Source organism: Rubrivivax rivuli, from assembly GCF_004016505.1.
Classification (GTDB): Bacteria; Pseudomonadota; Gammaproteobacteria; order Burkholderiales; family Burkholderiaceae_C; genus Rubrivivax; species Rubrivivax rivuli.
Map to the genome: position 1 here is coordinate 732,875 of NZ_SACR01000003.1, position 112,374 is coordinate 845,248.

Consider the following 112,374-nt stretch of genomic DNA (forward strand, 5'->3'; position numbering starts at 1 on the left):
GATCAACCGCCAGCGCGCACGGCAGCAGCAACCCTCGCTGCCCGACGCCCACTTCGTGCTGGCCAAGGCCACCGACCAGATCGGCAGCGGCCTGCGCAACGACGACGAGCCGGCCTACACCGCCTTCGACCCCAAGGACGAGAAGGTGGTGGACAAGCCCACGACGATGTTCACGCGCGCCGACGCCGCGCATTTCTGCAACCTGGGCCTGGCGCTGAACTTCGCCGAGGCCTGCCGCGCCACGGTCTTCACGCGCGACGGCTACGAGCGCCTGAAGGTGCATGCCGGCGCGACCAAGCTGCTGCCGCAGCAGGTGAACATCGGCCCCGACCGCAAGCTCGACGTGCTGCACGCCGAACTCGCGCCGCGCATGCTGAACGACGGCGGGCTGATCTTCACGCGCGACCGCGTGGCCAGCTACCGCAGCGCGGCGGTCGAAACGCTGGAAAGCTACCGGAAGGCCAAGGCCGCCAAGGGACTCAAGGGCCTGGCCGCCTGCGCGCAGTGTTACCTCGACATGTACGCGAGCAAGGACTTCGAGGGCCGCGTCTACCGCCGCGTCTACCCCGAGATTCTCGGCCTGTGCGAGAGCTCACCCGTGTTCCGCGGGCAATCACACCTGTTCTACCGCTAGGCCTCTCGCTGCCGGGCCGCCTGCAGCGGCTGCTGCACCGGCGCCGCCGCCCAGTACGGGCTGGCCTGCACGACGTCGCCCACCACCACGATGGCCGGGCTGGCCAGGCCTTCGCGCTGCACCGTGGCCACCAGTTCGCCCAAGGTGCACAGCGCCTGCCGCTGGCGCGGCGTGTGCGCGCTGCAGACCACGGCTGCGGGCGTGTGTTCCGGCAGGCCGCCGGCCTGCAGGCCCTGCACGATGCGGCCCAGGCGCGCCACGCCCATGTAGACCACCAGCGTGAGGCCGCAGCGCGCCAGCGCGGGCCAGTCGGGTTCCAGGTCATCGCCCTCGCCGGTGTGGCCCGTCACCAGCACCACGCCGCGCGTGTGGCGGCGGTCGGTCACGGGCAGGTCCAGGGCTGCCGGGCCCGCCAGCCCGGCGGTGAGACCGCTGACCACCACCACCGGAACGCCGGCGGCACGCAGGGCGTCGGCCTCTTCACCGCCGCGGCCGAAGACGAAGGGGTCGCCGCCCTTCAGGCGCACCACACGTTCGCCGCGCTGGGCCTCGGCCACCATCAACCGCTCGATGAAGGCCTGCGGCGTGCTCGCGCAGCCGCCGCGTTTGCCAACGTGCACCACGCGCGCGCTGCGGCGCAGGAACTTGAGCACGCCGGGGTGCACGAGGTCGTCCACCAGCGCCACGGTGGCCTGGCGCAAGGCCTTGATGGCCTTGAGCGTGAGCAGTTCGGGGTCGCCAGGGCCGGCGCCGACGAGGTGCACGGGGTGCGGGGTGGCGGTGTTCATGCCAAGGTCTCCTGCGGCGCGCTGGCCGCCTGCGGTGGGGCGCAGGGCGTGCGCTGCAGCAGGCCCTTCACGGCCGGCAGGCAGCTGCCGCAGCGCGTGCCGCAGTGCAGCGCCTGCTGAACCGCCTGCAGGCGCTGGGCCGGCGTGCCGTCGGCCTGCGCCGCGGCTTGCACGATGCGTGCTTCGCTGACGTCGAAACAGGCGCACACCTGCGGGCTGCGCGGCGCGCGCTGGGCCAGCATGTCCGGCGGCACCGCGCGCGCGGCCAGCAAGGCGCGGCCGTAGGCGGCAGCGGGTTCGCGGCCCAGCAGCAGCGGCAGCACCCAGGCGTCGGCCGCGGTGTCGCCGGCCAGCAGGTAGGCGCGCAGCGTGCCGTCGGGCCGCAGCGCGAGGCGGCGGGTCTGGCCGAGGCGCGGGTCGGCGTACTGCAGCAAGGGGCCTTGGGCCGGGTCCAGGCCGAGCGCAGCGGCCACGGCTTGCAGCAGTGCGGGTTCTGCCGTGGCTGGCAAAGCAGCGCGCCAGCGCAGGCCGGCTTCGGCCGGCGCCGTGGCCAGCGCCTCGGCCTCGGCGGGATCGAACTCGCGCCCGAAGGGCACGCAGTGCGCGTAGCCGCCCGCGGCCTCGATGGCGGCAAAGACCGCACGCAGGGCCTCGCGGCGCGCCCAGGCCTGCTCGGCCGGCCACCAGGCACCGCCGGCCATCTGCCACGGCAAGGCCGCGGGCTCCAGGCGCACGGCGGCGTGTTTCAGTTCGGGCTGGTGGGAGGTGGGGCAGACGCTGTCGCTGGTGAGCGTGTTGACCCCGCCGCCGCTGAGCCACTCACCGCCCCAGTGCATGGCGATGAAGGCCTGTGCGGGCGCCACCGCTTCGCTGGGCGCCACGGGCAGCACCAGGGCGCCGCGGCGCGAGGCCACGCGCACCAGTTTGCCCGGCAGCCAGCGGCGGCGCGCAAGTTCCTGCGGGTGCAGTTCCAGCACCGGCTCGGGGCTGTGCGCAAACAGCCGGCCCAGCGTGCCGGTGCGGCTGGCGCCATGCCACTGGTCGCGCAGGCGGCCGGTGTTCAGGGCGACGGGGTAGCGTGCGTCGCGCGGCTCGGCCACGTTGCGCCAGGCCGGCGCGACAAAACGCGCACGGCCGTCGGGCGTGGGGAAGACGCCATCCGCGTACAGCCGTGCGGCGCCCGTGGTCTCGCCTTCGCGCAGCGGCCATTGCTGCGGGGCGGCTTCCAACTGCGCGTAGCTCAGGCCGGTGATGTCGAGATCACGGCCGCGCGTGCTCTCGCGGTGCTCGTTCCACACGTCTTCGGCGCTGCGGTAAGGGAAGAGCGTTTCGCCCTGCCAGCCCGGCCAGCGCGCCGGCGGGCGCAGCTTCTCCAGGCGCTGGGCCACATCCGCCGCGATGGCCCAATCGGCGCGCGCCTGCCCCGGCGCCGGCACCGCGGCCCGCACGCGGCTGATGCGGCGTTCGCTGTTGGTGACGGTGCCTTCTTTCTCGCCCCAGGTGCTGGCCGGCAGCAGCAGGTCGGCATAACCCGCCGTGGCAGTGGTGGTGTAGGCCTCTTGCAGCACCACGAACTCGGCGCGCTGCAGCGCGCGGCGCACCACGGCCTGGTTGGGCAGGCTCTGCGCGGGGTTGGTGCAGGCGATCCACAGCGCGCGGATCTCGCCCTCGGCCGCGGCCTCGAACATCTGCACAGCACTCTTGCCGCGCACCGCCGGCACGACTTGCACGCCCCAGAAGGCGGCCACCTCTTCGCGGTGCGCGGGGTTGGCCAGGTCGCGGTGCGCGCTGAGCAGGTTGGCAAGGCCGCCCACCTCGCGCCCGCCCATGGCGTTGGGCTGGCCGGTCAAGGAGAACGGGCCCGCGCCCGGGCGGCCGATCTGCCCCGTGGCCAGGTGCAGGTTGATGAGGGCGCTGTTCTTGTCGGTGCCGCTGCTGCTCTGGTTCAGGCCCTGGCACCACAGGCTGAGCGTGGGCGCGCGGGGGCCATCGGCTTGCACACCGGCGATCCAGCGCGCAGCCTGCACGATGTCTTCGGCCTTCAGCCCGCAGGTCTTGGCGGCCACCGCCGGGCTGAACTCGCGCACGCGGTCGCGCAGCGCCTCGAAGCCGGTGGTGTGGGCGGCGATGAAGGCGGGGTCCGTGAGGCCCTCCCACAGCATCACGTGCAGCAGCGCGTGGTAGAGCACCACGTCGGTGCCGGGCAGCAGCTGCAGGTGCAGGTCGGCCAGCGCGGCGGTTTCGGTGCGGCGCGGGTCGGCGACGATCCAGCGCTGCGCCGGGTTCGCGCGGCGCGCGTCTTCCAGGCGGCGGAAGAGCACCGGGTGCGCCCAGGCCATGTTGCTGCCGGTGATGAAGACGGTGGCGGCATGGTCCAGGTCTTCGTAGCAGTTGGGCGGCGCGTCGGCGCCCAGGCTCTGCTTGTAGCCGGCCACCGCGCTGCTCATGCACAGGCGCGAGTTGGTGTCGACGTTGTTGGTGCCCAGCAGGCCCTTGGCCAGCTTGTTGAAGACGTAGTAATCCTCGGTGAGCAACTGGCCCGAGAGGTACAAGCCCAGCGCGTCGGGCCCGCTTTCTTCGGCGATCTGCGCGAAGCGCTGCGCCACCTCGTCCAGCGCCACATCCCAGGCCACGGGCAAGAGGGGCTGGTCGCGCGCGGCGCGGCGCATCGGCTGCAATGCGCGCAGCTGCGGCTGCAGGTGGGCCGCCGCCGTGAGGTGCAGCGTCTGCCCCTTGGTGCACAGGCGCCCGAAGTTCGCCGGGTGATCGGGGTCGCCGCGCACGCCGGTGATCTGCGCGCCGCGGCTTTCGATCACCACGCCGCAGCCCACGCCGCAGTAGGGGCAGGTGCTGCGGGTGGCCTGCACGGGCGGCATGGGCTCAGCCGTGGGAGGCTTCGGCGGTGCTGTCCAGCGCCAGCTCGCGCAGCTCTTGCGCGTTCAGCAGCACCTGCCGGCCCTGCAGCTGCACCGCGAAGCTGGGCGTGCAGCCGCTGTCGGGCGCGCGGGCACAGCCGTCGGCCAGGCCGATCACCTGGTTGTGCAGCGGGCAGGCCACGCCGTCGGCGGTGACGATGCCTTGCGAAAGCGGCCCGCCCTTGTGCGGGCAGCGGTCGAGCAGCGCGAACACGCGGTCGTCGGCGGTGCGAAAGACCGCCACCGCGCCGCCCGCCGGCCGCGCCACGCGACGCGCGCCCAGGCGCGGGATGTCGTCGACGCTGCAGATGGGCACCCAGGTGCTGGCGGCGTTCATGCGGTCTCCTTCGCACCACCCAGCGCGGCGAGTTCGATCTGCACCTCGGGCTTGATGGGCTCGAACTGCCGCAGGTCGACCTGCGCCTTCTCGAACTCGAACCAGGGGTCGGGCTCGCCGTCCAGGCTGAACTGCAGGCGCTCCCACAAGGCCTTGCGGTTGGCGGCGTCGTCCAGCACCTTCGCCTTCACGTGCGCCATGCCCACGCGCGCCACGTAGTGAACGGTGCGCTCCAGGTACCAGCCCTCTTCGCGGTAGAGCTGCAGGAAGGCGCCGCTGTACTCCAGCACTTCCTCGGGCGTCTTCACCTTGATGAAGAACTGCCCCACCTCGGTCTTGATGCCCGCGTTGCCGGCGATGTGCAACTCCCAGCCCGAATCGACGCCGATCACGCCCACGTCCTTGATGCCGCTCTCCGCACAGTTGCGCGGGCAGCCGCTGACGGCCAGCTTCACCTTGTGCGGGGCGTACATGCGCCACAGCGCGCGCTCCAGGTCTTGCCCCATCTTCGTGCTGTCTTGCGTGCCGAAGCGGCACCACTCGCTGCCCACGCAGGTTTTCACCGTGCGCAGGGCCTTGGCGTAGGCGTGGCCGCTGGGCATGCCGATGGCCTGCCACACCGCGGGCAGGTCTTCCTTCTTCACGCCCAGCAGGTCGATGCGCTGGCCGCCCGTCACCTTGACGGCCGGGATCTTGAACTTGTCCACCGCGTTGGCAATGCGGCGCAGCTCGTCGGCGCTCGTCATGCCGCCCCACATGCGCGGGATCACGCTGTAGGTGCCGTCTTTCTGGATGTTGGCGTGGCTGCGTTCGTTGATGAAACGGCTTTGCGGGTCGTCCACGGACTCCTTGGGCCAGGTGCTCAGCAGGTAGTAGTTGACGGCCGGGCGGCAGCTGGCGCAGCCGTTGGGCGTGCGCCAGGCCAGCGCGCTGTAGACGCCGTCGATGGTGGTGAGGTGCTGGTCTTTGATCGCTTCTCGAACGGCCTGGTGGCCCAGGTCGGTGCAGCCGCACATCGCCTTGGTCTTGGGCGCGGCGCTGTAGTCGCCGCCGGCTGTGAACATCAGCAGCTGTTCCACCAGCCCAGTGCAGCTGCCGCAACTGGCACTCGCCTTGGTGTGCTTGCGCACCTCGTCCAGCGTGAACAGGCCCTTGTCCTTGATGGCCTTGCAGATGCTGCCCTTGGTGACGCCGTTGCAGCCGCAGACCTCGTCGGTGTCGGCCATGGCGGCGGCCTTGTTGTGGCCTTCGTGCCCGTGGTCGCCGAGGTTGTTCTCGCCGAACATCAGCTTCTCGCGGATGTCGGCCACGCTGCGGCCGTCGCGCAGCAGCCTGAAGTACCAGCTGCCGTCGGCGGTGTCGCCGTAGAGGCAGGCGCCCACGAGCTTGTCGTCGCGGATCACCAGCTTCTTGTAGACGCCGGCATAGGGGTCGCTGAGCACGATGTCTTCGCAGCCCTCGCCGCCCATGAAATCACCGGCCGAGAAGAGGTCGATGCCCGTGACCTTGAGCTTGGTGCTGGTCTGGCTGCCGGTGTAGCGGCCGATGCCGAACTGCGCCAGGTGCGTGGCGCAGACCTTGCCCTGCTCGAAGAGCGGCGCCACCAGGCCGTAGGCGATGCCGCGGTGCGCGGCGCATTCGCCCACGGCGTAGATGCGCGCGTCGGTGACGGTCTGCAGCGTGTCGCTGACGACGATGCCGCGGTGGCAGTGGATGTTCGCGCTCTCGGCCAGGGCGGTGTTCGGGCGGATGCCGGCGGCCATCACCACCAGGTCGGCCGGGATCTCGCGGCCGTCCTTGAAGCGCACGGCCATCACCCTTCCGTCCTTGTCGGGGATCAGCGCCTCGGTCTGCGCGCCCATCTCGAAGCGCAAGCCGCGCTCTTCCAGGCTCTTGCGCAGCAGCCCGCCGGCCACGTCGTCGAGCTGGCGCTCCATCAGCCAGGGCTGGATGTGCACCACCGTCACCTGCATGCCGCGCAGCATCAGGCCGTTGGCGGCCTCCAGGCCCAGCAGGCCGCCACCGATGACCACCGCATGCTTGTACTTCGTGGCCGCGTCGATCATGGCCTGCGTGTCGGCGATGTCGCGGTAGGCCAGCACGCCTGCCAAGTCCTTGCCCGGCACGGGCAGGATGAAGGGCAGGCTGCCGGTGGCCAGCAGCAGGCGGTCGTAAGGGGCCTCGGTGCCGTCGGCAGCGCGCACCACCCGCTTCACGCGGTCGATCTGCGTCACCGTCTTGCCGAGGTGCAACGTGATGCCGTGCTCGGCATACCAGCTCAGCGGGTTGAGCACGATCTCGTCCAGCGTCTGCTCGCCGGCGAGCACGGGGCTGAGCAGGATGCGGTTGTAGTTGGGGTGGGGCTCGGCGCCGAAGACGGTGATCTCGTACAGATCAGGCGCGATCTTCAACAGCTCTTCCAGCGTGCGCACGCCGGCCATGCCATTGCCCACCATCACGAGCTTCATCTTTTTCATGGTGTGTACTCCTCAGCAGGGCTCGTGACGGGGGCTCAGGCGGCGGTTTTCTCCACGTGCCCCTGGCGCGTGTAGAGGAAGTCCAGCACCTCGCGGCGGGCGTGCACGTACTCGCGGTCTTCGGCCAGTTCGATGCGGTCGCGCGGGCGCGGCAGCGTCACGGGCAGGATCTGCCCGATGGTGGCCGCCGGGCCGTTGGTCATCATCACGATGCGGTCGCTCAGCAGCACGGCCTCGTCGACATCGTGCGTGACCATCACCACCGTGCTCTTCGTGCGTGCCACGATCTTCAGCAGTTCGTCTTGCAGGCGCGCACGGGTCAGCGCGTCCAGCGCGCCGAACGGCTCGTCCATCAGCAGCACTTTGGGCTCCATGGCCAGCGCGCGCGCGATGCCCACGCGCTGCTTCATGCCGCCGCTGATTTCGTGCGGGCGCTTGCTGAGGGCATGCCCCATGCCCACCAGTTCCAGCGCGGCCTGGGTGCGCACCTTCATCTGCGTCTTGGTCTCGGCCGCGCCGAAGACCCGTTCCACCGCGAGGTAGACGTTCTCGAAACAGCTCAGCCAAGGCAGCAGCGAATGGTTCTGGAACACCACGCCGCGCTCGGGCCCGGGCGCGGTGATCTCGCGGTTGTCGCACAGCAGCACGCCGGCGGTGGGGCGTGTCAGGCCCGCCAGCAGGTTCAGCAGCGTGCTTTTGCCGCAGCCCGAGTGGCCGATGAGCGTGACGAACTCGCCCTGGTCCACGGTGAGGTGGATGTCGCGCAGCGCGTGGAAGCGGCCCTTGCGCGTTGTGAACACCATCTCGGCGCCCTGTACTTCGATGAAGTGGCTCATGGGTTTCGCTCCTTCAATCGTCGTAGCTGAAGCGGCGGGCCATCGCCATCAACAGCTGTTCCAGCGCCAGGCCCACGATGCCGATCACGAAGATCGCCACGATGATGTGCTTGACGTTGAGGTTGTTCCACTCGTCCCAGACCCAGAAACCGATGCCCACGCCGCCGGTCAGCATCTCGGCCGCCACGATGACGAGCCAGGCCGTGCCCACGCTGAGGCGCACGCCGGTCAGCATGTAGGGCAGCACCGCGGGGAAGAGGATCTTGGTGATGACCTTCCACTCGCTGAGGTTCAGCACGCGCGCCACGTTCAAATAGTCTTGCGGCACCCGCTGCACGCCCACCGCGGTGTTCACCACCATGGGCCAGATGCTGCAGATGAAGATGGTCCACACCGCGGCCGGGTTGGCGCTCTTGAAGACCAGCAGGCCGATGGGCAGCCAGGCCAGCGGCGACACGGGTTTCAGCAGGCTGATCAGCGGGCTGAACATGCGGCCCACGAACTCGAAGCGGCCGATGATGAAACCCAGCGGGATGCCCACCGCCGCCGCCAGCCCGAAGCCGATGCCCACGCGCTCCAGCGAGAACAGCACGTTCCAGCCGATGCCCTGGTCGTTGGGGCCGTTGTCGTAGAAGGGGTCGGAGAAGAGCTTCACCGCCGCCTCGAAGGTGACGGCCGGCGTGGGCAGGCTCGCGTTGGGCCCCGAGGTGGCCAGGGTCCAGATGCCCACCAGCAGCACCAGGCCCAGCACCGGCGGCAGCACGGCCAGCCACAGGCTGCGCCAGTCGGGCCGCCAGCGGGGCTGGGTGGGCGTGGGTGCCACGGAGGGCGCCACCGCGGTCACGGCAGCGGGCCCTGCGGCAGCGGGGGCGGCAACAGGCGGCGGCTCGGTGCCGGCCAGCCCGCCGGTATGGAAAACGGCTGCGACCATGGGCGTGTTCTCCTGCACGGGGCGCTCAGGCCGTGGCCAGGGCGTTGATCTTGAAGCCGTCGGCGTACTTCGCGGGGTTGCTGCCGTCCCACACCACGCCGTCCATCATCTTGCTGCTGCGCAGATCGCTCTTGGGCACGCTCACCTTCAGCTGTGCGGCGGCCTGCTTGTAGAGCGCCGTCTGGTTCACCTGTTTGGCGATGGCCAGGTAGTCGGGGTGGCTCTTCAGCAGGCCCCAGCGCTTGTGCTGCGTCAGGAACCACATGCCGTCGCTCAGGTAGGGGTAGTTCACCACCCCGTCGTTGAAGAACTTCATGTGGTTGGGGTCGTCCCAGGTCTTGCCCAGGCCGTTCTGGTAGCGGCCCAGGATGCGCTGGTTGATCGCGTCGACGCTGGTGTTGACGTAGCTCTTCTCGGCAATCGTCTCGGCCATCTTGTTTTTGTTCGACAGGCTGGCGTCGATCCAGCGGCCGGCTTCCAGCACGGCCATGATCACGGCGCGCGCGGTGTTGGGGTACTTCTTGACGAAGTCGGCCGTGGTGCCCAGCGCCTTCTCGGGGTGGTCTTTCCAGATGTCCTGCGTGGTAGCCGCCGTGATGCCGATGCCGTCGATGATGGCGCGGTGGTTCCAGGGCTCGCCCACGCAGAAGCCGTCCATGTTGCCCACGCGCATGTTGGCCACCATCTGCGGCGGCGGCACGGTGATGACCTTGGTGTCCTTCATCGGGTTCACGCCCGCGCTGGCCAGCCAGTAGTACAGCCACATCGCGTGCGTGCCGGTGGGGAAGGTCTGCGCGAAGGTGTAGTCGCGCTTGTCGGCAGCCATCGTCTTGGCCAGGCTGGCCACGTCCACCGCGCCCTTGTCGGCCAGCTTCTTCGACAGCGTGATGGCCTGCCCGTTGTGGTTCAGGTTCATCAGGATGGCCATGTCCTTCTTCGGCCCGCCCACGCCCATGTGCACGCCGTAGATCAGGCCCCACAGCACGTGCGCCATGTCGAGCTCGCCGTTGACCAGCTTGTCGCGCACGCCGGCCCAGCTGGCCTCTTTGGTGGGGATGATCTTGATGCCGTACTTCTCGTCGAACTTCAGCACCGAGGCCATCACCACGCTGGCGCAGTCGGTCAGCGGGATGAAGCCGATCTTGACTTCCTTCTTCTCAGGCGCGTCGCTGCCCTGGGCCCAGGCCCCACCGGGCAAAGCCGCCCCGGCGGCCATGGCCGCCGAACCCTTGATGAACTGCCGACGTACATCACTCATCAGACCCTCGCGTTGCGACATGTGCTGCTCCTGGAAGCCAAAAGACCAATGAAAAAAGGCGTCGCGACTGCAGCGGCTCAGGTCTGAACCTGAACCCTGCGAGTCGGACGCCTTTGCCCGAAACCTTCAGCCCCGCCACACGCCGTTGTGCGCCGGGTCTGCAGCAACCGTTAGCACGCACCGTGCCAATGGCTTCACAGGCGGCGCTTCATAGGTGGGGCGATTGGCGGCATCTGCGCCAGCCGCCCGGCGTGCACCAAGGCCGCACGGGCCACGCCTGCGCTTGGTGCGTCGGCACTGCCTGCGCTTGGTGCGCTGGCGCCGGCGGTTCAGCCGCCGGGCGGCTTGAGCAGTTCGTGCGCCTTCACCACGCGCTCGGCCACCTGGCCCAGGCGCTGGCCGCGGTCCATGGCCAGCTTGCGCAGGTGGGCGTGGGCCTGCGCCTCGGTGAGGCCCACCTCTTCCATCAGCAGGCCCTTGGCACGTTCCACCAGCTTGCGCTCGCCCAGCTGCGTCTGCGCCATCTCCAGCTGGCCGCGCAGCTCACGGTCTTGCTCGAAACGCGCGATGGCCACCTGCAGCACCGGCAGCAGCCGCTGCGGCTGCAGGCCCGAGATGACATAGGCGCTCACACCCGCGCGCAGCGCCTGCTGCATGGGCGCGGTGCTGGCGTCTTCACTGAACACCACCACCGGGCGCGGGCAGGCGCTGGAAACGGTGGCCAGGTGCTCCAGCGTGTCGCGGCCGGGGCTCTCGCTGTCGACGATCACCACGTCGGGCTGCAGGCGCAGCACGCAGTCGTGGATGAGCAGGGCCGAGTCGAGCACGCCCACCACCAGGTGGCCCAGGCGCGCCAGTTCGTCGTGGATGAGGCTGACGCGGTGGGCGCCGTCGTCGATGAGCAGCACGCGCAGCGGGCGGCCGGTGTCGGCGGGGGTCTCGTCGGGACTCTCAGCGGGGCACTCGGTGGCCGGGCCCGGGGTCGCCGCCGGCACGGCGGGGGCCGCCGTGGGCGTTGGGGTCGGAGGGCGGCGCGGCTTCACGCCGCCGAGCCGCGCAACTTTCGTGCCGCGCGCTGGCGCGGCACGGCGCCTGTCAGCGGTAGTAGGGCTCGACCGTGCCCTTGAGCTTGATCAGCAGCGGCTGGCCCTTGCGGTCCACCGTCTTGCCGGCGGGCACGCGGATCCAGCCTTCGCTGATGCAGTACTCGGCGACGTCGCCACGGTCCTTGCCGTTGAAGCGGATGCCGATGTCGTGCTCGAAGACGGCACGCACGTGGTAGGGGCTGCGCGGGTCGGTGGCCAGGCGGTCGGGCATCTCGGGGCGGGCGGCGGTGTCGGTCATGGTCGTTCGGTGCGGACATCGGCCCTGAGGGCCGGGGGCCCGCATTGTCTGGCATCGCGGCCGGCCGCCCGCGGCGCCCAGAGGCGAAAATGCAGGTGTGAACGCCCCCCACCCTGCCCCCGACACCAGCGCCCCCGGCGATCTGCTGCACAGCGCCTTCTACCGCTTCACGCCACTGGCCGATGCCACCGAGGCCGCCGCCGCGGTGCGTGCCTTGGCCACCGAGTGCGGCCTCTTCGGCGCCATCACCATCGCCACCGAAGGCATCAACGGCGCCGTCTCCGGCCCGGCGGCGGCGGTGGCGCGCTTCGAAGCCGCGCTGCAGGCGCCGGCGCTGCTGTCGGGCGCTTTCGCGGGCATGCCCTTCAAGCGCAGCGCGTGCGTCACGCCGCCCTTCGCGCGCCTGAAGGTGCTGGTGAAGCCCGAGATCGTGGCCTTGGGCCTGCCGGGTGCCGAGACGCTGCCGCTGCCCGACATGCACGACACCACCCACCTCAGCCCGGCGCAATGGCGCGAGCTGCTGCAACGGGAAGACGTGGTGCTGCTGGACAACCGCAACCACTTCGAATTCCGCCTCGGCCACTTCAAGGGCGCCGAAGACCCGGGCGTGCGCCACTTCCGCGATTTCGTCGCCTACGTCGAGGCGCACGCGCCGGCCTGGCGCGAGGCGCAGCGCCCGGTGGCGATGTACTGCACCGGCGGCATCCGCTGCGACAAGACCGCGCCCTGGCTGCAGAGCCTGGGCCTGCAGGTGCTGCAGTTGGAGGGTGGCATCCTCAACTACTTCCAGCAGCTGCCCGACGCCGCGCGGGAGTGGGAGGGCGAGTGTTTCGTCTTCGACAAGCGCATCGCGCTGGATGCGCAGCTGCAGGAGACACCCACCACCGCCGCCGAGGTCTTCGACGAGACCGACCCCGGCGAGGCCTGGCGCCTGGCGCGCGCGCAGCGTTTGGACGCCTTTTGACGCGGCACGTTCTGCAGCCGCACTCAACGCCGCTACAGGCCATCCCATGACCCGCCCGCGCCCGACCTGGGTGCCACCGGCGCGCGAGGGCCTCAGCGCCAGCCGCGTGGCCGTTGCCGCACCGCCCGGCGGCGGCACCTGGCCCAGCCTGGCGGCCTTTCTCGACCACCGGCTGCCGCCCGGCCGCCCCTGGGCCGAACGCCTGGCACGCGGCGACGTGCTCGATGCGCAGGGCCGCGCCTGCCCGATGGACGCGCCCTGCCCGCCCGCCCACAGCGTGCTCTGGTACTGGCGCAGCCTGCCCACCCACCAGCCCGAGCCGCGCGTGCCCGGCGAGGTGGTGGTGCTGCACCAGGACGAGCACCTGGTGGCCGTGGACAAGCCGCACTTCCTGCCCGTCACGCCCGGCGGCCGCCACCTGTTTGAGACCGTGCTGGTGCGGCTGAAACACCAGCTCGGCATCGAGACCCTGGTGCCCATGCACCGGCTCGACCTCGAGACCGCCGGCGTGCTGCTCTTCATGGTGCAGCCGGCCACGCGCGCGGCCTTTCAGGCGTTGTTTCGCGAGCGGCGTGTGCACAAGGTCTACGAGGCGGTGGCGCCCTGGCGCAGCGATGTCGAACTGCCGATCACGATGCGCAGCCGCCTGCAGGAACGCGAAGGCCGCGCCTTCATGCAGATGGAAACCGTGCCCGGCGAGCCCAACGCCATCACCACGGTGGAACTCATCGCGCGCCTGGGGCCCGAATTCGCCCACTACCGCCTGCACCCTCAGACCGGCGCCAAGCACCAGCTGCGCGCCCACCTCAACGCCCTGGGCCTGCCGATCTGCGGCGACCGCATCTACCCGCACCTGTGGCCCGAGCCGCCGGCCGATGCGCCGCCTGATTTTTCGCAGCCGCTGCAGTTGCTGGCCCGCGAGATCGGCTTCACCTGCCCGGTGACGGGCCAGGTGCGCAGCTACCGCAGCCGGCAGACGCTGGCGATGGTGGCGGCGGCCCCATCGCCGGCCTGAGGCGGCGTCGCCCTCTTCAGCGCCACGCGAAGAACGGCTGGTCGAAGTGCGCCACGCGCGTGGCGCGGCCCAGCAGCGCCACCTCGCGGAACTGGTAGAGGAAGGCCGCGGTGGGCGCCGCCACCCAGTGCGTGCCCAGCGGCATGCGCAGCACGGGGTGCTCGGCGCCACGCACCTGGTTGAGCAAGGGCGCGTCTGCGCGCAGCAGTTCGTCGGCGCCAATGCGGTGCACCGAGGCCACCTCGGCCGGGTTGGGCTGCAGCGCGCGCGCCGCGCCGGCCCACACCACCACGGGCGTGACGAGGTAGCCCGAGCGCGTGGCGTAGTCGTCCAGCCGGCCCAGCACGGCCTCGGGCGGCAGCCGCAGGCCGAGTTCTTCGTGCAGCTCGCGCAGCGCGGCCTGCTCGGGGCTTTCGCCTTCGTCGACGCGGCCCCCTGGCAGCGCCCACTGGCCGGCGTGCTGGCGCATCGTGAGCGCGCGGCGTGTCAGCAGCACCGCGGCGGCCTCGCTCCAGGGCGTGTGGGCGGGCTGCAGCGGCAGGCCGGGCAAGCCGGCGCCCCAGCCGGCTTCGGTGACGGGCAGGGCCACGGCAGCGTGCCGGCGGCCCTCGGCGGGCAAGGCCTGCACTGGCCAGGCCGCAAGGCGCTGCTGCAGGAACGTGCGCAGCGATGCGCCGGTGGGCAAGGTGTTCACCCGCCCGAGTCTGGCATGGCCGTGCGCTGGGGCTACCGGGCCGTGGCCGTGGCCGGGCGTGGCATAAAGCGGCATGACCACCTCAGCCGCCCCTGCCGACTGGTTCAGCCGCCTGTTCGGCTTTCGTGAAGGCCCCTACGCGGCCGCGCGCGAGCGACTGGCCTTGGAAGGTGATGAACTCGTCTCGCGCGTGAACGGCGCACGCTACGCCACCGGCCGGCTGGAAGTGGCGAGCCTGGCCACGCTGCGCGAGCGCACGCCGCTGCCACCCGCCGGCAGCCCCGTGCGGCAGACCCTGCACTGCGTGGCCGCCGACGCCCGCGCGCTGCATGCCGCGCCCGAGAACGCCGGGGCGCTGTTCCAGGTGGCCTCGCAGTTCAACCTGCTGGAGATGGTGGGGCCCGACGTCAGCCCCGAAGACGGCGTGACGCGCTACCAGCACGACCGCACGCAGGGCCCGGCCTGCGCCATGGCCGCAGGCGCGGCCACGGTCTACCGCAACTACTTCGCCCCCGTGCCCGGCACGCCCGCCCAGCAGGGCCAGACCGCCGCGCGGCAGATCGACACCCTGGCACCGCTGGGCGCTGCCCTGGCCGCGGCCCTGCACCGCGCCACCGGCCGTGAAGCCCCGCCGCTGTGGACGATGCGCAATGGCTACGCACTGTGCCGGCCCGAGGGCCTGGCGGTGCTGAACCCCTGGCTGCGCAGCGCCCCGGAGGCCGAGCGCGATGCGCTGCGCGCGGCGCTGTGCATCGGCCTGCACCACGGCGTGGAGGTGACCGACCTGCCCGGCCCCGCCCGCCCGCGCGTGACGCAGGCGTTTTGCTCGGCGCTGCCCGTGGCCTACGGCCGCGGCCCCAGCGCCGCCTGGGAGCCGCTGGCGCGCCTGGTGCTCGAGGCCGCCTACGAGGCCACGCTGCGCGCGGCCCTGACGCAACAGCAGGCCGGCGGCAGCGGCCGGGTGCTGCTCACGCGCCTGGGCGGCGGCGCCTTCGGCAACGACGCAGCCTGGATCGACGACGCGATGGCACGCGCCCTCGCCCTGACGGCCGGCACGGGGCTGCAGGTGCAACTGGTCAGCTACGGCAGCGTGCCGGCTTCGATGGCGGCGCTGGCAGCGCGGACCGATCTGGGGCTGTAGGGCGCCACAGTGGTTGCGAAGCGCGCCACGAGATCGCGACTGGCGGGCGCTGATCCTTGCGACCAGCCTGACCTCGCATACCGCAGGGATCGCGGTGAGGGGCGGCAACCGCGTGGAGCATGACCCCACCGATGTCACCTCGGCTGGCCTGCTTGCCACGCTGCGTCGCGAGCGACGACAGCTTTGCCGCAGGCCAACGGCGTTGGCCTCCGTCTGCTAGCGACCCTGAGGCGACATTTACGCACTCGAATTCGTCGCCGTGAAGCCGTCGGTGAGAGCAATGCGACACACCCGAAGATGGCCGATGTTCTCCATCGGCCGGCCCCGGTCGCCGGAGTCGTCATTGTCAATGGGCTTTACACACCGCGCCGGCGTCAGCCCGATGCGCCGGCAAGAACGTTGATTTGTAAGGAGTAAGTCATCCGGGCCCGTAACTTGCTTTTGCAATTTCTGATTCCGACTTCGTGCTTGCGTAGAGTCCTCGGCAACCTGCTACTCCGGAGCTCCTTTCCTATGTTCAAACACCTCGCGTTGGCCGGTCTTGGCCTCTTCTCTGCCTTCCAGGCAAGTGCCGCCCTGGTCAAGTACACCGACCGCGCCTTGTTCCAGGCTGCGGTTTCCAGCCTGACTGTGGACAGCCTGTCAGACATCACCAATGGGAGCTTCAATCAGAACCGCGGCACCTACAGATTCGACATGGCTGCCTACGGTTGCGTTGCCGGTCCGGCGATGTGCAACGACAACACGCTGGACGGCATGGTGTATCCGGGCTATGTCTGGACCTATGGAAGCGGCACCTTCACTTTCGGCAATGCCATCAACGCGTTCGGCCTCGACTTCGGCTATGCGTTTGGCTCGGCCTCGGTCACCCTCGCCGGCATCACGCACACCGTTACCAACGGTGGCTTCCTGGGCTTCATCGAGACGGCCGGCACTTTCACCCAGGTCAGCTACGCGGCGCAGGGCAGCGGTTCGCTGTTCGACAACGTCAGCTACGGGACGGCGGGCGCGCATAACGTCCCCGAGCCGGGCAGTCTGGCTCTGGCCGGTCTGAGCCTGGCCTGCCTAGCCGCGGTGAAGCGTCGCAAGACCGCGCGCGGCTGAAGCCGCCCCAGGCGCCTCGGCTCGGGGGGCGCCCTTCTGTGCGCCCGACTTGGCGACAAAGGCGGCGCCGATCGAACCCGATGCACCGCCTCGGTTGTCGACGCTCACCGCCTGGCCCAGCACCTGCGGCAGCGGCTGCGCCAGGATGCGGGCGACCTGATCCACCGAGCCGCCGGGCGGGAACACGGCCATTAGGCGAATAGGTTTCTTCAAGAGCCACGCCTGGGCTTACGCGAGGGCAGACGCCAGCAGGCTCGCAGCGGCAAGACAGAACGCGGCAATGGGTTTCACCGCTCCAGTGTTACCGCGTTGGTCCACGTCGCCTGTTCAAACCTTTCCAGGCACGAAACACAGCCGCTGGTCGAACCCATCGTGGCCGAACGCGACAGCGTCCCGCATCTGTACCAGACGTTGCTGCACAGTCTACCGCTGGCCGAAGGCTGGCTGGGCTAACTGGCAGTCGTACGGCAGTAACTGAGTCTTGGCGGCGCGATGCGCGGACCGCTCATTATGCGCGTGGCCCAGCTCAGCGGCGCGCCGTACGAGGCCGAAGAGCATAAACCGATCGCGCTAAAGAAAAGCGTCACCTAAGCCCAGTTGGACGCCTTGTCCGAGTGGGCAACCATCGTCATATCCAATGCCCTGGAACGCGCGGTGCTGCAGTTGTGCGACATCATGACGCGGAAAGCACAGGTGCCCAAGGACGTGCTGATGGCGGTGCAGCGCCCGCTGAGCGTCATTGATCGCGGGCGCCAGCAACGTTTGAGTGCTCCAGCCCGGCCGGTCGCGAACGACGGGTCATGGCCGCGTGCCGGTACTGACGAGGGGCCGCTTCCTGGCAAGCCAGTCGGGACCAAACAGTCTGCGCGCGGGAATCAAGATGTGCGGGCGCGTAGGCCAGCCGCAACAACTCCGGGACACCTTCGACCCACCCGGTGGCGCGACCCTCGCCAGCTGCTTGTTGGCCCTTGCGCGCCAGAGCAACCAGGCTGGCGCCACGCGAGGGCGGCAGCCGGCAGTACTGACGTGACGCCGCTTCAGGCGCCGCGCACCGCCTCGGCCAGCCCGCTGAGCCGGCGTGTCAGGCGGGCGGCCGCCGTCACCAGGCGCGCGGGCTCGGGCGCCACCAGCGTGAAGGCGCTGCGCGCACGCGTGATGCCGGTGTAGACCAGCTCGCGCGTGAGCACCGGGTTGTCTTCGGGCGGCAGCACCAGCAGCACGTGCGCAAACTCCGAGCCCTGGCTCTTGTGCACCGTCATGGCATAGGCCGTTTCCACGTCAGCCAGGCGGCTGATGGCCACCGAGCGCAGCGTCTCGCCATCGAGGAACCAGGCGCGCAGCGGCGCTTGGGGGTTGGCCGCGTTGGCGGCGCCGGGCGGGGCCAGCACGAGGCCGATGTCGCCGTTGAAGATGCCCAGCGCCGGCTCGTTGCGCGTGACCATCACCGGGCGGCCTTCGTACCACTCGCCGCCCTTCTTCAGCACGCCTTGCTGCACCAGCGCGGCCTCGATGGCCGCGTTGAGCCCGGCCACGCCGAAGGGCCCGCTGCGCAGCGCGCACAGCACGCGGCAGCGGTCGAAGGTGGTGAGCAGCCCGCGAACCCAGGGCTCGAAGGCCTCGGTCTCGGCTGGGCGCTGCGCCAGGGCCTGCAGGGCCGCCGCGTAACCGGCAGTGTCCACACCGGCCTCGGCGGCGGCACGGCCCTGCACCGCCAGCCGCGCGATGGCGGCGCTGTCGGCGGCCGGCACCAGGGCCAAGGCGCCACCGCCGGGCTGAGCGGTCTGGGCGCGCAGCAGCGCCAGCGCCTCGGCGCCCTCGCCGCGGTTCACGGCCGTGGCCAGTTGGCCGATGGGGCCGGCGAAGCGTCGGCTGCGCTGCAGCACCACGGTCTGCTGCGCCAGGCCGCCGGAGTGGCCTGCATCCGCCACCACGGGCGGCGGCAGGCGCTGGCCGCTGTGCGCCTGCACCCAGGCCGCGGTGGCTGCGTCATAGGCCTGCGGGCCGGCACCAGCGCACAGCTCGCCCATCACCGCGCCGGCCTCCACCGAGGCCAGCTGGTCGCGGTCGCCCAACAGCACCAGGCGCGCGCCGGCGGGCAGCGCCTGCAGCAGTGCGGCCATCATCTCCAGGTGCACCATCGAGGCTTCGTCGACGAAGAGCAAGTCCACGTCCAGCGGCTGCGCCGCGTCGTGCACGAAGCGCCGCGTGCCGGGGCGTGTGCCCAGCAGGGCGTGCAGCGTGCGTGCCGGGGGCAAGGCCGCTGTCCAGGCCGCCAGCGGCAAGGCCTGCAGCGCGGGCGGTGCCGGTGGCGGGCTGGAGGCCGCAGGCGCGCCCGAGGCTTCAGACGCCGCGGCCCGCGCCACGAGGCCCTGCAGTGCGGCCACCATCGATTGCCGCAGCCGCGCTGCCGCCTTGCCGGTGGGCGCGGCCAGCGCCACGCGCAGCGGCTGCGCGCCGCCGTGCAGCGCCTGCAGCAGCACCAGCAGGCGCGCGGCGGTGTAGGTCTTGCCGGTGCCCGGGCCGCCGGTGATCAGCGTCAGGCGCGCGCGCAACGCCAGCGCGCAGGCCACGGCCTGCCAGTCGGGTTCGGCGGCAGCGGCTTCAGGTAGATCGAACAAGGCCGCCAGCAGCGCGCGAGCCTCATCCGGCGCATGCCCCGATCCGGCCTCGGCCTGCACACGCTGGCGCAGTTGCGCCGCGATGTCGGCCTCATACCGCCAGTAGCGGCGCAGGTACAGGCGCCCGGTCTGCAGCACCAGCGGGCTGCCCGCATCGGGCCCCTGCGCCACCGCCGGCGCGGTGCTGAGCAGCGCCGTGCCGCCCCAGGCGCGCTGTGCCGCGGCGGCATCGGCCGGCATCGTGGCCAGCGCGGCCTGCAGCGGGGCCTGCGCCTCGGCCGGCCAGCCCAGCAGCGGTGGCGCCTCTTGCGCCAGGCCCTGCAGCGGCAGCGCGCTGTGGCCGCGACCTTCCAGCTGCGCCAGCAGCGCCGCGGCCAGCAGCAGGCTGGGCGGCGCCTGCGCGTCCAGGCCGTGCAGGAACTCGGCGAAGGCCAGGTCCAGCGCCCGCAGCCAGCCGGCCGCACGCCAGCCGCGCAAGAGATCGAGGGTGTCGGCTGCGGTGTTCATGCGCCGGCCCCCTGCGGAATGGCTTCGTCCAGCGCCTGCAACAGCGCCAGTGGCGGTGCCAGGTGCAGCGCGCCGGCGCTCTCGCTGTGGATGCCGCGCAGGAAGAGGTAGACCGCGCCGTGCAGCTGCTCGGCCGGCCGGTAGGCCGGCCGGTAGGCCGCGCCCAGGCGCGCGCGCAGCAGCCGGTGCAAAGCCAGCAGGTAGAGCGCGGCCTGCACGTCGTAGCGGTGGGCAAGCATGGCCTCTTCCATGGCGAAAGGCGTGTAGTCGGCATCGAAGCCGCCCAGCGCGTTGCTCTTGTGGTCGAGCACGCCGAAGCGGCCGTCTTGTTCGTAGACGAGGTCGGCAAAGCCCATCAGCAGGCCGTGCAGCTGGCGTTCGGCCAAGGCCGGGCGGGCGCGGCCGGGCAGCAGGTGCTGGCGGCACAGGCGGTCGATCTCGCCGGTGTGCAGGCCGGTGCTGGGCAGCCAGAACTCCATCTCGGGCAGGCAGCGGCTGAGACCCGCCAGCGGCACGCCCAATGGCGGCAGCGGCCGGCTGCAGACGGCGCGCAGCCAGGCCAGCACATCGTCGGCGCGGTGGCCCCAGCCCTGGCGCTCGCAGCGGCGCTGCAGGGCCTGCTGCAGCGCCGGCTGGGTGTCGAGCGCAAAACCCTCGCCGGCCAGCCATTCCAGCTGCCCGTGCAGGAAGTTGCCGGCCAGCGCCCCGCGCGGGAAGCGATGCCAGGGCGTGTCGGCCACGCCGCGCGCAGGCGGGCCCGCAGCGGGGCTCACGGCCGCGGTGGCCTCGGCTTCGGCCGGTTCGTCGTCGAGCAGGAAAGTGCTCAGCGGCAGCGCTTCGGCCGTCGGCAGCAGCCGCGGCACGGCGGCCGTCGCCGCCTGGAGCGCGGGCGCGACGGGCGCCGCATCCCGCACCAGCGCCGAGTAGCTGCTGACGGCCCACAGCCGGTCGAAGCGGGCGCTGTAGCGCGGCGCCGGGCGCAGCGGCGCGGCGGCGGTGCGCGGGGCCAGGCGCGTGCGTGGCGGCAGGCCGGTCTCGGGTTGCAGCGCTGGCGCCAGCAGCTGCGCGCCGGGCACCAGGGCGAAGAACTGGCGCACGTCGGCCACCATCGCCTCGGCCGTGCGCTCGGCAGCGCCCGAGACCAAACGGCCCAAGGCGCTGAGGTGCCACTGGCAGGCCTTGCCGTTGCCGCGCGTGAGCGGCGCCACCCCCAGCCACAGCTGGTGGCGCGCGCGTGTCAGCGCCACGTAGAGCAGCCGCGTGTCTTCGCGCAGGCGCTCGGCCTCGGCGGCCTGCACCTGCTCGCTGCTGGGCGCCAGCTGCCACAGGCGCTGGCCGTCCTCGGCCGCCACGTTCACGCCGCCGCGGCCCGTCTCGGGCCGCGCCTGGGCGGCGAAGGGCAGGCAGACCAGCGGGTACTCCAGGCCCTTGCTCTTGTGCACGGTGATGACCTGCACGAGGTCGGCATCGCTTTCCAGTCGCAGCACCTGCTCGTCGCCGGCGGCGCCGCCGCGGCCGGCCTGGGCCTCGTCGATCTGCAGCGCCAGCCAGCGCAGCAGCGCCGGCTCGCCCTCGACGGTGCTGCTGGCAGCCTGCAGCAGCTCGGCCAGGTGCAGCACGTTGGTGAGGCGGCGTTCGCCGCTGGCGGCGTCGGGCAGTGCGCCGGGTATGGTGCCCGCCAGCCAGCGCGCCGGCAGCGCAAAAGCATGCAGGGCGCGCCGCAGCATCGCCAGCACGCCCTGCTGCTGCCACACGCGCTGCAGCTCGGCCAGCGTGGCGCAGCGCGCGTCGAAGGCGCTGTCGTCGTGGGCCAGCTGCAGCAGCTCGGGCAGCGGCAGCGCCAGCAGCGCGGTGGCCAGCGCGGCGCGCGCCAGGCGCGTGTCGCGCGGGGCGGCCACGGCATGCAGCAGGCGCAGCAGGTCGGCGGCCTCGTCGCTGGCGAAGACGCTGTCCTGGTCCGACAGGTAGACCGAGGCCACACCGCGCGCCTGCAGCGCCGCGCGCACCGCCGCCGCTTCGCGCCCGCTGCGCACCAGCACGGCGATGTCGGCCGGGCGCAGCGGCTGAAAGGCGCCGCCCTGGCCTACGAAGCCGCAGGCCGCGTCGTTCAGGCGCTGCACGATGTGCTCGGCGCACAGCGCGGCGTAGCGCTGCAGGTGCGCCGCCCCGCCCTGCAGGTCTTCCGACAAGCACAGCAGCAGCGGCGCTTCATCCCCGGCTGCGCTGACCCAGCGCTCGGCACGCCCGCGCGCGGCCACAGGCAGGAAAGGCAGCTCGCCGCGCAGCAGGAAGGCGCCCTCGCCCGGCCGCGCCTCGGCCTGCGCGAAACAGGCGTTCACCGCCGCGACCAGCGCCATGCTGCTGCGGTGGTTGGTGCCCAGCACGTGGTGGCGGCCGGCGGTGGCGCGGCGCGCCTGCAGGTAGCTGTGGATGTCGGCCCCGCGGAAGGCGTAGATGGCCTGCTTGGGGTCGCCGATCAGCAGCAGCGCCTGCGAAGGCGGCGTCTGCGCGATGCGGTAGAGGCGGTCGAAGATGCGCAGCTGCAGCGGCGAGGTGTCCTGGAACTCGTCGATCAGCGCCACCGGGTGCTGCGCGAGGATGCGCTCGCGCAGGCGCAGCGCGCGTTCGCCGTGGCGCGTGGTGTCGAGCGCGGCGTCCAGGCGCTGCAGCAGGTCGGCAAAGCCGAAGCGCCCGCCCTGGGCCTTGAGCTGCGCCAGCCGCTGGCCGATGTGCGCCACGGCATGCGCGCGCAGCGCCGGGCCGATGGGCGGCAAGGCCTCCAGCGCGGCGAGCAGGGTTTCGAAGGCCGCGAACTCGGGCGGCGGGTCGACAGAGGCGCCCTCCTTGCAGGCCGCTTGCAAGCCGGCCGGCGTCAGGCGCAGACGGCCCGTGTCGTTCAGGCCCTCGATGGTCGCGGCCTCGGGATCTTGCGCCCAGCGTGTGAGTGCGGCCAGCCACGGCGCGTAGTACTGCTCGCGCAGCTTGTTCCGGTTGAAGACGCTGTCTCGCGGCGCCAGCCGCTCCACCAGCCAGCGCTCCATGGCCTCGACGCGCTCCACCCAGCCCGCCTTCAGCCGCGCCAGCACCGCCCGCCGCTCGGCCAGCAGTCGCATCGCCGCCTCGCCCAGGCTCCCTGCGGGCACCGCGTGCGCCAGCGGGCGCTGCAGCAGGCCCTGCACGTCGTGCACCAGCGCCTCCACGTCGGCCCAGGTGCCCAGCACGGCGGCCAGGGCCTCGTCGGCCAGGGGGTAGACCTGCTGGCGCCAGTAGTCGTGCGCGGCCTGCTCGCGCAGCGCGGCTTCGTCGGCCTGCAGTTCTTCGTCGAAGAGGCTGCCGCTGTCGAAGGCGTGCTCGCGCAGCATGCGCTGGCACCAGGCGTCGATGGTGAAGACGGCGGCATCGTCCATGGCCTCGGCGGCCATGGCCAGGCGCCAGGCGGCCTGCTCGCGCACAGGGCCTGCGGCGTGTTCGGCCAGCAGCGCGGTGAGGAAGGCGTCGGGCGCCGGCGCATCGGGCGGGCGCGGCTCGCCGCGGAAGCTGGCGGCGGCCTCGACCAGCCTCGCGCGGATGCGGTCGGACAGCTCGCGCGTGGCGGCCTTGGTGAAGCTCATCACCAGGATCTCACCGGGCAGCAGCGGCCGCACTGGCGCGGCGGCCGCACCGCCGTGACCCAGCACCAGGCGCAGGTAGAGCGCGGCGATGGTCCAGGTCTTGCCGGTGCCGGCGCTGGCCTCGATGAGGCGGCTGCCCTGCAGCGGCAGCGTCAGCGGGTTCAGCAGCTGCGCTGCGGCGGGGTTCGGCAGCTCACTCATCACCGTCTCCCGCGGCGGCCTCGGCCTCGTCGCCAGCCGCTCCGCCCGGCAGGTCTTCGATGCGCAGCTGCGTGGCCATCGCCTCGGCCAGCGCGGCGTAGAGCGTGCGCGAGGCCGGCTCGTGCGCCGGGTGGGCCGCCAGGTGCGCGTAGCTGGGGAACAGGCGTGCGAGGCATGGCTCGCGGCCCTCGGCGGGCACGCGGCCTTGGGCGCTGCCTTCGAAGGCGGCCTGCGCGGCCTCGGCGCTCTTCAACAAGCCCAGGCCGGTGGCCAGCGCGGTGGGCCAGGGCGCGTCGGCGCTCAAGCCATCGGCCCAGGCGGCCAGCAAGGCCTGCAGCGTCTGCCGCGCGGCCGCGGGCTCGGGCGGGGCGAGGTGCACGACCTTGTCGGCACCGACGACGATGCCGGCCACCGGCCGGCCGCAGGCGGCTGCGGCCAGGCACCGCAGCCAGGGGCGCAGCAGCTTGTCGGCGCGCGGCGGCGGCGCCTTGCTCGGCTTGCTGCTCACCAGGCGGCTGGCCTGCAGCTCGATGAACACCGGCAGCGCGCCGGGCTCGGCGCTGGCGCGCAGGCCGACCAGCGCATCGCTCAGCCCGGGCATGGCGGGCAAGCCGTCGGCCAGGTCGTCTTGCACCACCGCGGGCAGCGCCGGCGGCAGCGGCGGCAGCAGCTGCGGGTGCGCGGCGCGCAAGGCCTGCCAGTGCTGCAGCATGGGCTGCAGCGTCTGCTGCAGCTCGGCCTGCACACGACGGCCCGGCCCAGCCAGCGGCAGGCGGCCGGCGCGTTGCAGGCGAGCCAGCTCGGCCTGCACGGCGCAGGCAACGGCCTCGGCATCGACGGCCGTGTCTGCGCCCTGCGCCGCGGCCAGCGCGGCCTCGCGCTGCGCGCTGCGCAAGACCTCGTCCATCAGCTGCCAGCGGTCCAGCCCGGCGGCGGCAAAACTCTCGTCGTCGGGCGGCGCCTCGGCACGTTCGGTGAACTGCACCTGCAGGCGGTGGCGGAACCAGGCCTTCACCGGGTTCTTCAGGAAGGCCGCCAGCGCGTCCAGCGTGGCCGGTGCGAGCGAGGGCGCTACCGGGGCCACCGCAGCGGGCGCAGCAGCTGCGGCGGGCTCGGCCGGCCCCTCGTGCGCGCCCCGCCACTCGGCCGCGTAGGTGAAGAGCGCCGGCGCCGCCGCGCCTTCGGCCAATGCCGGCGCCTCGAAGTAGCGCCGGCTGAAGGGCTGCAGCGGGTGCTCGGTGATGCGCGCCTTCAGCGCCGCCTCGCCCCACACCGCTTCCAGGTGGTCTTGCAGCTGCCCGACCAGCACCGAGGGCGGCTGCCCCTGGTTGTCGCGCACGCTGCGGCCGGCCCAGCTGAGGTAGAGCACACGCCGCGCCGAGAGCAGCGCGTCCAGCATCAGCTGGCGGTCGTCGTCGCGGCGCGAGCGGTCGCCCGGGCGCGCCTGCCCGGGCAGCGCCATCAGGTCGAAATCGCTGCGCAGGCTGCGACGCGGGTAGTCGCCATCGTTCATGCCGAGCAGGCACACCACCTCGAAAGGAATGGCGCGCAGCGGCAGCAGCGTGCAGAAGGTGACGCCGCCGGCGCGGAAACGGCGCGTGAGGCCGGGTTCGTCCAGCGCGTCGAGCCAGGCTTCGCGCAGCACGTCCAGCGCCACCGGCTCGTCGAAACCCGCGGCCTCGCAGGCCTGCAGCCAGGCGCCTAGGGCCTCGTCCAGCGCGGCCAAGAGCGCGCGTTCTTCGTCGTCCTGCGCGGCGAACACCGCCTGCAGCAGCGCCCGCGCCCGCACCGCCCAGGCTTCGGGCGCGCGCGGCACCCCGCTGTCGGCCCACCAGGCCTGCAGCACGCCCAGCCACTCGGCCAGCGCACCGGCGAGTTCGGCGTCCAGGCCCGCCACCTCGGGGTGGGGCTCGATGCCGGCGGGGCGCTCGGCCGCGGGCGGCAACTCGCCCGTCGCATAGCCCAGCAGCAGGCGCTGCAGCGCGAACTGCCAGCTGTTGAAACCCTCGCAGCTGGCCAGGCCCAGCTGCGCGCGCTGTGCCGCACTCAGGCCCCAGCGTGCGCCGGCGCCGGCTGCCCAGGCCAGCAGCGTGGGCAGGTCTTCGGGCGCCAGGCCGAAGCGCCGCGCCAGCGCCGGCACCTCCAGCAGGCCCTGCAGTTCGCTGAAGCTGTGGCGCTGCTGCGGCGCGCGCAGCAGCCATTCCAGGGCCAGCAGCAGCGGGTGGCGGCCGCGCTCGCGCTGGTCGGCCAGGCCCCAGGGGATGTGCCGCGGGTGGCCGCGGCCGTGCTGGCCGAAGACGGCGCGGATGGCCGGCGCGAAGGTCTCGATGTCGGGCACCATCACGACGATGTCGCGCGGCTGCAGCGCATCGCCCCCCGGCGGGTGGGCCAGCAGGTGCAGCAGCTGGTCGTGCAACACCTCCACCTCGCGCTGTGCGCCGTGCGCGACGTGGAAGACGATGGAGCGGTCGTCCGCCGCCGGCGGCACGGCGGTGGCGCGGGCTTCCGCCAGGGGCTGCAGATCGCGGATCTGCGCCTGCAGCTGCTGCAGCAGCGTCTGGCCCGGGCCTTCGTCGAAGAAGTCGACGCGCGACATCGCAAACCGCTGCCGCGCCACTTCGGCGTTGTCGAAGGCGTCGAGCTGGCGCACGAAGTCGCGCCCCTGCCGCCCCCAGGCGGCCAGCAGCGGGTGGCCGTGCAGGTGCAGGGCCTCCAGCGGCAGCGCGGCCAGGTCGGTGCCGCCGCGCAGCGGCGCGCGGCGGCGCGCGGCCCGCAGCAGTTCACGCCCGCTGATGAGGTCGGCCCAGTGGTAGCGGCAGGGGTTGGGCACGGCCAGCAGCACCTGCACGTGCTCGGACAGCGCCGCCACCGCTTCCAGCAGCTGCTGCGGGATGTGCGTGGTGCCGAACAGCACCACGCGGCGCGGCAGGCCCGGCCAGGGCCCGGCGCCGGTCTCACGCAAGGCCTGCACGAAGCGCTGCTGCAGCTGCGGGCGCGCTGCGGCCTGCTCTTCGGCGGGCAACTCGGCCAGCAGCGCGCGCCACAGCGCGGGCTGCCAGGCCTGGTCGGCAGGCACGTCTGCCGCAGCCGCAGGGGCACGCGGCAGCGTGTTGCGCCCCGCCGCCCAGGCCTGCAGCCAGTCGCCGCGGTAGACCTGGTACTGGTCGAACAGATCGGCCAGGCGCCGCGCCAGCTGCAGGCGGCGCGCGGGGCTGTCGTCGGCGCCCAGGAAAGCCGCCACGGGCTCGAAGCCCGGCTGCGCGGCCAGCCCGGGCAGCAGGCGCATCAGGCGCCAGGTCAGCGGCAGCTTGTCCAGCGCCGACACCGCCGGCACCGCGGCCCGCCCCAGCACCGCGCGGTAGGCGCGCCAGATGAAGCGCGCCGGCAGCTCCACGCGCGTGGCCGCGCACAGGCCCTGGGCGGTGGCCAGTTCCATCTTCAGCCACTCGGCCATGCCGTTGCTCTGCACGAGCAGCGTCTCTTCCTCCAGCGGCCCCAGCGGGTGGCGCGCGAGGAAGGCGAACACGGTCTCGGCCAGGGCTGCCAGGCGGTTGCCGTGCAGCACCAGCAGGCCGGGCGTGAGTGCGGCGCCTGTGAGGGCTGGTGAGACGGACTCAGGCATGGATGGAGGAAAGGCGTGCATGGGTGCGCAGCTTCACAGCCGGCAGGCTCAGAACATGAGCCTGCCTTCGGGCCTCGACACCTCATTCGCCCGGCAGTGCCTGCGGGCGCCGAGGCTACACGAGGGCCGGGGCGGCGCACCCATCAGACACTTTCAGGACACCAGAAACGAAAACAGCGCCCTGAGGCGCTGTAAATCGTTGATTTCCTTGGTGGGCGGTGCAGGGTTCGAACCTGCGACCCCTGCCGTGTGAAGGCAGTGCTCTACCGCTGAGCTAACCGCCCGGATGGCTGATCCGCTTTCTGAAGCAGCACTGCAACCGGAGCCCACTATTATGCACGATTTTCTGTGGCTGCCGTCAAGCCGGAACGCCGCCTTGCTGGCGCCAGAGCGTCTTGCCGCCACTGGCCTTGTCCAGCTCGGCCAGCATGGCCTCGTGCGCCGCACGCTCGGCATCGCTGGCGCGCAGCACTGGCAACGCCAGCGCGCGCAGATCCACGCGTTCGTCGCCGCGCACCGGGCCGCTGCTGCTGCCGCCTTCGTCGATGACCAGGCTGCCCTGCCCGCGCGTCATGCGCAGGTAGACCTCGGCCAGCAGCCCCGCGTCGAGCAGCGCGCCGTGCAGCTCACGGTGGCTGTTGTCCACCTCCAGCCGCTTGCACAAGGCATCCAGGCTGTTGGCTTTGCCGGGGAACATCTCGCGCGCCATCAGCAGGCTGTCGGTCACCTTCGAGGCCAGCGCAGAGAACTTCGGCTTGCCCAGGCGCGTGAACTCGGCGTCGAGGAAAGCCACGTCGAAGGCCGCGTTGTGGATGATGACCTCGGCCCCGCGCACGAACTCCACCAGCTCGTCGGCGATGGCCGAGAACGGCGGCTTGTCGGCCAGGAACTCGTCAGTGATGCCGTGCACCCGCACGGCATCAGGGTGGCTGCTGCGCTGCGGGTTGACGTAGTGGTGCAGCGTGCGGCCGCTGAGGCGGCGGTTGTCGAGCTCGATGCAGCCCACCTCGACGATGCGATCGCCATCGGCGGCCGAGAGGCCCGTGGTTTCGGTGTCGAGAAAGATCTGACGCGTCATGACTTCACCCCCGCCCCCGCCTTCGCCAGCGGCGCGCGCCGGCCGCACCACACCCACAACACCGCGCCCAGCACGATCATCGGCAGGCACAGCCACTGGCCCATGCTCATGCCCAGCGCCAGCAGGCCGAGGAAGCTGTCGGGCTCGCGGAAGTACTCGGCCACGAAACGCAGGCAGCCGTAACCGAAGACGAAGGCCGAGGCCACCTGCCCCATCGCACGTTCACGCCGCGCATAGAACTGCAGCAGCACGAAGAGCAGCAGGCCCTCCAGCAGGGCCTGGTAGAGCTGCGAAGGGTGGCGTGCAAAGCTCTCGCCGCTTTGCGGAAAGACCATCGCCCAGGGCAGCGAGGGGTCGGCCTGGCGGCCCCAGAGTTCGCCGTTGACGAAGTTGGCCACGCGCACGGCCGCGATGCCGATGGGCACACAAGGCGCCACCACGTCCATCACCTCCAGGAAGTGCCGGCCGCGGCTGCGGGCGTAGAGCGCCATCGCGCTGATCACACCCAGCAAACCGCCGTGGAAAGCCATGCCGCCCTTCCACACCATGAACACTTCGAGCGGGTTCGCCAGGTAGTAGCCGGGCTTGTAGAAGAAGCAGTAGCCCAGGCGCCCGCCGATGATGACGCCGAGCACGCCGAAGAAGAGCATGTCTTCCACGTCGCGCCGCTGCCAGCCGCGCGTGGCGTACTGCGGCTTGGCCGCGCGCTGCGCTGCCAGCCACAGGAAGAGGCCGAAGGCGACGAGGTAGCTCAGGCCGTACCAGCGCACGGCCACGGGTCCGAGCGAGAAGGCGATGGGGTCGAACTGGGGATGCACGAGCATCGGCGGTGTCCAGGGGCAGGGTCGGCTGTGGAAGGCGCGATTGTCCATGCCTGCGCGCCGGCCGCGCGGCTTGCGGTGCGCTGCCGCCGATAATCCGGCGCAGGCACCACGGAGACCCCCCGCACCATGAGCAGCAGCAACCGCCGCAGCAAGAACATCACCGAAGGCGTCGCCCGCGCGCCCAACCGCAGCATGTACTACGGCATGGGCTACCAGGAGAGCGACTTCGGCAAGCCGATGATCGGCGTGGCCAACGGCCACAGCACCATCACGCCCTGCAACAGCGGGCTGCAGAAGCTGGCAGATGCCGCGGTGGCGGCCTTGAAGGACGCTGGCGCCAACCCGCAGATCTTCGGCACGCCCACCATCTCAGACGGCATGGCCATGGGCACCGAGGGGATGAAATACAGCCTGGTGAGCCGCGAGGTGATCGCCGATTGCGTGGAAACCTGCGTCGGCGGCCAGTGGATGGACGGCGTGCTCGTCATCGGCGGCTGCGACAAGAACATGCCCGGCGGCATGATGGGCATGCTGCGCGCCAACGTGCCAGCCATCTACGTCTACGGCGGCACCATCCTGCCGGGCCGCTACAAGGGGCAGGACCTCAACATCGTCAGCGTCTTCGAGGCCGTGGGCCAGTTCACGGCCGGCAAGATGAGCGAAGAAGACTTCTGCGAGATCGAGCGCCGCGCCATCCCCGGCAGCGGCAGCTGCGGCGGCATGTACACCGCCAACACGATGAGCTCGTCCTTCGAGGCGCTGGGCATGAGCCTGCCTTACGCCAGCACGATGGCCAACGTCGAAGACCCCATCCTGGCGCACACGCAAGAGGCGGCACGGGCGCTGGTGAACGCGGTGAAGAACGACCTCAAGCCGCGCGACATCGTCACCAAGGAGGCCATCGAGAACGCCGTGGCCGTGATCATGGCCACCGGCGGCAGCACCAACGCCGTGCTGCACTTCCTGGCCATCGCGCACGCTGCGGGCGTGGAGTGGAGCATCGACGACTTCGAGCGCGTGCGCCGCAAGACGCCGGTGCTGTGCGACCTGAAGCCCAGCGGCAAGCACCTGGCCATCGACCTGCACCGCGCCGGCGGCATCCCGGCGGTGATGAAGGTGATGCTCGACGCCGGCCTGCTGCACGGCGACTGCATCACGATCACCGGCAAGACGGTGGCCGAGAACCTGAAGGACATACCGCCGCTGCGCGCCGACCAGGACGTGATCCGCCCGGTGACGAACCCGATCTACGCCGAGGGTCACCTCGCCATCCTGAAGGGCAACCTGAGCCCCGAGGGTTGCGTGGCCAAGATCACCGGCCTGAAGAACCCCGTGATCACCGGCCCGGCCCGCGTGTTCGATGACGAGCAGAGCGCGCTGGCCGCGATCATGGCCAAGCAGATCGTCGCCGGCGACGTGATGGTGCTGCGCTACCTGGGCCCCAAGGGCGGCCCGGGCATGCCCGAGATGCTGGCGCCGACCGGTGCGCTGATCGGCCAGGGCCTGGGCGAGAGCGTGGGCCTGATCACCGACGGCCGCTTCTCGGGTGGCACCTGGGGCATGGTGGTGGGCCACGTCGCGCCCGAAGCCTACGCAGGCGGCCTGATCGCACTGGTGCAGGAAGGTGACAGCATCACCATCGACGCGCACCAGCTTCTGCTGCAGCTGAACGTGAGCGACGAAGAGATCGCACGCCGCCGCGCCGCCTGGAAACAGCCTGCGCCGCGCTACACGCGCGGTGTGCTGGCGAAGTTCGCGAAGAATGCGGCCAGCGCCAGCAAGGGCGCGGTGCTCGACGGGGATTGAGGCTTCGGCCGCAGGCGGCCCCGGCTAGAGCCGCGGGTCGCGCCGGGTGGGCTCGGCGGGAGGCTTGGGCCGCGGGTCGTGCCGGGTGGTCTCGGGCGTGCTGCGGCGGGCCGCGTCTTCGCGCGAGCGGGTGGCATGGCGTTCGCGCCGGGTGGTCAGGCCCAGCGCCTCCATGGCCTTCTCGCGGCGCGCGAGTTTCTTGCGCTCCATCTTTTCCATGACCCTGCGCTGCGTCCAGCCACTGTTGTCGGCAAACTGCCACCACAGCACGGCCCCCAGGAAGGGCAGGCCGATCGCCCACCAAGGCCATGCGCCGAAAGGCCCGAAGTCGGCCAGATGGGCCACCAGCAACAAAACACCGACGATGACCAAGGGCATGGCGAACTCTCCTCGGAACACTGTAGCGCAAGGCCTGCTCTTGCTGGTGTGGGCCTGCGCCGGCGGCGCCGCACAGGCCAGCCCCGAGCTGGCCAAGCAGAAGAACTGCATGAACTGCCACGCCGCGGACCGCAAGATCGTCGGCCCGGCGTGGCGTGACATCGCCAAACGCTACGGCAGCACGCCGAACGCTTCGGCCGCGCTGGCGGTGAAGATCCGCGCCGGTGGCGGCGGGGCCTGGGGCGTGGTGCCCATGCCGGCCAACCCCACGCTGAGCGAAGCCGATGCCAAGCGGCTGGCGGACTGGGTGCTGACGCACCGCTAGCCCGCCGCCGCGCCCGGCATCAGTTGGCTTGCGTCAACTGATCGAGGATCGCCGGGTTCTCGAGGGTGGAGGTGTCCTGCGTGATCGCCTCGCCCTTGGCGATGCTGCGCAGCAGGCGCCGCATGATCTTGCCGCTGCGCGTCTTGGGCAGGTTGTCGCCGAAGCGGATGTCCTTCGGCTTGGCGATCGGCCCGATCTCCTTGGCCACCCAGTTGCGCAGCTGCGTGGCGATCTGCTTGGCTTCTTCACCCGTGGGCCGGCTGCGCTTGAGCACCACAAAGGCGCAGATGGCCTCGCCCGTGGTGTCGTCGGGGCGGCCCACCACGGCGGCTTCGGCCACCAGCTCGGTGCAGCTGACCAGCGCGCTTTCGATCTCCATCGTGCCCATGCGATGGCCGCTGACGTTGAGCACGTCGTCGATGCGGCCGGTGATGGTGAAGTAGCCCGTGTCCTTGTCGCGGATGGCGCCGTCGCCGGCCAGGTAGTAGCCCTTGAGCTCGGCCGGGTAGTAGCTCTTCTTGAAGCGCTCGGGGTCGCCCCAGATGGTGCGGATCATGCTCGGCCAGGGCTTCTTGATGACCAGGATGCCGCCGCTGCCGTTGGGCACGTCGGCGCCGGTTTCATCGACGATGGCCGCGGTGATGCCCGGGAAGGGCAGCGTGCAGCTGCCCGGCACCATGGGCGTGGCGCCTGGCAGCGGCGTGATGACGTGGCCGCCGGTCTCGGTCTGCCAGAAGGTGTCGACGATGGGGCAGCGGCCGCCGCCCACGTTGGCGTGGTACCACTCCCAGGCCGCCGGGTTGATGGGCTCGCCCACGCTGCCCAGGATGCGCAGGCTGGAAAGGTCGCTGTTCTTGGGGTGCACGGCGGCGTTGCCTTCGGCGGCCTTGATCAGGCTGCGGATGGCGGTGGGCGCGGTGTAGAAGATGCTGACCTTGTGCTTCTCGATGGTCTTCCAGAAGCGGTCGGCGGCCGGGTAGGTGGGCACGCCCTCGAAGACGATCTCGGTGCCGCCCAGGGCCAGCGGGCCATAGGTGATGTAGCTGTGGCCCGTGACCCAGCCGATGTCGGCCGTGCACCAGAACACGTCGTCGGGCTTGAGGTCGAAGGTCCAGGCGGTGGTGAGCGCCGCATGCAGCAGGTAACCGCCGGTGCTGTGCTGCACGCCCTTGGGCTTGCCGGTGCTGCCGCTGGTGTACAGCAGGAAGAGCGGGTGCTCGGCTTCCACCCACTCGGGCTCGCAGGTGCTGGGCTGGCCGGCCAGCTCTTCGTGCAGCCAGCGGTCGCGCTCGGGGTGCCAGTTGATCTTGCCGCCGGTGCGCTGGTAGACGATGAGGTTCTTCAGCGTCTCGCAGCCGCCCAGCGCGATGGCTTCGTCGACGATGGCCTTCAGCGGCAGTTGCTTGCCGCCACGCAACTGCTCGTCAGCGGTGATCACCATCACCGCGCCGGCGTCCTGCACGCGGTCGCGCACGCTCTGCGCGCTGAAGCCGCCAAAGACCACCGAGTGGATGGCGCCAATGCGCGCACAGGCCTGCATGGCGGCCACGCCCTCGACGCTCATGCTCATGTAGATGACGACGCGGTCGCCCTTCTTCACGCCGCGCGCCTTCAGCGCGTTGGCGAACTGGCACACCTTGGCCAGCAGTTCGCGGTAGCTGACCTTGGTGACGGCACCGTCGTCGGCTTCGAAGATCAGGGCCGTCTTCTCACCCAGCCCGCGCTCGATGTTGCGGTCCAGGCAGTTGTGGCTGACGTTCAGCGTGCCATCGGCAAACCACTTGAAGAACGGCGCCTGGCTGCTGTCCAGCACCTGCGTGAAGGGCGTCTTCCAGCTCACGAACTCGCGCGCCAGGCGGCCCCAGTAGGCCTCATGGTCGGCCTCGGCCTCGGCCACCAGCGCGTGGTAGGCCGCCATGCCAGAAACGCGGGCGGCCGCCACGAGTGCGGCGGGGGGCTGGTGGGTCTTCAGTTCGGTGGGCTGGTCGCTCGACATGTTCTGGTCTCCTGGTGGGCAGTGGTTGGATGCGCTCTGTGTGGAGAGTGGAGCGCGCCCCTCTGACGAACCGCTTACTCTGCGGGCAGATTCCTCGCAAGCCTACAATTTCTCGTCTCCGGGTTTGCCCGAAGCCCCTCTCCCCTGGACCCCCATGGCCGACGACTCCAAGACCCACAACACCCGCCTCGGCCCGCTTGCCGGCTTCATCTTCGCCACCCGCTGGCTGCAACTGCCCCTGTACCTGGGCCTCATCGTCGCGCAGTGCGTCTACGTCTTCCATTTCTGGGTGGAGCTCGTGCACCTGGTGGAGGCGGTGTTCGGCAGCCAGGAGGCGCTGGCCAAGCTGGTCAGCAGCATCGGCTACAAGAGCGACTTCGCGGTGACATCGCTGAACGAGACCATCATCATGCTGGTGGTGCTGGCGCTCATCGACGTGGTGATGATCAGCAACCTGCTGATCATGGTGATCGTCGGCGGCTACGAGACCTTCGTTTCCCGGCTGAACCTCGAAGGCCACCCCGACCAGCCCGAGTGGCTGAGCCACGTCAACGCCAGCGTGCTCAAGGTCAAGCTGGCCACGGCCATCATCGGCATCAGCAGCATCCACCTGCTGAAGACCTTCATCAACGCTGCCAACTACAGCGAAAAGGTGCTGCTCTGGCAGACCCTGATCCACGTTGCCTTCCTGTTCAGCGCACTGGCCATCGCCCTGGCCGACAAGCTGATGGCGCACACCATCAAGTCCGACCACTGACCCTGAGACGAGGCCGCCATGACGAACCTTCTGCTCTTCGTGGCCGGCCTGGTCGGCCTGGTCCTGGGTGCCAACCTGCTGGTGCGTGGCGCCTCCAAGCTGGCGCTTTCCTTCGGCATCTCGCCGCTGGTGGTGGGGCTGACGATCGTGGCCTTCGGCACCAGCGCGCCCGAGGTGGCGGTGTCGGTGGGCGCGGTGCTGGATGGCAAGACCGACCTGGCCGTGGGCAACGTGGTCGGCAGCAACATCTTCAACGTGCTCTTCATCCTGGGCATCAGCGCGCTGATCACGCCGCTGGTGGTGGACCGGCAGCTCATCCGGCAGGAGGTGCCCATCATGATCGGCGCCTCGCTGCTGCTGCTGGCGGTGGGGCTGGACGGGCGCATCGGTCTCTTCGACGCGCTGCTGCTCTTTGCGCTGGTGGTGGCCTACACGGTGTTCCTCATCGTGCAGTCGCGCCGTGCCGGGCAGGCGGCGGCCGGTGACGACGAAATGCCTGCGCTGGAAGCCGGTACCTGGGACACGCGCCTGCCCGCGCAACTGGCGCTGATCGTCGGCGGCCTCGTGGCCCTGGTGCTGGGCTCCGACGCCCTGGTCACCGCCGCGGTGGCCTTCGCCAAGCAGATGGGCGTGAGCGACCTCGTCATCGGCCTGACCATCGTGGCCGCCGGCACCTCCATGCCCGAGGTGGCCACCTCCATCACCGCCGCCATCAAGGGCGAGCGTGACATCGCGGTGGGCAACGTGGTGGGCAGCAACACCTTCAACATCCTGGGCTGCCTGGGGCTCTCGGGCCTGGCCTCGGGCACCACCGGCCTCGTGCTGGCGCCCTCGGTGCTGACCTTCGACATCTGGGTGATGCTGGCCGTGGCGCTGGCCTGCCTGCCGGTGTTCATCACCGGTCGCGAGATCGCGCGCTGGGAAGGCGGGGTCTTCCTCGCCTACTACGCGGCCTACGTGGCCTACCTCATCCTGGCCGCGCAGCAGCACGCCGCCCTGCCCTGGTTCAGCACCGCGATGCTGAGCTTCGTGCTGCCGCTGACGGTGGTGACGCTGGTGGTGGTGCTGCTCAAGCCCTCACCGAAGACCTGAGGGTCTTCAGTCGCGCGGCAGTTCGGGCGGCACCGGCGCCCGGCTGGGCAGGCGCAGGTGCAGCGCCGCCAATGACAAGAGGTTGGCCGAGACCGGTGCCGTCACGAAGACGAACAGCGTGATCAGCAGCACCTGCAGCCCGGCCTGCGCCTGCGCCCAGCTCACCAGCAGGCTGGCCACCAGCACACCGCCCACGCCCAGCGTGCTGGCCTTGGTGGGCGCGTGCAGGCGCATGAAGAAATCGTTGAAGCGCAGCAGGCCGAAGGCGCCCACCAGCAGGAAAAAGGCGCCCAGCACCAGCAGCAGGGCCACGGCCCATTGCAGCCAGGCGGGCAGTTGCAGCAGCGTGTCGGTCAGCATGGCAGGGCCCCCGGTCACTCGATGACGTCGCCGCGCGCGAGGTAACGCGCCGCGGCCACGGTCGACACAAAACCCAGCATCGCGATGATCAGCGCCGCCTCGAAGAAGACGGCGCTGCCCTGGCGCAGGCCCAGCAGCACCGCCAGCGCGATGGCGTTGACGTAGAGCGTGTCCAGCGCCAGCACACGGTCGGGCAGGCTGGGGCCGCGCAGCAGCCGCCACGCGCACATCAGCATGGCCAGGGCCACGGCGCCGACAGCAATGTCCAGGGCCCAGGCCAGCACGGTGGCGCCGCTCATCCGAAGATCTCCTGCAGTGGCGCCTCGTAACGCGCCTTCATGTCGGCCACGGCAGCAGGCACGTCGGTGCAGTCGAGCGCATGCACGAGGATGTGGCGGCGCTGCTCGTCGATGACACACGACACCGTGCCCGGCGTGGTGGTGATGATGGTGGCGAAGAGGCTGATGGCCGTGGGGTGCGTGATGTCCAGCGGCACCAGCACCCAGGCCGGCTGCGGCCGCGCGCCGGGCGACAGCACGATGCGCGCGACCGTGATGTTGCTCTTCACGATGTCCCACAGCACCACGCCCAGCAGGCGCAGCGCCGTGCCCCAGGCGCGCGGGCGCACGGGCTCGGGCAGGAAGCCGTGCAGCACGCGCGGGATGACGAGGCCCAGCACCGTGGCCGTGATCAGCTGCGCCGGTGCGGCGCTCTGCTGCAGCAGCACCCAGGTGGCGCCGATCAGCACGCTGAGCACCGGGTGCGCGAACCAGCGCGGCTTCATCGTGCGGCCTCCGCGGGGGCAGGCGTGGGTGCGGGCGGCGTGGCCCCCGGCAGCGGCGGGTTCACGCCGCGGTAGGGGCGTGTGGTCTGCGCGGCCGCCCCGCCTGACTCCGGCATCACCGCATCGGCATAGGCGGCGCGGTCTTGCAGTTGCAGCGCGGCGGCGGCTGTGTAGCGCTGGATGGGCGCGGCGAACACGCTCATCAGCACGCTCAAGCCCAGCAGCGCCACGGTAGCACCGATCAGCCGCGGGCTGGCACCCGCGCTGCTGCCCGGCACCTCGGGCCGCACCGCCCAGAACAGCACGCTGCCCGCGCGCGCCAGGCCCACCAGCGTGAGCAGGCCCACGCCCAGCACCACGGCCCACACGGCCACGGCGGCGCTGTGGTTCACCGAGGCTTCCAACAGCATCAGCTTGCCGATGAAGCCCGGCAGCGGCGGCAGGCCGGCGGTGGAGGCCGCGGCCAGCAGCAGCATCAGGCCCAGCAAGGCCGGCTGCGCGACCGGGCTGCAGGGCTCCAGGCGGTCCGCCATGGGCCCGCGTTGCGAGGCCACCAGTTCCGACAGCAGGAAGAGCCCCGCGATCACCAACGTGGAGTTGGCGAGGTAGAACAGCGCGGCCGACCACGCCGCGGCGTTGAAGAGGCCGAGGGCCGCCAGCACCGTGCCCACCGAGGCCACGGTGAGCCACGCCACCAGGCGCGGCAGCGTGCGCGCCGCCAGCGCGCCCATCACGCCCACCACGCTGGTGGCCAGCGCCAGCGGCAGCAGCAATGGCTGCACCAGCAGCGCCGAAGCCCCGGCCTCGGCCCCGAAGATGACACCGTGCACGCGCAGGATGGCGTAGACGCCCACCTTGGTCATGATGGCGAAGAGCGCCGCCACCGGCGCGCTGCTGGCCGCATACGTGGCCGGCAACCACATGGCCAGCGGGAGCAGCGCCGCCTTGAACCCGAACACCACCAGCAGCAGCAGCGCGCCGGCCTGCAGCAGCCCCGCCTCGGCCCCGCCCACCTGGGGCACGCGCAATGCCAGGTCGGCCATGTTCAGCGTGCCGGCCTGCGCGTACAGCAGCGAGACACCGATGAGGAACAGCGCCGAGGCCACCAGGTTCAGCACCACGTACTGCACGCCCACGCGCAGCCGCTCGCGGCCCAGGCCGTGCATCATCAGCACGTAGCTGGCGATCAGCAGCACCTCGAAGAAGACGAAGAGGTTGAAGAGGTCGCCGGTGACGAAGGCGCCGTTCAGGCCCATCAGCTGGAACTGGAAGAGCGCGTGGAAGTGGCGGCCGTGGGTGTCCCAGCCGCCGCTGGCGTAGAACAGCACCGGCACGGCCACGGCTGCGGTGAGCGCCACCATGTAGGCCGAGAGCCGGTCGATCACCAGCACGATGCCGAAAGGCGCCGGCCAGTCACCCAGGCGGTAGACGTTGAGCTGGCCGCTGGCGGCCTCTTCCACCAGCCGGAACGCAAACACCGCGCCCAGCAGCACCGAGGTCAGCGCGATGCGGCGCGTCCACGCCAGGCGCCGGTTGCCGTGCGCGTCGGCCGCGCCGCCGCCATCGCCCACCAGCAGCAGGAGCACCGCGGTCAGCATGGGCAGCAGCACCGGCAGCACCGGCAGGTGGTCGCTGAAGCTCATGCCTTGGGCTCTTCCTGGGCGCCACCTTGAGGCGGGCGGCCGTCGACGTGGTCGTTGCCGCCGTCGTGCTGGCTGCGCAGCGCGAGCTCGATGACGAAGCCCGTGGTGGCAAAGCCGATGACGATGGCCGTCAGCACCAGGGCCTGCGGCAGCGGGTCGGCCGCCGCGGGGCCAGCGCCGACGATGGGCTCGGCGCCCTGCCACAGCCTCCCCATCGCGAAGATGAAGATGTTGACCGCGTAGCCCAGCAGCGAAAGGCCCAGCACCACCGGGAAGGTGCGCCCCCGCAGCAGCAGGTAGATGCCGCTGGCGGTGACGAGGCCGATGCCGGTGGCCACCAGGGCTTCCATCGACAGCATCATGGACGGTCCCCCTGCGGTACGGCAGCAGCCGGCGCCGCGCCTTCCTTGCTGGCCGCGCCCAGCACGGCCAGTGTCAGCAGTGTCGAACCCACCACGGTGATGTACACCCCCAGGTCGAAAAGCGCGGCCGTGGCCAGCGGCAGCACGCCCAGCACGGCCACCTCGGGGGCCGCGTGCGCGCTGGTCAGGAAGGGGTGGCCGAAGGCCAAGGCGCCCACGCCCGTGGCCAAGGCGATGGCCAGGCCGATGCCGATCCACACCGTGTAGCGGCGGCCGCCGGCGGCGTGCAGCAGCGCATCGGCCCTCTGCTGGCCCAGCGCCATGTACTGCAGCACCAGCGCCACGGCGGTGATCAGCCCGGCGATGAAGCCGCCACCCGGCAGGTTGTGGCCGCGCCAGTAGATGTAGGCCGAGACCACCAGCGCCAGCGGCAGCACCAGGCGCGCGGCACGGCGCAGCAGCAGCGGCGGCTCGCGGAAAGACCAGGCCAGGCCCGCGCCATCGGCCACCGGGCGGCGCACGCGCAGGCCCTGCAGCAGCGCCAGCACGCCCACGGCGGCGATGCCCAGCACGGTGATCTCGCCGAAGGTGTCATAGCCGCGGAAGTCGACCAGGATCACGTTCACGCTGTTGGTGCCGCCGCCCTTGGGCACGGTGTTGTCGAGGAAGTACCAGGCGATGCTGTCGTGATCACGCGTCATCACCAGCCAGCTCAGCCAGGCCAGGCCGCCACCGCCGAGCAGGGCCAGGCCCGCGTCGCGGCCGCGGCGCGCGGCGCTGCTTTCGCGCGGGGTGGTCTGCGGCAGCAGGGCCAGGCCCATCAGCAGCAGCACGGTGGAGACCACCTCCACGCTCAGCTGAGTGAGCGCGAGGTCGGGCGCCGAGAAGGCCAGGAAGGTGAGCGCCGTCACCAGGCCCACCAGGCCCACCAGCACCACGGCGCGCAGGCGCTGGTGGTGGCCCAACACCAGCGCGGCGCAGGTGGCGGCCAGCGCCAGCCACAGCACCACGGCCAGCGGCGTGGCCGGCAGCAGCGCACGCGCGCCCGTGCCGGCCCCGGCGCCCGGGCCTTGCAGCAGCGGCCAGGCGGCCACGGCCACGGCGCTGGCCACCATCCACGCGGCGTAGCGCTGCAGCGAACCGTTTTCCAGCAGCGCGGTGAAGCGGCCGGCCGTGGCGAAGAGGCCATCCACCAGCGCAGTGAAAACGCCCTTGCCGCTGAAAGCGCGCGGCAGGTAGCGGTGCAGCCGCCCGCCTTGCGCCAGGCCGAAGTACAGCGCCGCGCCGCCGGCCACGGCGATGGCGCTCATCAAGAGCGGGATGTTGAGCCCGTGCCACAGCGCCAGCTGGAAGGCCGGCGCCGGTGCACCCAACATGGCGCTGCTGGCGGCCTGCACCAGCGGGCCGGCCAGCGTCATGGGCAGCAGGCCCACGGCCACGCAGGCGGCCACCAGCAGCATCACCGGGGCCTTCATGCCCAGCGGTGGCTCGTGCGGATGGGGCACGGGCAGGTCTTTCGGCGGGCCGTTGAAGAAGACGTCGTGCACCAGGCGCAGCGAGTAGGCCATCGAGAACAGCCCGCCCAGCGTGGCCAGCACCGGCACCAGCCAGCCCAGGCTGCCCCAGACTGGCGTACCGCCGTGCAGGGCCTGCTCCAGCATCATCTCCTTGCTGATGAAGCCGTTGAAGGGCGGGATGCCGGCCATCGCCGCCGCGGCCACCAGGGCCAGCGTGCCCACCACGGGCATCAAGGCCATCAGGCCGCCGAGCTTGCGCATGTCGCGCGTGCCGGTTTCGTGGTCGACGATGCCCGCGCTCATGAACAGCGCGGCCTTGAAACACGCGTGGTTGAGGATGTGGAAGACCGCGGCCACGGCCGCCATCGGCGAACCCAGGCCGATCAGGAAGGTGACCAGGCCGAGGTGGCTGACGGTGGAGTAGGCCAGCAGGCCCTTCAGATCGTGCTTGAAGATCGCGACAAAGGCCGCGAACACCATGGTCAACAAACCGGTGCTGGCGACGATGCCCTGGAAGAGCTCGGTGCCGCCGATGACGGGCGTGAGCCGCATCATCAGGAACAGCCCGGCCTTCACCATGGTGGCCGAGTGCAGGTAGGCCGACACCGGCGTCGGCGCCGCCATGGCCTGCGGCAGCCAGAAGTGGAAGGGCAGCTGCGCGCTCTTCGTGAAGCAGCCCAGCAGCACCAGCACCAGCATCAGCGGGTAGCGGGCATCGGCCTGCACCTTCTCCACCAACCCCGGCGTGGCGAGCATGGTGCTCAGGTCGTAGGTGCCAGCCATCTGGCCCAGCACCACCACGCCGGCCAGCAGCGCCAGGCCACCGCCGCCCGTGACGGCCAGCGCCATGCGCGCGCCGGCGCGGGCATCGGCGCCCTTCTTCGGATCAGAGCCCCAGTAGCCCACCAGCAAGAAGCTGCTGATGCTGGTGAGTTCCCAGAACACCACCATCAGCAGCAGGTTGTCGCTCAGCGCGATGCCCAGCATCGCCGCCATGAAGAGCATCAGCTGGCTGTAGAACTTGCCCGCCGGGTCACCGCCCGGGCCACCGTGCAGGTAGAAGGCCGCGTAGATGACGATGAGCAGGCCGATGCCGCTGATCATCAAACCGAACATCAGGCCCAGGCCGTCGAGCCGGTAGTTGGCGTTCAGGCCGATGGCCGGCATCCACTCGGCCTGCGTCAAAAGCACCTGGCCGTCCATCACCGGCCCGGCCAGGCTGAGCAGCAAACCCAGCACCGCCAGCGCGATGGCGCCGGCCAGCACTGCGGTGGCCCGCCGGCGCAGCGGCGCTTCCACGCGGCCGAGCCACAGGCACAGCCCGGTGCCCAGCACCAGCGGCAGCAGAACGGCGAGTGACAGGGGGCTCATGGGTTGCGCAGCAGGGCCAGCTTCCAGTGGCGCCCGGGCAGGCCTGGCGCCACGACAAAACCCGCGAGTCTAGGCGAGCGATGCTGGCGCCTGGCTTACCCCGCCCCGCCCTGCGCGCATGCCGGCCCGGCCTTGACAAGCCGCCTTGCAGCCGATGCCGGCAGGGCCCGCCGACAGGCCCCTGCAAGGCCGCTGGCTACACTGGCGGCCCGATTTCGCAGCCAGCGCCCGTGCCGGGCGCCACCGCCATGAGCTCCACCGCGCGAACCACCATCCGCCAGGCCGACCTGATCGACAGCATCGCCGCCGCCCTGCAGTACATCAGCTACTACCACCCGGCCGACTACATCGCCCACCTGGCCCGCGCCTACGAGCGCGAGCAGAGCGCCGCCGCGAAAGACGCCATCGCGCAGATCCTCACCAACAGCCGCATGTGCGCCGAAGGCAAGCGGCCCATCTGCCAGGACACCGGCATCGTCAACGTTTTCCTGAAGATCGGCATGGACGTGCAGTGGGAAGGCTTCACCGGCAGCATCGAGGACGCCGTCAACGCCGGCGTGCGCAAGGGCTACCTGAACCCCGACAACGTGCTGCGCGCCAGCGTGCTGGACGACCCCATCTTCGCGCGCAAGAACACCAAGGACAACACGCCCGCGGTGGTGCAGATGGAGGTGGTGCCCGGCAACACGCTCGACGTCATCGTCGCGGCCAAAGGCGGCGGCTCTGAGAACAAGAGCAAGGTCTACATGCTCAACCCCAGCGACGACATCGTCGAGTGGGTGCTCAAGACCGTGCCCACCATGGGCGCCGGCTGGTGCCCGCCGGGCATGCTGGGCATCGGCGTGGGCGGCACGGCCGAGAAGGCGGCGCTGCTGGCCAAGCAGGCGCTGATGGAAGACATCGACATGTACGAGCTGCTCGAGCGCGGCCCCAGCAACAAGCTGGAAGAGATGCGCATCGAGCTCTACGAGAAGGTCAACGCCCTGGGCATCGGCGCGCAGGGCCTCGGCGGCCTGACGACCGTGCTGGACGTGAAGATCAAGACCTTCCCCACACACGCCGCGAGCAAGCCCATCGCGATGATCCCGAACTGCGCCGCCACGCGGCACGCGCACTTCGTGATGGACGGCAGCGGCCCGGTCTACCTCGACCCGCCCAGCCTCGACCTCTGGCCCAACGTGCACTGGGCGCCCGACTACAACAAGAGCCGCAAGGTCGACCTCAACACGCTGACGAAAGAGCAGGTGGCGAGCTGGCAGCCCGGCGACACGCTGCTGCTCAGCGGCAAGCTGCTCACGGGCCGCGACGCCGCGCACAAGCGCATCCAGGAGATGCTCGCCAAGGGCGAACCGCTGCCGGTGGACTTCACCAACCGCGTCATCTACTACGTGGGCCCGGTGGATCCGGTGCGCGACGAGGTGGTGGGCCCGGCCGGCCCGACCACCGCCACCCGCATGGACAAATTCACCGAGATGATGCTGGCGAAGACCGGCCTCATCGCGATGGTGGGCAAGGCCGAACGCGGCCCGGTGGCCATCGAGTCCATCAAGAAACACCAGAGCGCCTACCTGATGGCCGTGGGCGGCGCGGCCTACCTCGTCAGCAAGGCCATCAAGGGCGCGAAGGTGGTGGGCTTTGCCGACCTGGGCATGGAAGCCATCTACGAGTTCGACGTGGTGGACATGCCGGTGACGGTGGCGGTGGACGCCGGCGGAACCAGCGCGCACGTCACCGGCCCGAAGCTCTGGCAAGCGAAGATCGGCAAGATCCCGGTGGCCGTGGCCTGACGGGGCAGCCCTGACCCTGTGTCCCAGCACTTCGAAGTCCACCCGCAGAACCCGCAGCCGCGCCTGCTGAAGCAGGCCGCGGCCCTGCTGCAGGCCGGCGGCGTGGCCGCCGTGCCCACCGACAGCAGCTACGCGCTGGTGTGCCGGCTCGACGACAAGAACGCGGCCGAGCAGTTGCGACGCATCCGCCAGGTGGACGAGAAGCACCACCTCACGCTGCTGTGCAAGGACTTGAGCGAACTCGCGCGTTTTGCGCGCGTGGACAACCGCCAGTACCGGCTGCTGAAGCTGGGCACGCCCGGGCCCTACACCTTCATCCTGGAAGCCACGAAGGAAGTGCCGCGGCGCCTGAGCCACCCCAGCCGCCGCACCATCGGCCTGCGCGTGCCCGAAAACGTGGTGCTGCAGGAACTGCTGGCGCTCTTCGGTGAACCGCTGCTGGCTACCACGCTGATACCGCCGGGCGAAACCGAACCGCTCAACGACGCCGACGAGATCCGCGAGCGTTTCCAGAAGCAGCTGCAGGCCGTGGTGGACGCCGGCGCCTGCCCCATGCAGCCCACCACCGTCATCGACCTCAGCGGCGACGAGCCCGTGCTCGTGCGCGAAGGCCGCGGCGAACTCGCCCGCCTGGGCCTGTAGGCACCCCACGCCAAGCCAGCCCGGCGGCGCTGGGTGCGGTGCAGCACAGACGCGGCGGGGCGGACAGGCGCATGCTGCAGCTCCGATGGAGCCCGCATGAACCCCTTTCCGACCCACCCGCCCGCCCCCCGGGCGGCCGCATGATCCGCCTGGCCATTCACCTGGCGCTCGACTACGAGGTGCGGGAACCCGGCAGCCACTTCATCTTCAACATCCACGCCGCGCACACCGAGCGCCAGCGGGTGCTGCAGGAGCACCTCGACCTGAACCAGGGCGTGCCCTGGCGCGTGGACACCGACCCCGCCACGCTCAACCGCATCCTGCGTGTCAGCCCCGGGCCCGGGCCGCTGCGCCTGCGCTACGCGGCCACCATCGAGCTCGACCACCACGTCGCGCAGCCGGCCGCCATCCCCGAGGTGCCCATCGCGCAACTGCCCACGCACGTGCTGCCCAGCCTCTACCCCAGCCGCTACTGCCCTTCAGACCGGCTGCTGCGCCTGGCCTTGCAGGAGTTCGGCCACCAGGTGCCGGGCTACGCACGGGTGCAGGGCGTGCGCGACTGGGTGCTGCGGCGCACCACCTTCAAGTCGAACACGAGCACCGGCACCACGTCCGCGCTGGACACGCTGCTCGACACCGTGGGCGTGTGCCGCGATTTCGCGCACCTGATGATCGCGCTGTGCCGCGCCATCAACGTGCCGGCGCGCTTCACCACCGGCATCGACTACGGCGCCGACCCGGCGCTGGGTCCGACCGACTTCCACGCCTACGTGGAGGCCTACCTCGGCGGACGTTGGTACATCTTCGACCCCTCGGGCACGGCCATCCCCATGGGCTTCGTGCGCTTCGGCACCGGGCGCGATGCGGCCGACGTGGCCTTCGCCACCATCTTCGGCGATGTGCTGGCGGGCGCGCCACGCATCCAGATCGAGGTCCTGCCCGACGACCAGGGCCGGCTCGTGATGCCCTGGCACTGCCCCGAGGCGCTGTCGACCGACGCCTGACTGGCGCGAGCCCTGCTCAGCGCGGCAAGGCCAGCACCTTGCGCACCCGCTCGGGGCTGAAGCCAAGCTGGGCCTGCCCGCGCACCAGCAGCACCGGCGTGCCGGGCGCGCGCGTGGCCTCGAAGGTGGCGCGACAGGCCGCGTCGCGCTCGATGCTGCATTCGGTGTAGGGCACGGCGTTCGCGCGGAGCCATTGCCGTGCCGCCGCGCAGCTGGGGCAGACGTCGGAAGACAGCATGTGGATGTCGCCCGGCCGGGCGAGCGCGCTCAGGGCGGTGGCCGCCTCGGCCGAGGCTTCGGCGCGCTGGTGCCCCACCCAGACCTGGTGCACGCCGCCCACCACCGCCACCAGCAACACCAGTTGCAGCAGCTGGCGGGGGCTGGTGAGCTTCATGGCCGCGCCAGCCAGGGCAAGAGGCCGGGGCTCAGATGGCGGCCGTGACCACCATCTCCACACGCCACTCCGGCCGCGCCAAGGTGGCCTGCACGGTGGCGCGCGGCGGCGCTTCGCCCGCGGGCAGCCAGGCTTCCCACACGGCGTTCATGCCCGGGAAATCGGCCAGGTCCTTGAGGAAGATCTCCACGCGCAGCAGGCGGCGCTTGTCGGTGCCGGCACGGGCCAGCAGCGCGTCGATGGCGGCCAGCACCTGCTGCGTCTGCCCGGTGATGTCCTGGCTGCCGTCGGCCGGCACCTGGCCGGCGAGGTAGGCCACGCCGTTGTGCACGGCCATCTCGCTCAGGCGCGGGCCGACGTCGAATCGCTGAATCATCTCAATGTCCTTTGCGGGATGGTTTGCCCGGGGCGGGGCGGCCCGGTGTCTGCACGGCGGCGGCCTTCTGGCCCAGGCGGCTTTCGGTCCCGGCCAGCAGGCGGCGGATGTTGGCTTCGTGGCGCCACACGAGCAGCAGGCTCATCAGCACCAGCGCCCCGATGAAGGGCTCGGGGCCCCAGATCAGCGCCTGGTAGAAGGGCGCGAACACCGCCGCCACCATGGCCGCCAGCGACACATAGCGCGAGAAGGCCACGATCAGCCCGAAGCTCAGCAGCGTGGCCACGCCCAGCAGCGGGTTCACGGCCATCAGCACACCCGCCGCGGTGGCCACGCCCTTGCCGCCCTGGAAACGGAAGAACACCGGCCACAGGTGGCCGATGAAGGCCGCGAGCCCGACGAAGGCGGCGGCCGTCTCGCCCAGGCCATAAGGTGCGCCGAACATCAGCACCAGCAGCACGGGCACGTAGCCCTTCAGCGCGTCAAAAGCCAGCGTGAGGATGGCCGCGGCCTTGTTGCCCGAGCGCAGCACGTTGGTGGCGCCGGGGTTCTTGCTGCCGTAGCTGCGCGGGTCGGCCAGGCCCATCAGGCGGCTGAAGATGACGGCGAAGGACAGAGAGCCGAAGAGGTAGCCCGCGATCAGGGCCAGGGGCAAGGCAAGCGCATTCATGGGGTGCGGAGTGTACGTTTGGCCTGAACAGGCGCAGGCGGTGTGCGGAAGCTGCAGGCGCGGGCTTCAGGCCAGCGCGCAGTGCACGGGTGTTGCGCCCAGCAGGTCCACCAGCACCTGCGGCGAGATGCCCACCAGGTAACCGCGCCGGCCGCCGTTGATGCAGATGCGCGGCAAGGCCAGCACGCTGGCTTCCACATAGACCGGCATCGCCTTCTTCAGCCCGAAGGGCGAGGTGCCGCCCACCAAGTAGCCGCTGTGGCGCTGCGCCACCTCGGGCTTGCAGGGTTCCACGCCCTTGGCACCGATCTCGCGGGCCAGGTTCTTGGTGCTCACCGAACGATCGCCGTGCATCAGCACGATGAGCGGCTGCGCCTTCTCGTCCTGCATCACCAGGGTCTTGATGACGCTGTGCTCGTCCACGCCCAGTTGCTTCGCGCTCTCGGCCGTGCCGCCGTGGTCGACGTACTCGTAGAGGTGCTCGGTGTAGGCCACGCCGGCGGCCTTGAGCATCTGCGTGGCGGGGGTCTCGCTGACGTGTTTGTCTTTCTTGGCCATCTCGTGGAGACGATGAAGGGCTTCAGGCGAAGGCGTAGCCCAGCGCCGCGAAGAAGTGGCAGACGCTGCCGCCCAGCACGAACAGGTGCCACACGGCATGCGCGTAGCGGATGCGGTTGTCGAGCAGGAAGACCACGGCGCCCAGCGTGTAGCTCAGCCCGCCGGCCACCAGCCACACCAGGCCGGCGGTGGGCAGGCGCTCCACCAGAGGGCCGGCGGCCACCACGGCCACCCAGCCCATGGCCACGTACAGGCCTGTGCTCACCCAGGGGTGGCGCAGGCGGTTGAGCAGCTTCACCGTCACGCCGAAGGCGGCCGCACCCCACACCACGCCGAAGAGGCTCCAGCCCCAGGCGCCCTTCAACACGCCCAGCGTGAAGGGCGTGTAGCTGCCGGCGATGAAGAGGTAGATGGCTGCGTGGTCGAAACGCTGGAACCAGGCCTTGGCCGTGCCGCGCGGCAGTGCGTGGTACAGCGCCGAGACGCCGTAGAGCAGCATCATCGTGGCCGCGAAGACGCTGGCCGCGACGATGTCCACCGCGCCCCCGAGGCGGTTGGCCTGCCACACCAGGATGGGCAGCGAGGCCACGGCCAGCAGGAAACCCAGGCCGTGCGTCAGCGTGTTGGCGATCTCCTCGCCCAGCGTCTGCGGGCGGTCGGCACCCGGCGCGTGCGGGGCCTCAGTCACCTTCCACCCACTCCACCTGCGCGCCCAGGGCGGTGATGTTCTCGGCGAAGCGCGGGTGAGCGCGCCGCACCGGCGTGGCGTTGCGGATCACGCTCTTGCCCGGGATGCTGCAGGCCAGCATCAGCAGCGCGATGGCCACGCGGATGATGTAGGGGCTTTCCACCTCGGCGGGCTGCAGCGGCTTGCCGCCGAAGGTGATGATGCGGTGCGGGTCGCTCTGGAAGGCGTGGCCGCCGAACTTGCTGAGCTCGCTGGTCCAGCCCATCGCGCCTTCGTAGACCTTGTTCCAGTACATCATGCTGCCCTCGGCCTTCACGCCCAGGGCCACGAAGATGGGCAGCAGGTCCACGGGCAGGTAGGGCCAGGGCGCGGCTTCCACCTTCTGCAGGATGTTCTTGGTGAAGGGCTCGCGCACCTTCAGCGGGCCGTCCACCACGGTGTGGCTCCAGCCGTCCTGGTGCACCACCTGCACGCCGAACTTGGCGAAGGTGCGGTCGATCAGCGGGAACTGCTCGGGCGCGCTGTTCTTCACCGTGATGCAGCCGCCGGTGATGGCGCCCAAGGCCATGAAGGTGACGGCCTCGTGGAAGTCCTCCGCGAAGCGGAACTCCACGCCTTCCGGCTTGCCGAGGCTCTTCACGCCATGCACCGTGAGGCGGCTGGTGCCCACGCCCTCGATCTGCGCGCCCAGCAGGCGCATGAACTCGCAGAACTCCTGCACGTGCGGCTCGCTGGCGCTGTTCATCAGCGTGCTGGTGCCTTCGGCCAGGGCCGCGCAGAGCACGAAGTTCTCGGTGGTGGTGACGCTGGCGTAATCGAGCCAGTGGTGGTTGGCCTTCAGGCCGCCCGCCACCTGGATGAGCAGGTGGCTGCGGCTGCGCTCCACCACGCCGCCGAAACGCTCCATCACCTCCACGTGGGGGTCGATCTCGCGCACGCCCAGGGTGCAGCCCTGCACGTCGTTCTCGATGCGCGCCACGCCAAAACGGGCCAAGAGCGGCGGCACCAGCATCACGCTGGAGCGCATCTCTTCTGGCAGGTGGTGGGTGCGCGGGTCGAAGTGGGTTTTGGCGTGGTGCACTTCCAGCACGCCGGTGGCGTAGTTGACCTTCACCTCGCTGCCCAGGGTGCGGAAGATCTCCAGGATCTTGCGCACGTCGGTGATCTCGGGAATGCCGAGCAGGCGGATGGGGTGCGGGCTGAGCAGCGTGGCGCAGAGGATGGGCAGCACGGCGTTCTTGTTCGCGCTGGGCACGATGCGGCCGGTGAGCGGCGTGCCGCCGTGGACGATGAGGTTGGCCATGAAGAGGGGGCGGAGGGTTGGCAGCAGGTGCGTGATTGTCTTGCAGCGCCGGCACCGTTCAGGGCCCGGCGCCCGCGTTTCGTCGCAGTGTGCCGCAGCGGCGTGGTGCCCCGGCTATCGTGCCGGGCTTGACGACGATCACGCTGACGCGACCGGCCCTCCCCAAGCCCCCCACCCGGCCTGCGAGCCTGGCCCTGCTGGTGCTGGCGCTGCACGCGCTGCTGCTGGCCGGTGCTTGGCGGTTGCAGGCCTGGCAAGACCGCGGGCCGGCCGTGCCAGCGCAGGCGCCGCTGATCGTGTGGCTGCCGGGGGCGCCGCGGCCCGCCTCGCCGGCAGCCAAACCGCCCGAACAGCCCCAGGCCGCTCGCGCCCAGCGCGCGCCCGCCACGCTCCCGCGTGCTCCGCGCGAGCCGCAGGCCATCACCCTGCCGGCAAGCCCGGCCGGGCCGGGCCCCGATACCGTTGCGGCGCCGCCGGTTTCTGCGGCCCCCGTCATGCCGACACCGACACCGCCTGCAGCCGGGCCCGCGCCGCCGCTGAACCTGGCCCTGCCCCGCGGCGCCTCGGCCCCCTGGCGCGGGCGCAACCCGGCGCTGGACGACCCGCGCAGCAACACGCCGCCACTCACACTGGAAAGCCGCATCGCCAAGGCCCTGGGCGGCGTCGACGGCATCCAGGAGTTCCGCCTGGAAGACGGCAGCGTGCGCTTCAAGCGCGGCAACAGCTGCGTCATCGCACGGCCCAACCGCGCCAGCGCGCTGGACCCCTTCAACGCCAGCGCGCAGATCCGCCCGCGGCTGCTGGACCGCTGCTGAAGCCTCAGCCGGCGCCGCCCGCCGCGGCCCGCGCCTCTTCCTGCAAACGCAGCACGCGCCGCTGCACCTTGCCGGTGGTGGTCATGGGCAGTGCCTCGATGAACTCGATCTCCTTCGGGTACTCGTAAGGCGCCAGCCGGCCGCGCACGTGGGCCTGCAGCTCGGCCACCAGCGCCGGGTCGCCCGTGAAGCCAGGCGCCAGCACCACGTAGGCCTTCACCACCGCGCCGCGCTCGGCATCGGGCTTGGGCACCACCGCCGCGTTGGCCACGGCCGCGTGCTTGACGAGGCAGTTCTCGATCTCGCTGGGCCCGATGCGGTAACCCGCGGCCTTGAAGACGTCGTCGCTGCGGCCCTGGTACCAGAGGTAGCCCTCGGCATCCATCACCGCGGTGTCGCCGGTGCGGCACCAGCTCTTGCAGGGGTCGCCGGTGAACTTGGCCGCGGTGGCGGCCTCGTTGCGCCAATAGCCGAGGAAGAACACCGGGTCGGGGTGGCCGTGAACGTCCAGCCGGTGCACGGCCACGTCGCCCGGCGTGCCGCGCGGGCATTCGCGCCCGGCATCGTCGATCACCGCCACGCGGTGGCCCGGGTAGGCGCGGCCCATGCTGCCGGGGCGTGCCGGCCAGCCCGGCTGTTCACAACCTTCGGCATCGACCCAGCGCTGGCAGTTGCCCACGATGTAATTGATCTCGGTCTGGCCGAACATCTCGTTGACCGTGAGGCCGAGAGCCCGCTGGCACCAATGGAAGACGGTGTCGCCCACGGCCTCGCCGGCGCTCATCACCGAACGCAGGTGCAACCGGTAGCGCTGCCGCGGCGCCGGCACCGCCTTCATCATCGCCTTCAAGGCCGTGGGGAAGAGAAAGCTGTGCGTCACCCGGTGGCGCTGCATCAGCTCGAAGGCGCGTTCAGGGCTGAAGCGGCCTTGGTAAGCCACGATGGGGCGGCCGAAGTACAGCGTGGGCAGCAGCGCGTCCATCAGGCCGCCGGTCCAGGCCCAGTCGGCGGGGCTCCAGAAGACCTCGTCGCTGTGCTCGGGCGGGCCCAGGCCGAACCAGTCCTGGCTGCAGACGAACCCGCTCAGGTTGCCGATGAGCGCGCGGTGTGGCACCAGCGCGCCCTTGGGCGGGCCGGTGGTGCCGCTGGTGTAGATCAGCACGGCGGGGTCGTCGGCGGCGGTGTCCTCGGGCACGAAACGGCCGCCCGGCGCAGCGGCCAGCACCGCGGCCCAGTCGGCGTCGCCCTGCCCGGCGGCCGCACCCACGGCCAGCACGCTGCGCAGCGCCGGGCAATCGGCGCGCACCTGCTGCACGGTGGCGATGGCGTTTTCATCGGCCAGTGCCAGCACGGCGCCGCTGTCCTGCAGCCGGTAGACCAGCGCTTCGGGGCCAAAGAGCATGCTCAGCGGCATGGCCACTGCGCCCAGCTGGTAGATCGCCATGTGCGCCACGGCGGTTTCGGGCCGCTGCGGCAGCACGAGCGCCACCCGGTCACCACGCTGCACACCCAGAGCGCGCAAGGCCTGGCTCAGGCGGTCGGCCTGGCGCTGCAACCCGGCGTAACTCAGGCGGCCGCGGCGGCCGTCTTCGGTTTCCCACGCCACCGCGGTGCGGCGGGCCTGGGCCGGTGTACCGCCTCGCGCCCAGCGCGTGCAGCACACCTGCGCGATGTTGAAGCGCGCGGGCACCTGCCAATGCAGGCTGGTGTGCAGGCCTTCGTGCGCGCCCGCCGGCGCGGCCCGCTTGCGTGTGTCATCGGCTTTCATCCCGGGAACTTTAAGCGCCCCACCTGCAAGGGTTTGCAGCGTCAAGTTCGCACGGCAGCAGCCGAAAGACCCAGCATCGCGTGCCACCCGGCATGCCCACCAGAGTTCCCCAGACCACCATGCCCTACGCCGAACTGTCTGCCGTGAAGCACCTTGTGCAGCCGGGCCTGCCGCTGCCCTTCAACGTGCGTGATGCCGACCGCACCCTGCTGCTGGCCCGGGGCCACGTGCTCGAAGCCTACGAGCAGATCGATGCGCTGTTCGACCGCGGTGCGCTGGTCGACATCGACGAGCTGCTCACCCGCGCGGACGTGGTGCGCCAAGCGCCGCGCGATCAGTTGCCGCAGCTCTGGGCCGGATGCCTGGACGAAGTGGCCAAGACCCTGCGTGCCGATCCGGGCCCGGGCTACGAGGGCGCGCTGGACGACGCCACGGGCCCCGTGCAGGCCCTCATCGAACGCGACCCCGACCTGGCCATCTTCCAGGTGTTGCGCCAGGGCGCCAGTGCCGACGCTGCCTACGGCGTGCATCGCTCGCTGCAGACGGCCATCACCGGCCACCTGGTGGCACAGCGCCTGGCCTGGAGCCCCGAGCAGAGCGCCCGGCTCTTCAAGGTGGCCCTGACGATGAACATCTCGATGCTCGAACTGCAAGGCAAGCTGGCGCGCCAGACGCAGCCGCCCACGCCGCAGCAGCGCCTGGAACTGCAGAGCCACCCCATGCGCAGCGTGCGCATGCTGCAGCAGGCCGGCGTGAACGATGAAGCGTGGCTGGAAGCGGTGCTGCACCACCACGAGCAGGAAGACGGCACCGGCTACCCCAGCGGACGCACCGAGGTGGGCGAGCTCGCCACGCTGGCGCGCCGCGCCGACATCTACACCTCCAAGCTCGCCTCGCGCTCCACGCGAGAGGCGCTCAATGCCGACCAGGCCGGCCGCCAGATGTTCATGCAGGACCCTGGCCACCCGATGACGGCGGCCCTGGTGCGCGAGTTCGGCATCTACCCGCCAGGCTGCTATGTGCGGCTGAACTCGGGCGAAACCGGCATCGTGGTGGCGCGCGGCGCCACCATCACCACGCCCGTGGTGGCCTGCCTCACCACGCCCAGCGGCGCGCTGCTTGCCGAGCCGCAACGCCGGGCCACCGATGGCAAGGCCTGTGCCGTGGCCGGCGTGGTGGGCGAGCGGCAGCTGGGCACGCCGCTGCCACTGGAAAGGCTGGCCGCGCTGGTGACGGCCGTCTGACCGGCGGCCTCAGCCGCCGCCCAGCGCCGCCAGCGCTGGGCCGGTCACGCGGCAGATGCGCCAGTCAGGCATCACGGTAGCGCCCATCTTCTCGTAGAAGCGGATGGCGTTCTCGTTCCAGTCAAGCACGCACCACTCGAAGCGGCCGCAGCCGCGCTGCACGGCCAGCGCCGCCAGGTGCTGCAGCAAGGCCTTGCCCAGGCCGCTGCCGCGGTGGGCGGGCTGCACGTAGAGGTCTTCCAGGTACAGCCCCGGCTTGCCCAGGAAGGTGCTGAAGTTGGTGAAGAACAGCGCGAAGGCCACCACCTGCCCGTCGGTCTCGGCCACCACCGCCTCGGCCGCCGGACGCGGGCCGAAGAGCTGGTGCTCCAGCGTTGCGGGCGTGACGACGACCAGGTGCTCGAGCTTCTCGAACACCGCGAGTTCGCGGATCAGGCCGACGATGGCGGTGCAATCGGCGGGCGTGGCGGGGCGCAGGGTGTGGGCAGTCATGGGCCGGATTGTCACGTCCCCGGCCTGACAGCGCGCCCGCGCGCCCTGCCCTAGAGTGGGCGCATGAGCCCCGCCGACACCGCCACCCCGCCGTACAGCGCCCGCCGCGCCTCCACCTCCACCTTCCTGCCGCTGCGCGGGCTGCAGGTGCACCTGCGCTCCTGGGGCGGCCCCGAACTCGTCACGCCCGAACGCCCGCCGCTGGTGATGCTGCACGGCTGGATGGACGTGGGCGCCTCGTTCCAGTTCGTGGTGGACGCGCTGGCCGAGGCCGAAGGCTTCGAGCGCTGGGTGCTGGCGCCCGACTGGCGCGGCTTCGGCCTCACCAGCACGCCAGTGGCCGACACCTACTGGTTCCCCGACTACCTGGCCGACCTGGACGCCCTGCTCGATGCCGTGCTGCCGACCGAGGCCCACCCCGCCATCGACCTGCTGGGCCACAGCATGGGTGGCAACGTGGTGATGAGCTACGCCGGCCTGCGGCCGCAGCGCATCCGCCGCCTCGTCAACCTGGAAGGCTTCGGCCTGCCGGCGACCAAGCCCGAGCACGCGCCGAAGCGCGTGCTGCAGTGGCTGGACGAGTTGAAGACGCCGCAGACCCTCAAAAGCTACTCCAGCGTCGACGAAGTGGCCCAGCGCCTGATGAAGAACAACCCGCTGCTGCCGGCCGACAAGGCCGCCTGGCTGGCGCCGCACTGGGCGCGGCAGGAGGCCGACGGCCGCTGGCACATCCTGGGCGACCCGGCGCACAAGCGCGTGAACCCGGTGCTCTACCAGGTGGCCGAGATCCTGCAGACCTGGGGCCAGATCAGCGCCCCGGTGCTGTGGGTGGAAGGCGACCAGACGCAGCTGGCCCAGTGGTGGGGCACGCGCTACAGCAAGGAAGAGTTCCACCAGCGCCTGACCGTGGTGCGAGACGTGCAGAAGGCCTTGCTGGCGCCCTGCGGCCACATGCTGCACCACGACCAGCCCGAGGCCCTGGCCGGACATCTGCGGGCCTTCCTGGGGCCGCGGCCTGCTTGAGCGAGAATCCGGGGCTTGATTTGAGGCCAAGCCCACCATGGATATCGAACACATCAACTCGATCGGCACGCTGCTCGCCGATCTGAGCGCCCGCACCGAGCAGCTCCGGGGGTATCTTTGACTACGACCGCAAAGCCCTGCGGTTGAACGAAGTCAACGCCGCGCTGGAGAACCCCGCGGTCTGGAACGACCCCAAGCGCGCCCAGGAGCTGGGCCGCGAGAAGAAGACGCTGGAGACCGTGGTCGAGACCATCGACCACCTCAAGCGCAACCTCGACGACAACGCCGAGCTCTACGAGATGAGCAAGGAAGAAGGCGACGAGGACGGCCTGAAGGCCATCGAAGCCGAAGCCCAGGCGCTGCAGAAGACGGTGGAGGACCTCGAGTTCCGCCGCATGTTCAGCAACTCGGCCGACCCGCTGAACTGCTTCATCGACATCCAGGCCGGCGCCGGCGGCACCGAGGCCTGCGATTGGGCCGGCATGCTGCTGCGCCAGTACCTGAAGTACGCCGAACGCAAGGGCTTCAAGGCCACGCTGGAAGACGAGACGCCGGGCGACGTGGCTGGCATCAAGAGCGCCACCATCAAGGTGGAGGGCGACTACGCCTTCGGCCACCTGCGCACCGAGACCGGCGTGCACCGCCTGGTGCGCAAGAGCCCGTTCGACAGCGCCGGCGGCCGGCACACGAGCTTCGCCTCGCTCTTCGTCTACCCCGAGGTGGACGATTCGATCGAGATCGAGATCAACCCGTCCGACGTGCGCACCGACACCTTCCGCGCCAGCGGCGCTGGCGGCCAGCACATCAACAAGACCGATTCGGCGGTGCGGCTGACGCACATCCCCACCGGCATCGTGGTGCAGTGCCAGGACGGCCGCAGCCAGCACAGCAACCGCGACGTGGCGTGGAAACGCCTGCGTTCGCGCCTGTACGACCATGAGATGCGCAAGCGCATGGAAGAACAGCAGAAGCTGGAAGACACCAAGACCGACGTGGGCTGGGGCCACCAGATCCGCAGCTATGTGCTGGACCAGAGCCGCATCAAGGACCTGCGCACCAACGTCGAGATCAGCAACACGCAGAAGGTGCTGGACGGCGACTTGGACGCCTTCATCGAAGCCAGCTTGAAGCAGGGTCTGTGACCCTGCCTTCCACGCCCCTGCGTCGCATTCACACGGAGACCACGCCCCATGCGTGAAGCCACCACCACGCTCGTGCGCCGCGAAGCCTACGCGGCGCCGGCGTTTTTCATCCGCACGGCCGAGTTCACGTTTGATCTCGACCCGGCCAAGACCATCGTCGCCAGCAAGCTGCAGATCGAGCGCAACGCCGAGGCCGCCCCCGGCCAGGCGCTGCGCCTGCACGGCGAAGGCCTCACGCTGCTGCGTGTGCAGGCCGACGGCCAGAGCGTCAGCTTCCGCCATGAAGGCGACGAACTCGTCATCGACAACCCGCCGGCGGCCGAGCGCTTTCTGCTCGAGATCCGCAACACCTGCGCGCCCGAGAAGAACACCGAGCTCAGCGGCCTGTACACCAGCGGCGGCGGCTTCTTCACGCAGTGCGAGGCCGAAGGCTTCCGCCGCATCACCTACTTCCTGGACCGGCCCGACGTGATGGCGGTCTACACCGTCACGCTGCGCGCCGACAAGGCCAAGTACCCGGTGCTGCTGAGCAACGGCAACCTGCTGGAAGAAGGCGCGCTCGACGGTGGCCGCCACTTTGCCAAGTGGCACGACCCCTTCCCCAAGCCCAGCTACCTGTTCGCGCTGGTGGCCGGGCAGCTGGTGTGCCGCGAGCAGCGCATCCGCACGCGCGCCGGGCGCGACCACCTGCTGCAGATCTACGTGCGGCCGGGCGATCTGGAAAAGACCGAGCACGCGATGAACTCGCTGGTGGCCAGCGTGGTGTGGGACGAAGCCCGCTTCGGCCTGGCGCTCGACCTCGACCGCTTCATGGTGGTGGCGGTGGAGGACTACAACGGCGGCGCGATGGAGAACAAGGGCCTGAACCTGTTCAACACCAAGCTGCTGCTGGCGAATGCGGCCACGGCCACCGATGCCGATTTCGCGGCCATCGAGAGCGTCATCGCCCACGAGTACTTCCACAACTGGACGGGCAACCGCATCACTTGCCGCGACTGGTTCCAGCTCAGCCTGAAGGAAGGCCTGACGGTCTTCCGCGACCAGGAATTCAGCATGGACATGGCCGGCGCCGCGTCAGCGCGTGCCGTGCAGCGCATCCAGGACGTGCTGCGCCTGCGTGCGATGCAGTTCCCGGAAGACGCTGGCCCCATGGCGCACCCGGTGCGGCCTGACGGCTACCTCGAGATCAACAACTTCTACACCGCCACGGTGTACGAGAAGGGGGCCGAGGTCGTGCGCATGATGCACACGCTGGTGGGCCGCGAAGGCTTCCGCCGCGGCATGGACCTCTACTTCCAGCGCCACGACGGCCAGGCCGTGACCTGCGACGATTTCGCGCAGGCCATCGCCGACGCCAACCCCGGCAGCGAACTCGCCAGCCGGCTGGACGTGTTCAAGCGCTGGTACGCCCAGGCCGGCACGCCGCGCTTGAGCGCACAAGGCGAGTACAGCGCCGAAGAACGCCGCTACACCCTCACGCTCAGCCAGCACAGCGAGCCTTCGCCGGGCCAGCCGAGCAAGCAGCCCTATGTCATCCCCGTGGTGACGGGCCTGCTGGCCGCCGACGGCCGCGCGCTGTGCGAAGAGCGCACGCTGGTGCTGGACACCGCGCAGCAGAGCTTCGTCTTCGAGAACATCGACGCCCAGCCCGTGCCTTCGCTGCTGCGCGGTTTCAGCGCCCCGGTGCGGCTGGACGATGGCCTGTCGGACGTCGAACGCGTGATCCTGCTGGCCCACGACGGCGACGCCTTCAACCGCTGGGAAGCCGGCCAGCGCCTGATGCTGGCCCGCCTGCTGCGCGCCGTGCACAGCGGAGAGCCGCCGGTGCTGGACGCCGCCCTGGCGCGCGCCCTGCGCAGCGTGCTGCGCGACCCGGCGCTGGACCCGGCCTTCAAGGCCCTGGCGCTGGAAGCCCCGAGCGAGAGCTACATCGCCGAACAGCTGACCGGCGCCGACCCGCAGCGCATCCATGCCGTGCGCGAGCAGTGGCGCGCGCTGATGGCCGAGCAGCTGGCCGAAGACTGGGCCTGGGCTTTCGAGACCCACCAGGTGAAAGACGGCTACAGCCCCGTGGCCGAGCAGGCCGGCCCGCGTGCGCTGGCCAACCTGGCGCTGGGCATGCTGGTGCTGCAAGCCGTGCGCAGCGGCGACACCGTGTGGCCGGGCCGCGCCTACCAGCGCTTCAAGGACGCCGGCAACATGACCGAACGCCTGGGCGCCTTGAGCGCGCTGGTGAACGCGCACGCGCCGCTGGCAGACCAGGCGCTGGCGCGTTTCCACGCCATGGCCGCGGGTGATGCCCTGGTGCTGGACAAGTGGTTCGCGCTGCAGGCCAGTGCCAGCGAGGCCGTGCCCGGCGTGCACCCCGACAGCGCCCAGCCCGGCGCGGTGTTCGCCCGCGCCAAGGCGCTGCTCAAGCACCCTGACTTTTCGCTGAAGAACCCCAACCGAACGCGCAGCCTGCTCACGATGCTTTGCACGATGAACCCGGCCGCCTTCCACCGCATGGATGCCGCCGGCTACGTGCTGTGGGCCGACAAGCTGCTGGAGCTGGACGCTTTGAACCCGCACGTGGCCGGCCGCCTGGCCCGCGCCATGGACCGCTGGGCCGCGCTGGCCGAGCCCTACCGCAGCGCCGCGCGCGAGGCCGTCAGCCGCGTGGCCGCCAAGGCCGACCTGAGCAACGACGTGCGCGAGATCGTCACACGCGCGCTGGAAGGACAAGCATGAAACGCATCAGCCTCACGCAGTACCTGGTCGAGCAGCAGCGCGAGCACGGGCACATCCCCGGTCAGCTGCGCCTGCTGATCGAGGTGGTGGCCCGCGCCTGCAAGCGCATCGCCATCGCGGTGAACAAGGGCGCCTTGGGCGAGGTGCTGGGCAGCGCCGGCAGCGAGAACGTGCAGGGCGAGGTGCAGAAGAAGCTCGACATCATCAGCAACGAGGTGCTGATCGAGACCAACGAGTGGGGCGGCCACTTGGCGGCCATGGCCAGCGAGGAGATGGACTCCATCCACGTCGTGCCCAACCGCTACCCGCAGGGCGAGTACCTGCTGCTGTTCGACCCGCTGGACGGCAGCAGCAACATCGACGTCAACGTCTCCATCGGCACCATCTTCAGCGTGCTGCGCAAGGTGGGCCACACGCGCGGCGTGAGCGAGGAAGACTTCCACCAGCCCGGCAAGCACCAGGCCGCCGCCGGCTACTGCGTCTACGGCCCGCAGACCATGCTGGTGCTGACCGTGGGCGACGGCGTGGCCATGTTCACGCTCGACCGCGAGACCGGCAGCTGGGTGCTCACGCAGGACGGCGTGCAGATCCCGGAAGACACCAAGGAGTTCGCCATCAACATGTCGAACATGCGCCACTGGGCGCCGCCGGTGAAGCAGTACATCGACGAATGCCTGCAGGGGCGTGATGGCCCGCGCGGCAAGGACTTCAACATGCGCTGGGTGGCCAGCATGGTGGCCGACGTGCACCGCATCCTCACGCGCGGCGGCATCTTCATGTACCCCTGGGACCAGCGCGAGCCCGACAAGCCCGGCAAGCTGCGCCTGATGTACGAGGCCAACCCCATGGCCTTCATCGTCGAGCAGGCCGGCGGCATGGCCACCAACGGCCGCGAACGCATCCTCGACATCCAGCCCGAGAAGCTGCACCAGCGTGTGAGCGTGGTGCTGGGTTCGAAGAACGAGGTCAAGCGCGTGACCGACCTGCACCTGGCGGCCGGCCCGGCCGCCTGAACACGGGCTGCCGCCTACAATTTGTGGTTTTGCCGCCGTGGCCGCGTGCCACGGCCTGCCGAGGTACCTTTCGTGTCTGAGCCGACTCCTGCCGTTGTGAACGCTGCCGCCCCCGCCATCGTGTCGGACCTGCCCACGCTCGAGCGCGAGCTGGCCGAACTGTTCGTGCAGGCGCTGAACCTCGAAACGCCGGCCGCCGAGATCGACCCCGCCGCTTCGCTTTTCGGCGACGGCCTGGGCCTGGATTCGATCGACATCCTGGAAGTGGCGCTGGAGGTCTCGCACCGATACGGCTTCCAGCTGCGCTCTGACGACGAGAACAACCACCAGATCTTCCGCTCGCTGCGCAGCCTGGCGGCCCACGTGGCCCAGCACCGCACCAAGTAAGCACCCCATGTCTCGGTGGCGCGTGCTGGCCGTGGCCGCCGGCTTCATTGCCTACGCGCTGCTCTCCTGGGCCCTGATGGCCTGGTGGCCCGCCAGCCCGTGGGCGGTGGCCGCGCTCTTCGGGCCGCTGCTGGTGCCCTTGCTGGTGGCCGGTGTGGTCAAGAAACACGGGCCTTCTCTTCTGGGCGCGCTGGCCCTGGTGGCGCTGCTGGCCGCGGTGCTGTGGCGCGGCGGGGCCGACGTGAACCGGCTCTACGTGCTGCAGCACGCCGGCATCCACGCGCTGCTGGGCTGGGGTTTCGCCGTCACGCTGCGCCCCGGCGCCACGCCGCTGATCACGATGATGGCCGAACGCATCCACCGCGAATTCACGCCCGCCATGCGCGCCTACACACGCTGGCTCACGGGGCTGTGGGTGGTGTACTTCGTGGCGATGATCGGCGTGTCCTTCACGCTCTACCTGCTGGCGCCGTGGACCTGGTGGTCGTTCTATTGCAGCGTGCTCACGCCGCTGGCCGCGGGCGTGTTCATGGTGGTGGAGCACGTGCTGCGCTACCAGCGCCACCCCGAGTTCGAGCGTGTCAGCCTGGCCCAGGTGGTGCAGGCCTGGCGCGCCACCGGGCGCTGAACGCGGCGCCCTTGTTGTTGTGACGATGACCGAGATCTCCGCCCCCACCGCCCTGCCCCTGCTGGCCGCGCGCGACCTCGCCGCACCGCTGGCCTGGCGCCGTGGCGTGCCCGTCAGTGCGGCGGCTTTCCTGGGCCAGGCGCAGGCGCTGGCGCAAACGCTGCCGGCGGCCGGGCGCCCCATCAACCTGTGCCAGGACCGCTACCGCTTTGGGCTGGGCCTGGCCGCGGCGCTGCTGCGCGGCCACACCAGCCTGATGCCGCCCAACGCGCTGCCCGAAACGCTGCGCGCGCTGCAGGCCGATGGCGACCCGGCCCCGGCCTACGCGATGGTGGACGACGCGGCGCTCGATGTCGGCGGCCTTCAGCGCGTGTTCATCGAGCCCCGGGAAGACGCCGCGCCCGCCACCGACGTGCCGCTGATCCCGGCGGCGCTCGAAGCCGTGCGCCTGCTCACCAGCGGCAGCACGGGCGCGCCGCAACCGCACGGCAAACGCTGGGGCGCGCTGGTGCTGAACATCGGCGCCGAAGCCGAGCGCCTGGCCGCGCTGTGCGGCCGGCCCACGCTGGCCGGCCTGACGCTGCTGGGCACGGTGCCGGCGCAGCACAGCTACGGGTTTGAATCCACCGTGCTGCTGGCCCTGCTGGGCGGCGCGTGTTTCGACGCCGGCCGGCCTTTCTACCCGGCCGACATCGCCGCGGCTCTGGGCACCGTGCCGGCGCCGCGCGCGCTGGTGACCACGCCCTTCCACCTGAAGACGCTGTTGCTGGCCGGCGTCGCGCTGCCGCCGGTGGACCTGCTGCTCTCGGCCACCGCGCCGCTCTCGCCGCAACTGGCCCAGCAGGCCGAGGTGGCCACGGGCGGCACGCTGGTGGAGATCTACGGCTGCACCGAAGCCGGCCAGGTGGCCACGCGCCGCACCACGGCGGGCGAGACCTGGCACACGCTGGGCGCCTTGCGCGTGTGGCGCGAGGCACAGGCCGATGCCGCGGGCGGCGAATCTTTCCTCGTGCAAGGCGGCCATGTCATCGAGCCCACGCCGCTGGCCGATGTGCTGGAGATCGAGAGCCCCACGCACTTCCGCCTGCTCGGCCGTGCCAACGACCTCATCCACGTCGCCGGCAAGCGCAGCTCACTCGCGCACCTGAACTTCCACCTGAACCGCATCGCCGGCGTGGACGACGGCGCGTTCTGGATGCCCGAAGAACGGGCCGACGGCATCGCGCGACCGGTGGCCTTCGTCGTGGCGCCCACGCTGACGGCGCGGCAAGTCATCGAAGCGCTGCGTGAACACCTCGAGCCCGCCTTCGTGCCGCGCCGCGTGCTGCACGTGCCCGCACTGCCGCGCGAGGCCACGGGCAAGCTCACGGCGGCCGTGCTGGCGCGTTTTGCGCAAGACGCGCTGGCCGCGGGCGGGCGCTACTTTGTGGGCGCCGACCACCCGGCCTTCCCGGGCCACTTCCCGGGCCAGCCGGTGCTGCCTGGCGTGGCGGTGCTGGCCTTCGTGATGCGCGCGCTGGACGAACAGCCCGAACTGCGCCAGCGCCTGGGTGCGGTGCCGCAGATCAACAACGTGAAGTTCCTGAGCCCGGTGCTGCCCGAGACGGCGCTGCAGGTGCTGCTGCAGCCGCAGGGCAGCGGCGTGGGCTTCGAGGTGCGGCGCGAAGACGGCGCCTCGGTGGTGGCCAAGGGCCTGCTGACGGCAGGCACCCCCGCATGACCGCGCCGGCCCGGGAACAGGACACGCGCCACCTGCGCGACTGGAGCGCCACGCCCGAGCGCAGCAACCTGCTCGCCATCCGCACCATCGCATGGATCGCCACGCACCTGGGCCGGCCGGTGGCGCGGCTGGTGCTGCACCCCATCGCGCTGTACTACCTGCTGTTTGCGCCCGTGGCGCGGCGCGCTTCGCGCCGCTACCTCACGCGGGCCCTGGGCCGCCCGGCCGGCTGGGCCGACCTCTACCGCCACATCCACGCCTTCGCGTCGGTGGCGCTGGACCGCATCTGGTTCGCCGCCGGCCGCATGGACTTGTTCGACATGCCCATCAGCGGCGGCGCCGTGATGGAGCAGGCGCTGGCCGAGGGCCGCGGCGTCTACCTGCTGGGCGCGCACCTCGGCAGCTTCGAGGCGCTGCACGCCGTGGGTTTGAGCCACCCCGGCCTGCCGGTGGCGATGGTGATGTACCCGCAGAACGCGCGCATGATCCACACGGTGCTGCAGGCCCTGGCGCCCGATTTCGACGTCAGCATCATCCCCATCGGCCAGCGCGGCTCGGCGCTGGCCATCCGCGATTTCCTCGACAAGGGCGGCCTCACCGGCCTGATGGGCGACCGCTACATCCCCAGCGAAGGCGTGCAGGAGAACAGCATCGCGCTGCGCTTCCTTGGCCAGGAGACGCGTTTCACCGACGGCCCCGTGCGCTTGGCGATGATGCTCAAGCGCCGCGTGATCTTCATGGTGGGCCTGTACCGCGGCGGCCGACGCTACGAGGTGCGCTTCGAAGAACTGGCCGATTTCCGCACGCCGCCGGCCGAGCCCGCCGCGCGTGAGGCGCTGGTGCAGGCCACCGTGGCGGCCTACGTGCAGCGCCTGGAAGCCTTGTGCCGCGAGGCGCCCTACAACTGGTTCAACTTCTATGACTACTGGCATGAAGACGAAGCCGGCTGACCCGGGCCGTCGTGCAGGCCTGCAGGCGGCTGCGGCAGCCCTGGGCTTGCTCGCCATCGCTCCGGCTGCGCTGCACGCCCAGCCCAAGCCCTTCGACCTGGCCGCGTTGATGGCCCTGCTGGCCCAGCGCAAGGGCGGCGAGGCGCGTTTCACGGAAGAGCGCACCGTCAGCACGCTGGACAACCCGCTGCGCGCCAGCGGGCGCCTGAGCTTCCAGGCGCCCGACCGTTTCGCGCGCTACACCGAAGAGCCGACCACCGAGAGCATGGAGGTGCAGGGCAACCAGGTGCTGCTCAAGCGCGGCAGCCGCACGCGGCAGATGGCGCTGGACGCCGTGCCCGAACTGGCAGCGCTGGCCGATGCGATGCGCGGCACGCTGAATGGGGACGCCGCCGCGCTGCAACGCCACTTCAAGGCCCAGGTCAGCGGCAACGCCGCGCGCTGGGTCTTGCTGCTCACGCCGCTGGACCTGCGCCTGGCGCGCAGCGTGCAGCAGTTGGAGATCGCCGGCCTGGGGCCCGACGTGCGCAGCATCGACCTGCGCCTGGTGGGCGGCGACCGTTCGCTGATGCTGGTGGAGCCGCTGGCGGCCGCTGCTGCACCGGCCGCACCGGCCAAGAAGTGAACACGCCGACCGGCCTGCAGCCCCTGGGCGCGCTCAGCACGCGCCACCGCGCGGCCGTGCTCGCGCTGTGGCTGGCCGCGCTGCTGCTGGCGGCCTGGCAGATAACGCGCACGCCTTTCACGGCCGACCTGAGCGCCTTCCTGCCGGCCACGGCCGACGCGCAGCAGCAGGTGCTGATCGACCAGATCCGCAGCGGCGCACCAGCACGCACGCTCTTCATCGGCATCGAGGGCGGCGACACCGCGCAGCGCGTGGCCGCCTCGAAGCAGCTGGCCGCCAAGCTGCGCGAAGGTGGCCGCTTCGACCAGGTCAGCAACGGCGAGAACGACGCCTGGGCCGGCGTGGGCCGCTGGATGGTGGAGCGCCGCTACCTGCTCAGCCCGGCCGTCACGCCCGAGCGCTTCACGCCCGCGGGGCTGCGCGAGGGCATCGACGAAACCCTGTCGCTGCTCGGCACCCCCGCCGGCACCGCGCTGAAGCCGCTGCTCGACCAAGACCCCACCGGCGAGGTGCAGCGCATCGCCGAAAGCATGATCCCGGTGAAATCACCGCGCACCGAAGACGGTGTCTGGGTCTCGCGCGAACTGAACGGCACGCCACCGCGCGCGCTGCTGCTGGCCGGCATCCGCGGCGATGGCGCCGACCTCGACGGCCAGCAGGCCGCCATCACCAGCGTGCGCGAAGGTTTTGCGGCCGTGCAGGCCGCGCTGAACGCGCCGCAACTGAAGCTGCTGGTCAGCGGCGCGCCGGTGTTTTCGGTCGACAGCCGCGCGCAGATCCAGGGCGAGGTGGAGTGGCTCGCGCTCACTGGCACGCTGGTGATGAGCGCGCTGCTGCTCGTGGCCTTCGCTTCGCCGCTGGCCTTGGCCGTGGCCCTGCTGCCGGTGGCCACCGGCATCGTCGCGGGCATCGTGGTGGTGAGCCTCGTCTTCGGCAACGTGCACGGCGTGACGCTGGGTTTCGGCTCCACGCTGATTGGCGAGGCGGTGGACTACGCCATCTACTACCTCATCCAGGCGCGTGGCCAGGGTGGCACGGGCTGGCGGCAATGGCTGCGCGGCAACTGGCCCACGGTGCGGCTGGGGCTGTTGACGTCGCTGTGCGGCTTTGCGGCGCTGCTGTTCTCGGGCTTCCCGGGGCTGCAGCAGCTGGGCGTGTTCTCGCTGGCCGGGCTGGTGGGCGCGGTGCTCACCACGCGCTTCGTGCTGCCGGTGCTGCGGCCCGACGGCACCCACGGCCAGGGCCTGCGCCGGCCGCTGGCCGTGGCCTCGCGCGCCGCGATGGGCTGGCTGCCGCGCACGCGCTGGCTGTGGTTGGCCCTCGGCCTGGCCTCGCTGGTGCTGGTGTGGCAGCGCGAAGGGCTGTGGCAGGCCGAACTCTCGTCGCTGAGCCCGGTGTCGAAAGAAGCGCTGGCGCTCGACGCCAGCCTGCGCGCCGACATCAGCACTGGCGGCGAAGGCGGCGCCTTCGTCGTGGTGCAGGGCCCCGACGCCGAGACCACGCTGCAGCGCGCCGAGGCCGCCGCCGCGCGGCTGGAGGCGCTGGTGAACACGCAGGCCATCGCCGGCTTCGACAGCGTCACGCGTTTCCTGCCCAGCCTGCAGACGCAGCGCCAGCGCCAGGCCGCGCTGCCCGAGCCGGCCGCGCTGCAGGCCGCACTGGCCGAAGCCACGGCCGGCGGCCCGCTGCGCGCCGAGCGGCTGGCGCCTTTCGTGCAGGCCGTGGCGCAGGCCAAGACCTTGCCGCTGGCCACGCCCGAGATGGCGCGCAACAGCGCCCTGGCCCCGCTGCTGGACGTGCTGACGCTGCAGCACCCCGACGGCCGCTGGACCGTGCTGCTGCCGCTGCAGCCGGTGGGCGAAACGGTGCCGCTGGCGCAGATCCAGGCGGCGCTGCAGGGCCTGCCGCAGACCCAGGTGCTGGACATCGGCGGCGAACTCGGCCGCATGTACACGCGCTACCTCGGCGAAGCGCGCACGCAGGCGGCACTCGGCGGGCTGGGGGTGCTGCTGGTGATGGCCGTGGCGCTGCGCAGCGGCCGCCGCGTGCTGGCGGTGAGCCAGCCGCTGCTGCTGGCCGTGCTGCTGTGCCTGGGCGGGCTGGCGCTGCTGCAGGTGCCGGTGGGCATCCTGCACCTGGTGGGCCTGCTGCTGGTGGTGGCCGTGGGCTCGAACTACGCGCTCTTCTTCGACATGCTGCAGCAGGGCGGCGGCGCGGCCGACGACGACACGCTGTCTTCGCTGCTGCTGGCCAACGTCACCACGGTGCTGGGCTTCGGGCTGATCGCCGTCTCCGACATCAAGGCCTTGTCGGCCATCGGCCAGGTGGTGGCGCCGGGCGCGCTGCTGGCCCTGGTGCTGGCGGCGGCCTTCGTGCCGCGCGGGCCTGCCCCCACTGCGCGCTCGCCAGGATCGCTGTGACAGAATTTTTGCACCATGCCTGCGCCTGCTGAGCGGCCCGCCGCCCCTGAACTTGCTGCGGCCCAGGCCCGCCCCTGGCCGTGGCCGCCGGCCTTGCGCGCCAGCGTGGGGCTGCACGCCGCGGCCGGCGCCGCGGCGCTGCTGGTGCCCGGCGCCGCGCCTTGGGCCCTGGGCGCGGTGGTGGCCAACCACCTGGGCCTCACGGCCGCCGGCCTGTGGCCGCGCAGCACGCTGCTGGGCCCCAACGTCACGCGCCTGCCGGCTGCGGCCAAGGCACGGCGCGAGTTCGCGTTGACGCTCGACGACGGCCCCGACCCCGAAGTCACGTCCGCCGTGCTCGATCTGCTCGACGAAGCCGGCGTCAAGGCCACCTTCTTCGTCATCGCCCAGCGCGCGCAGCAGCACGCCGCGCTGCTGCGCGAGACGGTGCGCCGCGGCCACGACGTGCAGAACCACAGCCACCGGCACCGCCATGACTTCTCGATGAGCGGCCCGCGCGCCCTGGCCGCCGAGATCGGCGCCGCGCAAGACCGGCTGGCCGACCTGACCGGCCAGCGCCCGCACTGCTTCCGCGCCCCGGCCGGCCTGCGCAACCCATTGCTCGACCCCGTGCTGCACCGCCTGGGCCTGCACCTGGTGAGTTGGACCCGCCGCGGCTTCGACACGCGCGATGCCGACCCCACCCGCGTGCTGGCCCGCCTGGCCGGCCCGCAGGGCGCGGCCCTGGCCGCCGGCGACATCCTGCTGCTGCACGACGGCCATGCGCGCCGCAGCGCCAGCGGGCGCCCGGTGCTTTTGGACGTGCTGCCACCACTGCTGGCCGCGGCCCGCGCCGCCGGCCTGCAGGCCACCACGCTGCGCGCCGCGCTGCCCCCGCGCCACGCCGCCTGAGCGCCCTCACCAGAACCCATGCCCTCCGCCGAACACCCCCTGCTCGGGCGCCCGCCGCGCAACCCCGCCACCAACGGCTTCTGGCAGCGCCTGCTGGACGAGGCCACCGCGCCTTACCGCGCTGCCGGGCGCTTCGCCTGGCACTTCGCGCGCGGCAAGCTGGGCCGCGACCCGGTCTTCCGCGGCATGCTCGAACGCGGTGATTTCAACCACGGCGGCCGCGTCGTCGACATCGGCTGCGGCCAGGGCCTGCTGGTCAGCCTGCTGCAGCGCTGCGGTGCGCTGGCCCAGGCCGGGCAATGGCCCGCGGGCTGGCCCGCGGCGCCCGTTGTCACGGCCTACACAGGCATCGAGCTGATGCCGCGCGACGTGCAGCGCGCCACGGCCTCGGTGGGCGCCCTCGTGCTGCCGGGCGGCGAGCAGCCGCGTTTCGTCTGCGGCGACATGCGCCACACCGCGCTGCCGGGCTGCGACCTGGTGGTCATCCTCGACGTGCTGCACTACGTGGACCACGCCGCGCAAGACGCGCTGCTGGCCCGCGTGCGCGACGCGCTGCAACCGCACGGCCGGCTGCTGCTGCGCGTGGGTGACATGGACGCGCGGCGCGGCTTCCGCATCAGTCAGTGGGTCGACATCGTCGTCACCTGGGTGCGCGGCCACCGCGCGCCGCCCACCTACGGCCGCCCCTTGGCGCAATGGCAGGCCACGCTGCAGGCCCTGGGCTTCCGCGTGCGCGCGGTGCCCATGAGCGCCGGTACGCCTTTCGCCAACGTGCTGCTCGTGGCCACGCTTTGACGCATCCTCGCCCCATGAGCACCCTCGCTTTCCAACGCACGCCCATCACCCACCACACGCTGGTCACGGCCCTGGGCCGAGGCCGCGCCGCCACCTTCGAAGCGCTGCGCAGCGGCCGCACGGGCCTGGCCCGGCGCGGCTTCGAGACGGCCGACATCGGCAGCTGGCTGGGCGTGGTGGACGGGCTGGACGAACTCGACTGGCGCGAAGACCTTGCCGCCTACGACTGCCGCAACAACCGCCTGGCCGAACTGGCGTTGCGCAGCGACTGTTTCGCCGAAGCCGTGCAGGCCGCCGCCGTGCGCTGGGGCGCGCGCCGCGTGGGCGTGTTCCTCGGCACCAGCACCTCGGGCATCCTGCAGACCGAGCTGGCCTACCGCGAACGCGACGCCGCCACCGGCGCCTTGCCCGAGAGCCTGCACTACGGCGAGACCCACAACACCGCCTCGGTGGCGCGCTACGTGCGCGCCGCGCTGGGCCTGCAGGGGCCGGCGCACGTGGTGTCCACGGCCTGTTCGTCCAGCGCCAAGGTGTTTGCCGCCGCCGAGCGCGCCATCCGCCTGGGCGTGGTGGATGCGGCCGTGGTGGGCGGCGTCGACAGCCTGTGCATGACCACGCTCTACGGCTTCAAGGCGCTGGAACTCACCTCGGGCGAGATCTGCCGGCCGTGGGATGCGGAACGTGCGGGCTTGTCCATCGGCGAGGCCGCCGCTTTCGCGCTGCTGGAGCGGCCCGACGGCCCCGCCCGCGCGATGGGCTGGCTGCTGGGCGCCGGCGAAAGCAGCGACGGGCACCACATGAGCAGCCCCCACCCCGAAGGCGCCGGCGCCGCGATGGCGATGCGCGCCGCGCTGGCCAGCGCCGGCCTGCAGCCTGGAGAGGTGGGCTACCTCAACCTGCACGGCACCGCCACGCCGGGCAACGACGCGGCCGAAGACAAGGCTGTGAGCGCCGTGTTCGGCACCGCCACGCCCTGCAGCAGCACCAAGGGCTACACCGGCCACACCTTGGGCGCGGCGGGCGGCGTGGAAGCCAGCATCGCGCTGCTGGCGCTGGAACACGGCCTGGCGCCGCCCAGCCTGAACCTGCAGACACAAGACCCGGCGCTGCACGCGCATCTGCTGCGTGAGCCACTGCAGGCAGATCTGAGAGTCGTGGCCAGCAACTCCTTCGGCTTCGGCGGCAGCAACGCCAGCCTGGTGTTTGGGGCCGCGGCATGAGCGCACCGCTGCAAGCCCGCGTGCTCGGCATCGGCGTGCTGGGCCCGGGCCTGGCCGACTGGGCCACCGGTGCCGCACTGCTGCGCGATCCAGCAACATGGCCCGCCACGCCCACCGCCGTGCCGCCGCCGCAGCGCCTGCCGGCCACCGAGCGCCGCCGCGCCGGGCCGGTGGTGAAGGTCAGCCTGGTGGCGGCCGACCAGGCCGTGGCCGCCGCGGGGCTGGAAGCCGCATCGCTGGCCACGGTCTTCACTTCGTCCACCGGCGAGCCCTCGAACTGCCACGCGCTGTGCGAGGCGCTGGCCGCGCCCGAGCGTTTGGTCTCGCCCACACGCTTCACGAACTCGGTGCACAACGCGCCGGGCGGCTACTGGCACATCGCGGTGCAGGGCATGGCGCCCTCCACCAGCCTGGCCGCGCACGACGCCAGCTTCGGCGCCGGCCTGCTGGAAGCGATGACGCAGGTGGCCGCCACTGGCGCGCCCGTGCTGCTGGTGGCCGCCGACGTGCCCTACCCCGCGCCGCTGGACGCCAAGCGGCCCACGCCCGACAGCTTCGGCGTGGCGCTGGTGCTGGGGCCGATGTCGGCGGAAGGCGCTGGTCCTTCCCTCACCCTGACGCTGCAAGCCGAAACCGCGCCCACGCCCTGCGGCCACGAAGGCCTCGACCGCGTGCGCCAGGGCGTGCCCGCCGCGCGCGCCTTGCCGCTGCTGCAGGCGCTGGCGCGGCGGCAGGCCGGCGACGCGCCGGCCGCGTCGCCGGTGCTGATCGAAGCCCTGCCCGGCCTGAGCCTGGCCGTGGCCTTGGCCTGAACCAGACACCATGCACCCCGCCACCCTCGACCGCGACGGCATCGCCGCGCGCATCCCCCACAGCGGCAGCATGTGCCTGCTCGACAGCCTGCTGCACTGGTCGGCCGACGAAGCCCTGTGCCGCGCCAGCAGCCACCGCGACGCCACGAACCCGCTGCGCTCGCCCGGCGGGCTGCTCTCGCCCGTGGCCATCGAATACGCCTCGCAGGCCATGGCCTTGCACGGCGGCCTCACCGCAGCCCCGGGCAGCGTGCCCTCGGCCGGCTTCCTGGCCGCGGCGCGCGGCGTCAACCTTCATGTGGCCCGGCTCGACGAAGTGCCCGGCGCGCTGCTGGTGCACGTCAAGCGCCTGGCCGGCGCCGAGGCGCAGGCACTCTACAGCTTCGAGCTGAAGAACGAAGCCGGCCAGCTGCTGGTAGACGGCCGCGCGACCGTGGTGCTGAACACGCCGCTGGCGCCTGTCTGATCCTTTTGAGAGCCCCCTGATGAGCACCCCACCCCTGCAAGGCAAACGCGCCCTCGTCACCGGCGCCAGCGGCGCCCTGGGCGCCGCCATCGCGCGCCGCCTCTCGGCCCAGGGCGCGCACCTGCTGCTGCATGCCAATGGCAACGCGAATGCCGTGCAAACGCTGGCCGAAGAACTGAAGGCCGCCGGCGGCAGCGCCGAGACGATGGTGTTCGACCTCACCAGCGACGAAGCCACCGCCGCCGCCGTGGCGCAGATGCTGGCTGGCGGCGCGGTGCAGATCGTCGTCAACAACGCCGGCATCCACGACGACGCCGTCTTCCCCGGCATGCGCGCTGCGCAGTGGCACCGCGTCATCGACGTCTCCTTGCACGGTTTCTTCCGCGTCACGCAACCGCTGATGCTGCCGATGCTGCGCACACGCTGGGGCCGCGTGATCAACATCTCGTCGGTGGCCGCGCTCTCGGGCAACCGCGGGCAGGTGAACTACTCGGCGGCCAAGGGCGCGATCAACAGCGCCACCAAGTCGCTGAGCCAGGAAGTGGCCAGCCGCGGCGTGACGGTCAACGCCATCGCGCCGGGCATCATCGCTTCGCCCATGGCCGACGGCAGCTTCGACAAGGCCACCATCGAGCAGATCGTGCCAGCCAAGCGCGCCGGCACGCCGGAAGAGGTGGCCGCGCTGGCCGGCTTCCTGGCCAGCCCCGAGGCGGGCTACATCACCGGGCAGGTCATCTCGGTCAATGGCGGTCTGTACTGAGACTCAAACCTTCGCCGCCGGCGCCGCCGCCGCGCCGCTGAACACCGGCCCGCGCAGCGCCGCCGCGTCGTAGCCGCGGTTCACGTCCAGGCCGGTGATGTGCCAGTCGTGCGCCGGCAGGCGGATGGGGTGCACCACCTCTTCGTAGCTGCGCATCGGCCACAGCACGCCGAAGCGGCGCTGGTGCTCGAAGGTGTCCACCTCGGCCACCGCGCCCTGCGTGTTGGCAAAACCTTCCAGCGTGAACTGCACGCGGCGCGTGATGCCGAGGTCGGCGTCGATGAAGACCGCCACGCGGTCCAGCGCCACGCGGCCCAGGCCCGGGCGCTTCCACACCTGCACCACGCGGCAGGCGCGGCCGTCCACGCGCGCGTTGCCGCCCATCTGCATCACATGCCCCTGCCCGGCCAGCCACAGCGGGCCCAGCAGGAAGAGGCCGTAGCCCTCGGCCACCAGCGCCGAGGCCGTCTGCGCGTCGGCATTGGTGCTGGGCTGCCCGTCGTACCACACAGCCACCTCGCCGCGCCGTTGCGCGCTGCCGTCGCCGCGCTGCCACCACACGTGCTTGCGGCCGGCCGGGCCGGTGTAGGCCTGCGCCACCACGCCGGCCTGCGGCATGAGCCGCTCTTCCGACCAGCCGCGGTAGCCCTTGTCCACCACCACGGGCTGGATGCGGTCGATCAGCGGCCGCCAGGCGCCGTCGTAGCGCACGTTGATGTCGCTGAGCTGGCGGTAGGCGGCCCAGCCATGTTCGTCGGCGCTTTGCTGCAGCAGGCGCTCGGCGGCGGGGTCGTGCGCGGGGGCGCCGGGCAGCGCCAGCGGCAGTGGCGTGCCGCAGCCGCTGAGGCCGGCCACGCCCAGCACGGGCAAGGCCGCACCCGCCAGCATCAGGCGTCGGCGGCCGAACTGGGTGGGCGGCGTGATGGGGATGGAAGTCATGGGCTCGGCACCTTGAGGCGGGCGGCGTCGTGCAGGGGCAGGATGGCTTGCGACGCGGCGTCATTGCACGATACCCAGGCTGCGAAAGCCGTGCTCGCGACGGGTGTCGCGGCGCTACCATTCTCTTCCGCGGCTTCCGTCGCTGCGCCCCAAACCCACCCGTTCTGGAGGACCCCCATGCCCGTTTCCCGTTCGTCCGCTGTGCTGCGCCTGGCCGCACTCAGCACCACCCTGGCGCTCACCGCCTGCGCCAACGTCAGCATCCCGGGCATGGGCTCGGGCAAGAGCGAGACCGCAGCGGCCCCGGCGCCCGCCCCGGCCGGCCCGAAGATCGGCCCGGGCATGAACGAGCGCGGCGAGGTTGTCGACCCAAAGAAGGTCGAGGCCGGCTTCGGCCAGAAGGTCAAGGGCCTGAACGACTGGGAAGGCGAGATCACCGGCAAGCCCGCCCCCGGCAGCAAGTTCACGCAGCTGAAGATCGGCATGCCGATGAAGCAGGTGCTCGACATCGTGGGCACGCCCACCGACCAAGGCGCCTACATGACGGGCAAGGCCTGGATCCCCTTCAACTTCGGCAGCGACCGCTACCGGCATGAAGTGGTCTACAAGGGCCAGGGCCGCCTGATCTTCGCAGGCTCGGCCGGCTTCGATTCCAACGCCCACCTCATCTGGATCATTCACAGCGCCAACGAGCAGGGCTACCGCTGATGCCCGCGGCCGCGCCCGTGCAGCCGCAACGCCGGCGGCTGTGCGGTGCGGCCCTTCGCGGCGGCCTGGCCCTGGCCGGCCTGGCCACCCTGGGCGCCGCCGGCGGTTGCGCCTTGCTCGTACCGCCCGTTCTTCCCCGCATGGACACCCTGCGCCTGCCCGGGCCCTGCCCCGGCCGTTCCGACACCCTGGTGGTGATGCTGCCTGGCGCCTACAGCCGCCCACCCGAGTTTGTGGAGGCCGGCTTCCCGCAGGCGCTGCGCGAGCGCGGCCTCAACGCAGACGTGCTGATCGTCGACAGCCACCTCGGCTACTTCAGCGACCGCAGCGTGCTGCGCCGCCTGCGCGACGAGGTGGTGCTGCCCGCCCGCGCCCAGGGCTACCGGCGCGTGTGGCTGGTGGGCATCTCCCTGGGCGGCTTCGGCGCCCTGGGCTACGCCGTGCGCCATGGCAGCGAGATCGACGGCGTGCTGGCCCTGGCGCCCTACCTCGGCCCGCGGCGGCTGACGCAGGAGATCGAAGAGGCCGGCGGCCCGCGCGCGTGGCGCGCGGCGGGCCGCGATACCAGCCCGCCCGACGCCAGCGACGAACTCGACCGCGAGCTCTGGCGCGCGTTCACCCACCCGGCCTCGAAGCTGCCCCCCGTACACCTGGGCTACGGCGTCGACGACCGCTTTGCCGGTGCCCACCGGCGATTTGCCGAACTGCTGCCGGCCGAGCGCGTTCGCACCGCGCCCGGCGGCCATGACTGGCCGGCTTGGCGTGCGCTGTGGCAGGCCTGGCTGGACCAGGGCCTGCTGGCCGACAGCCGCTGCGCGGCCGCTCCCGCGGCATGACCGCGCCCAGTCCGATGCCCCCGCTGGTGGTGGCGGCGCACACCGCGTCCTGCGCGGCGGGCGTCGGCATGGCCGCGCTGAGCGATGCGCTGCGCGGCAACACCAGCGGCCTGCAGGCCTTGCAAGCCGCAGCGCCACCCGCCTGGGCTGGCGCGGCCACCGTGCCCGAAGCATGGGCCGGCGCTCTGGACACGTTCGTGGCCGAACCCCTGCCCGCGGCGCTGGCCGCCTGGGACTGCCGCCCCACACGCCTGGCCTTTCAAGCGCTGCAGCAAGACGGCTTCATGGCCGCCGTGGCCGCCGCGCGTGAGCGCTGGGGCGCGGCGCGCGTGGGCCTGGTGCTGGGCACGTCGGCCTCGACCATCGGTGATTCGGAAGCCGCCTACCGCCTGCTGGACGCCGACGGGGGCTTCCCGGCCGGCCGCCGCAACCCCCGCCTGAACACCCCACACGCGCTGGCCGCCTTCGTGCAGCAGGCCCTGGGCCTCCAGGGGCCGGCGGTGACGGTGTCGACCGCTTGCTCGTCCAGCGCCAAGGCTTGCGGCAGCGCCCGGCGCTGGCTGCAGGCCGGGGTGGTGGAGGCCGTGGTGGTGGCCGGCGTGGAAGCGCTCAGCGCCAGCCTGCTCTTTGGCTTCCGCTCGCTGGGCCTGGTGGCGCCCGCGCCCTGCCAGCCCTTCGGCGCGGCACGCCAGGGCATCAGCCTGGGCGAGGCCGCGGCCTTCGTGCTGCTGCAGCGGCACGAAACGGCCACGTCCAGCGACGCACTGTGCCTGCTGGGCGATGGCGAGGCCAACGACGCCCACCACATGTCGGCGCCGCACCCGCAGGGGCTGGGCGCCGAGCTGGCACTGGATGCCGCGCTCGCCCGCGCCGGGCTGCCCGCCGAGGCCATCGATTTCCTCAACCTGCACGGCACTGCCACACCGGCCAACGACGCGGTGGAAGCCGCGCTGGTGGCCCGCCGCTATGCGCCCACCGTGCATGCCTGCGCCACCAAGGGGCTGACCGGCCACACCATGGGCGCGGCGGGGCTGCTGGAGGCCGTGGTGTGCCTCATCGCGCTGCAGCACAGCGTGCGCGCCGGCACGGCGCACACACCGGCGGCCGACCCGGTTTTCGGGGCCCTGTTCGAGCAGCAGCTGCGCCTGCAGCCGGCCACCGCCGCAGTTCGTTTCGCCGCCAGCCACTCCTTCGGGTTCGGCGGCAACAACGCGGTGCTGGTCTTCGGCCGCGCCGGCGAGGCCCGCGCATGAGCCAGCCCGCCATGCTTCGCCTCTACCTCGAAGGCCCGGCCCTGTGGGCGACCGCCCTGCCCGGCTGGGCCTGGGCGGCGCCGGCGCTGCGCGGCGAGGCGCCGACTGCCGGCGAGGCCGCGCCCACCGCACGCCCCAGCCCCGCCCTGCTGGCCGCCAACGAACGCCGCCGCGCGCCCGATGGTGTGCTCGTGGCGCTGGAAGTGGCCGCTGCTGCCGTGGCCGCTGCAGGGCGTGACGCGGCCACGCTGGCCAGCGTCTTCACCTCGGCGCATGGCGACCTCGCCATCGTCGACGCACTCTGCAGCACGCTGGCGGCCGACCCGGCGCTGCTCTCGCCCACGCGCTTCCACCACTCGGTGCACAACGCCGCCTCCGGCTACTGGGCCATGGCCACGGGCTGCCATGCGCCCAGCAGCGCCATCGCCGGCTACGAGGCCAGCTTCGCGCTCGGCCTGCTGGAAGCGGCCACGCAGGCCCTCACGGAGCAGCGCCCCGTGCTGCTGGCCGGCTTCGACACCGATGCGCGCGGCGCGCTGGCGTCCGTCACGCGCAGCCGCGGTTTGCTGGGCGTGGCGCTGGTGCTGGCGCCTGAACCCGGCGCGCGCACCGTGGCCACGCTGGACTGGGCCGTGGCCCCGGGCACGGCGGCCTTGCCCGCCCTGCACAGCCCCGCAGCCCAAGCGCTGGGCGGCAACGCCATGGCCGACGCGCTGCCGCTCTTCGAGGCCCTGGCCCGGCTGGAAGTGGCCTGCGCCGGCGCGTCCGAATCCTTCGATCTGCCCCTGGGCACCGCGGGCCTGCTGCACTTGCGCACAATCCGGGCACCGGCCGCCTGAGCGCCCCTCCTGCTGTACCCACCCCATGCACACCGACACCCTCACCACCCCGCCCGACGTGCTGATCATGGGCGGCGGCCTCGCCGGCATGACCCTGGCTCTGCAGCTGCGCCAGCGCCTGCCCGACCTGAACGTGCTGGTGCTGGAACGCCGCCCCCACCCCGTGCCGCTGGCCGCGCACAAGGTGGGCGAGAGCAGCGTGGAGATCGGCGCGCACTACTTCGAGCACACGCTGGGCCTGCGTGAACACCTGCAAGGCCAGCAGCTGCGCAAGTTCGGCTTCCGCTTCTTCTTCAGCGAGGGTCGGCGCGACCTGCACCGCGTCACCGAGCTCGGCGCCAGCCGCCCGCTGCCGGTGCCCAGCTACCAGATCGACCGCGGCATCTTCGAGAACTTCCTGGGTGAAGAGTGCCAGCGCCGCGGCATCCGCTTCGTCGACGAGTCCATGGTGCGCCAGATCGAGCTCAGCGAAGACGGCAGCCCGCACACCGTGCACTGGCAGCGCGCTGGCGGCGAACTGCAGCAGACGCAAGCGCGCTGGGTGGTGGACGCCTGCGGCCGCGCCGGCCTCATCAAGAAGAAGCTGGGCCTGGCGCGCGAGAACGCGCACGCGGCCCACGCGGTGTGGTTCCGCATCAGCGAGCGCATCCATCTCGACGGCTGGCCGCTGCAAAGCGATGAAGCCGGCAACGAAGAAGCAGCCCAGGCCTGGCGCGAGCGCTGCGTCACGCCCACGCGCTGGCTCAGCACCAACCACTTGGTGGGCGCGGGCTACTGGGTGTGGCTGATCCCGCTGGCCTCGGGCTCGCACTCGGTGGGCATCGTGGCCGACCCGAAGTACCACCCGCTGGAGCGCATGAACACCTTCGAGAACGCGATGGCGTGGCTGCGCGAGTTCCAGCCGGCGCTCTTCGACGACCTCGACGGCAAGCGCGACAAGCTGCAGGACTTCGCCTTCTTCAAGCGCTTCAGCTACGACTGCACCCAGGTCTTCAGCGAACACCGCTGGGCGCTCACGGGCGAGGCCGGGCGCTTCCTCGACCCCTTCTACTCGCCGGGCAGCGACTTCATCGCCATCGGCAACACCTACATCACCGAGCTCATCGCGCGCGACCGCGCCGGCCAGCGCCTGGCTGCGCACACGCAGATCTACGAGCAGGTCTTCCGCAGCTTCTACGACAGCACGCTGGCGCTCTACGTCGACCAATACGGCCTCTTCGGCGACCCCGAGGTGCTGCCCACCAAGGTGATCTGGGACTACACCTACTACTGGAGCGTGCTGGCCCAGATGTTCTGCCAGCAGCGCCTGACCGACCTGGCCTCGCTGGGGCACCTGCGCGACGAGCTGGCCGTTTGCCAGCAGCTCAACGTGGAGGTGCAGCACTTCCTGCGCGCCTGGGGCCAGGTGAGCCAGCGCCGCAACCTGCCGGTGATGCTCGACCAGGCTTCCGTGCCCTGGTTCGTGGAACTCAACCGCAGCCTGCACGACGAGAACCTCAGCGACGCCGCGTTCCGCGATCGCATCCGCCAGGCCGCGCTGACGCTGCAGCAACTGGCGGGCGAACTGCTGCAGCGCGGCCTGCAAGAGCACCCGGGGCTGGACGGCAGCGCGCTGGCCGCACTGCTGCCGCCGCAGGCGATGGAAAAGCCGGCGATGAGCCTGCTCTTCCCGAGCGCCGAGGCCTTGGCGGCCTGACGCGGCGCCAGGCTCAGGCCTGGAAAGGCGGCAGGCGCCGCGCCTTGCGCCACAGCAGCGCCGGCAGGCGCAGCACGAACTCCACCATCAGGCGGGTGTGCATCCAGCTCAGCAGCACGTTGTCGCGCCCGTAGCGGAAGTGCGAGACGCCGCCTTCGTCGGCGCGCAGGTACTTCACCGGTGCGTCCAGGTTCACGGGCTTGATGCCGCGCCAGGCCAGGCGCACCACGGCCTCGGTGTCGAAATCGAAGCGCCGCATCCAGGGCTGGCGCTGCATCACCGCGGCCAGCGCCGCCACCGGGTAGACGCGGAAGCCGTAGAGCGAGTCGGCCACGCCGGCACCCAGGGTCTCGAGGTTGGTCCACCAGTTGGACACACGCCGGCCCCGCACGCGCAGCAAGGGCGCGCTGGCGTCGAAGACCGGGCGGCCCAGCACCATCGTGTCAGGTCGGGCGATGGAGGCCTGCATGAAGGCCGGGATGAGGTCGGCCGGGTGCTGGCCATCGCTGTCCATGGCGAGCGCGTGCGTGTAGCCCGCGGCCAGGGCCTGCTGCAGGCCGTGCAGCACCGCCGCGCCCTTGCCGCTGTTCTGCGGCAGCACCCACACGCGCAGGCCGGGGTCGGCCGCGGCCATGGCCTGCAGGCCTTCGGCCGTGCCGTCGGTGCTGCCGTCCACCACCACCCACACCGGCGCCCATTGCGCGCGCGCGGCGCGCACGGTGGCATAGACCTGCTCGCCGGTGTTGTAGCTGGGGATCAGCACCAGATGCGTGGCGGACACGGCGTTCATGGGGCGCGCTTTCCTGGCAGCGGCGGCGTCTGGCGCACACCGGCCGCGAAATAGGCTTCCAGCTCGCGCAGCTGCGCGGCCGGGTCGTCGGAAGGCTCGAAACGCCGGCCCAGTCGCACCGTGAACTCGATGGGCAGCGGCGGCAGCCGCCACAGCGGCCAGCCCTTGCAGAGGTAGGGTGAGTGGGTGTCGATGAACACCGTCTGGATGGGCACACCGGCACGCTTGGCGATCAAGGACACGCCCCCGCGGAAAGGGTTGACGGGCGGCACCGTGGTGCGCGTGCCCTCCGGGAACAACACCAGCTGCCCGCCCTGCTGCAGGTCCTGCACCGCCAGGCGCACCAGGCCGCGCGGCGAGTCGTTCCGCAGGTAGCGGGCCAGCCGAGCGCCGGGCGCGAGGAAGGGGTTGCGCATCAGGCTGGCCTTCATGATGCAGGCGCTGCGCGGCAGGCGCGCCACCAGCATCATCGCGTCGAGCATGCTCGGGTGGTTGGCCACGACGATGAGCCCGGGCTCGTCGCGCAGCGTGTCCAGCGGCTGCGAGTACAGCCGCATCATGCCCGCCAACCGCGCCATCCACCAGAAGAAGCGGTAGCCCGCCGCGATGGCCGCCCGCCCGATGCGCCGCCCCGTGGCCCGCGGCAGCAACGGGTAGAGCAGCAAGGCCACCGCGTTCCACAGCAGCGACCCCAAGCCCAGGAAGAGCAGCATCTGCTGCAGGGCCAGCCATTGCAGGGGCAGCAACAGCCAGCGCGCGGCCGCCTTCAAGCCAGCGCCCCGGGCGCGAAGGCGTGGGCTTCGATCTCCACCAGCAGGTTGGCGCGGCAGATGTCGGCCTGCACACAGGGCGCCTGGGCCCAGGCCGGCACGGCCTGTGCCAGCACGGCCTGCACCACGGCGGCATCGCTGGCATGGCGCACGTAGACCGTGGGCTGCAGATCGGCCAGCGTGTAGCGGGCGCTGCCGCCGCGGTGCGCGCTGTCGATGACGGCCTGCAGGTTGCGCAGCGTTTCCTGCGTCTGCGCGACCACGTCGCCCTCGTGCACGGTGTGTTCGCCCACGATGCTGGCCGTGCCCGACACCAGCAGCAGCACCCGCCCGCCACCCGCTTCGGCCAGGGCCGCGCGCGAGAAGGTAGGCGCCCGCGGGCCGTAGGCCGTGCTGTAGCGGTAGGCGGGCACCTGCCGCGGGTTGTCCACTGGCCGCGGCGCCACGCGCCCGGCCAGGAAACGGATGCTGAGCCCGCTGGCCACTTCGCCCGCCGTGCCCAGGGCGCAGGCAGCCGGCGCCCCTTCGAAAGCGTCGTGCCCGGCGTCGATGAAGGCCTGCTGGCGGCCGATGTTGAACTGGCGGTAGCGCTCCAGCCCGCCGCCGTCGGCATTGATGCGCGGCAGGTAGTTCCAGAGGCGCAGCACCTGGGGGCAGCCGCAGCCCTGCAGCGCAGCGAAGAGATCGCGGTAGGCGCGGTAGGCCGTGGCTTCCAGGGCGCCTTCGGCCTCGGGCAGGTGCAGGTGGCCGAAGGCCCAGTCGCCGTCGCTTTGCCAATGCACCGCGCCATTGCGCCCGCGGTGCAGCGGCGCGGCTTCACCGCACCAGGCGTCCACCCAGGGTGCAGCGCCAGCCAGCAGCGGGGTCTGCAGCGGCGCCAGGCCGGACAGATCGGCGGCCGTGCCCTGCGGCGGGCCCGCCCAGCCCCAGGCCAGGCCGCCCAGCGGCGGCTGTGCCGAGGCCACACGCTGCAGCCATTCGGCAGGCGCCAGGCGCAAGGCGTGCAAGGGGCGCGGCCCGATGCCGCGCAGCGACGACGAAGGCGCCGTCATGACGCGCTGGCGATGACGTTCTCGCCGCGAACCGCACCGACGTCACGGATCATCTGCCGCCGCGCCCGCCAGGCGCGCCAGGTGCGCGGCAGCGCGAACAGCGAGCCGAGGTAGTACACGGCCTTGAAGGCGGCCAGCGAACCCCAGATCGGCGTCTTGCCGTAGATGTCGCCGGCCAGCAGCGAAAGCACGGCCTCCTGCATGCGCAGCGGGTTGCGCGGGTGCATGAAGAGCTCGCGCATCATGGGGTTGGTCATGCGCTGGATGAACCACGAGAACTCGCGCGGCCCGTGCTGCATGCGACGTTCGAAGCGGCGGCGCGCGGCCGGGTAGGCCGCGGGTTCGTCGAGCGCCTTGGCCACGGCCTCGGCGCCTTCGAAGGCGCTCTGCATCGCCAGGAACACGCCCGAGGAGAACACCGGGTCGATGAAGGCGTAGGCATCGCCCAGCATCAGGAAACGGTCGCCGGCACAGCGGTCGGCGCAATAGCTGTAGTTGCCAGTGGCCCAGACCTGTTCGTCGATCAGCTCGGCGCCTTGCAGGCGCGCCGCCAGTTCGGGCGCCATCGCGATGGTGTCGGCAAAGAACTCGGGCAGCGGCTTGTCGCGCTGCTTCAGGTAGTAGGGCCAGCACACGGCGCCCACGCTGGTGCTGCCATCGGCCAGCGGGATGAACCAGAACCAGCCGTGCTGGAACCAGAAGATGCTGATGTTGCCTTCGAGCTTGCCTTCCAGGCGCCGCGCGCCGCGGAAGTGCCCGAAGAGCGCCGCACTGTTGTGCTTGCGGTTCTTCTGCTTCCAGCCGTGCTGCGTGGCCAGCAGGGTGTCGCGGCCGCTGGCGTCGATGACGAAGCGGGCACGCCAGCGCTGCACGGCGCCGTCGTCGAGCACGGCCTCGACATCGACGCCCTGCGCGTCGAAAGCCACCTTGCGCGCCTGGCAGCCTTCCAGCGTCTGCGCGCCAGCCTGCGCAGCGTTGCGGAACAGGATCTCGTCGAAATCGGCCCGGCGCACCTGCCACGCCATGGGCAGGCCCTTGTTCCAGGCGTCGCCGAACTCGACGAAGGCGCGGTGGCTGTGCTGCGGCGAACAGAACTCCACGCCGAGCTTGGGCATGCCGATGGCTTCCACCTGCGCACGGACACCCAGTTGCTCGAGTTGCGGCACCCCGGCCGGCAACAGCGACTCACCGATGTGGAAGCGCGGATGGTGCGCCTTCTCCATCAGCACCACCTCGCGGCCCTGGCGCGCCAGCAGCGTGGCCACCGTACTGCCTGCGGGCCCACCACCGATGACGAGGACGTCGCAGTGGCGCGAGGGCTCAGAATGAGGGCTGACAGTGGTCTCCGAGGTCATGACAGTGGGATGCAGGGGGCTGGTGTGCAGCGGTCCGGTGGCGCTCATGAAGCCTGGGGGGCCGGCACGGGGCTGCGCTGCGCAGGTCGCGCGGCACCTTTCGATTATCGCAAACACACCCGCATGAACCGACCTGCCGCAGGACCTCTGAGCACCCCGCCCCCCCTTGCCTGGAGGGCCGATCTGCGCCAGCGCTTCTGGCGCTACCTGCCGCTGAAGGTGGTGGGCATCAGTGGCTTCATGTGGGTCTTCTTCCTCGGCTACTTCCACACCTTGCGGCACCCGGCCTATCCGGTGTTCGAGATGCCGCTGACGGCCTTGGACGCGCTGCTGCCCTTTCAGCCCTGGGGCCTGGTCGCCTACGTCTCCCTGTGGCTATACGTCGGCGTGGCGCCTGGCTTGCTGCTGCGCCTGCGCGAACTGATCGTCTACGGCCTCTGGGCCGGGGCACTGTGCGCTGCAGGCCTGCTGATCTTCCACTTCTGGCCCACGGCGGTGCCCCGGCCGGATGTCGATGTCAGCGCCTACCCGGGTTTCGCGGTGCTGCAGGGCGTGGACGCGGCCGGCAACGCCTGCCCCTCGCTGCACGTGGCCACGGCGGTGTTCACCGCGATCTGGGTCGAGCGCCTGATGCGCATCGTCGGCGCGCCGATGGTGCTGCGGCTGCTCAACCTGGCGTGGGTGCTGGCCATTGCCTGGTCGACCGTGGCCATCCGCCAGCATGTGGTGCTGGACGCCGTGGCCGGTGCGGCGCTCGGCTCGGCATTCGCGGCCCTGTCCATCCGGCTCAGCCCCTGGGTCGGCCGCGGGCAGGCGGCCTGAGTCGAGCGGATATCATCGGTCCCTCGCCGGCCGAAGGGCCATGGCGCCTGCCCTTGCAGGCTGCGGGCGGACATGACGATGGAAGTGGCACGATGAGTTCGCTCAAGGAATTGCAGGACCTGATCCAGGAAAAGTACGGGCTTGACCCGGCCACCCTGGACCCGCACGCGTCGATGCGTGCCAGCGGCGTCGATTCGCTCGCGCTGGTCGAATTCCTGTTCGAGGTGGAAGACAAGTACGGCATCTCCATCCCCGACAACAACCCCAACCTCGACACCCTGGCCGAACTGGCCGAGATCGTCGACCAGCTGCGCGCCGCGCAGACCGCTGCCGCGCCGCAGTGAACGGGGTGGTGGTCACGGGCCTGGGGGTGGTCAGCCCCCATGGCGACGACGCGCAGGCCATGTTCAGCGCGCTGATGCGTGGCGAATCGGCCGTGCAGCCGATCTTCCCGGAGCTGCCCCGCCCTGCCGCCGCGGCCGCGGCCGCCTTCGACGAGACGCGCTGGTTCAACAAGCTGCAGCTGGCCGGTGTCGACCGCGTCAGCCAACTCGCCGTGGCTGCCGCCGACCTGGCGTTGCGCGATGCGGGCGGCCTGGGCGACGCCGACCGCGAGCGCGTGGGTGTCTATGCCGGCTGCGGCATGGGCGGTGCTGCGGCACTCGACACCGCCTACCGCAGCGCTGGCCGCGTGCCGCCGCTCACCATCCCGGCCTTCATGCCGAACGCGCCGGCCTCGCACGTGGCCATGCGGCAGGGCATCAAGGGCCCGGTCATCACCTACTCGGTGGCCTGTGCCTCGTCGGCCGTGGCCATTGCCGAAGCCGCCAAGGCCATCCGCAACGGCGAGGTGGATGTCGCCATCGCCGGTGGCAGCGAAGCCCTGCTGGTGCCCGGCGTCGTGCTGGCCTGGCAGGCCATGATGACACTGGCGAACTTCCAGCCTGGCGAAGCGGCACTGGCCTGCCGCCCCTTCGCCAACGACCGCAGCGGCTTCGTGCTGGGCGAAGGCGCTGCCTTCCTGGTGCTGGAATCGTCCGAACGCGCGCAGGCCCGCCAGGCCCGCACCTACGCCAGGCTTTCGGGCTGGGGCATGAGCTGCGACGCCACCCACCTGACCAAGCCCGATGCCGGCGGCCAGCAGCGCGCGCTGAATGCCGCGCTGCGCACGGCCGGGCTGCAGCCTGCCGATGTCGGCTACTGCAACGCGCACGGCACCGCCACCAAGATCGGCGACGGCGTCGAAGCCGAAGCGCTGCGCGGTGCGTGGGGCAAGGCCATCGACGCACTGCAGGTCAGTTCCACCAAGGCCCTTCACGGCCACTTGCTGGGCGCCGCTGGCGCGCTGGAGGCGGTGGTCACGGTGCTGGCGGTGCACCACCGCCAGGTGCCGCCCAACGCGCACTGCGGCAGCCCAGACACCGCCCTGGGCCTGAACCTCGTGCTGCAGCCCGGCACGGCCGTTCCCGGGCTGCGCGCGGCCATCAGCAGTTCCTTCGCCTTTGGCGGCACCAACTCGGCGCTGCTTTTCGAACGCGCCTGATTTCGCCCAGGCGGAATATTCGGCCAGACAGCCGCAAGAAAAAAGGCCTCCCGCGTGAGCGAGGAAGCCTTTCTGTTTTGCCTGGTGGATCCGGGGGGAATCGAACCCCCGTCCGCAAGCCATTGCCGAACGGTTCTACATGCGTAGCTGTCTGATTTGAATTTAAGGGCGCCGGTCGCGCAGCAGCACGCTACCTTTGCCCCGAGTCATTTGGTTTTAGGCCCGCAACGAATGACACGCTGCAGGACGAGCCAATGTGTATGACCTCGCAGTCTTCAGGTTACCCCTCAGACCCAGCCCATCGGCCAACTGTTGCGAGGCTCACCGGTTTTAAGCGGCGAGGGCGTACGTTTGATCGTTCGCAGTTACTTTGTTTCCAGTGGATTAACGAGCGAACTGGTGCTCGGCATGCCCCGGATCGACTCCGCACCCACGTCGAAGCCAGGTCGGACCCAGACCCTGGAGTTTAGGCCAGTTCCAGCCATTGCAAGAGCGCATCGGCATCGGGCAGTACGGCGTCGGCGCCCCAAGTGTGCGGATCGTGTCCGGCGCCCAGGTAGCCCCAGGCCGCCGCCAGCGTGCGCATGCCCGCAGCGCTGCCCGCGATGACGTCGCGCTCGTCGTCGCCCACGTACACGCAGGCCGCAGGCGGTACTGCCAGGCGCTTCGCGGCCTCCAGCAGCGGCGCAGGGTGGGGCTTGGTGTGGGGCGTGCTGTCGCCAGCCACCAGCGCAGCGCTGCGCGCAAGACCGAGCGCCTGCACCAGGGGCTCAGCGAAGCGCAAGGCCTTGTTGGTGACGATGCCCCAGACAATCCGTCGCTCATCCAGAGCCCCCAGCATGCGCTGGGTGGCCTCGAAACAGCGCGTCTGACGCAGCAGGCGTGCGGCGTAGAGCGTGTGGAACTCGTCGCGCAGCTCGCCATACCCGGGCGCATTCGGCGTCATCCCGAAGGCGGCGCCCAGCATGCCGCGCGCGCCCGAGCCCGCATGGCAGCGCAGCGCCTCGTAGGGCAACGCAGGCCGACCGCGCATCGAAAGCATGTCGTTGGCGGTGCCGGCCAAGTCGGGCGCGCTGTCGACCAGCGTGCCGTCGAGATCGAAGAGGACGGCCTGGAGGTGCGCGGGCAAAACGGGGGTCCGCCCAGGTCAGCCCGGCCGACGGCAGGCGATCAGGTAGTTGACGCTGGTGTCGCCCGAAAGCCAGTAGCGCCGGGTGAAGGGGTTGTATTCCATCCCACGGCTGCCGTGCAGGCCGAGGCCGGCCTCGCGCGCCCACCGGGCCAGTTCGCTGGGGCGGATGAAGCGTGCGTACTCGTGCGTGCCCTTGGGCAGCAGACGCAAGACGTACTCGGCGCCAACGATGGCGAACAGAAAGGACTTGGGGTTGCGGTTGAGCGTGGAAAAGAACACCCAGCCCCCCGGTCGCACGAGCGTGGCGCAGGCGCGCACGACGGCCGATGGGTCGGGCACGTGCTCCAGCATCTCCATGCAGGTGACGACATCGAAGCTGGCCGGCTGCTCGGCAGCGAGGGCCTCGGTCGCGATCTCGCGGTATTCGAGGTTCTCGACACCTGCTTCCAGCGCGTGGAGACGGGCCACGCCCAGCGGCCGGGCCGCCAGGTCGATGCCGGTCACGTGCGCAGCGCGGCGCGACATCGCCTCGGCCAGGATGCCCCCGCCACAGCCGACATCGAGCACCTGCTTGCCACGCAGGGTGGCCAGTTCGTCGATCCACTCCAGACGCAGCGGGTTGATCTGGTGCAGTGGCCGGAACTCGCTCTCCGGGTCCCACCAGCGATGGGCCAGTTCGCTGAATTTGGCCAGTTCCTGTGCGTCGACATTGCTCATGGCGGCATCGTATCCAGAGTGAAGGCGCTGCGTATCGGGCAAGCCGGGTGGCAGCCGCCGCGCAGGGTCATCGGAAAAAAGAAAACCCCGCCTGAGCGGGGTTTGCAGTGAATGCAGCCCGGAGGCTGCAGACTTCACTTCTTGACGCGGGTGCCCACGACTTCCACTTCCACGCGACGGTTCTTCGCGCGACCAGCGGCGGTCTTGTTGTCGGCCACCGGGTTCTTCGAGCCCTTGCCTTCCGTGTAGATACGGTTCCGCTCGATGCCCTTGCTCGTGAGGAAGCTCTTCACCGCTTCGGCGCGAGCGTTCGACAGCTTCTGGTTGGCGGCATCGTTACCCACCGAGTCGGTGTGGCCGACGGCGATCACGACTTCCAGCGTCACGCCCTTGGTCTTCTCGACCAGATCGGCCAGCTTCGCTGCCTCGGTCGGCTTGAGGTTCGACTTCGCGAAATCGAACAGCGCGTCGGACTCGAAGGTGACCTTCTCTTGCACCGGGGCAGGAGGAGCGACCGGGGCGCGCGGCGCAGCAGGCGGTGCCACGACCGGTGCCGGCGGCGCGACAGGCGCGGGCGGCGGGGGCGGGGGAGCAACCGGGGGCGCAGGCGGCGGGGGCGGCGGCGGCGGCTTGATCGCGCCATCGCACTTCTCGTCGGCGGTGGCCGGCGTCCAGCCAGCATCGCGCCAGCAGAGTTCGTTCGTGCCGTTCTTCCAGACGGTGCCGTCGGAAGCGCGCCAGTTGTCGACCGACTTCGGGGCCATGCCGCCGTGGGCTGCTGCCAACGACGCGATCGGGGCGGCAAGTGCGGCAGATGCGAAGAGCACCGCCACCTTGTTCAATTTCTTCATGATTCTCCTCTCGAGGAAAGCCGCAGACTAGCCTGCGTAAAGTCCAAAACGACAAGCGCGAGTTGGCATACCTACCGGGCAAATCCCCACAGGCGCGGGCACTCACCACCGACGAGTCATTGTGCCATAGGGCGTCGGGTGGCCTGCATTCTGGGCCCTGCTTTGAAGGGACCCGGGGCCGATGTTGCGCTGCCGCGACAAGACGGCGGCCCTAGAATCTGCGGTTTTGCCGCACTGCGGACCAGGCCCCTGCGGCCGCCACCAACCACACCGCGCATGACCTCCTTCGCCAAGGAAACTCTCCCCGTCAGTCTCGAAGAAGAGATGCGCCGTTCTTACCTCGATTACGCGATGAGCGTCATCGTGGGGCGCGCGCTGCCTGATGCGCGCGACGGCCTGAAGCCCGTGCATCGCCGCTGCTTGTTCGCGATGCACGAACAGTCCAACCACTGGAACCGGCCGTACAAGAAGAGCGCGCGCATCGTTGGTGACGTGATGGGTAAATACCACCCGCACGGCGATTCGGCGATCTACGAAACCATCGTGCGCATGGCCCAGCCCTTTTCGCTGCGCCACATGCTGGTGGACGGCCAGGGCAACTTCGGCAGCGTCGACGGCGACAACGCCGCGGCCATGCGCTACACCGAGATCCGGCTGTCGAAGATCGCCGCCGAAATGCTGGCGGACATCGACAAGGAAACCGTCGATTTCGCGCCCAACTACGACGGCTCGGAACAAGAGCCGACGGTGCTGCCGGCGCGCCTGCCCAACCTGCTGGTCAACGGCAGCGCCGGCATCGCGGTGGGCATGGCCACCAACATCCCGCCGCACAACCTGAACGAGGTTGTGGATGCCTGCCTGCACCTCCTGCGCAATCCGCAGGCCAGCATCGACGAACTGATGGAGATCATGCCGGCGCCTGACTTTCCCACCGCCGGGATCATCTACGGCCTGAGCGGCGTGCGCGAGGGCTACCGCACCGGCCGCGGCAAGGTGGTGATGCGCGCCAAGTGCCACTTCGAGGACATCGGCAAGGGTGAGCGTCAGGCGATCATCGTCGACGAGATCCCCTACCAGGTGAACAAGAAGACGCTGCTCGAGCGCATCGCCGAGCTGGTCCACGAGAAGAAGATCGAGGGCATCAGCCACATCCAGGACGAGAGCGACAAGTCCGGCATGCGGGTGGTCATCGAGCTCAAGCGCGGTGAAGTGCCCGAGGTGGTGCTGAACAACCTGTACAAGCAGACGCAGCTGCAGGACTCGTTCGGCATGAACATGGTGGCCCTGATCGACGGGCAGCCCAAGCTGTGCAACCTGAAGGACCTGATCGAGGTCTTCCTGGAGCACCGGCGCGAGGTCATCACGCGCCGCACGGTCTTCGAGCTGAAGAAGGCGCGCGAACGCGGCCACGTGCTCGAAGGCCTGGCGGTGGCGCTGGCCAACATCGACGACTTCATCGAGACCATCAAGACCAGCCCCACGCCGCCGGTGGCCAAGGCCGCGCTGATGGCCAAGGCCTGGGACAGCAGCATGGTGCGCGAGATGCTCGCGCGCGCCGAGGAAAGCACGCCCGGCGGCCGCGCCGCCTACCGGCCCGAAGGCCTGCCTGCCAGCTACGGCCTGCAGGCCGACGGCCTGTACCGCCTGAGCGATGACCAGGCCCAGGAAATCCTGCAGATGCGCCTGCAGCGCCTGACGGGCCTGGAGCAGGACAAGATCATCGGCGAGTACCGCGAGGTGATGTCGGAGATTGCCGACCTGCTGGACATCCTGGCCAAGCCCGAGCGCGTGACGGCCATCATCAGCAGCGAACTCGGCGACGTGAAGCGCGAGTTCGGCGAAACCAAGCTCGGCGCGCGCCGCAGCGAGGTGGTGCACAACGCACAGGAACTCGGCACCGAAGATCTGATCACGCCCACCGACATGGTGGTGACGTTGAGCCACACCGGCTACATCAAGAGCCAGCCGCTGACCGAGTACCGCGCGCAGAAGCGCGGCGGCCGCGGCAAGCAGGCGACGCAGACCAAGGAAGACGACTGGGTCGACCAGCTCTTCATCGCCAACACGCACGACTGGATCCTGTGCTTCAGCGACCGGGGCCGCGTTTACTGGCTCAAGGTCTGGGAAGTGCCGCAGGGCAGCCGAGCCAGCCGTGGCAAGCCCATCGTCAACATGTTCCCGTTGCAGCCGGGCGAGAAGGTCACCGTGGTGCTGCCGCTGACGGGCGACACGCGCAGCTTCCCCGCCGACCACTTCGTCTTCATGAGCACGGCGCTGGGCACGGTGAAGAAGACCTCGCTGGACGAGTTCAGCAACCCGCGCAAGGCCGGCATCATTGCAGTGGACCTCGATGAAGGCGACCACCTCATCGGCGCCGCGCTCACCGACGGCCAGCACGACGTGATGCTGTTCAGCGATGGCGGCAAGGCCGTGCGCTTTGCGGAAGACGAAGTGCGGCCGTTGAGCCGCACGGCACGCGGTGTGCGCGGCATGGCGCTGGAGGACGGCCAGCGCGTCATTGCCATGTTGGTGGCAGAAGACGAGACGCAGAGCGTGCTCACCGCCACCGAAAACGGCTACGGCAAGCGCACCAGCATCGTGGAGTACACGCGGCACGGCCGCGGCACCAAGGGCATGATCGCCATCCAGCAGAGCGAGCGCAACGGCAAGGTTGTCGCGGCCACGCTGGTGCGGCAGCCCGACGAGATCATGCTCATCACCGACAAAGGCGTGCTCGTGCGCACCCGTGTCAGCGAGATCCGCGAGCTTGGCCGCGCCACGCAGGGCGTGACGCTCATCGCGCTGGACAACGGCGCCAAGTTGTCGGGCCTGCAACGCATCGTCGAAAACGACGCCCCGGGCCAAGAGGGCGCGGGCCCCGATGCGGAAGACAACCCCTCCGGCGACGCCGGTGCCAAAGGAAACTGAGTGAAGTTCAAGCTGATCGCCCTTGCGGCAACCCTGGCCCTCGCGGGTGCCGCCCATGCCCAGACCCCTGCGCCCGCCCCGGCTGCTGCGCCTGCGGCCCCGGCAGCACCTGCCTCCGAGGCCAAGAAGGCTCTCGTGGCCCGCGTGCTGCAATTGCAGCAGCCCGGCATCGAAGCCATGGCCCGGCAGCTGAGCGAACAGCCGGCCCGCCAGCTGCTGCAGCGCGCCGGACAGGTCCTGCAAGGCCTGCCTGCAGAGCGCCGGGAAGCGCTGGCGCGCGATATCGAAGCCGATGCACGCAGGTACGCGGAAGAAGCCACGCCCATCGTCGTCAGCCGTGCCGTGCAACTCGCCCCTTCCACCATTGGCGCGCTGCTCGAAGAGCGCATGACCGAAGAGGAACTGCGCGAAGTCATCGGCATCCTCGAATCGGCGGCGAACCGCAAGTTCCAGCAGCTGGGTGTGGACATGCAGCGTGCCATCGGCGAGAAGCTGGTGGCCGAGACCCGGGGCGAGATCAGCCCCAAGGTGCAGGCTCTCGAGCAAGCCGTGGCCGCCCGTCTGCAGCCGCCGGCCGATGCCGCGCCCAAGCCCAAGCCCTCGGCCAAGCCCGCAGCCCCGGCCAAGAAGCCCTGACCTGAAGCCAGCCACAGCCTGACCGAAGATGGCAGAACCGAGCGGGGTCGCCCCTGAACTGCTGGCGCTGCGCCAGCACATCGACAACGTCGACCGCGAGTTGCTGGCGCTGCTGAACCGGCGCGCCGGCCTGGCGCTGGAGGTGGGCGAGATCAAGAAGCGCGAGGGCTCCGTCGTCTTCCGGCCCGAGCGCGAGGCGCAGGTCATCGACGGCCTGAAGTCCACCAACCCCGGCCCGTTGAAGAACGACAGCGTCGCGCCCATCTGGCGCGAGATCATGTCGGCCTGCCGCGCGCTGGAAACGCCCACGCGGGTGGCCTATCTGGGCCCGGCCGGCACCTTCAGCGAAGAGGCGGCGCTGGGCTACTTCGGCAGCAGCCTGGTGCGCCTGCCCTGCGCCAGCATCGATGAAGTGATGCACGCCGCCACCAGTGGCGCCGCCGATTTCGGCGTGATGCCGGTGGAGAACAGCACCGAGGGCGTGGTCGCGCGCTCGCTCGACCTGTTCCTGACGACGCCGCTCTTCATCATCGGCGAGACCAGCCTGGTGGTGCGCCACAACCTGCTGCGCAAGGTGGACGAACTGCAGGGCGTCGAGGCCATCTGCGCCCACCCCCAAGCGCTGGCGCAATGCCACCGCTGGCTCAGCCATCACCTGCCCGATGTCGAGCGCCGGCCCGTGGCCAGCAATGCCGAAGGCGCACGCCTGGCCGGCCTGAACCCGGCGCTGGCGGCCATCGCCAGCACGCGCGCGGCCAGCGAGTACGGCCTGCACGTGGTGTCACCTGCGATCCAGGACGACCCGCACAACCGCACCCGCTTTGCCATCGTCACGCACCCCTCGCGGCATCCGGCGCCCAAGGCATCGGGCCACGACTGCACCAGCCTGGTGGTGTCGGTCACCAACCGCCCGGGGGCCGTGCACGACATGCTGGTGCCGCTGAAGAACCACGGCGTCTCCATGACCCGCTTCGAGTCACGCCCGGCCCGCTCCGGGCAGTGGGAGTACTACTTCTACATCGACGTCGAGGGCCACCCCGACGAGCCGAAGGTCGACGCCGCGCTGAAGGAACTTCGCGCCGTCTGCGCGTTCTTCAAGATCCTCGGCACCTACCCCATCGACGTGCATTGACCATGTTCCAGCAACTCGGCGTCGTCGGATGCGGCCTGATGGGCGGCAGTTTCGCGCTCGCGCTCAAGCGCGCCGGTCTGGTCAAGCGCGTCGTCGGCTACAGCAAGTCGCCCAGCACCACCGAGCGCGCCAAGCGCATGGGTGTGATCGACGTGGCGGCGGAATCGGCGCTGCTGGCCGTGTCGGGCTCGGACATCGTGCTCATCGCCGTGCCGGTGGCCGCCACGGAAACCACCTTCAAGGCCATCCGCCACCTGGTGGAGCCCGGCGTGCTGGTGATGGACGTGGGCAGCACCAAGCGCGACGTGGTGGATGCTGCACGCCGCGTGCTGCGCGAGCGCATCGGCTCCTTCGTGCCGGCGCACCCCATCGCCGGCAAGGAAGTCTCGGGCATCCAGCATGCCGATGCGGCGCTCTACAACGGGCGCCAGGTCATCCTCACGCCGCTGGCGCAGACCGCGCCCGAACTGGTGCAGAAAGCCACCGACGTGTGGAGCAGCATCGGCGCGCAGGTGCTGAAGATGACGCCGGAGAACCACGACGCCGCCTTCGCCGCCGTGAGCCACCTGCCGCACCTGCTGGCCTTCGCCTACTTCAGCTCGGTGGTGAACCAGCCGGCCGGGCGTGACTTCCTCTCGCTGGCCGGCCCCGGCTTCCGTGACTTCACGCGCATCGCGGCCAGCAGCCCCGAGACCTGGCGCGACATCCTGGTGGCCAACCGCGAAGAGGTGCTCAAGCAAAGCCAGCGCTTCCGCCAGGCGCTCGACGCGCTGGAGCACGTGATGCGCGAGGGCAATGCCGATGCGCTGGAAGGCCTGATCCGCGGGCCCTCCGAAGGCCGGACCACCTGGCAGATGGGCGCACCGCGGGCGCCCGGTGGTGGCAAGAACTCTTCATCCTGAACCCGGCAAGGGCGCGCAGCGCCCCGCGCGCATGCACGACATTCCCTTCCTCGACCTTCCGCCGCTGACCGGCGCCTCCGGCACCGTGCGCCTGCCCGGCAGCAAGAGCATCAGCAACCGCGTGCTGCTGCTGGCCGGCCTGGCCAGCGGCACCACGGCCGTGCACGATCTGCTGGACAGTGACGACACGCGTGTGATGCTGGCCGCGCTGGCCACGCTGGGCTGTGGCCTGCAGTGGCAGGGCGAAGGGCGGCACCGGGTGCTGCACCTCACCGGCCTGGGTGGTCGGCTGGCGGTGCAGGAGGCCGATCTCTTCCTGGGCAACGCCGGCACCGCCATGCGTCCGCTGGCGGCAGCCCTCGCGGTGCTGGCGGCCACGCACGGCGGGCGCTACACGCTGCGCGGCGTGCCGCGCATGCACGAGCGGCCCATCGGCGATCTGGTCGACGCGCTGCGCCCGCTGGGCTGCACCGTCGAAGACCTGGGCACGCCGGGCTACCCGCCGTTGCGCGTGTCGGGCACGGCCGGTGGCGAGCTGGCCACGCAGCAGCCCATCCGCGTGCGCGGCGATGTGTCCAGCCAGTTCCTCACTGCGCTGCTGCTGGCGCTGCCGTTAGTCAGCGCCCAGCGCGACATCACCATCGAAGTCGAGGGCGAGCTCATCAGCAAGCCCTACATCAGCATCACGCTGAACTTGCTGCAGCGCTTCGGCATCGCGGTGCGGCAAGAGGGCTGGCAGCGTTTCACCATCCCGCAGGGCAGCGCCTACCGCTCGCCGGGCGCGGTGCACGTGGAGGGCGATGCTTCGTCGGCCTCTTACTTCGTGGCCTTGGGCGCCATTGCCGCGCACGGCGGCGCACCGGTGCGCATCGAGGGCGTGGGCAGCGACAGCATCCAGGGCGACATCCGCTTCGTCGATGCCGCGGTGGCCATGGGCGCGCAGGTCAAAAGCGGCCCGGGCTGGCTGGAGGTGCACCGCGGCCGCTGGCCGCTGGCGGCCATCGACCTGGATTGCAAACACATCCCCGACGCCGCGATGACGCTGGCCGTGATGGCGCTCTACGCCGAGGGCACCACCCGCCTGCGCGGCATCGCCAGCTGGCGCGTGAAGGAGACCGACCGCATCGCCGCGATGGCCACGGAACTGCGCCAGGTCGGCGCCACTGTTGTCGAGGGGCCCGACTTTATCGAGGTCACGCCCCCAGCCCCCGGCGCATGGCGCCCGGCCAGCATCCGCACCTACGACGACCACCGCATGGCCATGTGCCTGTCGCTGGCCGCCTTCAACCCGCTGGCGCCCACCGGCCGTGCCGATGCCGGCTGCCCGGTGCGCATCCTGGAGCCGCGCTGCGTCGGCAAGACCTTCCCTGATTACTTCGAGGCCCTGCTGGCACTGGTGACGGCGCGCAACGAAGACATCCCCGTGATCTGCATCGACGGCCCCACAGCCTCGGGCAAGGGCACGCTGGCGGCGGCCGTGGCCGATGCACTGGGTTACGTGCTGCTCGACTCGGGCGCGCTGTACCGCGCCACCGGCCTGGCGGCGCAGTGGGACGGCGTGGCCGACACCGACGAGCCGGCGCTGGCCCGCCTGGCCGGCCTGCTGGACCTGCGCTTCGGCCACGGCCCCGAGGGCAGCCGCGCCTGGCTGCGCGGGCGCGAGGTCAGCGAACAGCTGCGCACCGAAGAAGCCGGCTTGCGCGCCAGCCGCATCTCGGCGCTGCCAGCCGTGCGCCACGCGCTGCAAGACCTGCAACTGGCCTTCCGCCGCGCCCCGGGCCTGGTGGCCGACGGCCGCGACATGGGTACGGTCATCTTCCCCGCCGCCCCGCTGAAGGTCTACCTCACTGCCAGCGCCGCCACGCGGGCCACGAGGCGTCATAAGCAGTTGATTTCCAAGGGAATTCCGGCTAGCATCGACGACCTTCGCGCAGACCTTGAGGCCCGCGACGCCCGTGACAAAAACCGGGCCGTGGCCCCCTTGAAGCCCGCCGAAGACGCGTACTTGCTGGACAACTCGGACCTCAGCGTCGAAGACTCGGTGCAACAGGTGTTGAGCTGGTGGCAAGGCCGCCGGCCCTTCCCGGCCCGCAGCTAGTACGCCAGAGGTCCCGCACACCTCCCGCAGTGGCCGTCAGGCCCATGGGTGTGCGGGGTGTTCAACCCCAACCGCGGCACCCGCCGCACGCACGCCCGGCTCTGCTGTCAACTCCTCCGGGTACTCAGGAAACTCATGTCCGTTACCACTACCGTCACCGCCAAGGGTGGCATGTCCGAATTCGCGGCCCTGTTCGAAGAGTCGCTCAAGTCCAACGACATGCGCGTCGGCGAGGTCATCTCCGCTGAAGTCGTGCGCATCGAGTTCAACCACGTCGTGGTGAACGCCGGCCTCAAGAGCGAGAGCTACGTCGCGATCGAAGAATTCAAGAACGACCAGGGCGAGCTGGAAGTTCAAGTCGGCGACTTCGTCTCGGTGGCCATCGACGCCGTCGAGAACGGCTACGGCGACACCATCCTCAGCCGCGACAAGGCCAAGCGCCTGGCTTCGTGGATGAGCCTGGAGAACTCGCTGGAAAGCGGCGAATTCGTCACCGGCACGGTCAGTGGCAAGGTCAAGGGCGGTCTGACCGTCCTGGTCAACGGCATCCGCGCCTTCCTGCCTGGCAGCCTGCTCGACACGCGTCCCGTCAAGGACATGACGCCGTTCGAAGGCAAGACCATGGAGTTCAAGGTCATCAAGCTCGACCGCAAGCGCAACAACGTGGTGCTGAGCCGCCGCGCTGTGGTGGAAGCGAGCATGGGCGAAGAGCGCGCCAAGCTGCTCGAGACCCTGAGCGAAGGCGCCATCGTCAACGGCGTGGTCAAGAACATCACCGAGTACGGCGCCTTCGTCGACCTGGGTGGCATCGACGGCCTGCTGCACATCACCGACATGGCCTGGCGCCGTGTCCGTCACCCGAGCGAAGTGGTGACGGTCGGCCAGGAACTCACCGCCAAGGTCCTGAAGTTCGACGCCGAGAAGAACCGCGTCAGCCTGGGCCTGAAGCAGCTGGGCGACGACCCGTGGCACGGCGTGAGCCGCCGCTACCCGAACAGCACGCGCCTGTTCGGCAAGATCACGAACATCGCCGACTACGGCGCGTTCGTCGAGATCGAGCCGGGCATCGAAGGCCTGGTGCACGTCTCCGAAATGGACTGGACCAACAAGAACGTCGCGCCCGCCAAGGTCGTGACGCTCGGCGAAGAAGTCGAAGTCATGGTCCTGGAGATCGACGAAGACAAGCGCCGCATCAGCCTGGGCATGAAGCAGTGCAAGGCCAACCCGTGGGAAGAGTTCAGCACCACGGTCAAGCGCGGTGACCGCGTCAAGGGCCCGGTCAAGAGCATCACCGACTTCGGCGTGTTCATCGGCCTGAGCGCTGGCATCGACGGCCTGGTGCACCTGTCCGACCTGTCGTGGCACGAGCCGGGCGAAACCGCCGTGCGCAACTACAAGAAGGGCCAGGAAGTCGAAGCCATCGTGCTGGCCGTCGACGTGGAGCGCGAGCGCATCAGCCTGGGCATCAAGCAGCTCGACACCGACCCGTTCACCAGCTTCACCACGATCAACGACCGTGGCGCCGTGGTCAATGGCAAGGTCAAGAGCGTCGACCCGCGCGGCGCCGAGATCCAGCTGAACGACGATGTCACCGGCTACCTGCGTGCCAGCGAAATCAGCCGTGACCGCGTGGAAGACGCGCGCAACGTGCTGAAGGAAGGCGACGAAGTCAGCGTGATGGTCATCAACGTCGACCGCAAGATGCGCAGCATCCAGCTGTCGATCAAGGCCAAGGACAACGCTGACGAGCAGCAAGCCATGCAGCGCCTGAGCCAGACCAACGAGCGTGAAAACGCCGGGACCACGAGCCTGGGCGCCCTGCTGCGCGCCAAGCTCGACAACCGCGGCGAGTAAGGCCGTGGCGGGCCGGTGCTGCCTGGTGCAGCGCCGGCCCTCAGACTCTGAGCCCCCTGTTCGACAGGCCCGCGCCGCCCCCGGGCGCGCGGGCTTCTTCATTCAGGGCGGCCCGCTTCCAGCCGGGCCGTCTTCACCTGCAGCTGCCCCATGACACGTTCCGATCTCGTCACCCGCCTGGCCGAGCGCTTCTCGCAGCTCACGCAGCGCGACACCGAGTTCGCCGTGAAGACCATCCTCGACGCGATGAGCGATGCCCTGGCCCGCGGCCACCGCATCGAGATCCGCGGCTTCGGCAGCTTCAGCATCAACCGCCGCCCGCCGCGCCTGGGCCGCAACCCGCGCAGCGGCGAGCAGGTCGTCATCCCCGAAAAACTGGTGCCCCACTTCAAGCCGGGCAAGGCGCTGCGCGAGGCGGTCGACAAGCAGGCGCCTGCGGCGCCCGGCGAGGGCGGGCTCGACGACTGAGCCGCGCGCCCCACGCCTAGAATCGTTGGCGCATGCGCTTCTTCGTCAGGCTGTTCTGGGCCTTCCTCTTCTTCACGCTGTTCGCCTTCGCGCTGAACAACCAGCAACTGGCCACGGTGCGCTGGTTCTTCGGGGTGGAATGGCGCACGCCCATGGTCATCGTCGTGCTGGTGGCCTTCGCCGCCGGTTGCGCCATCGGCGTGATGGCCATGCTGCCCAGCTGGTGGCACCAGCGCCGCGTGGCCAAGCGCAACGCGCCAGAGCCGGCCAAGCCCGTCAGCGCCCCAGCCAGCAGCCTGATGCCCAGCGAATTCGGGCCCGAGCACCCGCCCCGCGAAGGACTCTAGCCCGCGCATGGATTTCGACCTGCAATGGCTGCTGATCGGCCTGCCCGTGGCCTTTGCGCTCGGCTGGATGGCCTCGCGCTTCGACCTCAAGCAACTCAAGCGCGAGCGTGAAGACGCGCCCCGGGCCTACTTCAAGGGCCTGAACCTGCTGCTCAACGAACAGCAGGACAAGGCCATCGATGCCTTCATCGAGGCCGTGCAGTACGACCCCGACACCACCGAGCTGCACTTCGCCCTGGGCAACCTCTTCCGCCGCCGCGGCGAGTTCGAGCGCGCCGTGCGCGTGCACCAGCACTTGCTGGGCCGCAGCGACCTGAAGGCCGGCGACCACGAACGCGCGCAGCGCGCGCTGGCGCAAGACTTCATGAAGGCCGGCCTCTTCGACCGCGCCGAAGCGGCCTGGCAGGCTCTGGAAGGCACGGCTTTCGACGGCGAAGCGCGCCTGGCGCTGCTGTCGCTCTACGAGCGCAGCCGCGACTGGCAGCGCGCTGCGGCGGTGGCGCGCCAGCTCGAGGCCGCCGGCACCGGGGCCTTCGGCTCGCGCATCGCGCACTACGAGTGCGAGCTTGCCGAAGCTGCCGATGCCGCCGGCCAGCCCTTCGACGCCGAAGCGGCCTTGCAGCGCGCACGCGAGGCCTCGCCCCAAGCCGCACGCCCCGTGCTGCTGGCCGGCCATCGCCTGCTGAAGGCCGGGCAGCCGGCGCGTGCGCTGGACACCTGGCAGGCGCTGCTGGCCAGCCAACCTGCCTCCTTCCTGCTGGTGGCAGCCGACTACGCCCGGGCGGCGCTCGCGGCCGGCCAAGGTGCCGAGGCGCATGCCGCGCTCACGCAGGCCCTGGCCCGGCTGCCGGCGCTGGAACTGGTGCAGGCGCTGGAAGCCCTGGAAGACCCGGCGGATCCGGCCCGCCTGCCACGCCTGTTGGCCCACCTGCAGCAGCAGCCCACCTTGTCGGGCGCACAGCGGCTGCTGGCGGTACCGGCCAGCCAGTGGACCGAGGAGGCCTGGCCCCTGCTGCAGAGCGCCGTCAAGCGGGGGGCCGCACCGCTGCAGCGTTACCGCTGCGCCGCCTGCGGCTTCGAGGCCCAGCACTACTACTGGCAGTGCCCGGGCTGTCTCACCTGGGACAGCTACCCGACCCAGCGCCTGGACGCGCTTTGACCCGCCCGGGCGGCGGGCGCAATGGCGCCTCAGGCGTCCAGCTGCCGGGCCATCAGCGCCAGCACCTCGGCGCGCCCCGGGACCTGCCCCTTTCCGCCTATGCTGGCCACGCGGCCGTTGCCGGTGATGCCGGCCAGACCGGGATCGTGGTCGCAATAGATGCCCAGCGTCGGGCGGCCCAGTGCCGCCGCCAAGTGGGTGAAGCCGGTGTCCAGGCCCACGACCACCTCGGCCCCGGCCAGCACGGCGGCCATCTCGCCGACCCGCAGGAAGGGGGGTACGTCGCCATCGCAGCTGGCTGCAATGCGTTCAGCCAGGGTCTGCTCGGCCTCACGGCCCCACAGCACCACCGGCAACCAGCCCCGCTCTTGCAGGCGCTTGCCCACGGCCACCCAATGGCGCTCGGGCCACAGTTTCTCGGGGCGGCTGGCACTGGGAATGAGCACCGCATAAGCCGATCGGGGCTGCCAGGTGACGCTGGGCGCGCGCAGACCGAAATCGGGCGGCCCTTCCACACGGTAGCCCAGGTGCGCCGCGGCCAGCAGCCGACAGCGCTGCACCGCCTGCAGGTCTTTCGGGACCGCGACGCGATGCTTGTAGAACCAGGCCGCAGCGCTCTCGCGGGCACTGGCGCCGTCGTAGCCCAGCACGGGCGCGCCGGCCTGTCGCGCCCACAAGGCACTCTTCAGCAAGCCCTGCAGGTCGAGCACGCCGTCGTAGCGGCCGGCCCGCAGTTGATCACGCAGCTCACCCATCGCGCGCCAGGTGGCCGGCTGTGCGAGTTGCTTGCGCCACTTGCGCCAGGACATCGGCAACACGCGCCGCACGCCAGGGTGCATCTGCGGGATGGCGGCAAAGGGTGCCTCCACCAGCCAGTCGACCTCGGCCTGCGGATGGTGGCGTCGCAAATCGTTGAGCACCGGCGTGGCATGCACCACGTCGCCCATTGACGAGGTCTTGACGATCAGCAGCCGCATGGGCGGCCCTCCCAGCGCAAGGCGGGCACAGCGGCCTCAGGCACCGCGCCGTTCCTTCACAAGCTCGGGGTTGAAACGCGGATCGTTGTACATCTTGAACTGGCGGTAGACCTTGAAGTAGGCGCGCCCCGCGGCGGCGTCGGCCAGCAAGGCGTCCAGGCAAGCGGCCAGGTCGTCACGCTGCTGCAGCAGGCGTTGCAGCTTCACCGTGCTGGCGGCGCGGTGGGCTTCGTCGACGTCGGTGCGCTGGGTCTGCTGGCGCATCGCGTGGGCCTTCAGCGCCATGATGGAAAGACGGTCGATCATGCTGCCGGCCGTTTCGCTGTTCAGGCGTGCGCTGGGCAGCACGGTGGAGACCGGTGCGTCGGTGCGTGCCGAGGCCGGGTCGACCAAGCCCAGGGCGACGAGCAGGATCTCGTCGACGCGCTCGGTGGCGTCGTTGCGCGCCTGGTTGTAGCCGTCGATGGCGCGCTTGTTGGCGGCGATGGCCTCGGCCGCCACCGTGGTGCGCCGCGCCAGGTCTTCTTCGGCCCACAGCAGGCTGTTGTTGCGGTGGTTGGTCTGCACCCAATGCCAGAGGCCCAGGCCGTCGGTGGCCGGGGCCTGCTGGGGCCAGCCGGTGGTGCCGAGCAGCCGGTCATGCAGGGCCAGCACCTCGGCAGCGCTGGGCAGTACGGGCGGCGTCAGGGCGCCGGTGGAGGGCAGGTTCATTGTTGTTGGCTGGCAGAATGCCGACGGATTATGTGCCGCCCATGCCTGCGCCGCGCCGCCCGCTGATCGTCCGCCTGCGCAACTGGGTCGGTGACGTCACGCTGGCGGTGCCGATGCTGCAACGCCTGGATGACGCCGGCTACGCCCTGCAGCTCGTGGGCAAGGGATGGGCGAAAGAGCTGCTGGCCGGCCACGGCTGGCCGGTGCACGGCCTGCCGGCCGGCACCCGCGAGCGCATCGCCCTGCTGCGCCGCCTGCGGGCCGAAGCCCTGGCCGCCGACCCCGGCTTCGGCCGCCGCCTCAACGCCTTGTGCCTGCCCGATTCTTTCTCCAGCGCGCTGGAATTCCGCCTCGCCGGCCTGCGAGCGCTGGGCCATGCCTGGGAGGGCCGCAGCCTGCTGCTCGGCCGCGCGGTGCCCCGCCAGCGCGGCGTTCACGAGCTGCGCGTGTACTGGCAGCTGGGCGATGCCCTGCTGCAGGCCAGCGCCGAACCACCGGCGCAGATCGGCCTGCGCATCAGCGCCGCCCACGCCGAGGCCGCCCGCGCCCTGCGTGCCGCGCACGGCCTGGCCCCGGGCAGCATCTTCATCTGCCCGTTCGCGGGCGGCACCTGGTCGGGCGAAGACAAGACCTGGCCTGCCTTCCCCGAGTTCGCGGCCCAGGTGCTGCCGCGCTACGGCCGCGCCGTGGTGGTTTGCCCGGGCCCGGGGGAAGAGGCCGAGGCCCAGGCGCTGTTCGGCAACGCCACGGTGCTGCCGGGGGTGAAGCTCGGCACCTATGCCGCGTTGCTGCAAGAGGCCGCGCTGATGGTCTCCAACGACACCGGGCCGGGCCACATGGCCGCCGCCGTGGGCACGCCGCTGGTCTCGGTGATGGGCCCGAGCGACCCGCGCCTGTGGCAGCCCTGGGGGCCCGGCGTGCAGGTGGTGCAAGCCGCCCCTGGCGCCGCGGCCGGCGCTGTGGCCTGGCCCAGCCCTGGGCAAGTGCAGGCTGCCGTGGAGCGCGCCCTGGCGCAGGGCCGCTGAGTTCGCCCCGCCCACCGGGCGGGCATCCGGGCGCACCCGCCTGGGGGAGGCCCGCGGCACCGCCGCCCGGGGGCCCCCGCCGGCCACCGCCGCGGGGGAAAGACGCTCGCAGGCCTGCCGCGAAGAATGCGTTCCAGCCCGAAGCGATGCCCGCACCGACGCAGCAGCACCGGGCCTCTGACCGCAACGCAACTTCTTCATCCAGGAGCTTTCACCATGATCCGCAACCTCATTGCCAGCCTCGCCGTCGCCCTGTTCAGCCTGAACGCCTTCGCGGCCGTGGACGCCAACCAGGCCACGCGCGCCGACCTCGAAACCGTCAAGGGCATCGGCCCGGGCCTGTCGGCCAAGATCATCGACGCCCGCAAGACCGGCGCCTTCAAGGACTGGAACGACCTCGTCGATCGTGTCGGCGGCATCGGCCCGGGCAACGCCGCGCGCTTCAGCGAAGCCGGCCTCACGGTGGGCGGCGCCAGCTTCGACGCCAAGGCCCTGCCGCCTGCCGCAGAGAAGAAGGAAGCCAAGGCCAAGAAGACCGACAAGGCCCCCGGCACCGCCGCCAAGAACGGCGCGTGAAGCGCCCCCGCCCGTGACGCTGCTGCCCCAGCCCCGGGAACGACCGCCCCTGCGGCCCGCGGGCTCAGGGCAGCAGCAGATCGGGCTCGCCGGGTCGGGCCCGGCGGCGCCCGGCGGCCAGGGTGTCCCAGCCGAAGAAGCGCAGCACCTCGTCACGCCGCACCTCGGTGTCGGCCTCGCCCAGCGCGATGAGTTCCCGGGTGTAGGGCGCCTCGAACAGCAGGTAGCTCGCCAGCGCCGCGCCCCGCGCCTGCTCGCCCTGCCCGCCCACGCCCACCCCCCGCAGCAAGGCGCGCACTGGCGCCGGCAGCGCCCCCAGGTGGCGCGCAGCGATGTCGTCCAGCCGCTGCGTGGGCGAGATCACCAGGGTTTCCAGCGGCCGCAGCGGCGTGTCGGCCAGGGCCGATTCGGGCAGCAGCGCCAGCGTGCGGTTGATGCGCTTCATGCGCTCCACGTCCACCGCGAGCGCGTCGAGGAAGATGCTCGACATCGCGTGGCCGGCAATCTGCGCCAGCGTCGGGTAGCCGCCGGCCTCCACGTGCCGCCCCACCGGCTCTTGCATGCGCCCCACGCCCACGATGAACAGGCGCTGAGCCCCCAGGTGCACGGCCGGTGAGAGCGGCGCGGTCTGGCGCATCGAACCGTCACCGAACCAGCCGCCTTCCTGCGCGCTGTCGATGCGCGTGGCCGGGAAGACAAAGGGAATGGCCGATGAAGCCAGCAGGTGCGCCTGCGTCAGGCGCCCCGGCACGGCCTGGCGCTGCGAACGCTGCCAGGGGGCGACGGGGCGCGCGGTCTCGTAGAAGGTGTAGTGCTCGCCAGTGCTGTAGCTGCTGGCCGTGACCGCCAGCGCCTGCAGGTGGCCCTGGGCCAGCATCAAGGGCAGGCGTTCCAGCGGCACCAGGCGCTGCATCAGTTGAGCCAAGGGGCTGTTGTCCAGCAGCGACTTGGGCCGCGCGCGCCGCCAGCGCGCGATCACCCAGCCCACGGACACCATCGTCAGCCACTGCGCGCCGGTGCGGATGACGCCCAGCGAGTCGGCGCGGTAGACCTGATCGGCGTGGAAGTTCTGCCAGACCTTGGCCACCACATCCACCGCGGCCTCGAAACGGTCGGCCTGGCAGGCCAGCGCCGCGGCATTGATCGCCCCGGCCGAGGTGCCGCAGATCACGCCGAAGGGGTTGTTCTGGCGCGCCAGCGGGCCCAGGGCCTGCCGGCGCATGCGGGCCAGCGCCTTCAGCACGCCCACCTGGTAGGCGGCGCGCGCACCACCGCCGCTCAACACCAGGGCGGTCAGGGGCGTTTCATGCATGCCCCGACTCTAGCGCCAGCCCCGGGCGGGGCAGGCACGCGAGCGGGCCGCCGTCAGTCGCGGTCCTTGCCCTTGCCGTGGCCGCGATCGCCCTTGTCGTGGTGCTTGTCTTGCCCCTGGCCCTTGCCCTTGCTGTGGCCGCGGTGGTCGTCGTCGTCACGGTCGCGCCCGCCGCGGCGCACCTGCTGGTCGTACCAGTCGTGGCGCACGAAGTAGACCGGCACGCCGCAGGCGTTGTAGTCGCGGCAGTGCTTCTTCCAGTCCTTGCGGTGGCCGGGCGGCACCCACAGGTAGACCGGCTGCACACGCACGTCCTGCACCGGCCGCTGCACGATGATGGGCTGGGCCACGATGACCTGCGGCTGCGGGAAGCGGCCGATGTCGATGCGGCCGTAGACGCCCGGCTGGCTGATGGCGATGGACACGCCGACGTCGACGTCGGCGCCCTGTGCCGCAGTTGCAGTGATCAGCGCGGCCAGGATGGCCAGCGTGGCAGACAGAGACTTCATGGTCGGGCTCCAGGGTTCAGCACAGGCTGCTGAGTGTGTACCCCAGCAACGGCCGCGCTTCCTGCCCTGCCGACGGGCGTTTCATTCGTACACAACCGTGGCCTGCCCCTGGGCCAGGCTGCGCCAGCGGCCCAGGGCCTCGTCGCAGGGCCAGAAACGCGCGTCGTCGCCCAGGTCGATCTCGGCGCTGGCCCCCGCGCGCTGCAGCTGCAGGCGGATGGGCAGCCCCTGCACCAGCTCTCCGTGCTCGTCTTCGCTGCGCTTGGCTGGCCACAGGCGCAGCACGTCGGCCACCGGCGGCGCGGCGCCGGCGCCCAGCTGCACCGAGAGGTAGCGGCCGAAACGCGCCCGCGCCGCGGCCAGGTCCCACACCTGCGTCACGTTCAGGCGCAGGCCGCCGCCGAAACGGTCGGGCTGCACCTTGCCCTGCACCAGCAGCAGCGTGTCTTCCGTCATCAGATCGCGGCGCTCGGCGAAGATCTCGTCCTGCGCCACGGCTTCCACGGCCTCGGTGCCGTCGTCGAGCTTGAAGATCACCACCTTGCCGCGCATGCCGTTGACGCTGCGCGGGTCCGTCACGATGCCGGCCAGCAGCTGCGGCTCGCGGCTGTCCACCAGCTCGGCGATGGGGCGGCGCGCGAAGCGGCGCACCTCGTCCTTCCAGGCGTCGAAGAGGTGGCCCGAGAGGTAGAAGCCGATGGCCGTCTTCTCCTGCACCAGGCGCTCGCGCACGTCCCAGGCGGGCACCGCCACCAGGGCGGGCTCCTGCGTGCTGCTGCCGTGGCTGTCGCCGAAGTCGAAGAGGCCGCCCTGCAAGGCGTTGGCCTCCTGCGTGTCGGCCCACTCGAAGGCCAGGCCCACGCTGGCCAGGGTGCTGGCGCGGTCGGGGTGCAGGCTGTCGAAGGCACCGGCCTTCACCAGCGCTTCCACCGCGCGCTTGTTCACCGCCTTGCGGTCGACGCGGGCGCAGAAATCGAAAATGCTGTGGAAGGGCCCACCGCCGGCACCGGCGTGCGCCCCCAGGCCCTCGCGCGCGGCCACGATGGCCTCGATGGCGCCCTGCCCCGTGCCCTTCACCGCAGCCAGACCGTAGCGGATGGTCTTGTCGTCCACCGGCTCGAAACGTGCGGTGCCTCGGTTCACGTCGGGCGGCTGGAAGCTGATGCCGAAGAGCTTGGCGTCGGCCAACAACACCTTCAGCTTGTCGGTGTTGTCGGCTTCGATCGTCATGTTGGCGGCATAGAACTCCGCCGTGCAGTGCACCTTGATCCAGGCCGTGTGGTAGGCCAGCAGCGAATAGGCCGCGGCGTGGCTCTTGTTGAAGCCGTAGCCTGCGAACTTCTCCATCAGGTCGAAGACCTCGTCGGCCTTCTCGGGGCTGATGTTCAGCTTGGCCGCGCCCTCGCGGAAGATGCCGCGGTGCTTGGCCATCTCCTCGGCCTTCTTCTTGCCCATCGCGCGGCGCAGCAGGTCGGCGCCGCCCAGGCTGTAGCCGCCCAGCACCTGCGCGGCCTGCATCACCTGTTCCTGGTAGACGAAGATGCCGTAGGTCTCGTCCAGCACCGGCGCCAGCAGCGGGTGCGGGTAGACGATGTCTTCCTTGCCGTTCTTGCGCGCGCAGAAGCTGGGAATGTTCTCCATCGGCCCGGGCCGGAACATGGCGTTCAGTGCGATCAGGTCTTCCAGCCGCGTGGGCTTGGCCTCGCGCAGCATGCCCTGCATGCCGCGGCTTTCAAACTGGAACACGGCTTCGGTCAGGCCGTCGCTGAAGAGCTTGTAGACGCGCGCGTCGTTCAGCGGCAGCGTGTCGTAGTCGAAGTTCTCGCGGCCCGGGCGGCGCGCTCGGATGTAGGTCTTGGCCAGTTCCAGGATGGTGAGCGTGGCCAGGCCCAGGAAGTCGAACTTCACCAGGCCGATGGCCTCGACGTCGTCCTTGTCGTACTGGCTGACCGCGCTGTCGCTGCCCGGCTGCTGGTAGAGCGGGCAGAAGTCGGTGATCTTGCCCGGCGCGATCAGCACGCCGCCGGCGTGCATGCCGACGTTGCGCACCAGGCCTTCCACGCGGATGGCCAGGCTCAGCAGTTCGGCCACCTCTTCCTCGGCCTGCTCGCGCTGCTCGAGCTCGGGCACCTCTTCGCGCACATAGATGACCCCGCCGTCCTTGTCCTTCGGGTCGGCCGGCACGGGCGCCAGCGTGTAGGTCTTGCCGGGCAGGCCGGGCACCAGCTTGGCTACGCTGTCCACGTGGCCGTAGCCCATGCCCAGCACACGCCCCACGTCGCGCAGCGCAGCCTTGCTGGCCATGGTGCCGAAGGTGGCGATCTGGCTCACGGCTTCGCGGCCGTACTTGTCCTTCACGTACTCGATGACGCGGTCGCGGTTGCCCTGGCAGAAGTCGATGTCGAAGTCGGGCATCGACACGCGCTCGGGGTTCAGGAAGCGCTCGAAGAGCAGCTTGTAGTAGAGCGGGTCGAGGTCGGTGATGAAGAGCGCATAGGCCACCAGCGAGCCCGCGCCCGAGCCGCGCCCCGGCCCCACCGGGCAGCCGTTGGCCTTGGCCCAGACGATGAAGTCCGAGACGATGAGGAAGTAGCCCGGGAAGCCCATCTTGATGATGGTGGCCAGCTCGAACTCGAGCCGCTCCACGTAGCGCGGGCGCTCGGCGTTGCGCCGGGCCTCGTCGGGAAACAGCGCCAGCAGCCGCTTCTCCAGCCCCTCGTGCGAGAGCTGGCGGAAGTAGGCGTCGATGGGCATGGGCGTGCCATCGGCCTGCAGCGGTGTCGGGAAGTTCGGCAGCTGCGGCTTGCCCAGCACCAGCGTGAGGTGGCAGCGCCGCGCGATCTCCAGCGTGTTTTCCAGCGCCGAGGGCAGGTCGGCGAAAAGTGCCTGCATCTCGGCGGCGGTCTTGAAGTGCTGCTCGCGCGTGAAGCGCTTGATGCGGCGCGGGTTGGCCAGGGTCTCGCCCTCGGCGATGCACACGCGGGCCTCGTGGGCGTCGAAGTCGTCGGCCGTCAGGAACTGGATGGGGTGCGTGGCCACCAGCGGCAGCTGCAGCTGCGCGGCCAGCGGCGCGGCGGCGCGCACATGGGTCTCGTTGGTGGGCAGGCCGGCGCGCTGCACCTCCAGGTAGAAGCGGCCCGGGAAAAGTGCGGCCAGCTTGTTCGCCACCATCGCCGCGCGCTCGGTGTCGCCCGCCAGCAGCGCCATGCCCACCGCGCCCAGGTCGGCGCCGCTCAGCGCGATCAGGCCCTCGCCCAGGGTCTCGAACCACTCCCACTTCAGCCAGGCCTGGTTGCGCTGCACGTTGCCCACCCAGGCGCGCGCCAGCAGCTCGCTCAGGTTCAGGTAACCCTGCTTGTTCTGCACCAGCAGCAGCAGGCGGCTGGCCTGTTTCTCGCCGCCCGTCAGCGCGGCCTGCGGCTCCAGCATCACGTCGGCGCCGATGAGCGGCTGCACGCCCTTGCCCCGGCAGGCGCTGTAGAACTTGACGGCGCCGAAGAGGTTGCTGAGGTCGGTGATGGCCAGCGCGGGCTGGCCGTCCTGGCGCGCCGCGGCGGCGGCGTCGCCGATGCGCAGGGTGCCGTCGACGACGGAGTATTCGGTGTGGGTGCGCAGGTGGACGAAGCTCATCCAGGCATTCTAGAGAGCCCCCCTGCCTAGAATGCGCCGCACTTTCAGCAGCAAAACAGCAGGGAACGGCCGGACGATGGCGATGTGGGTGCAGCGGGCCGTGGGCCTGCTCTTGATCTTCAGCGCCATCGCGCTGGCCCTCCTGCGCACGCCCGACGTGCCGGCCTCGGCGCTGGTGGGGCGCTGGGCGCCCGCCCCCTCCGACTTCATCGACATCCGGGGCCAGACCGTCCACTTCCGCGACGAAGGCCCGCGCCATGACGGCAGCGCGGGCACGCCGCCGCCACTGCTGCTGATCCACGGCACCGCGTCCAGCCTGCACACCTGGGAAGGCTGGGTCAAGGCGCTCAAGGGCCAGCGGCGCGTCATCAGCTTCGACCTGCCGGGCTTCGGCCTCACCGGGCCCTTCGAAGGGGCGCACGAGCGCGACAACTACCACGGCGATGTCTATGCCCGCTTCGTGCTGGAGCTGCTCGATGCCCTGAAGGTGCAGCAGGTGGTCATCGCCGGCAACTCGCTCGGCGGCGAGGTGGCCTGGCGCACCGCCGTGATGGCGCCGCAACGCGTGGCCGGCCTCGTGCTGGTGGACGCCGTGGGCCCGCGTTTCACACCGGAGGCCGTGCCGCTGGGCTTCCGGCTGGCGCGCGTGCCGGTGCTGGGGCGGCTGGGCGAGTTCGCGCTGTCCAAGGGCCTCGTGGCCGAGGGCCTGCACAGCGTCTACGGCGACCCCAGCCGCGTGACCGACGCCCTGATCGACCGGCACTACGACCTGGCCCTGCGCGAAGGCAACCGCCGCGCCTTGGGCCTGCGCGTGCGGCAGATGGTCAACGGCGAGCACGAAGAGCGCATCAACACCATCAAGGCCCCCACGCTGCTGCTGTGGGGCTCGCGCGACCGCCTGGTGCCGCCCAGCGTGGGGCAGGACTTTGCTCGCCGCATCGCCGGCAGCCGGCTGGTGCTGCTGGACGGCCTGGGCCATGTGCCGCAGGAAGAAGACCCGGCGCGCAGCGTGGCGCCGGTGAAGGCCTTCCTGGGCCTGCCGCCATGAGCGGCACCCCGCGCGCCGGCTTGCGCACGGCCCTGGTGGTCATCGCGCGCGACGAGGCCCAGCGCCTGCCGCGGCTGCTGGAGAGTGTGGCGCCCTGGGTCGACCGCATGCTGGTGCTCGACACCGGCAGCACCGACGACACGGTGGCCGTGGCGCAGCGCTGCGGCGCCGAGGTGCGCCACTTCGTGTGGTGCGACGACTTCGCCGCCGCGCGCAACGCCGCGCTGGACGCCGCAGCGGCCGACTGGCACGTCGTGCTGGACGCCGACGAGTGGCTGATCGAAGGGGGCCCCGCGCTGGCGGCCCTGCGCCAGACACCGCCCGACGCGGTGGGCACGGTGCAGCGCGCCGATGCCGAGGGCGCTGCCGGCGTGGTCCACACCTGGATCAGCCGCGTGCTGCCCGGCCCCGTGCGCTACACCGGCCGTGTGCACGAGCAGCCGCAGCATGCGCTGCCGATGCGGCGCCTGGCCTGCCTGGTGGGCCACGATGGTTATGCCAACGATCGCCTGGCCGCCAAGCGAGGCCGCAACCTCGCCCTGCTGCAGGCCGAGCTGGCCGCCCGGCCCGACGACGCCTACTACAGCTACCAGCTCGGCAAGGAACACGCCGTCTACGACGAACATGCGGAAGCCGCCGCGGCCTTGCTGCGCGCAGCCGCCCTGCAGCCACCCGATGCGCCCTGGCGCCACGAGCTGGCCGCGCGGCTGCTCTATGCGCTGAAGTGCTGCGCACGCCACGCCGAAGGCTGGGCCTGGGCCGAAGCGCGGCTGCAGGCGCATGAAGACTCGCCCGACTTCTTCTTCGCCCTGGGCGACCTGATGCTCGACTGGGCGGCCTCGCAGCCCGCCGACGGCCTGGCGCTGCTGGAAATGGCCGAGGCCGCCTGGCGGCGCTGCCTGGAGCTGGGTGAACACCCCGAGCAGACCGGCAGCGTGCAGGGCCGAGGCAGCCACCTGGCGGCCCACAACCTGGCCGTCATCTGCGAAGGGCTGGGCCGCGCAGAAGAAGCGGCGGCCCTGCGGCGCGCCCATCCGCCCCCGGCCTGAGCGGGCGGCCCCGGGGCCGCGTCTCGGCCGAAGCGCCGAACAGGGCGGTCAAGCCCCCCTTGCTCGCGGCTTGGGCCCGTGCCGACGGCCTCAGCATGCAGGCGATGAACACCTTGGCCCTGGTCGTCATCGCGCGCAACGAAGCCCGTTGCATCACCCGCTGCCTGCGCAGCTTCGCCGGCCATGTCGACCGCATGCTGGTGCTGGACACCGGATCCACCGACGAGACGGCGGCCCTGGCCCGCGCCGCCGGCGCCGAGGTGCGGCCCTTCGAATGGTGCGATGACTTCGCCGCCGCGCGCAACGCCGCGCTGCGCGCGGCCGGGGCCGACTGGCACCTGGTGGTGGACGCCGACGAGTGGCTGGACAGCGGCGCCGAGGCCCTGGCCGCCTGGCGCACTACGCCGCCGCACCGCCTGGGCCTGGTGGACATCCGCAACACCTTCGATGGCCCGCAAGGCGAAGGCGTCGCCACCGCCGCCGTGGCCCGCCTGCTGCCCGGCCATGTGCGCTACCAGGGCCGCATCCACGAACAGCCCGACACCGCCCTGCCGGCCGCCCCCAGCGGCCTGCGCCTGCTGCACGATGGCTATGCCAGCGCGCAGAAGCAGGCCAAGGCCGACCGCAACGAACGCCTGCTGCACCTGGCGCTGGCCGAACAGCCGCACGACCCCTACCTGCTCTACCAGCTGGGCGGCGAGCTGGCGCTGCGCGGCGCCCACACCGAAGCCGCCGGCGCCTACGCGCAGGCCCTGCAGCGCGTGGGCCCGCGCGCCAGCTACCGCGGTGACCTCGTGCGCCGCATGCTCGTGGCGCTGCAGGCCCTGGGTGAATGGGGCGTGGCCGCCGAGTTGCTGGAAGCCGAGCTGCAGCGCTACGCCAGTTCGGCCTACTTCATGCTGACCGTGGGCAACGTGTTCTGGAACTGGGCCGAAGACCAGCCCGCTGCGGCCGCCGCCGTGCTTCCCATGGCCGAAGACGCCTGGCAGCAGGCGCTGCAGCTCTCACGCCAGGCGCCGGGTGCAGAAGCCCGCGATGTCGGTCATGGCCTGCAACTCGAGCAGACCGGCGAACACGCCGCCCTGAGCCTGGCTGCGCTGTACCAGCGCCGCGCCCAGGCCTCGGCCCCGGTCCCGGCGGCGCGCTGACTGCGGCGCTTCAGCCTTCGCAGGCCAGGCGCAGCCCGGTGAACTGCCAGCGCGCGGCAGCCGGGAAGAAGTTGCGGTAGCTGGCGCGGATGTGCCCGCGCGGCGTGGCGCAGGAACCGCCGCGCAGCACCGTCTGGTCGAGCATGAACTTGCCGTTGTACTCACCCACCGCCCCCGCCCAGGCCCGGTAGCCGGGGTAAGGCAGGTAGGCGCTGCGTGTCCACTGCCAGACCTCGCCGAAGAGTTGCTGCAAGGCCGGGCCTCCATCGCCGGGCACCACGACCTGCGGCTGCAGGGCCCCGCCTTCGATGAAGCTACCCGCAGCCACGGCTGCCGCGGCCAGCGGCGCCGCCGCGGCCTCCCACTCGGCCTCGGTCGGCAGGCGCAGCGGCAGGCCGCATTGCGCCGCCGCCCAGCGGGCGTAGGCCTCGGCCTCGTAGAAGGTGACATGCACCACCGGCGCCGCCGGGTGCAGCGGCTGCAGGCCGCGCAGCGTGAACTGTTGCCAGCCCGCCGCCGCACTGTCGGCGCGGCGCCAGTGCAGCGGTGCCTGCACACCCTGGCCCTGCACCCAGTCCCAGCCAGCCGAGAGCCACCAACGCGCATCGCGGTAGCCGCCGTCCCCGATGAAACCCAGCCAGTCTTCGTTGTTCACCAGCCGGTGCGCCAGCGCGTGCGGCTCGAGATAGACGCGGTGCCGCGGCCCTTCGTTGTCGAAGGCGAAGCCCTCGCCGGCATGGCCGATGTCCACCAGGCCGCCGGTCTGGGCCACCCAGCGCACGGGCTCGGGCCTGGCAGCGCGAGGGGCCGGCGTTTCGGCTTCCGCATAGGCCGGCAACAGCGGGTTGCACGAGAAGAGATGCAGCACGTCGGTGAGCAGCAGTTCCTGGTGCTGCTGCTCGTGCTGCAGGCCGAGTTCCACCCGCTCGAGACAAGCCGGCGGCAGCCCCTCCCGCGCCAGCAGGGTCTGCATCCGTGCGTCCACGGCCTGCCGCCACGCCAGCACTTCAGCCAGCGAGGGCCGCGTGACGAGGCCGCGCTGCGGCCGCGGGTGCCGTTCACCCACACCCTGGTAATAACTGTTGAACAGCACGCGGTAGGCCGGGTGGTGAGGCCGGAAACCAGGCTCGTGCGCCTCGAGCACGAAGGTCTCGAAGAACCAGGTCACGTGCGCCAGGTGCCACTTCACCGGGCTGGCGTCGGCCATGCTCTGGGCCTGGCAGTCGGCCTCGCTCAGGCCAGCGGCCAGCGCCTCGGTCTGCGCGCGGATGGCCGCGCAGCGCCGGGCCAGCGCCGCCTGCGGGCTCATCGCACCGCCCCGAGACCCGCGGGGTCGAAGTTGGCGCCGCAGAGCACCAGCGCCACGCGCTCGTGCGCAGCAGGCTGCACCACGCCAGCCATCAGTGCGCCCAGGCCCAGCGCCGCGGCGGGCTCCACCGCCAGGCGCAGTTCCAGCCACAGGCGCTGCTGCGCCTGCCGGATGGCGGCATCGGGCACCAGGTGGCTGGCGACCACGAAGCGCTGCGTGAGCGGCCAGGCGACATCGCCGATGCGGCGGGCGCCCAGGGCATCGGCCGCCAGCCCGCCCACCGCCACGTCCACGGGCTGCCCGGCCGCACGCGCGGCATGCAACGTGGGCGAGCCCTCGGGCTCCAGCGCCTCCACGCGGCAACGGCCGGCGCACCAGGCGGCGATGCCGCCGATCAAGCCGCCACCGCCCACGCTCACCAGCACGCGGTCGGGCAGTCCGGCCTCGGCCTCGATCTCCGCGGCCAGCGTGCCGGCGCCGGCCACCACCTCGGGCTGGTCGTAGGCGTGCATGGGCAAGGCACCGGTCTCGGCCTGGCGCGCCTGGCAGGCGGCCAGCGCCTCGGCATAGGCCGCACCCTGCACGAAGACCGTGGCGCCCAGGGCCGCCAGCGCGGCGCGCTTGGCCGGCGGGCTGATCTCGGGCACAAAGACCTCGCAGCGCACGCCCAGCGCGCGTGCCGCGGTGGCCACGGCAATGCCCGCGTTGCCGCCGGAGGCCACCACCACGCCCGCGGCCGGGATGGGCAGCGCGCGCATGCGGTTGAACATGCCGCGCGCCTTGAAGCTGCCGCCGCGTTGCAGGTGCTCGAGCTTGAGCCACAGCTCGGCCCCGGGCAGGCCCAGGCTGGCGGCAGGCAGGCGCAGCAAAGGCGTGCGGCGCACATCGCCTGCGATGCGCTGCGCGGCAGCCTGGATGTCGGCCGGGCTCACGCCAGCGTGGGTGTTCGAAGGCAGGCTCATCGACACACTGTAACGGCAGCCCACCCGCGGGAAGACAGCCCTACAGCCCGGCGCCCAACGGCCGATATGGGCCCCTGCTCGAGGTTTATTCGCCGAGCATGGCGCGGAAGAAACTGCATTGCAGGGCTCTAAAGGTTTTCAGAGGCCGGACGAAAAGACACCCAACGCGCTGCCATTTCGCAACGCGGGGTCCGGACCAAGACGGACCGGGAGCCTTTCGTTTTCCCTCGGGAATGCGGTGGATTCCTGGCGCGGCAAGGCCCGGGCGAGTTCCGGCGGCAAACCTCCTGCGGGGGGTGCGCCGATGGAGTTGCAGGCAGGCACCGTGAAGAACGTTGTCCGAACTGCGGAAGCCTGCCAGGCATATGCCTGTGGTCATCAACTTTGGAGTTTTCCATGGCCCTCTCGATCAATACCAACGCCGTTTCCCTCAACGCCCAGCGCAACCTGGGCATGAGCCAGTCTTCCCTGTCGACCTCGATGCAACGGCTGTCATCGGGCCTGCGTGTCAACAGCGCCAAGGACGACGCCGCAGGCCTGGCCATCGCCGAGCGCATGAACGCGCAAGTGCGTGGCAACACGGTCGCCATCCGCAACTCGAACGACGCCATCTCGCTGTCGCAGACGGCTGAAGGCGCCATCGGCAAGGTGGGCGACATGCTGCAGCGCATGCGTGAA

Annotated in this window: 99 protein-coding genes, 1 tRNA gene and 1 other RNA gene (2 of these 101 only partly in view); 53 read left to right on the top strand and 48 right to left on the bottom strand. The window is 71.0% G+C overall.

Features of this window, described 5'->3' with window-relative positions; translation table 11 throughout:
- Positions 1 to 634: the 3' portion of a hypothetical protein gene (locus tag EOE66_RS11860; RefSeq protein ID WP_128228869.1), read on the top strand. It extends 155 nt beyond the left edge of the window; the window shows 634 of its 789 coding nt (coding positions 156–789); its start codon lies off the left edge, out of view; the stop codon is at positions 632 to 634.
- Here the strand turns inward: EOE66_RS11860 and cobA are convergent.
- The 9 genes from cobA to EOE66_RS11905 all read right to left on the bottom strand — a co-directional run bounded on the left by cobA (position 631) and on the right by EOE66_RS11905 (position 11,520).
- Entirely contained in the window at positions 631 to 1,422 is a 792-nt protein-coding gene (gene cobA / locus EOE66_RS11865) for a uroporphyrinogen-III C-methyltransferase (protein ID WP_128228870.1), read from the bottom strand. The genes EOE66_RS11860 and cobA overlap by 4 nt on opposite strands.
- Positions 1,419 to 4,298: a nitrate reductase gene (locus tag EOE66_RS11870; RefSeq protein ID WP_245479008.1), complete on the bottom strand. Its 2,880-nt coding sequence runs from the start codon at positions 4,296 to 4,298 to the stop codon at positions 1,419 to 1,421. The genes cobA and EOE66_RS11870 overlap by 4 nt, the downstream gene beginning before the upstream one ends.
- 4 nt (positions 4,299 to 4,302) lie before the next feature.
- The gene (gene nirD, locus EOE66_RS11875; RefSeq protein ID WP_128228871.1) at positions 4,303 to 4,674 is read right to left on the bottom strand and encodes a nitrite reductase small subunit NirD; all 372 of its coding nucleotides are present in this window, start codon (positions 4,672 to 4,674) and stop codon (positions 4,303 to 4,305) included.
- Positions 4,671 to 7,151 carry a nitrite reductase large subunit NirB gene (gene nirB / locus EOE66_RS11880; protein ID WP_128228872.1) on the bottom strand — a complete coding sequence of 827 codons (2,481 nt, stop codon included), beginning with the start codon at positions 7,149 to 7,151 and terminating at the stop codon, positions 4,671 to 4,673. Before nirB ends, nirD begins: the two co-directional genes overlap by 4 nt.
- A 35-nt stretch (positions 7,152 to 7,186) precedes the next feature.
- The gene (locus EOE66_RS11885) at positions 7,187 to 7,987 is read right to left on the bottom strand and encodes an ABC transporter ATP-binding protein (RefSeq protein ID WP_128228873.1); all 801 of its coding nucleotides are present in this window, start codon (positions 7,985 to 7,987) and stop codon (positions 7,187 to 7,189) included.
- Between the two features lie 13 nt (positions 7,988 to 8,000).
- Positions 8,001 to 8,918, bottom strand: coding sequence for a nitrate ABC transporter permease (ntrB, locus tag EOE66_RS11890; protein WP_128228874.1), 918 nt, complete (start codon positions 8,916 to 8,918; stop codon positions 8,001 to 8,003).
- Between the two features lie 25 nt (positions 8,919 to 8,943).
- A complete protein-coding gene (locus tag EOE66_RS11895) occupies positions 8,944 to 10,197 on the bottom strand; it encodes a CmpA/NrtA family ABC transporter substrate-binding protein (RefSeq protein ID WP_128228875.1) in 1,254 nt (417 codons plus the stop codon).
- Positions 10,198 to 10,505: 308 nt separating this feature from the next.
- Positions 10,506 to 11,171 carry an ANTAR domain-containing response regulator gene (locus EOE66_RS11900; RefSeq protein WP_164885077.1) on the bottom strand — a complete coding sequence of 222 codons (666 nt, stop codon included), beginning with the start codon at positions 11,169 to 11,171 and terminating at the stop codon, positions 10,506 to 10,508.
- Positions 11,172 to 11,271: 100 nt separating this feature from the next.
- On the bottom strand, positions 11,272 to 11,520 hold the full coding sequence (locus tag EOE66_RS11905; protein ID WP_128228877.1) for a DUF3297 family protein: 249 nt from the start codon (positions 11,518 to 11,520) through the stop codon (positions 11,272 to 11,274).
- A gap of 97 nt (positions 11,521 to 11,617) precedes the next feature.
- On the opposite strand from EOE66_RS11905, the gene trhO reads away from it, so the two are divergent.
- Positions 11,618 to 12,484, top strand: a complete 867-nt coding sequence (trhO, locus tag EOE66_RS11910; RefSeq protein WP_128228878.1) for an oxygen-dependent tRNA uridine(34) hydroxylase TrhO — start codon at positions 11,618 to 11,620, stop codon at positions 12,482 to 12,484.
- 46 nt (positions 12,485 to 12,530) lie between these two features.
- Positions 12,531 to 13,499: a pseudouridine synthase gene (locus tag EOE66_RS11915; protein WP_128228879.1), complete on the top strand. Its 969-nt coding sequence runs from the start codon at positions 12,531 to 12,533 to the stop codon at positions 13,497 to 13,499.
- A 16-nt stretch (positions 13,500 to 13,515) separates the two neighbouring features.
- On the opposite strand, the gene EOE66_RS11920 is transcribed toward EOE66_RS11915, so the two are convergent.
- Positions 13,516 to 14,193 carry an NUDIX hydrolase gene (locus EOE66_RS11920; protein ID WP_245479010.1) on the bottom strand — a complete coding sequence of 226 codons (678 nt, stop codon included), beginning with the start codon at positions 14,191 to 14,193 and terminating at the stop codon, positions 13,516 to 13,518.
- A 73-nt stretch (positions 14,194 to 14,266) separates the two neighbouring features.
- Between EOE66_RS11920 and EOE66_RS11925 the strand changes: the two genes are divergently transcribed.
- On the top strand, positions 14,267 to 15,334 hold the full coding sequence (locus tag EOE66_RS11925) for a hypothetical protein (RefSeq protein ID WP_128228881.1): 1,068 nt from the start codon (positions 14,267 to 14,269) through the stop codon (positions 15,332 to 15,334).
- A gap of 513 nt (positions 15,335 to 15,847) precedes the next feature.
- Positions 15,848 to 16,438 carry a PEP-CTERM sorting domain-containing protein gene (locus EOE66_RS11930; protein WP_128228882.1) on the top strand — a complete coding sequence of 197 codons (591 nt, stop codon included), beginning with the start codon at positions 15,848 to 15,850 and terminating at the stop codon, positions 16,436 to 16,438.
- Between the two features lie 1,037 nt (positions 16,439 to 17,475).
- On the opposite strand, the gene recD is transcribed toward EOE66_RS11930, so the two are convergent.
- The 6 genes from recD to lgt all read right to left on the bottom strand — a co-directional run bounded on the left by recD (position 17,476) and on the right by lgt (position 28,899).
- The gene (recD, locus tag EOE66_RS11940) at positions 17,476 to 19,563 is read right to left on the bottom strand and encodes an exodeoxyribonuclease V subunit alpha (protein ID WP_128228884.1); all 2,088 of its coding nucleotides are present in this window, start codon (positions 19,561 to 19,563) and stop codon (positions 17,476 to 17,478) included.
- Complete coding sequence (recB, locus tag EOE66_RS11945) at positions 19,560 to 23,375, bottom strand: exodeoxyribonuclease V subunit beta (RefSeq protein ID WP_128228885.1); 3,816 nt, start codon at positions 23,373 to 23,375, stop codon at positions 19,560 to 19,562. The genes recD and recB overlap by 4 nt, the downstream gene beginning before the upstream one ends.
- Positions 23,368 to 26,997, bottom strand: coding sequence for an exodeoxyribonuclease V subunit gamma (gene recC / locus EOE66_RS11950; RefSeq protein ID WP_128228886.1), 3,630 nt, complete (start codon positions 26,995 to 26,997; stop codon positions 23,368 to 23,370). The genes recB and recC overlap by 8 nt, the downstream gene beginning before the upstream one ends.
- A 209-nt stretch (positions 26,998 to 27,206) precedes the next feature.
- Positions 27,207 to 27,281 (bottom strand) — tRNA-Val (locus EOE66_RS11955).
- A 74-nt stretch (positions 27,282 to 27,355) separates the two neighbouring features.
- Positions 27,356 to 28,075, bottom strand: a complete 720-nt coding sequence (dnaQ, locus tag EOE66_RS11960; protein ID WP_128228887.1) for a DNA polymerase III subunit epsilon — start codon at positions 28,073 to 28,075, stop codon at positions 27,356 to 27,358.
- Positions 28,072 to 28,899: a prolipoprotein diacylglyceryl transferase gene (lgt, locus tag EOE66_RS11965; RefSeq protein WP_128228888.1), complete on the bottom strand. Its 828-nt coding sequence runs from the start codon at positions 28,897 to 28,899 to the stop codon at positions 28,072 to 28,074. The genes dnaQ and lgt overlap by 4 nt, the downstream gene beginning before the upstream one ends.
- Positions 28,900 to 29,025: 126 nt before the next feature.
- Here lgt and ilvD point away from each other — a divergent pair, with 126 nt between their 5' ends.
- Entirely contained in the window at positions 29,026 to 30,705 is a 1,680-nt protein-coding gene (gene ilvD, locus EOE66_RS11970; protein WP_128228889.1) for a dihydroxy-acid dehydratase, read from the top strand.
- A 24-nt stretch (positions 30,706 to 30,729) separates the two neighbouring features.
- On the opposite strand, the gene EOE66_RS21950 is transcribed toward ilvD, so the two are convergent.
- Entirely contained in the window at positions 30,730 to 31,083 is a 354-nt protein-coding gene (locus EOE66_RS21950; protein WP_205702681.1) for a TIGR04438 family Trp-rich protein, read from the bottom strand.
- Here EOE66_RS21950 and EOE66_RS11980 point away from each other — a divergent pair.
- Complete coding sequence (locus tag EOE66_RS11980; RefSeq protein WP_128228890.1) at positions 31,082 to 31,408, top strand: c-type cytochrome; 327 nt, start codon at positions 31,082 to 31,084, stop codon at positions 31,406 to 31,408. The genes EOE66_RS21950 and EOE66_RS11980 overlap by 2 nt on opposite strands.
- A gap of 19 nt (positions 31,409 to 31,427) precedes the next feature.
- On the opposite strand, the gene acs is transcribed toward EOE66_RS11980, so the two are convergent.
- Entirely contained in the window at positions 31,428 to 33,404 is a 1,977-nt protein-coding gene (acs, locus tag EOE66_RS11985; protein WP_128228891.1) for an acetate--CoA ligase, read from the bottom strand.
- A 154-nt stretch (positions 33,405 to 33,558) separates the two neighbouring features.
- Between acs and EOE66_RS11990 the strand changes: the two genes are divergently transcribed.
- Both EOE66_RS11990 and EOE66_RS11995 read left to right on the top strand, forming a co-directional pair.
- The gene (locus EOE66_RS11990) at positions 33,559 to 34,161 is read left to right on the top strand and encodes a YqhA family protein (protein ID WP_128228892.1); all 603 of its coding nucleotides are present in this window, start codon (positions 33,559 to 33,561) and stop codon (positions 34,159 to 34,161) included.
- Between the two features lie 18 nt (positions 34,162 to 34,179).
- Entirely contained in the window at positions 34,180 to 35,253 is a 1,074-nt protein-coding gene (locus EOE66_RS11995) for a calcium/sodium antiporter (RefSeq protein WP_128228893.1), read from the top strand.
- Between the two features lie 6 nt (positions 35,254 to 35,259).
- On the opposite strand, the gene EOE66_RS12000 is transcribed toward EOE66_RS11995, so the two are convergent.
- The 6 genes from EOE66_RS12000 to EOE66_RS12025 are packed head-to-tail and all read right to left on the bottom strand — an operon-like array spanning position 35,260 to position 41,290.
- Positions 35,260 to 35,613, bottom strand: a complete 354-nt coding sequence (locus tag EOE66_RS12000) for a Na+/H+ antiporter subunit G (RefSeq protein ID WP_128228894.1) — start codon at positions 35,611 to 35,613, stop codon at positions 35,260 to 35,262.
- Between the two features lie 14 nt (positions 35,614 to 35,627).
- Entirely contained in the window at positions 35,628 to 35,912 is a 285-nt protein-coding gene (locus tag EOE66_RS12005) for a K+/H+ antiporter subunit F (RefSeq protein ID WP_164885078.1), read from the bottom strand.
- Positions 35,909 to 36,397 (bottom strand): Na+/H+ antiporter subunit E, encoded by a 489-nt coding sequence (locus EOE66_RS12010; RefSeq protein WP_128228895.1) that lies wholly within the window; start codon positions 36,395 to 36,397, stop codon positions 35,909 to 35,911. The genes EOE66_RS12005 and EOE66_RS12010 overlap by 4 nt, the downstream gene beginning before the upstream one ends.
- Complete coding sequence (locus tag EOE66_RS12015) at positions 36,394 to 38,040, bottom strand: monovalent cation/H+ antiporter subunit D (RefSeq protein WP_128228896.1); 1,647 nt, start codon at positions 38,038 to 38,040, stop codon at positions 36,394 to 36,396. Before EOE66_RS12015 ends, EOE66_RS12010 begins: the two co-directional genes overlap by 4 nt.
- The gene (locus tag EOE66_RS12020; protein ID WP_205702691.1) at positions 38,037 to 38,390 is read right to left on the bottom strand and encodes a Na+/H+ antiporter subunit C; all 354 of its coding nucleotides are present in this window, start codon (positions 38,388 to 38,390) and stop codon (positions 38,037 to 38,039) included. Before EOE66_RS12020 ends, EOE66_RS12015 begins: the two co-directional genes overlap by 4 nt.
- An 8-nt stretch (positions 38,391 to 38,398) precedes the next feature.
- Positions 38,399 to 41,290 carry a monovalent cation/H+ antiporter subunit A gene (locus EOE66_RS12025; RefSeq protein WP_128228897.1) on the bottom strand — a complete coding sequence of 964 codons (2,892 nt, stop codon included), beginning with the start codon at positions 41,288 to 41,290 and terminating at the stop codon, positions 38,399 to 38,401.
- Between the two features lie 248 nt (positions 41,291 to 41,538).
- Between EOE66_RS12025 and EOE66_RS12030 the strand changes: the two genes are divergently transcribed.
- The 3 genes from EOE66_RS12030 to EOE66_RS12040 all read left to right on the top strand — a co-directional run bounded on the left by EOE66_RS12030 (position 41,539) and on the right by EOE66_RS12040 (position 44,723).
- The gene (locus EOE66_RS12030) at positions 41,539 to 43,077 is read left to right on the top strand and encodes a fumarate hydratase (RefSeq protein ID WP_128228898.1); all 1,539 of its coding nucleotides are present in this window, start codon (positions 41,539 to 41,541) and stop codon (positions 43,075 to 43,077) included.
- 18 nt (positions 43,078 to 43,095) lie between these two features.
- The gene (locus EOE66_RS12035; RefSeq protein ID WP_054140056.1) at positions 43,096 to 43,719 is read left to right on the top strand and encodes an L-threonylcarbamoyladenylate synthase; all 624 of its coding nucleotides are present in this window, start codon (positions 43,096 to 43,098) and stop codon (positions 43,717 to 43,719) included.
- 140 nt (positions 43,720 to 43,859) lie between these two features.
- Positions 43,860 to 44,723, top strand: coding sequence for a transglutaminase-like domain-containing protein (locus EOE66_RS12040; protein WP_128228899.1), 864 nt, complete (start codon positions 43,860 to 43,862; stop codon positions 44,721 to 44,723).
- 16 nt (positions 44,724 to 44,739) lie between these two features.
- On the opposite strand, the gene EOE66_RS12045 is transcribed toward EOE66_RS12040, so the two are convergent.
- The 6 genes from EOE66_RS12045 to EOE66_RS12070 all read right to left on the bottom strand — a co-directional run bounded on the left by EOE66_RS12045 (position 44,740) and on the right by EOE66_RS12070 (position 48,712).
- Positions 44,740 to 45,117: a glutaredoxin family protein gene (locus EOE66_RS12045; protein WP_128228900.1), complete on the bottom strand. Its 378-nt coding sequence runs from the start codon at positions 45,115 to 45,117 to the stop codon at positions 44,740 to 44,742.
- A gap of 31 nt (positions 45,118 to 45,148) precedes the next feature.
- The gene (locus EOE66_RS12050; RefSeq protein WP_128228901.1) at positions 45,149 to 45,493 is read right to left on the bottom strand and encodes a RidA family protein; all 345 of its coding nucleotides are present in this window, start codon (positions 45,491 to 45,493) and stop codon (positions 45,149 to 45,151) included.
- A gap of 1 nt (position 45,494) precedes the next feature.
- Positions 45,495 to 46,163 carry a glycerol-3-phosphate 1-O-acyltransferase PlsY gene (gene plsY, locus EOE66_RS12055; RefSeq protein WP_128228902.1) on the bottom strand — a complete coding sequence of 223 codons (669 nt, stop codon included), beginning with the start codon at positions 46,161 to 46,163 and terminating at the stop codon, positions 45,495 to 45,497.
- Positions 46,164 to 46,229: 66 nt separating this feature from the next.
- Positions 46,230 to 46,721 carry a Cys-tRNA(Pro) deacylase gene (gene ybaK / locus EOE66_RS12060; protein WP_128228903.1) on the bottom strand — a complete coding sequence of 164 codons (492 nt, stop codon included), beginning with the start codon at positions 46,719 to 46,721 and terminating at the stop codon, positions 46,230 to 46,232.
- 22 nt (positions 46,722 to 46,743) lie between these two features.
- Positions 46,744 to 47,409 carry a PAQR family membrane homeostasis protein TrhA gene (trhA, locus tag EOE66_RS12065; RefSeq protein ID WP_128228904.1) on the bottom strand — a complete coding sequence of 222 codons (666 nt, stop codon included), beginning with the start codon at positions 47,407 to 47,409 and terminating at the stop codon, positions 46,744 to 46,746.
- A complete protein-coding gene (locus EOE66_RS12070; RefSeq protein WP_128228905.1) occupies positions 47,402 to 48,712 on the bottom strand; it encodes a UDP-N-acetylglucosamine 1-carboxyvinyltransferase in 1,311 nt (436 codons plus the stop codon). The genes trhA and EOE66_RS12070 overlap by 8 nt, the downstream gene beginning before the upstream one ends.
- A 128-nt stretch (positions 48,713 to 48,840) precedes the next feature.
- Here EOE66_RS12070 and EOE66_RS12075 point away from each other — a divergent pair, with 128 nt between their 5' ends.
- Positions 48,841 to 49,527, top strand: coding sequence for a hypothetical protein (locus EOE66_RS12075; RefSeq protein ID WP_128228906.1), 687 nt, complete (start codon positions 48,841 to 48,843; stop codon positions 49,525 to 49,527).
- 4 nt (positions 49,528 to 49,531) lie between these two features.
- On the opposite strand, the gene EOE66_RS12080 is transcribed toward EOE66_RS12075, so the two are convergent.
- Positions 49,532 to 51,295: an acetate--CoA ligase gene (locus EOE66_RS12080; RefSeq protein WP_128228907.1), complete on the bottom strand. Its 1,764-nt coding sequence runs from the start codon at positions 51,293 to 51,295 to the stop codon at positions 49,532 to 49,534.
- Between the two features lie 119 nt (positions 51,296 to 51,414).
- On the opposite strand from EOE66_RS12080, the gene EOE66_RS12085 reads away from it, so the two are divergent.
- Positions 51,415 to 52,539, top strand: coding sequence for an HD-GYP domain-containing protein (locus tag EOE66_RS12085; RefSeq protein ID WP_128228908.1), 1,125 nt, complete (start codon positions 51,415 to 51,417; stop codon positions 52,537 to 52,539).
- Positions 52,540 to 52,548: 9 nt separating this feature from the next.
- Here EOE66_RS12085 and EOE66_RS12090 read toward each other — a convergent pair whose 3' ends face one another.
- Positions 52,549 to 53,031: a GNAT family N-acetyltransferase gene (locus EOE66_RS12090; RefSeq protein ID WP_128228909.1), complete on the bottom strand. Its 483-nt coding sequence runs from the start codon at positions 53,029 to 53,031 to the stop codon at positions 52,549 to 52,551.
- Positions 53,032 to 53,094: 63 nt separating this feature from the next.
- Here EOE66_RS12090 and EOE66_RS12095 point away from each other — a divergent pair, with 63 nt between their 5' ends.
- The 16 genes from EOE66_RS12095 (at position 53,095) to fabG (ending at position 70,613) form a co-directional block, all read left to right on the top strand.
- Positions 53,095 to 54,054 (top strand): alpha/beta fold hydrolase, encoded by a 960-nt coding sequence (locus EOE66_RS12095; protein ID WP_128228910.1) that lies wholly within the window; start codon positions 53,095 to 53,097, stop codon positions 54,052 to 54,054.
- A gap of 37 nt (positions 54,055 to 54,091) precedes the next feature.
- Positions 54,092 to 55,196 (top strand): peptide chain release factor 2 gene (gene prfB / locus EOE66_RS12100; protein ID WP_128228911.1). Its coding sequence is split into 2 segments (ribosomal slippage): positions 54,092 to 54,172 and positions 54,174 to 55,196, totalling 1,104 coding nucleotides; the frame shifts between segments, so codons are not numbered across the junction.
- A gap of 48 nt (positions 55,197 to 55,244) precedes the next feature.
- Complete coding sequence (pepN, locus tag EOE66_RS12105) at positions 55,245 to 57,926, top strand: aminopeptidase N (protein ID WP_128228912.1); 2,682 nt, start codon at positions 55,245 to 55,247, stop codon at positions 57,924 to 57,926.
- Positions 57,923 to 58,939 (top strand): class 1 fructose-bisphosphatase, encoded by a 1,017-nt coding sequence (locus EOE66_RS12110; RefSeq protein ID WP_128228913.1) that lies wholly within the window; start codon positions 57,923 to 57,925, stop codon positions 58,937 to 58,939. The genes pepN and EOE66_RS12110 overlap by 4 nt, the downstream gene beginning before the upstream one ends.
- 96 nt (positions 58,940 to 59,035) lie before the next feature.
- A complete protein-coding gene (locus tag EOE66_RS12115) occupies positions 59,036 to 59,326 on the top strand; it encodes a phosphopantetheine-binding protein (RefSeq protein ID WP_128228914.1) in 291 nt (96 codons plus the stop codon).
- A gap of 7 nt (positions 59,327 to 59,333) precedes the next feature.
- Positions 59,334 to 59,954 carry a COG4648 family protein gene (locus EOE66_RS12120; RefSeq protein WP_128228915.1) on the top strand — a complete coding sequence of 207 codons (621 nt, stop codon included), beginning with the start codon at positions 59,334 to 59,336 and terminating at the stop codon, positions 59,952 to 59,954.
- Between the two features lie 25 nt (positions 59,955 to 59,979).
- Complete coding sequence (locus tag EOE66_RS12125) at positions 59,980 to 61,674, top strand: ApeI family dehydratase (RefSeq protein WP_205702682.1); 1,695 nt, start codon at positions 59,980 to 59,982, stop codon at positions 61,672 to 61,674.
- A complete protein-coding gene (locus tag EOE66_RS12130) occupies positions 61,671 to 62,624 on the top strand; it encodes a lysophospholipid acyltransferase family protein (protein ID WP_128228916.1) in 954 nt (317 codons plus the stop codon). The genes EOE66_RS12125 and EOE66_RS12130 overlap by 4 nt, the downstream gene beginning before the upstream one ends.
- Complete coding sequence (locus tag EOE66_RS12135) at positions 62,605 to 63,249, top strand: LolA-related protein (RefSeq protein WP_128228917.1); 645 nt, start codon at positions 62,605 to 62,607, stop codon at positions 63,247 to 63,249. The genes EOE66_RS12130 and EOE66_RS12135 overlap by 20 nt, the downstream gene beginning before the upstream one ends.
- The gene (locus tag EOE66_RS12140; RefSeq protein ID WP_245479011.1) at positions 63,246 to 65,669 is read left to right on the top strand and encodes an MMPL family transporter; all 2,424 of its coding nucleotides are present in this window, start codon (positions 63,246 to 63,248) and stop codon (positions 65,667 to 65,669) included. The genes EOE66_RS12135 and EOE66_RS12140 overlap by 4 nt, the downstream gene beginning before the upstream one ends.
- Before the next feature lie 15 nt (positions 65,670 to 65,684).
- The gene (locus EOE66_RS12145; RefSeq protein ID WP_128228918.1) at positions 65,685 to 66,560 is read left to right on the top strand and encodes a polysaccharide deacetylase family protein; all 876 of its coding nucleotides are present in this window, start codon (positions 65,685 to 65,687) and stop codon (positions 66,558 to 66,560) included.
- A gap of 18 nt (positions 66,561 to 66,578) precedes the next feature.
- The gene (locus EOE66_RS12150) at positions 66,579 to 67,355 is read left to right on the top strand and encodes a class I SAM-dependent methyltransferase (RefSeq protein ID WP_128228919.1); all 777 of its coding nucleotides are present in this window, start codon (positions 66,579 to 66,581) and stop codon (positions 67,353 to 67,355) included.
- Between the two features lie 14 nt (positions 67,356 to 67,369).
- On the top strand, positions 67,370 to 68,575 hold the full coding sequence (locus EOE66_RS12155; protein WP_128228920.1) for a beta-ketoacyl-ACP synthase: 1,206 nt from the start codon (positions 67,370 to 67,372) through the stop codon (positions 68,573 to 68,575).
- Positions 68,572 to 69,387 carry a beta-ketoacyl synthase chain length factor gene (locus EOE66_RS12160; RefSeq protein WP_128228921.1) on the top strand — a complete coding sequence of 272 codons (816 nt, stop codon included), beginning with the start codon at positions 68,572 to 68,574 and terminating at the stop codon, positions 69,385 to 69,387. The genes EOE66_RS12155 and EOE66_RS12160 overlap by 4 nt, the downstream gene beginning before the upstream one ends.
- Before the next feature lie 10 nt (positions 69,388 to 69,397).
- Positions 69,398 to 69,853, top strand: coding sequence for a hotdog family protein (locus EOE66_RS12165; RefSeq protein WP_128228922.1), 456 nt, complete (start codon positions 69,398 to 69,400; stop codon positions 69,851 to 69,853).
- A gap of 19 nt (positions 69,854 to 69,872) precedes the next feature.
- Positions 69,873 to 70,613 carry a 3-oxoacyl-ACP reductase FabG gene (gene fabG / locus EOE66_RS12170; RefSeq protein ID WP_128228923.1) on the top strand — a complete coding sequence of 247 codons (741 nt, stop codon included), beginning with the start codon at positions 69,873 to 69,875 and terminating at the stop codon, positions 70,611 to 70,613.
- A 3-nt stretch (positions 70,614 to 70,616) separates the two neighbouring features.
- Here fabG and EOE66_RS12175 read toward each other — a convergent pair whose 3' ends face one another.
- Complete coding sequence (locus tag EOE66_RS12175) at positions 70,617 to 71,552, bottom strand: hypothetical protein (protein WP_128228924.1); 936 nt, start codon at positions 71,550 to 71,552, stop codon at positions 70,617 to 70,619.
- Positions 71,553 to 71,729: 177 nt separating this feature from the next.
- Between EOE66_RS12175 and EOE66_RS12180 the strand changes: the two genes are divergently transcribed.
- From EOE66_RS12180 to EOE66_RS12200, 5 genes are read left to right on the top strand one after another with little or no spacing between them, the layout of a single operon-like run.
- On the top strand, positions 71,730 to 72,260 hold the full coding sequence (locus tag EOE66_RS12180) for a hypothetical protein (protein WP_128228925.1): 531 nt from the start codon (positions 71,730 to 71,732) through the stop codon (positions 72,258 to 72,260).
- On the top strand, positions 72,260 to 73,096 hold the full coding sequence (locus tag EOE66_RS12185) for an alpha/beta hydrolase-fold protein (RefSeq protein ID WP_245479012.1): 837 nt from the start codon (positions 72,260 to 72,262) through the stop codon (positions 73,094 to 73,096). Before EOE66_RS12180 ends, EOE66_RS12185 begins: the two co-directional genes overlap by 1 nt.
- Complete coding sequence (locus tag EOE66_RS12190; protein WP_245479013.1) at positions 73,093 to 74,349, top strand: beta-ketoacyl synthase N-terminal-like domain-containing protein; 1,257 nt, start codon at positions 73,093 to 73,095, stop codon at positions 74,347 to 74,349. The genes EOE66_RS12185 and EOE66_RS12190 overlap by 4 nt, the downstream gene beginning before the upstream one ends.
- Complete coding sequence (locus EOE66_RS12195) at positions 74,346 to 75,188, top strand: beta-ketoacyl synthase chain length factor (RefSeq protein ID WP_128228926.1); 843 nt, start codon at positions 74,346 to 74,348, stop codon at positions 75,186 to 75,188. The genes EOE66_RS12190 and EOE66_RS12195 overlap by 4 nt, the downstream gene beginning before the upstream one ends.
- Before the next feature lie 25 nt (positions 75,189 to 75,213).
- Positions 75,214 to 76,884 carry an NAD(P)/FAD-dependent oxidoreductase gene (locus EOE66_RS12200; RefSeq protein WP_128228927.1) on the top strand — a complete coding sequence of 557 codons (1,671 nt, stop codon included), beginning with the start codon at positions 75,214 to 75,216 and terminating at the stop codon, positions 76,882 to 76,884.
- Between the two features lie 13 nt (positions 76,885 to 76,897).
- Here EOE66_RS12200 and EOE66_RS12205 read toward each other — a convergent pair whose 3' ends face one another.
- Genes EOE66_RS12205 through EOE66_RS12220 form a run of 4 tightly spaced genes read right to left on the bottom strand, consistent with a single transcriptional unit; the run spans position 76,898 to position 80,851 of the window.
- Complete coding sequence (locus EOE66_RS12205) at positions 76,898 to 77,674, bottom strand: glycosyltransferase family 2 protein (RefSeq protein WP_128228928.1); 777 nt, start codon at positions 77,672 to 77,674, stop codon at positions 76,898 to 76,900.
- Positions 77,671 to 78,444, bottom strand: a complete 774-nt coding sequence (locus EOE66_RS12210) for a lysophospholipid acyltransferase family protein (RefSeq protein ID WP_245479014.1) — start codon at positions 78,442 to 78,444, stop codon at positions 77,671 to 77,673. Before EOE66_RS12210 ends, EOE66_RS12205 begins: the two co-directional genes overlap by 4 nt.
- Positions 78,441 to 79,496: a chorismate transformation FkbO/Hyg5 family protein gene (locus tag EOE66_RS12215; protein ID WP_128228929.1), complete on the bottom strand. Its 1,056-nt coding sequence runs from the start codon at positions 79,494 to 79,496 to the stop codon at positions 78,441 to 78,443. Before EOE66_RS12215 ends, EOE66_RS12210 begins: the two co-directional genes overlap by 4 nt.
- Positions 79,493 to 80,851, bottom strand: a complete 1,359-nt coding sequence (locus tag EOE66_RS12220; RefSeq protein ID WP_128228930.1) for an NAD(P)/FAD-dependent oxidoreductase — start codon at positions 80,849 to 80,851, stop codon at positions 79,493 to 79,495. Before EOE66_RS12220 ends, EOE66_RS12215 begins: the two co-directional genes overlap by 4 nt.
- A 123-nt stretch (positions 80,852 to 80,974) precedes the next feature.
- On the opposite strand from EOE66_RS12220, the gene EOE66_RS12225 reads away from it, so the two are divergent.
- From EOE66_RS12225 to EOE66_RS12235, 3 genes are all read left to right on the top strand, one after another.
- Entirely contained in the window at positions 80,975 to 81,673 is a 699-nt protein-coding gene (locus tag EOE66_RS12225) for a phosphatase PAP2 family protein (protein WP_164885079.1), read from the top strand.
- Between the two features lie 92 nt (positions 81,674 to 81,765).
- Complete coding sequence (locus tag EOE66_RS12230; RefSeq protein ID WP_054140277.1) at positions 81,766 to 82,017, top strand: acyl carrier protein; 252 nt, start codon at positions 81,766 to 81,768, stop codon at positions 82,015 to 82,017.
- Complete coding sequence (locus EOE66_RS12235) at positions 82,014 to 83,216, top strand: beta-ketoacyl-[acyl-carrier-protein] synthase family protein (protein WP_245479015.1); 1,203 nt, start codon at positions 82,014 to 82,016, stop codon at positions 83,214 to 83,216. Before EOE66_RS12230 ends, EOE66_RS12235 begins: the two co-directional genes overlap by 4 nt.
- 82 nt (positions 83,217 to 83,298) lie before the next feature.
- Here EOE66_RS12235 and ssrA read toward each other — a convergent pair.
- The 4 genes from ssrA to ompA all read right to left on the bottom strand — a co-directional run bounded on the left by ssrA (position 83,299) and on the right by ompA (position 85,916).
- Positions 83,299 to 83,670: a transfer-messenger RNA gene (gene ssrA / locus EOE66_RS12240) on the bottom strand.
- A 12-nt stretch (positions 83,671 to 83,682) separates the two neighbouring features.
- Positions 83,683 to 84,345 (bottom strand): HAD-IA family hydrolase, encoded by a 663-nt coding sequence (locus EOE66_RS12245; RefSeq protein WP_128228931.1) that lies wholly within the window; start codon positions 84,343 to 84,345, stop codon positions 83,683 to 83,685.
- Positions 84,346 to 84,363: 18 nt separating this feature from the next.
- Positions 84,364 to 85,065, bottom strand: coding sequence for a bifunctional 2-polyprenyl-6-hydroxyphenol methylase/3-demethylubiquinol 3-O-methyltransferase UbiG (ubiG, locus tag EOE66_RS12250; RefSeq protein WP_128228932.1), 702 nt, complete (start codon positions 85,063 to 85,065; stop codon positions 84,364 to 84,366).
- A 134-nt stretch (positions 85,066 to 85,199) separates the two neighbouring features.
- Positions 85,200 to 85,916 (bottom strand): outer membrane protein OmpA, encoded by a 717-nt coding sequence (gene ompA, locus EOE66_RS12255; RefSeq protein WP_128228933.1) that lies wholly within the window; start codon positions 85,914 to 85,916, stop codon positions 85,200 to 85,202.
- Positions 85,917 to 86,192: 276 nt separating this feature from the next.
- On the opposite strand from ompA, the gene gyrA reads away from it, so the two are divergent.
- The 9 genes from gyrA to lapB all read left to right on the top strand — a co-directional run bounded on the left by gyrA (position 86,193) and on the right by lapB (position 97,440).
- Positions 86,193 to 88,844, top strand: a complete 2,652-nt coding sequence (gene gyrA / locus EOE66_RS12260; protein ID WP_128228934.1) for a DNA gyrase subunit A — start codon at positions 86,193 to 86,195, stop codon at positions 88,842 to 88,844.
- Positions 88,845 to 89,480 (top strand): hypothetical protein, encoded by a 636-nt coding sequence (locus tag EOE66_RS12265; protein WP_245479016.1) that lies wholly within the window; start codon positions 88,845 to 88,847, stop codon positions 89,478 to 89,480. It abuts the gene before it with no gap.
- Positions 89,481 to 89,508: 28 nt separating this feature from the next.
- Positions 89,509 to 90,612 (top strand): prephenate dehydratase, encoded by a 1,104-nt coding sequence (gene pheA, locus EOE66_RS12270; RefSeq protein ID WP_128228935.1) that lies wholly within the window; start codon positions 89,509 to 89,511, stop codon positions 90,610 to 90,612.
- 2 nt (positions 90,613 to 90,614) lie between these two features.
- Positions 90,615 to 91,514, top strand: a complete 900-nt coding sequence (locus EOE66_RS12275; RefSeq protein WP_128228936.1) for a prephenate dehydrogenase — start codon at positions 90,615 to 90,617, stop codon at positions 91,512 to 91,514.
- Between the two features lie 31 nt (positions 91,515 to 91,545).
- Positions 91,546 to 93,612, top strand: coding sequence for a bifunctional 3-phosphoshikimate 1-carboxyvinyltransferase/cytidylate kinase (locus EOE66_RS12280; RefSeq protein WP_128228937.1), 2,067 nt, complete (start codon positions 91,546 to 91,548; stop codon positions 93,610 to 93,612).
- A 171-nt stretch (positions 93,613 to 93,783) separates the two neighbouring features.
- Positions 93,784 to 95,466, top strand: coding sequence for a 30S ribosomal protein S1 (gene rpsA, locus EOE66_RS12285; protein ID WP_128229028.1), 1,683 nt, complete (start codon positions 93,784 to 93,786; stop codon positions 95,464 to 95,466).
- 150 nt (positions 95,467 to 95,616) lie between these two features.
- The gene (locus EOE66_RS12290) at positions 95,617 to 95,934 is read left to right on the top strand and encodes an integration host factor subunit beta (protein WP_128228938.1); all 318 of its coding nucleotides are present in this window, start codon (positions 95,617 to 95,619) and stop codon (positions 95,932 to 95,934) included.
- 32 nt (positions 95,935 to 95,966) lie between these two features.
- The gene (locus EOE66_RS12295) at positions 95,967 to 96,281 is read left to right on the top strand and encodes a LapA family protein (RefSeq protein WP_128228939.1); all 315 of its coding nucleotides are present in this window, start codon (positions 95,967 to 95,969) and stop codon (positions 96,279 to 96,281) included.
- Between the two features lie 7 nt (positions 96,282 to 96,288).
- Entirely contained in the window at positions 96,289 to 97,440 is a 1,152-nt protein-coding gene (lapB, locus tag EOE66_RS12300) for a lipopolysaccharide assembly protein LapB (RefSeq protein ID WP_128228940.1), read from the top strand.
- A gap of 29 nt (positions 97,441 to 97,469) precedes the next feature.
- Here lapB and waaC read toward each other — a convergent pair whose 3' ends face one another.
- The gene (gene waaC / locus EOE66_RS12305; RefSeq protein ID WP_128228941.1) at positions 97,470 to 98,417 is read right to left on the bottom strand and encodes a lipopolysaccharide heptosyltransferase I; all 948 of its coding nucleotides are present in this window, start codon (positions 98,415 to 98,417) and stop codon (positions 97,470 to 97,472) included.
- A 36-nt stretch (positions 98,418 to 98,453) separates the two neighbouring features.
- Positions 98,454 to 99,128, bottom strand: a complete 675-nt coding sequence (locus EOE66_RS12310; protein ID WP_128228942.1) for a DUF4254 domain-containing protein — start codon at positions 99,126 to 99,128, stop codon at positions 98,454 to 98,456.
- A gap of 41 nt (positions 99,129 to 99,169) precedes the next feature.
- Here EOE66_RS12310 and EOE66_RS12315 point away from each other — a divergent pair, with 41 nt between their 5' ends.
- Complete coding sequence (locus EOE66_RS12315) at positions 99,170 to 100,153, top strand: glycosyltransferase family 9 protein (RefSeq protein ID WP_164885080.1); 984 nt, start codon at positions 99,170 to 99,172, stop codon at positions 100,151 to 100,153.
- A 216-nt stretch (positions 100,154 to 100,369) separates the two neighbouring features.
- The gene (locus EOE66_RS12320; protein ID WP_128228944.1) at positions 100,370 to 100,729 is read left to right on the top strand and encodes a ComEA family DNA-binding protein; all 360 of its coding nucleotides are present in this window, start codon (positions 100,370 to 100,372) and stop codon (positions 100,727 to 100,729) included.
- Between the two features lie 64 nt (positions 100,730 to 100,793).
- On the opposite strand, the gene EOE66_RS12325 is transcribed toward EOE66_RS12320, so the two are convergent.
- The 3 genes from EOE66_RS12325 to dnaE all read right to left on the bottom strand — a co-directional run bounded on the left by EOE66_RS12325 (position 100,794) and on the right by dnaE (position 106,180).
- Positions 100,794 to 102,041, bottom strand: a complete 1,248-nt coding sequence (locus EOE66_RS12325) for a patatin-like phospholipase family protein (RefSeq protein WP_128228945.1) — start codon at positions 102,039 to 102,041, stop codon at positions 100,794 to 100,796.
- A 53-nt stretch (positions 102,042 to 102,094) separates the two neighbouring features.
- Positions 102,095 to 102,550, bottom strand: coding sequence for a hypothetical protein (locus EOE66_RS12330; protein ID WP_128228946.1), 456 nt, complete (start codon positions 102,548 to 102,550; stop codon positions 102,095 to 102,097).
- Positions 102,551 to 102,631: 81 nt separating this feature from the next.
- Positions 102,632 to 106,180 (bottom strand): DNA polymerase III subunit alpha, encoded by a 3,549-nt coding sequence (gene dnaE, locus EOE66_RS12335; RefSeq protein WP_128228947.1) that lies wholly within the window; start codon positions 106,178 to 106,180, stop codon positions 102,632 to 102,634.
- 76 nt (positions 106,181 to 106,256) lie between these two features.
- On the opposite strand from dnaE, the gene EOE66_RS12340 reads away from it, so the two are divergent.
- The 3 genes from EOE66_RS12340 to EOE66_RS12350 all read left to right on the top strand — a co-directional run bounded on the left by EOE66_RS12340 (position 106,257) and on the right by EOE66_RS12350 (position 109,425).
- Positions 106,257 to 107,228 carry an alpha/beta fold hydrolase gene (locus EOE66_RS12340; RefSeq protein WP_128228948.1) on the top strand — a complete coding sequence of 324 codons (972 nt, stop codon included), beginning with the start codon at positions 106,257 to 106,259 and terminating at the stop codon, positions 107,226 to 107,228.
- Positions 107,225 to 108,277, top strand: a complete 1,053-nt coding sequence (locus EOE66_RS12345) for a glycosyltransferase (protein WP_128228949.1) — start codon at positions 107,225 to 107,227, stop codon at positions 108,275 to 108,277. The genes EOE66_RS12340 and EOE66_RS12345 overlap by 4 nt, the downstream gene beginning before the upstream one ends.
- Positions 108,278 to 108,381: 104 nt before the next feature.
- Complete coding sequence (locus tag EOE66_RS12350) at positions 108,382 to 109,425, top strand: glycosyltransferase (protein WP_164885081.1); 1,044 nt, start codon at positions 108,382 to 108,384, stop codon at positions 109,423 to 109,425.
- Positions 109,426 to 109,435: 10 nt separating this feature from the next.
- Here the strand turns inward: EOE66_RS12350 and egtB are convergent, their stop codons facing one another.
- Positions 109,436 to 110,734: an ergothioneine biosynthesis protein EgtB gene (gene egtB / locus EOE66_RS12355; protein ID WP_128228951.1), complete on the bottom strand. Its 1,299-nt coding sequence runs from the start codon at positions 110,732 to 110,734 to the stop codon at positions 109,436 to 109,438.
- On the bottom strand, positions 110,731 to 111,696 hold the full coding sequence (locus EOE66_RS12360) for a threonine/serine dehydratase (RefSeq protein WP_128228952.1): 966 nt from the start codon (positions 111,694 to 111,696) through the stop codon (positions 110,731 to 110,733). Before EOE66_RS12360 ends, egtB begins: the two co-directional genes overlap by 4 nt.
- Positions 111,697 to 112,092: 396 nt before the next feature.
- Here EOE66_RS12360 and EOE66_RS12365 point away from each other — a divergent pair, with 396 nt between their 5' ends.
- Positions 112,093 to 112,374, top strand: partial view of a flagellin N-terminal helical domain-containing protein gene (locus EOE66_RS12365; RefSeq protein WP_128228953.1) — the 5' portion only. 543 nt of this gene lie beyond the right edge of the window; 282 of the gene's 825 nt are visible here — the first part of the coding sequence; the start codon lies at positions 112,093 to 112,095; the stop codon falls past the right edge of the window.

Coding starts and splice junctions, on each gene's coding strand:
- cobA (WP_128228870.1), bottom strand. CDS start 1,422: ATGAACACCGCCACCCCGCACCCCGTGCACCTCGTCGGCGCCGGCCCT.
- EOE66_RS11870 (WP_245479008.1), bottom strand. CDS start 4,298: ATGCCGCCCGTGCAGGCCACCCGCAGCACCTGCCCCTACTGCGGCGTG.
- nirD (WP_128228871.1), bottom strand. CDS start 4,674: ATGAACGCCGCCAGCACCTGGGTGCCCATCTGCAGCGTCGACGACATC.
- nirB (WP_128228872.1), bottom strand. CDS start 7,151: ATGAAAAAGATGAAGCTCGTGATGGTGGGCAATGGCATGGCCGGCGTG.
- EOE66_RS11885 (WP_128228873.1), bottom strand. CDS start 7,987: ATGAGCCACTTCATCGAAGTACAGGGCGCCGAGATGGTGTTCACAACG.
- ntrB (WP_128228874.1), bottom strand. CDS start 8,918: ATGGTCGCAGCCGTTTTCCATACCGGCGGGCTGGCCGGCACCGAGCCG.
- EOE66_RS11895 (WP_128228875.1), bottom strand. CDS start 10,197: ATGTCGCAACGCGAGGGTCTGATGAGTGATGTACGTCGGCAGTTCATC.
- EOE66_RS11905 (WP_128228877.1), bottom strand. CDS start 11,520: ATGACCGACACCGCCGCCCGCCCCGAGATGCCCGACCGCCTGGCCACC.
- EOE66_RS11915 (WP_128228879.1), top strand. CDS start 12,531: ATGACCCGCCCGCGCCCGACCTGGGTGCCACCGGCGCGCGAGGGCCTC.
- EOE66_RS11925 (WP_128228881.1), top strand. CDS start 14,267: ATGACCACCTCAGCCGCCCCTGCCGACTGGTTCAGCCGCCTGTTCGGC.
- EOE66_RS11930 (WP_128228882.1), top strand. CDS start 15,848: ATGTTCAAACACCTCGCGTTGGCCGGTCTTGGCCTCTTCTCTGCCTTC.
- recD (WP_128228884.1), bottom strand. CDS start 19,563: ATGAACACCGCAGCCGACACCCTCGATCTCTTGCGCGGCTGGCGTGCG.
- recB (WP_128228885.1), bottom strand. CDS start 23,375: ATGAGTGAGCTGCCGAACCCCGCCGCAGCGCAGCTGCTGAACCCGCTG.
- recC (WP_128228886.1), bottom strand. CDS start 26,997: ATGCCTGAGTCCGTCTCACCAGCCCTCACAGGCGCCGCACTCACGCCC.
- dnaQ (WP_128228887.1), bottom strand. CDS start 28,075: ATGACGCGTCAGATCTTTCTCGACACCGAAACCACGGGCCTCTCGGCC.
- lgt (WP_128228888.1), bottom strand. CDS start 28,899: ATGCTCGTGCATCCCCAGTTCGACCCCATCGCCTTCTCGCTCGGACCC.
- ilvD (WP_128228889.1), top strand. CDS start 29,026: ATGAGCAGCAGCAACCGCCGCAGCAAGAACATCACCGAAGGCGTCGCC.
- EOE66_RS11980 (WP_128228890.1), top strand. CDS start 31,082: ATGGCGAACTCTCCTCGGAACACTGTAGCGCAAGGCCTGCTCTTGCTG.
- EOE66_RS21950 (WP_205702681.1), bottom strand. CDS start 31,083: ATGCCCTTGGTCATCGTCGGTGTTTTGTTGCTGGTGGCCCATCTGGCC.
- acs (WP_128228891.1), bottom strand. CDS start 33,404: ATGTCGAGCGACCAGCCCACCGAACTGAAGACCCACCAGCCCCCCGCC.
- EOE66_RS11990 (WP_128228892.1), top strand. CDS start 33,559: ATGGCCGACGACTCCAAGACCCACAACACCCGCCTCGGCCCGCTTGCC.
- EOE66_RS11995 (WP_128228893.1), top strand. CDS start 34,180: ATGACGAACCTTCTGCTCTTCGTGGCCGGCCTGGTCGGCCTGGTCCTG.
- EOE66_RS12000 (WP_128228894.1), bottom strand. CDS start 35,613: ATGCTGACCGACACGCTGCTGCAACTGCCCGCCTGGCTGCAATGGGCC.
- EOE66_RS12005 (WP_164885078.1), bottom strand. CDS start 35,912: ATGAGCGGCGCCACCGTGCTGGCCTGGGCCCTGGACATTGCTGTCGGC.
- EOE66_RS12010 (WP_128228895.1), bottom strand. CDS start 36,397: ATGAAGCCGCGCTGGTTCGCGCACCCGGTGCTCAGCGTGCTGATCGGC.
- EOE66_RS12015 (WP_128228896.1), bottom strand. CDS start 38,040: ATGAGCTTCAGCGACCACCTGCCGGTGCTGCCGGTGCTGCTGCCCATG.
- EOE66_RS12020 (WP_205702691.1), bottom strand. CDS start 38,390: ATGGAAGCCCTGGTGGCCACCGGCATCGGCCTCGTCACCGCCAGCGGC.
- EOE66_RS12025 (WP_128228897.1), bottom strand. CDS start 41,290: ATGAGCCCCCTGTCACTCGCCGTTCTGCTGCCGCTGGTGCTGGGCACC.
- EOE66_RS12030 (WP_128228898.1), top strand. CDS start 41,539: ATGAGCTCCACCGCGCGAACCACCATCCGCCAGGCCGACCTGATCGAC.
- EOE66_RS12040 (WP_128228899.1), top strand. CDS start 43,860: ATGATCCGCCTGGCCATTCACCTGGCGCTCGACTACGAGGTGCGGGAA.
- EOE66_RS12045 (WP_128228900.1), bottom strand. CDS start 45,117: ATGAAGCTCACCAGCCCCCGCCAGCTGCTGCAACTGGTGTTGCTGGTG.
- EOE66_RS12050 (WP_128228901.1), bottom strand. CDS start 45,493: ATGATTCAGCGATTCGACGTCGGCCCGCGCCTGAGCGAGATGGCCGTG.
- plsY (WP_128228902.1), bottom strand. CDS start 46,163: ATGAATGCGCTTGCCTTGCCCCTGGCCCTGATCGCGGGCTACCTCTTC.
- ybaK (WP_128228903.1), bottom strand. CDS start 46,721: ATGGCCAAGAAAGACAAACACGTCAGCGAGACCCCCGCCACGCAGATG.
- EOE66_RS12070 (WP_128228905.1), bottom strand. CDS start 48,712: ATGGCCAACCTCATCGTCCACGGCGGCACGCCGCTCACCGGCCGCATC.
- EOE66_RS12080 (WP_128228907.1), bottom strand. CDS start 51,295: ATGAAAGCCGATGACACACGCAAGCGGGCCGCGCCGGCGGGCGCGCAC.
- EOE66_RS12085 (WP_128228908.1), top strand. CDS start 51,415: ATGCCCTACGCCGAACTGTCTGCCGTGAAGCACCTTGTGCAGCCGGGC.
- EOE66_RS12090 (WP_128228909.1), bottom strand. CDS start 53,031: ATGACTGCCCACACCCTGCGCCCCGCCACGCCCGCCGATTGCACCGCC.
- EOE66_RS12095 (WP_128228910.1), top strand. CDS start 53,095: ATGAGCCCCGCCGACACCGCCACCCCGCCGTACAGCGCCCGCCGCGCC.
- pepN (WP_128228912.1), top strand. CDS start 55,245: ATGCGTGAAGCCACCACCACGCTCGTGCGCCGCGAAGCCTACGCGGCG.
- EOE66_RS12110 (WP_128228913.1), top strand. CDS start 57,923: ATGAAACGCATCAGCCTCACGCAGTACCTGGTCGAGCAGCAGCGCGAG.
- EOE66_RS12120 (WP_128228915.1), top strand. CDS start 59,334: ATGTCTCGGTGGCGCGTGCTGGCCGTGGCCGCCGGCTTCATTGCCTAC.
- EOE66_RS12125 (WP_205702682.1), top strand. CDS start 59,980: ATGACCGAGATCTCCGCCCCCACCGCCCTGCCCCTGCTGGCCGCGCGC.
- EOE66_RS12130 (WP_128228916.1), top strand. CDS start 61,671: ATGACCGCGCCGGCCCGGGAACAGGACACGCGCCACCTGCGCGACTGG.
- EOE66_RS12135 (WP_128228917.1), top strand. CDS start 62,605: ATGAAGACGAAGCCGGCTGACCCGGGCCGTCGTGCAGGCCTGCAGGCG.
- EOE66_RS12145 (WP_128228918.1), top strand. CDS start 65,685: ATGCCTGCGCCTGCTGAGCGGCCCGCCGCCCCTGAACTTGCTGCGGCC.
- EOE66_RS12150 (WP_128228919.1), top strand. CDS start 66,579: ATGCCCTCCGCCGAACACCCCCTGCTCGGGCGCCCGCCGCGCAACCCC.
- EOE66_RS12155 (WP_128228920.1), top strand. CDS start 67,370: ATGAGCACCCTCGCTTTCCAACGCACGCCCATCACCCACCACACGCTG.
- EOE66_RS12160 (WP_128228921.1), top strand. CDS start 68,572: ATGAGCGCACCGCTGCAAGCCCGCGTGCTCGGCATCGGCGTGCTGGGC.
- EOE66_RS12165 (WP_128228922.1), top strand. CDS start 69,398: ATGCACCCCGCCACCCTCGACCGCGACGGCATCGCCGCGCGCATCCCC.
- fabG (WP_128228923.1), top strand. CDS start 69,873: ATGAGCACCCCACCCCTGCAAGGCAAACGCGCCCTCGTCACCGGCGCC.
- EOE66_RS12175 (WP_128228924.1), bottom strand. CDS start 71,552: ATGACTTCCATCCCCATCACGCCGCCCACCCAGTTCGGCCGCCGACGC.
- EOE66_RS12180 (WP_128228925.1), top strand. CDS start 71,730: ATGCCCGTTTCCCGTTCGTCCGCTGTGCTGCGCCTGGCCGCACTCAGC.
- EOE66_RS12185 (WP_245479012.1), top strand. CDS start 72,260: ATGCCCGCGGCCGCGCCCGTGCAGCCGCAACGCCGGCGGCTGTGCGGT.
- EOE66_RS12190 (WP_245479013.1), top strand. CDS start 73,093: ATGACCGCGCCCAGTCCGATGCCCCCGCTGGTGGTGGCGGCGCACACC.
- EOE66_RS12195 (WP_128228926.1), top strand. CDS start 74,346: ATGAGCCAGCCCGCCATGCTTCGCCTCTACCTCGAAGGCCCGGCCCTG.
- EOE66_RS12200 (WP_128228927.1), top strand. CDS start 75,214: ATGCACACCGACACCCTCACCACCCCGCCCGACGTGCTGATCATGGGC.
- EOE66_RS12205 (WP_128228928.1), bottom strand. CDS start 77,674: ATGAACGCCGTGTCCGCCACGCATCTGGTGCTGATCCCCAGCTACAAC.
- EOE66_RS12215 (WP_128228929.1), bottom strand. CDS start 79,496: ATGACGGCGCCTTCGTCGTCGCTGCGCGGCATCGGGCCGCGCCCCTTG.
- EOE66_RS12220 (WP_128228930.1), bottom strand. CDS start 80,851: ATGACCTCGGAGACCACTGTCAGCCCTCATTCTGAGCCCTCGCGCCAC.
- EOE66_RS12225 (WP_164885079.1), top strand. CDS start 80,975: ATGAACCGACCTGCCGCAGGACCTCTGAGCACCCCGCCCCCCCTTGCC.
- EOE66_RS12230 (WP_054140277.1), top strand. CDS start 81,766: ATGAGTTCGCTCAAGGAATTGCAGGACCTGATCCAGGAAAAGTACGGG.
- ubiG (WP_128228932.1), bottom strand. CDS start 85,065: ATGAGCAATGTCGACGCACAGGAACTGGCCAAATTCAGCGAACTGGCC.
- ompA (WP_128228933.1), bottom strand. CDS start 85,916: ATGAAGAAATTGAACAAGGTGGCGGTGCTCTTCGCATCTGCCGCACTT.
- gyrA (WP_128228934.1), top strand. CDS start 86,193: ATGACCTCCTTCGCCAAGGAAACTCTCCCCGTCAGTCTCGAAGAAGAG.
- pheA (WP_128228935.1), top strand. CDS start 89,509: ATGGCAGAACCGAGCGGGGTCGCCCCTGAACTGCTGGCGCTGCGCCAG.
- EOE66_RS12275 (WP_128228936.1), top strand. CDS start 90,615: ATGTTCCAGCAACTCGGCGTCGTCGGATGCGGCCTGATGGGCGGCAGT.
- EOE66_RS12280 (WP_128228937.1), top strand. CDS start 91,546: ATGCACGACATTCCCTTCCTCGACCTTCCGCCGCTGACCGGCGCCTCC.
- rpsA (WP_128229028.1), top strand. CDS start 93,784: ATGTCCGAATTCGCGGCCCTGTTCGAAGAGTCGCTCAAGTCCAACGAC.
- EOE66_RS12290 (WP_128228938.1), top strand. CDS start 95,617: ATGACACGTTCCGATCTCGTCACCCGCCTGGCCGAGCGCTTCTCGCAG.
- EOE66_RS12295 (WP_128228939.1), top strand. CDS start 95,967: ATGCGCTTCTTCGTCAGGCTGTTCTGGGCCTTCCTCTTCTTCACGCTG.
- lapB (WP_128228940.1), top strand. CDS start 96,289: ATGGATTTCGACCTGCAATGGCTGCTGATCGGCCTGCCCGTGGCCTTT.
- waaC (WP_128228941.1), bottom strand. CDS start 98,417: ATGCGGCTGCTGATCGTCAAGACCTCGTCAATGGGCGACGTGGTGCAT.
- EOE66_RS12310 (WP_128228942.1), bottom strand. CDS start 99,128: ATGAACCTGCCCTCCACCGGCGCCCTGACGCCGCCCGTACTGCCCAGC.
- EOE66_RS12315 (WP_164885080.1), top strand. CDS start 99,170: ATGCCTGCGCCGCGCCGCCCGCTGATCGTCCGCCTGCGCAACTGGGTC.
- EOE66_RS12320 (WP_128228944.1), top strand. CDS start 100,370: ATGATCCGCAACCTCATTGCCAGCCTCGCCGTCGCCCTGTTCAGCCTG.
- EOE66_RS12325 (WP_128228945.1), bottom strand. CDS start 102,041: ATGCATGAAACGCCCCTGACCGCCCTGGTGTTGAGCGGCGGTGGTGCG.
- EOE66_RS12330 (WP_128228946.1), bottom strand. CDS start 102,550: ATGAAGTCTCTGTCTGCCACGCTGGCCATCCTGGCCGCGCTGATCACT.
- dnaE (WP_128228947.1), bottom strand. CDS start 106,180: ATGAGCTTCGTCCACCTGCGCACCCACACCGAATACTCCGTCGTCGAC.
- EOE66_RS12340 (WP_128228948.1), top strand. CDS start 106,257: ATGGCGATGTGGGTGCAGCGGGCCGTGGGCCTGCTCTTGATCTTCAGC.
- EOE66_RS12345 (WP_128228949.1), top strand. CDS start 107,225: ATGAGCGGCACCCCGCGCGCCGGCTTGCGCACGGCCCTGGTGGTCATC.
- EOE66_RS12350 (WP_164885081.1), top strand. CDS start 108,382: ATGAACACCTTGGCCCTGGTCGTCATCGCGCGCAACGAAGCCCGTTGC.
- egtB (WP_128228951.1), bottom strand. CDS start 110,734: ATGAGCCCGCAGGCGGCGCTGGCCCGGCGCTGCGCGGCCATCCGCGCG.
- EOE66_RS12360 (WP_128228952.1), bottom strand. CDS start 111,696: ATGAGCCTGCCTTCGAACACCCACGCTGGCGTGAGCCCGGCCGACATC.